At 40.0% G+C, this 82,526-nt stretch carries 81 protein-coding genes (1 of these 81 only partly in view); 53 read left to right on the forward strand and 28 right to left on the reverse strand.

Translation table 11 applies throughout. The features are described from left to right. From EHQ58_RS08090 to EHQ58_RS08125, 8 genes are all read right to left on the reverse strand, one after another. On the reverse strand, positions 1–855 hold the 5' portion of the coding sequence (locus EHQ58_RS08090) for an LIC_12097 family sensor histidine kinase (RefSeq protein ID WP_135623384.1). The gene continues 279 nt to the left of window position 1, outside the view; the window shows 855 of its 1,134 coding nt (coding positions 1–855); its start codon is at positions 853–855; the stop codon falls past the left edge of the window. 5 nt (positions 856–860) lie between these two features. Then, a complete protein-coding gene (locus EHQ58_RS08095) occupies positions 861–1,535 on the reverse strand; it encodes an LIC_12096 family protein (protein WP_246047240.1) in 675 nt (224 codons plus the stop codon). Next, positions 1,495–1,827, reverse strand: coding sequence for a preprotein translocase subunit SecG (gene secG, locus EHQ58_RS08100; RefSeq protein ID WP_135623385.1), 333 nt, complete (start codon positions 1,825–1,827; stop codon positions 1,495–1,497). The genes EHQ58_RS08095 and secG overlap by 41 nt, the downstream gene beginning before the upstream one ends. Positions 1,828–1,838: 11 nt before the next feature. Then, entirely contained in the window at positions 1,839–2,591 is a 753-nt protein-coding gene (gene tpiA / locus EHQ58_RS08105; RefSeq protein ID WP_135623386.1) for a triose-phosphate isomerase, read from the reverse strand. Position 2,592: 1 nt separating this feature from the next. Further along, a complete protein-coding gene (locus EHQ58_RS08110) occupies positions 2,593–3,783 on the reverse strand; it encodes a phosphoglycerate kinase (RefSeq protein WP_135623387.1) in 1,191 nt (396 codons plus the stop codon). A gap of 1 nt (position 3,784) precedes the next feature. Continuing rightward, the gene (gene gap / locus EHQ58_RS08115) at positions 3,785–4,792 is read right to left on the reverse strand and encodes a type I glyceraldehyde-3-phosphate dehydrogenase (protein ID WP_135623388.1); all 1,008 of its coding nucleotides are present in this window, start codon (positions 4,790–4,792) and stop codon (positions 3,785–3,787) included. Between the two features lie 241 nt (positions 4,793–5,033). Further along, positions 5,034–5,207, reverse strand: a complete 174-nt coding sequence (locus EHQ58_RS08120; RefSeq protein WP_135623389.1) for a DUF2461 family protein — start codon at positions 5,205–5,207, stop codon at positions 5,034–5,036. Positions 5,208–5,231: 24 nt separating this feature from the next. Continuing rightward, entirely contained in the window at positions 5,232–5,888 is a 657-nt protein-coding gene (locus tag EHQ58_RS08125) for a hypothetical protein (protein ID WP_135623390.1), read from the reverse strand. Positions 5,889–6,030: 142 nt separating this feature from the next. On the opposite strand from EHQ58_RS08125, the gene EHQ58_RS08130 reads away from it, so the two are divergent. Both EHQ58_RS08130 and EHQ58_RS08135 read left to right on the forward strand, forming a co-directional pair. After that, complete coding sequence (locus tag EHQ58_RS08130; RefSeq protein ID WP_135623391.1) at positions 6,031–7,488, forward strand: RecQ family ATP-dependent DNA helicase; 1,458 nt, start codon at positions 6,031–6,033, stop codon at positions 7,486–7,488. 43 nt (positions 7,489–7,531) lie between these two features. After that, positions 7,532–8,053: an SRPBCC family protein gene (locus EHQ58_RS08135; protein ID WP_135623392.1), complete on the forward strand. Its 522-nt coding sequence runs from the start codon at positions 7,532–7,534 to the stop codon at positions 8,051–8,053. A gap of 4 nt (positions 8,054–8,057) precedes the next feature. Here EHQ58_RS08135 and lepB read toward each other — a convergent pair whose 3' ends face one another. Then, complete coding sequence (gene lepB / locus EHQ58_RS08140) at positions 8,058–8,588, reverse strand: signal peptidase I (RefSeq protein ID WP_135623393.1); 531 nt, start codon at positions 8,586–8,588, stop codon at positions 8,058–8,060. Then, the gene (locus EHQ58_RS08145; RefSeq protein ID WP_135623394.1) at positions 8,581–11,103 is read right to left on the reverse strand and encodes a methyl-accepting chemotaxis protein; all 2,523 of its coding nucleotides are present in this window, start codon (positions 11,101–11,103) and stop codon (positions 8,581–8,583) included. Before EHQ58_RS08145 ends, lepB begins: the two co-directional genes overlap by 8 nt. Positions 11,104–11,178: 75 nt before the next feature. Between EHQ58_RS08145 and uvrC the strand changes: the two genes are divergently transcribed. From uvrC to EHQ58_RS08165, 4 genes are all read left to right on the forward strand, one after another. Next, positions 11,179–13,008 carry an excinuclease ABC subunit UvrC gene (uvrC, locus tag EHQ58_RS08150; RefSeq protein ID WP_135623395.1) on the forward strand — a complete coding sequence of 610 codons (1,830 nt, stop codon included), beginning with the start codon at positions 11,179–11,181 and terminating at the stop codon, positions 13,006–13,008. An 83-nt stretch (positions 13,009–13,091) separates the two neighbouring features. Beyond that, a complete protein-coding gene (locus EHQ58_RS08155; RefSeq protein ID WP_135623396.1) occupies positions 13,092–16,010 on the forward strand; it encodes an LIC11755 family lipoprotein in 2,919 nt (972 codons plus the stop codon). Beyond that, entirely contained in the window at positions 16,007–17,401 is a 1,395-nt protein-coding gene (locus tag EHQ58_RS08160; RefSeq protein ID WP_135623397.1) for an LA_2168 family protein, read from the forward strand. The genes EHQ58_RS08155 and EHQ58_RS08160 overlap by 4 nt, the downstream gene beginning before the upstream one ends. Further along, positions 17,398–19,020 (forward strand): phospholipase D-like domain-containing protein, encoded by a 1,623-nt coding sequence (locus tag EHQ58_RS08165; RefSeq protein ID WP_135623398.1) that lies wholly within the window; start codon positions 17,398–17,400, stop codon positions 19,018–19,020. Before EHQ58_RS08160 ends, EHQ58_RS08165 begins: the two co-directional genes overlap by 4 nt. Here the strand turns inward: EHQ58_RS08165 and EHQ58_RS08170 are convergent. From EHQ58_RS08170 to EHQ58_RS08180, 3 genes are read right to left on the reverse strand one after another with little or no spacing between them, the layout of a single operon-like run. After that, positions 19,017–19,202 (reverse strand): hypothetical protein, encoded by a 186-nt coding sequence (locus EHQ58_RS08170; protein WP_135623399.1) that lies wholly within the window; start codon positions 19,200–19,202, stop codon positions 19,017–19,019. The genes EHQ58_RS08165 and EHQ58_RS08170 overlap by 4 nt on opposite strands. Before the next feature lie 46 nt (positions 19,203–19,248). Further along, a complete protein-coding gene (locus EHQ58_RS08175; RefSeq protein WP_135623400.1) occupies positions 19,249–20,490 on the reverse strand; it encodes an MFS transporter in 1,242 nt (413 codons plus the stop codon). After that, entirely contained in the window at positions 20,487–21,044 is a 558-nt protein-coding gene (locus tag EHQ58_RS08180) for an NUDIX hydrolase (protein WP_135623401.1), read from the reverse strand. The genes EHQ58_RS08175 and EHQ58_RS08180 overlap by 4 nt, the downstream gene beginning before the upstream one ends. A 77-nt stretch (positions 21,045–21,121) precedes the next feature. Between EHQ58_RS08180 and EHQ58_RS08185 the strand changes: the two genes are divergently transcribed. The 5 genes from EHQ58_RS08185 to EHQ58_RS08205 all read left to right on the forward strand — a co-directional run bounded on the left by EHQ58_RS08185 (position 21,122) and on the right by EHQ58_RS08205 (position 27,070). After that, positions 21,122–21,724, forward strand: a complete 603-nt coding sequence (locus EHQ58_RS08185; RefSeq protein ID WP_135623402.1) for a glutathione S-transferase family protein — start codon at positions 21,122–21,124, stop codon at positions 21,722–21,724. A 73-nt stretch (positions 21,725–21,797) separates the two neighbouring features. Then, positions 21,798–23,816, forward strand: a complete 2,019-nt coding sequence (locus EHQ58_RS08190) for an ATP-dependent helicase (protein WP_135623403.1) — start codon at positions 21,798–21,800, stop codon at positions 23,814–23,816. Next, the gene (locus EHQ58_RS08195) at positions 23,816–24,505 is read left to right on the forward strand and encodes an LIC12587 family lipoprotein (RefSeq protein WP_135623404.1); all 690 of its coding nucleotides are present in this window, start codon (positions 23,816–23,818) and stop codon (positions 24,503–24,505) included. Before EHQ58_RS08190 ends, EHQ58_RS08195 begins: the two co-directional genes overlap by 1 nt. A gap of 7 nt (positions 24,506–24,512) precedes the next feature. Beyond that, positions 24,513–26,699 carry an LIC_12586 family protein gene (locus tag EHQ58_RS08200; RefSeq protein ID WP_246047242.1) on the forward strand — a complete coding sequence of 729 codons (2,187 nt, stop codon included), beginning with the start codon at positions 24,513–24,515 and terminating at the stop codon, positions 26,697–26,699. Further along, a complete protein-coding gene (locus tag EHQ58_RS08205) occupies positions 26,696–27,070 on the forward strand; it encodes a hypothetical protein (RefSeq protein ID WP_135623405.1) in 375 nt (124 codons plus the stop codon). Before EHQ58_RS08200 ends, EHQ58_RS08205 begins: the two co-directional genes overlap by 4 nt. On the opposite strand, the gene lpxB is transcribed toward EHQ58_RS08205, so the two are convergent. From lpxB to EHQ58_RS08260, 11 genes are all read right to left on the reverse strand, one after another. After that, on the reverse strand, positions 27,051–28,277 hold the full coding sequence (lpxB, locus tag EHQ58_RS08210; RefSeq protein WP_135623406.1) for a lipid-A-disaccharide synthase: 1,227 nt from the start codon (positions 28,275–28,277) through the stop codon (positions 27,051–27,053). The two genes, EHQ58_RS08205 and lpxB, sit on opposite strands and share 20 nt — an antisense overlap. Then, positions 28,240–29,103, reverse strand: a complete 864-nt coding sequence (locus tag EHQ58_RS08215) for an LpxI family protein (protein ID WP_135623407.1) — start codon at positions 29,101–29,103, stop codon at positions 28,240–28,242. The genes lpxB and EHQ58_RS08215 overlap by 38 nt, the downstream gene beginning before the upstream one ends. Then, the gene (locus EHQ58_RS08220) at positions 29,103–29,399 is read right to left on the reverse strand and encodes an FmdB family zinc ribbon protein (protein ID WP_135623408.1); all 297 of its coding nucleotides are present in this window, start codon (positions 29,397–29,399) and stop codon (positions 29,103–29,105) included. The genes EHQ58_RS08215 and EHQ58_RS08220 overlap by 1 nt, the downstream gene beginning before the upstream one ends. Before the next feature lie 15 nt (positions 29,400–29,414). Further along, positions 29,415–30,800: an SH3 domain-containing protein gene (locus EHQ58_RS08225; RefSeq protein ID WP_167883571.1), complete on the reverse strand. Its 1,386-nt coding sequence runs from the start codon at positions 30,798–30,800 to the stop codon at positions 29,415–29,417. Positions 30,801–30,884: 84 nt separating this feature from the next. After that, the gene (locus EHQ58_RS08230) at positions 30,885–32,429 is read right to left on the reverse strand and encodes a TolC family protein (RefSeq protein WP_135623410.1); all 1,545 of its coding nucleotides are present in this window, start codon (positions 32,427–32,429) and stop codon (positions 30,885–30,887) included. A 39-nt stretch (positions 32,430–32,468) separates the two neighbouring features. Continuing rightward, a complete protein-coding gene (gene sucD / locus EHQ58_RS08235; RefSeq protein WP_135623411.1) occupies positions 32,469–33,359 on the reverse strand; it encodes a succinate--CoA ligase subunit alpha in 891 nt (296 codons plus the stop codon). Positions 33,360–33,368: 9 nt separating this feature from the next. Continuing rightward, the gene (gene sucC, locus EHQ58_RS08240; protein ID WP_135623412.1) at positions 33,369–34,538 is read right to left on the reverse strand and encodes an ADP-forming succinate--CoA ligase subunit beta; all 1,170 of its coding nucleotides are present in this window, start codon (positions 34,536–34,538) and stop codon (positions 33,369–33,371) included. A gap of 108 nt (positions 34,539–34,646) precedes the next feature. After that, on the reverse strand, positions 34,647–34,997 hold the full coding sequence (locus EHQ58_RS08245) for a phage holin family protein (RefSeq protein WP_135623413.1): 351 nt from the start codon (positions 34,995–34,997) through the stop codon (positions 34,647–34,649). Next, entirely contained in the window at positions 34,994–35,371 is a 378-nt protein-coding gene (locus EHQ58_RS08250) for a lysozyme inhibitor LprI family protein (protein ID WP_135623414.1), read from the reverse strand. Before EHQ58_RS08250 ends, EHQ58_RS08245 begins: the two co-directional genes overlap by 4 nt. Positions 35,372–35,397: 26 nt before the next feature. Then, positions 35,398–36,267, reverse strand: a complete 870-nt coding sequence (locus EHQ58_RS08255) for an LIC_13029 family protein (RefSeq protein WP_167883572.1) — start codon at positions 36,265–36,267, stop codon at positions 35,398–35,400. Between the two features lie 94 nt (positions 36,268–36,361). After that, complete coding sequence (locus EHQ58_RS08260) at positions 36,362–36,781, reverse strand: response regulator (protein WP_135623416.1); 420 nt, start codon at positions 36,779–36,781, stop codon at positions 36,362–36,364. 342 nt (positions 36,782–37,123) lie between these two features. On the opposite strand from EHQ58_RS08260, the gene EHQ58_RS08265 reads away from it, so the two are divergent. Beyond that, positions 37,124–38,212 (forward strand): NAD(P)/FAD-dependent oxidoreductase, encoded by a 1,089-nt coding sequence (locus tag EHQ58_RS08265; protein WP_135623417.1) that lies wholly within the window; start codon positions 37,124–37,126, stop codon positions 38,210–38,212. Here EHQ58_RS08265 and EHQ58_RS08270 read toward each other — a convergent pair. Together EHQ58_RS08270 and EHQ58_RS08275 are read right to left on the reverse strand one after the other, a co-directional pair. Then, positions 38,197–38,889, reverse strand: a complete 693-nt coding sequence (locus tag EHQ58_RS08270; RefSeq protein ID WP_135623418.1) for a hypothetical protein — start codon at positions 38,887–38,889, stop codon at positions 38,197–38,199. The two genes, EHQ58_RS08265 and EHQ58_RS08270, sit on opposite strands and share 16 nt — an antisense overlap. 3 nt (positions 38,890–38,892) lie before the next feature. Further along, positions 38,893–40,278: a hypothetical protein gene (locus tag EHQ58_RS08275; protein WP_246047244.1), complete on the reverse strand. Its 1,386-nt coding sequence runs from the start codon at positions 40,276–40,278 to the stop codon at positions 38,893–38,895. 51 nt (positions 40,279–40,329) lie between these two features. Here EHQ58_RS08275 and EHQ58_RS08280 point away from each other — a divergent pair, with 51 nt between their 5' ends. The 5 genes from EHQ58_RS08280 to EHQ58_RS08305 all read left to right on the forward strand — a co-directional run bounded on the left by EHQ58_RS08280 (position 40,330) and on the right by EHQ58_RS08305 (position 47,114). After that, positions 40,330–41,076, forward strand: a complete 747-nt coding sequence (locus tag EHQ58_RS08280) for an SDR family NAD(P)-dependent oxidoreductase (protein ID WP_135623419.1) — start codon at positions 40,330–40,332, stop codon at positions 41,074–41,076. 76 nt (positions 41,077–41,152) lie between these two features. After that, positions 41,153–43,168: an NADPH-dependent 2,4-dienoyl-CoA reductase gene (locus EHQ58_RS08285; RefSeq protein WP_135623420.1), complete on the forward strand. Its 2,016-nt coding sequence runs from the start codon at positions 41,153–41,155 to the stop codon at positions 43,166–43,168. Positions 43,169–43,590: 422 nt separating this feature from the next. Beyond that, a complete protein-coding gene (locus EHQ58_RS08295) occupies positions 43,591–44,856 on the forward strand; it encodes an NAD(P)/FAD-dependent oxidoreductase (RefSeq protein WP_135623422.1) in 1,266 nt (421 codons plus the stop codon). Between the two features lie 130 nt (positions 44,857–44,986). Beyond that, positions 44,987–46,690: an acyl-CoA dehydrogenase family protein gene (locus tag EHQ58_RS08300; RefSeq protein ID WP_167883573.1), complete on the forward strand. Its 1,704-nt coding sequence runs from the start codon at positions 44,987–44,989 to the stop codon at positions 46,688–46,690. Positions 46,691–46,700: 10 nt separating this feature from the next. After that, on the forward strand, positions 46,701–47,114 hold the full coding sequence (locus EHQ58_RS08305; protein WP_167883574.1) for a DUF1801 domain-containing protein: 414 nt from the start codon (positions 46,701–46,703) through the stop codon (positions 47,112–47,114). A gap of 4 nt (positions 47,115–47,118) precedes the next feature. Here the strand turns inward: EHQ58_RS08305 and EHQ58_RS08310 are convergent, their stop codons facing one another. Continuing rightward, the gene (locus EHQ58_RS08310) at positions 47,119–48,231 is read right to left on the reverse strand and encodes a lysophospholipid acyltransferase family protein (protein WP_135623424.1); all 1,113 of its coding nucleotides are present in this window, start codon (positions 48,229–48,231) and stop codon (positions 47,119–47,121) included. Between the two features lie 69 nt (positions 48,232–48,300). Further along, positions 48,301–49,155 (reverse strand): formyltetrahydrofolate deformylase, encoded by an 855-nt coding sequence (purU, locus tag EHQ58_RS08315; RefSeq protein WP_135623425.1) that lies wholly within the window; start codon positions 49,153–49,155, stop codon positions 48,301–48,303. Positions 49,156–49,365: 210 nt separating this feature from the next. Between purU and rfbA the strand changes: the two genes are divergently transcribed. The 36 genes from rfbA to EHQ58_RS08495 all read left to right on the forward strand — a co-directional run bounded on the left by rfbA (position 49,366) and on the right by EHQ58_RS08495 (position 82,402). Beyond that, a complete protein-coding gene (gene rfbA / locus EHQ58_RS08320) occupies positions 49,366–50,262 on the forward strand; it encodes a glucose-1-phosphate thymidylyltransferase RfbA (protein ID WP_135623426.1) in 897 nt (298 codons plus the stop codon). A 4-nt stretch (positions 50,263–50,266) separates the two neighbouring features. After that, entirely contained in the window at positions 50,267–50,833 is a 567-nt protein-coding gene (rfbC, locus tag EHQ58_RS08325; protein WP_135623427.1) for a dTDP-4-dehydrorhamnose 3,5-epimerase, read from the forward strand. Continuing rightward, positions 50,826–51,680, forward strand: a complete 855-nt coding sequence (rfbD, locus tag EHQ58_RS08330; RefSeq protein ID WP_135623428.1) for a dTDP-4-dehydrorhamnose reductase — start codon at positions 50,826–50,828, stop codon at positions 51,678–51,680. The genes rfbC (EHQ58_RS08325) and rfbD overlap by 8 nt, the downstream gene beginning before the upstream one ends. Positions 51,681–51,707: 27 nt before the next feature. Beyond that, positions 51,708–52,712 (forward strand): glycosyltransferase family 2 protein, encoded by a 1,005-nt coding sequence (locus EHQ58_RS08335; protein ID WP_135623429.1) that lies wholly within the window; start codon positions 51,708–51,710, stop codon positions 52,710–52,712. After that, on the forward strand, positions 52,712–53,722 hold the full coding sequence (gene rfbB, locus EHQ58_RS08340; protein ID WP_210412795.1) for a dTDP-glucose 4,6-dehydratase: 1,011 nt from the start codon (positions 52,712–52,714) through the stop codon (positions 53,720–53,722). The genes EHQ58_RS08335 and rfbB overlap by 1 nt, the downstream gene beginning before the upstream one ends. A gap of 154 nt (positions 53,723–53,876) precedes the next feature. Beyond that, entirely contained in the window at positions 53,877–54,230 is a 354-nt protein-coding gene (locus EHQ58_RS08345) for a MarR family EPS-associated transcriptional regulator (protein ID WP_135623430.1), read from the forward strand. Between the two features lie 22 nt (positions 54,231–54,252). Next, positions 54,253–55,263 (forward strand): phosphoglycerate dehydrogenase, encoded by a 1,011-nt coding sequence (locus tag EHQ58_RS08350; protein ID WP_135623431.1) that lies wholly within the window; start codon positions 54,253–54,255, stop codon positions 55,261–55,263. Between the two features lie 86 nt (positions 55,264–55,349). Then, the gene (locus tag EHQ58_RS08355) at positions 55,350–55,925 is read left to right on the forward strand and encodes a D-glycero-alpha-D-manno-heptose-1,7-bisphosphate 7-phosphatase (RefSeq protein ID WP_246047245.1); all 576 of its coding nucleotides are present in this window, start codon (positions 55,350–55,352) and stop codon (positions 55,923–55,925) included. Then, positions 55,926–56,648: a sugar phosphate nucleotidyltransferase gene (locus tag EHQ58_RS08360; protein WP_135623432.1), complete on the forward strand. Its 723-nt coding sequence runs from the start codon at positions 55,926–55,928 to the stop codon at positions 56,646–56,648. Beyond that, positions 56,645–58,033: a GHMP family kinase ATP-binding protein gene (locus EHQ58_RS08365; RefSeq protein WP_135623433.1), complete on the forward strand. Its 1,389-nt coding sequence runs from the start codon at positions 56,645–56,647 to the stop codon at positions 58,031–58,033. Before EHQ58_RS08360 ends, EHQ58_RS08365 begins: the two co-directional genes overlap by 4 nt. After that, complete coding sequence (locus tag EHQ58_RS08370; protein WP_167883575.1) at positions 58,030–59,922, forward strand: N-acetylneuraminate synthase family protein; 1,893 nt, start codon at positions 58,030–58,032, stop codon at positions 59,920–59,922. The genes EHQ58_RS08365 and EHQ58_RS08370 overlap by 4 nt, the downstream gene beginning before the upstream one ends. Then, positions 59,922–60,500: a D-sedoheptulose-7-phosphate isomerase gene (locus tag EHQ58_RS08375; protein WP_135623434.1), complete on the forward strand. Its 579-nt coding sequence runs from the start codon at positions 59,922–59,924 to the stop codon at positions 60,498–60,500. Before EHQ58_RS08370 ends, EHQ58_RS08375 begins: the two co-directional genes overlap by 1 nt. Then, positions 60,497–61,333 carry a sugar phosphate isomerase/epimerase family protein gene (locus EHQ58_RS08380; protein ID WP_135623435.1) on the forward strand — a complete coding sequence of 279 codons (837 nt, stop codon included), beginning with the start codon at positions 60,497–60,499 and terminating at the stop codon, positions 61,331–61,333. Before EHQ58_RS08375 ends, EHQ58_RS08380 begins: the two co-directional genes overlap by 4 nt. Continuing rightward, the gene (locus EHQ58_RS08385; RefSeq protein WP_135623436.1) at positions 61,330–62,073 is read left to right on the forward strand and encodes an acylneuraminate cytidylyltransferase family protein; all 744 of its coding nucleotides are present in this window, start codon (positions 61,330–61,332) and stop codon (positions 62,071–62,073) included. Before EHQ58_RS08380 ends, EHQ58_RS08385 begins: the two co-directional genes overlap by 4 nt. After that, positions 62,074–63,459 carry an aspartate aminotransferase family protein gene (locus EHQ58_RS08390; RefSeq protein ID WP_135623437.1) on the forward strand — a complete coding sequence of 462 codons (1,386 nt, stop codon included), beginning with the start codon at positions 62,074–62,076 and terminating at the stop codon, positions 63,457–63,459. Then, entirely contained in the window at positions 63,456–63,890 is a 435-nt protein-coding gene (locus EHQ58_RS08395) for a VOC family protein (RefSeq protein ID WP_135623438.1), read from the forward strand. The genes EHQ58_RS08390 and EHQ58_RS08395 overlap by 4 nt, the downstream gene beginning before the upstream one ends. Further along, complete coding sequence (locus EHQ58_RS08400; RefSeq protein ID WP_135623439.1) at positions 63,890–64,567, forward strand: class I SAM-dependent methyltransferase; 678 nt, start codon at positions 63,890–63,892, stop codon at positions 64,565–64,567. Before EHQ58_RS08395 ends, EHQ58_RS08400 begins: the two co-directional genes overlap by 1 nt. A gap of 12 nt (positions 64,568–64,579) precedes the next feature. Further along, positions 64,580–65,353 carry an SDR family NAD(P)-dependent oxidoreductase gene (locus tag EHQ58_RS08405; RefSeq protein WP_135623440.1) on the forward strand — a complete coding sequence of 258 codons (774 nt, stop codon included), beginning with the start codon at positions 64,580–64,582 and terminating at the stop codon, positions 65,351–65,353. Between the two features lie 10 nt (positions 65,354–65,363). Then, positions 65,364–66,188 (forward strand): SDR family oxidoreductase, encoded by an 825-nt coding sequence (locus EHQ58_RS08410; protein WP_135623441.1) that lies wholly within the window; start codon positions 65,364–65,366, stop codon positions 66,186–66,188. 10 nt (positions 66,189–66,198) lie between these two features. Continuing rightward, entirely contained in the window at positions 66,199–67,911 is a 1,713-nt protein-coding gene (locus EHQ58_RS08415) for an ABC transporter ATP-binding protein (protein WP_135623442.1), read from the forward strand. 119 nt (positions 67,912–68,030) lie between these two features. Then, positions 68,031–69,257, forward strand: coding sequence for a class I SAM-dependent methyltransferase (locus tag EHQ58_RS08420; RefSeq protein WP_135623443.1), 1,227 nt, complete (start codon positions 68,031–68,033; stop codon positions 69,255–69,257). A gap of 42 nt (positions 69,258–69,299) precedes the next feature. Further along, entirely contained in the window at positions 69,300–69,869 is a 570-nt protein-coding gene (gene rfbC, locus EHQ58_RS08425; protein ID WP_135623444.1) for a dTDP-4-dehydrorhamnose 3,5-epimerase, read from the forward strand. Positions 69,870–69,878: 9 nt separating this feature from the next. Continuing rightward, positions 69,879–70,490 (forward strand): class I SAM-dependent methyltransferase, encoded by a 612-nt coding sequence (locus tag EHQ58_RS08430; RefSeq protein WP_135623445.1) that lies wholly within the window; start codon positions 69,879–69,881, stop codon positions 70,488–70,490. Positions 70,491–70,521: 31 nt separating this feature from the next. Continuing rightward, positions 70,522–71,487, forward strand: coding sequence for a sulfotransferase domain-containing protein (locus tag EHQ58_RS08435; protein WP_135623446.1), 966 nt, complete (start codon positions 70,522–70,524; stop codon positions 71,485–71,487). Continuing rightward, complete coding sequence (locus EHQ58_RS08440) at positions 71,477–72,613, forward strand: DegT/DnrJ/EryC1/StrS family aminotransferase (protein ID WP_135623447.1); 1,137 nt, start codon at positions 71,477–71,479, stop codon at positions 72,611–72,613. Before EHQ58_RS08435 ends, EHQ58_RS08440 begins: the two co-directional genes overlap by 11 nt. Continuing rightward, a complete protein-coding gene (locus tag EHQ58_RS08445; RefSeq protein ID WP_135623448.1) occupies positions 72,610–73,020 on the forward strand; it encodes a sugar 3,4-ketoisomerase in 411 nt (136 codons plus the stop codon). Before EHQ58_RS08440 ends, EHQ58_RS08445 begins: the two co-directional genes overlap by 4 nt. A 6-nt stretch (positions 73,021–73,026) precedes the next feature. After that, entirely contained in the window at positions 73,027–73,599 is a 573-nt protein-coding gene (gene cysC / locus EHQ58_RS08450; RefSeq protein ID WP_135623449.1) for an adenylyl-sulfate kinase, read from the forward strand. Continuing rightward, positions 73,600–74,544 (forward strand): SDR family oxidoreductase, encoded by a 945-nt coding sequence (locus tag EHQ58_RS08455; RefSeq protein WP_135623450.1) that lies wholly within the window; start codon positions 73,600–73,602, stop codon positions 74,542–74,544. It begins immediately after the preceding gene. Further along, positions 74,531–75,511, forward strand: coding sequence for a TIGR00180 family glycosyltransferase (locus EHQ58_RS08460; protein WP_135623451.1), 981 nt, complete (start codon positions 74,531–74,533; stop codon positions 75,509–75,511). The genes EHQ58_RS08455 and EHQ58_RS08460 overlap by 14 nt, the downstream gene beginning before the upstream one ends. Before the next feature lie 46 nt (positions 75,512–75,557). Beyond that, positions 75,558–76,520: a hypothetical protein gene (locus EHQ58_RS08465; protein WP_135623452.1), complete on the forward strand. Its 963-nt coding sequence runs from the start codon at positions 75,558–75,560 to the stop codon at positions 76,518–76,520. Continuing rightward, positions 76,472–77,479, forward strand: coding sequence for a Gfo/Idh/MocA family oxidoreductase (locus tag EHQ58_RS08470; RefSeq protein ID WP_135623453.1), 1,008 nt, complete (start codon positions 76,472–76,474; stop codon positions 77,477–77,479). The genes EHQ58_RS08465 and EHQ58_RS08470 overlap by 49 nt, the downstream gene beginning before the upstream one ends. Before the next feature lie 64 nt (positions 77,480–77,543). Further along, the gene (locus tag EHQ58_RS08475; protein ID WP_135623454.1) at positions 77,544–78,644 is read left to right on the forward strand and encodes a hypothetical protein; all 1,101 of its coding nucleotides are present in this window, start codon (positions 77,544–77,546) and stop codon (positions 78,642–78,644) included. Next, a complete protein-coding gene (locus tag EHQ58_RS08480; protein ID WP_135623455.1) occupies positions 78,634–79,635 on the forward strand; it encodes a polysaccharide deacetylase family protein in 1,002 nt (333 codons plus the stop codon). Before EHQ58_RS08475 ends, EHQ58_RS08480 begins: the two co-directional genes overlap by 11 nt. Continuing rightward, positions 79,632–80,876 (forward strand): glycosyltransferase, encoded by a 1,245-nt coding sequence (locus EHQ58_RS08485; RefSeq protein ID WP_135623456.1) that lies wholly within the window; start codon positions 79,632–79,634, stop codon positions 80,874–80,876. Before EHQ58_RS08480 ends, EHQ58_RS08485 begins: the two co-directional genes overlap by 4 nt. Then, on the forward strand, positions 80,873–81,580 hold the full coding sequence (locus EHQ58_RS08490) for a methyltransferase domain-containing protein (protein ID WP_135623457.1): 708 nt from the start codon (positions 80,873–80,875) through the stop codon (positions 81,578–81,580). Before EHQ58_RS08485 ends, EHQ58_RS08490 begins: the two co-directional genes overlap by 4 nt. A gap of 6 nt (positions 81,581–81,586) precedes the next feature. Further along, positions 81,587–82,402: a class I SAM-dependent methyltransferase gene (locus EHQ58_RS08495; RefSeq protein WP_135623458.1), complete on the forward strand. Its 816-nt coding sequence runs from the start codon at positions 81,587–81,589 to the stop codon at positions 82,400–82,402. Positions 82,403–82,526: the final 124 nt, after the last annotated feature.

The raw sequence follows: 82,526 nt of genomic DNA on the forward strand, positions 1-82,526 counted from the left end.
ATAATCAAATGCTTGGAGTGAATTACGAAACAAATTCATAAACAAACGTTCCATCTTGGCGGGATGGAAAGGAAATTGGTATTCATTATCGTACTGAATTTTCCAGTTTATGTTTTTACTTAGGTGCGGAAACAGTCTTGAGACTGTATCCTTGGCTCGCTTGATCGTCTCTACGATATCTCCGAGTGTAATTTTTACTTTGTCCGATTTTGCAAATGAAATGATATCCGAGACAATCATCGCCGCACGGGCTGTGTCATTTTTTATCATTTCTAGTCTTTTATCAATTTGTTCGGGGGTGGCTGTGATTAGGTTAGCTTTAAGATTTTGTAAAGTTAGACTTATGCCCGTTAGAGGGTTATTTAATTCGTGGGCAATTCCTGAGATTAATATTCCAAGAGATGCTAAATTTCGCATTCGAAAAGATTCTTCTTCCTTTTCCCTTTGTTTTGTCACATCTGAAATTTTTTCAACAATCCAATTTTCACCTTCAGTTTTTGGATATGGATAAAATTCTAGATTTAGTGTCTGTTTTTTACCTTCCACCTTAAAGAAGATTTCTCTAGCTGTCGGTGAACTTTTTCCATTCTGAGTTTTAGAGATATTTGATGCGAAAGGACAATAGGGACAGATATCTTTCCTGCCGTATAATACTTGATAACATTTTTGATTCAATATGGAATCAAAGGTAAAGCCTTTGGTGAAATTTATCGTAGCAAGATTGGTTCTTTGAATCTTAAAATCCGAGTCTATCAGAACAAGAGGATCTTCCACAACATCATAAATGGCTTCTAATTCTCGGGCTTTTTCCGTAATTTGTTCGATCGAAGATGGACTTTCCTTTCGGCTATGCATTAGATTTAGTATTTTAAGGATCCATTCAATTGTTGTAACATATTTTTCTGACCCTTCAGCCCTCGTTCCTTCTGTGAGGCGAGGATGGAGGAGATTTGGGAGTGAAAGTCTAACAGAAATTTAATATAGAAATCTTTTTTGAAATCATTTCTTTCTGATTTAGAAGGATCATTACTAAGATCAGAAAGTAAAAATTTATTAGAACCGTCTAGACCATTAAAATTCAGTTCCATGTCGTTTACATTGTCATCAAGCGGCGTCAGATCTAGAATCCTGGTTTTTGTTTTCTGTTGGATTTGGACATCTTCGGTGATCACTGAAATTTCAATTTTTGAAAGCGTAGTACCGTTGAACTCGAGAAGTATCGATTTTTCATCCGACGTACGCATTTTTGATTTGTTTCCCGGATCCGTGTCTACAAGAAACTTTCGTATCCGAACCCCTGTCCGATTCGGATACTTCCCGATAAAATTGACAGTGGTATTGTTTGGTAAACTTATGATGTTTTCATAGCTGAGTAATTCGCGCGCCCGAGAAAGTTCTTTATAAAGAGATAAAATTTCTTTATCTAGAAGTTTTTCACGTTCAGAATGTGCAGTCTCCGCAGGGGCAGAAACAGCACATATCAGAAGGATTGAGTTAAGGAGTAGCTGGAGTGGTGTTTTCAGGAAGAGTTTCACTGGCGTTGACCGGTGCTTCCAGAGAAGGTTCAATTTCCGGAAGCAGGACTTCATCTTTCTTCGCAAAGAGGAAGGAAAGAGTCAAAGACAGAGCTATGAAAAGTACAGCTGCCACACGTGTCGTCTTTGTCATGACGTCTGCTGTGGAGGCACCAAACACAGATTGGCTAGCAGTAGAACCACCAAGCATCCCCGCAGAGCCACCTTTTCCCGTCTGTATCATTACGAGTAAAATGAGAAAGAGTGAAAGAAGAATGAAAAGAGTTAAAATTGTTCCGATAAAAAATCCCATATTAATTTCCTTTATTTAATAAGTCCTAAAAATGAATCCAGTTTTTGGCTTGCTCCACCAACAAGGCCACCATCGATGTTGGGTTTGGCGAGAAGGGAGGCAATGTTATCTGGTTTAACGGATCCACCATATAAAATTTGGATGGATTCTGCTACCTTGTCCGCACCAACAAAGAGAGCACCGATTTCTTTTCGCACAAATGCATGTGCTTCTTCTGCTTGTTCAGGAGTCGCTACTTTTCCAGTTCCAATGGCCCAAACAGGCTCATAGGCAATGACCAAATCTTTAAACTTCGCACTTTCGATTCCAAAAAGTCCCTTTTTGATTTGATCCTTTAACACAGTAAAGGTGTTTTGCGACTCACGTTCGGCAAGTGTTTCCCCGATGCAATAGACCACCCGAACGCCAGAATTTAAGAAAAACTTTATTTTTTCATTGCAGATTTCGCTCGTTTCACCAAGGAATTGACGTCTTTCTGAGTGACCAACGAGAATCGTTTTGATTCCAAAATCGGAGAGCTGAGCGGGACAGATTTCCCCAGTCATCGCAGTAAGCACCGCAGGGTAGGCGTTTTGGGCGCCAGTGATGACAGGAGAACCAGAAAGGATTTCTGCCACAGCATGGAGGTGTAAGGCGGAGGGAAAAACCATCACTTCAACGGCAGTTTGCGAACTGACCTTCTCTTTCAAACCTGATGCAATCGCCTTAGCCTCAGGCAGAGTTAAATTCATCTTCCAATTGCCAGCAATGATTTTTCTTCTCATATCAATCCTCTTCCTTTACGAGTAAACAGGCCACGCCTGGTAAGGTTTTGCCTTCTAAAAATTCAAGAGATGCACCACCACCAGTAGAAACATGCGTAATTTTCTCAGCTACGCCTGCTTTATTGATAGCGGCTATGGAATCTCCACCACCTACGACAGATTTGGCGCTGGATTTGCTAATTGCCTTAGCAATTTCAATCGTTCCTTTTGCAAATTTATCCATCTCGAAAACGCCCATAGGTCCATTCCAGAGAATCGTCTTTGCATTTTTGATCACTTTGCTATAATTATCAATCGTTTTTGGTCCGATGTCCATTCCCATCCAGCCGTCTAAAATTCCCATTTTATCAACGGTTTTGGTCTTTGCATTGGCATCGAATTGATCCGCAATCACATGATCTACTGGAATCTGAAGGTCAATGCCCTGCACTCCAGCTCGGTCAATGATTTGGAAGGCTTCTGATTCGAATTCCTTCTCGAAAAGACTTTTGCCAATCGGAACCGCTCGGGAACGGAGGAAGGTATATGCCATTCCGCCTCCGATGAGTATGTGATCCACTTTATCGATCAGATTTTTGAGGATGGCAATTTTTGAAGATACTTTGGATCCACCGATGATTGCGACAAATGGACGCTGGGGTCTAACGATCAGACTTCCCAACATCTCGATTTCTTTGCGCATCAGAAGTCCCGCATAACACGGGATTAGGTGAGCAATGCCTTCCGTTGAAGCATGTGCTCTGTGGGCTGTACCAAACGCATCGTTCACGTAAACGTCAGCAAGTTCTGCTAACTTTTTACAGAAACCTTTTTCGTTTTCCTCTTCCTCTTTATGGAATCGTAAATTTTCCAGTAATAAAATCTCACCGTCTGCCAAAGCCTTACTTTTAGAAACGGCTTCTGGACCGACAACTTGTTCTGAAAAAGTAACCTTAGCCTTTACTAATTTTTGAAATGCATCAAAAACTGGTTTCATGGAATACTTAGGATCCGGGCCACCTTTCGGTCGGCCCAAATGGCTTCCGATGACGAGACGAGCTCCCTTCGAGAGAAGGAGCTCTATTGTTGGTAAGGTTTTTTCAATTCGCGTAATGTCCGTTACTTTCTCATCTTCCACCGGGACATTGAAGTCAACCCGAAGGAAGATACGTTTCCCTTTGAAATTTTGGTCTTCAATTTTAAGAAGTTTCATCTTAGCCTTTTTTTGCCATGTATCTTACCAAGTCTAATACTCGGTTAGAATAACCCATCTCATTGTCATACCAAGAAACGAGTTTGAAAAAAGTAGAAGAAAGTTCGATACAAGCATCCGCATCAAAAATGGAAGATCGAATATCGCCAATAAAATCAGAGGAAACAACCATCTCTTCTGTATAGCCTAAGATTCCTTTCATAGAACCTTCGCTCGCTTCTTTCATTTTCTTTTTAATCTCTGCAAGTGTAGTTGGCTTTTCTGTGCGAACCGTTAGATCCACTACTGATACGTCCGGAGTGGGAACACGGAAAGACATACCAGTGAGTTTCCCATTGACCTCAGGGATACACAAACCGACTGCTTTTGCAGCTCCCGTAGAAGCAGGGATGATATTTTGAGCCGCACCCCGACCGCCACGGAAATCCTTTTTAGAGGGTCCGTCTACCGTTGGTTGTGTGGCAGTCATCGCATGGATGGTTGTCATGAGACCTTCGACGATTCCGAAGTTATCAAGAACCACTTTGGTAATTGGTGCTAAACAGTTTGTCGTGCAAGATGCATTTGAGACGACATTGTCAGAGCTCGGGTTGTATTTTTCATGATTCACTCCCATAACAAATGTAGGGATGTCTTTGTCCTTTGCTGGTGCCGAAATCACAACTTTTTTTGCCCCCGCTTTGATGTGCTTTTCTGCACCCACTCGGTCCGTAAAATGTCCTGTGGATTCGATCACGAAGTCAACGCCCATGGCTTTCCAAGGAAGTTGTTCTGGGTCTCTTTCTGCAAAAGTTTTTACTTTTTTTCCGTTGATGATGATTTCATTTTCCGTATGCGATACTTCGCCATCAAAAATGCCGTGGGTAGAGTCATATTTAAAAAGATAAGAGAGGTTGTCTGGAGTGACAAGGTCATTGATGGCCACAAATTCTATATTTGGGTCGTTAATTCCTGAACGAAGGACAAGGCGGCCAATTCGACCAAAACCATTGATTGCGATTTTTACCATGAGATTCTCCTAAAGGGCAATTCTAGAGTTATTTTCTATTTCTAATTACAGAATCCTGTATTCTTTGCCCCTGTCACGCATTTTACCCCTCAAAATCTAAGGAATTGGCAGTTTGGTACGAATCGCGAGGGTCGTGTTTTTGGCTGAGTGTAAAATTTGATTTAAGAATTGGTTTAAGATAAAAACGGTTTTAAAACTTTGAATTGTTTCTTTTAGCATCGATTTAGATGTGCGTTCAGAATCATTTAGCTTTTTGATAACCGCATAACTTTTCTATTTCCGCAAGAAGCCTCCCAGTGAAGTCAACTAACTCATTTTGGATTTCTTGGAATCTTTGTTTTTGATCCAAAAACCATTCCCGATTGTGATTCGATTTTAATTCGGTGAGAAATGGAAGAATATTTTGACTGAACATACCTAGTAATTTTCTCTTTGGGAATCAGTTAGAAATTTTTCCGGGCTTTTCTATCATCATAAAAATTTCTCTTTCCAATCCTTCTACTTTCTCTTTCTCTTTTCCGGAAAGGTGTTCCCAAATTCCATTTTCTTTTTTCCATTCGCGAATTTGTTTCCAAGCAGTTTCGAGATCTCTTTTCTGTCCGGTTTTCATATAACATTGGCAATTCTCTCGCACTAGAGATGATAATTCATCAAAATCATAATCTCGAAGTTGGCTTGTCTCGTTCCAAACTCTCTTTGTATACTCATATCCATTTTCTGCTATAAGTGCCGCTGAAACCTTGGAACCCACTTCTAAAACGCAACTAGCACCTTGGCTCGATTTGGATTTACTTGCAGCTTCTGCCGCAAGCATAGGGGAGCAAATGAGTAGCCCTACGACTGCACCTCCGCCTAAATAAACCAAAGTTTCTGTCAGCGCCGTTCCGCCCGTGGCGACAACAGAGGTCACCTGGCCAGTTTTTGTTTGTACGGTTTCTTTCGATTTTTCGAAGAATAAAGATTCAAAGATCTCCTCCCCATCTTCTTCGCATATCTCACGGTGTTTTGTAACATGTTCCGGTTCCATGGTTCGTTCCTTGGGAGCTTGTGCACAATGAAGAGAGACAATGAGAAGTAGGAATAACAAATTTTTCATAATTTAATGTAGAGGGCTTCAATCTTAAAGGATACGTTTCGGCTTGGCAACTAAAAATCGCAAAAGTAGGAATTCGTATCAAATTAGATAATGGATGACAAGCCATGGGTGAGCTAGAAATTGAATTTTACTTTGGTCGCACGTGTTAGATTTAGATTCCGTCAAAAAAATATTTAAAATTTCCGAATTTCGCTCTCACCAAGAAGAAATCATAGTTCGTCTGTTAAATGGTGAAAATTTGCTCGTGATAATGCCTACTGGAATGGGTAAGTCCTTCTGTTTTCAAATACCGGCTTTGGTATTCGATGGGATGACCTTAGTCATATCACCCTTAATTGCTTTGATGTACGATCAAGTTACTGCTCTTAGAAAACTTGATATTGATGCCACATATATCAATTCTTCACTGTCCAAAGAGGAGAGAGAAAATCGATATGAAGCAATCAAAAATGGAAAATATAAAATCGTATATGTAACACCCGAAAGGTTTAGAAGTATAAAATTTAGAAATCTGATTCAGGGCAGAAACGTTTCTTTGCTTGCCATTGATGAGGCTCATTGCATCAGCCAATGGGGACATGACTTTCGTCCAGATTATTCCCGAATTGCCGAAATTCGTACACTTTTGAATCGGCCAACGACAATTGCATTGACTGCTACTGCCACAAAACAGGTGCAAAGTGATATTATCCGTTCTATGGGATTCGAGGCTACCGAGGTAAAACTTTTTCATTCGGGAATTGCACGTTCAAATTTGTATCTGCATGTAGAGAGTTTTGTTGATGAGACTTTAAAACGGGAAGCTATTTATGAGCATTTAAAAAAATCTTCACCAGGTCCGAAGATTGTTTATTTTAATCTAATCGAGAAGTTACAAAAGTTTTCGGAGTATCTAGATTCGAAGAAATTAGAACATCGAATGTATCATGGCAAATTGCCTCCCAAAGAACGCAAACGAATTCAAAATCAATTTCTAACTCATGATTCACAAATTCTTCTAGCAACAAATGCTTTCGGAATGGGTGTTGATAAGCCAAATATACGTTTGGTGGTACATGCAGAATTGCCACTTTCCTTAGAATCTTATTATCAAGAAATTGGCAGGGCAGGTAGAGACGGTTTCAATTCAGACTGCTACCTCTTCTATGAAGAGAGTGACCTCGCTGTACTCATGGATTTTATTGAATGGCAAAACCCAGATGTTAGTTTTATCCGCCGGGTTTTTGAAGTTCTTGCCATCCAATCCGAAAGATTGTCCTCCATGGAATACTCAGATTTACAGGCAAAGGTTGTTCATAAAAATCGGGGAGATCATCGTTTGCAAACAGTATTAAATCTCTTTGAAAGATACCATGTTACGAAAGGGGAGCTTGAAACTCATAACTTAAAATTAATCGCTGATAGGCTTCCTCCTGAGTTAGTTTCTACAGAAATTCTCGAACGGAAGAGACAAGATTCCTTAAAGAGGCTCTATGAAATGTTAATGTACATCAAATCAACAAATTGTCGTAGAGAATTTTTATACAATTATTTTGGAGAACCGAACTGTAGTTGTGACCATTGTGATATCTGCGCTAAAAATAAATTGACACAAATGTAAATTTCACCTGAAATCGTTAGGATCAAACAATTTAGGTGGTCGTATGGGAAAAAAAATCACAATCGGAATCATTGGCATAATTGCTGTTATCTTGATTATACCGATATTTTTAAAATCAACTTTTAGCGTGGAAAGGTCCATAGTGATTTCAAAACCACCCGCAACAGTTTATAAAATAGTCTGCGATTACGGGACATGGAAAAATTGGAGTGTTTGGGCCATGAAAGATGTTTCTCAAAAAATGACCATCACTGGCGCGCCCTGTCAATTGGGACACACCCAAGAATGGGACGGGCAAATCAATGGGAAGGGAAGGCAAACCATCACGTCTTTGCTTCCAGACCAAGAAATCGTGTTTTCCTTAGAATTTTTGGAGCCAAATCCTATGAAGTCAACGGCTAAAATGAAATTTGAAGAAGTTTCTGGCGGAACGAAAGTTACTTGGTCAAATACGGGTGAGTTGGAATACCCAGTAGGAAGGTATTTCGGACCCTTCCTCGATGGACTCGTAGGCCCAGATTTTGAAGGCGGACTTCAAAACCTAAAAGCCCTGGTCGAAAAATAACCAATTACCAAACCTTTCCCACAAGCAAATCCTCGGAAATGGGACCTAATTCCCGTGAATCGATGCCCATTTCCCGATTATCAACTAACAAAAATAGGCTTTTTTCGGGAACAGTAACTTTAGACACATGATCGGATTCACTTTTCCCCTGTGGAAGGATGGGAAGTTTTGTTTCCTTTGGCGTCGGAAAAATTTCCGAAGATACCAAACTGCCATTTCTGAAAGCTTCTCTTCCCGTGATCTGAATTTCGTCTCCAGATTTTCCTAAGATGCGGGCAAGTAGGTAAACATCCTTTTGTAAAGGAGAGCGAACCAGAACCACATCGCCAACCAATAGATTTTTTGCCAGGCTAAGGCGGTTGATATAAACAGTATCTCCTGATTTATAGGTAGGGAGCATAAATGAATTTGTAATCTCTAAGGGAGTGAATATTTTACTTTTCACAATCAATACGCTTACGATAGCGATAAGCAAGGGAAATCCTACCCGAAGGAAATGATCTTTCGGTGTTAGGTTGTTTTTTGATTTAGACATGGAAGTAGTTGATCTCCGCTTGCAAGTTTTCTGAAAGATGGGTCATATTTTGAGCATTGTCTCTGACTCCCTCACTTGAAAGGGCAGTTGTTTGCGCATGGTTATTGATTTCGGCTATGGAACGACTTATCTCCATCATTGCAATCTTTTGCTCTTCGGTCGCATTTTTGATCATATCAGAAAGCTCTCGAATTTGGATGACTCCCTCGTTAACTTCTTCGTTTGTATCCATTTGTCTTTTTACAACAGTTCTGATTTTTTTGGTCATTTCGTTGATGGCATTTACACCAGAGATCGTTCCTGAGAGAGTATGAATCGAGTGATCGATTTTCTCTTGGCCAACTTTGATTTCATCTTCGTTTTGTTCGATGAGGGCTTCGATATCATCTATTGATTTAGCTGTCTTGTCGGCAAGTTTTGAAATTTCGTCAGCAACCACGGCAAATCCTCTACCACTTGCCCCAGCTCTCGCAGCTTCAATAGCAGCGTTTAGCGACAGTAAGTTGATTTGTTCGGAGATATTATGAATGATTTCAATGACACTTGTCATCTCTGTCGATGATTCATAAATTTTATCCATTGATTTTTTCATATCGTTAAGAGAAATTTCTCCAAGTTTTGCTTCTTTGGTTATCTCATCGACCTTGATGTCAGCTTGTGTAAAACTTTTATCGATGTCGCTAATCGCTTCATTAAGGTCTTCCATTTTTCGCATCAGCGATTTTAAAGTGAAGCTTTGTGTATCTGCCCTCGCGGCAACACTTTCTATCCCAGCGGTGATTTGTTCGACAGACGCGGATATCTCTTCTGAACCAGCAGCCTGGCTTTGCGCTGCATCGGAGAGTTGAACCATGGATTCTAAGATTTCAAGACTTGATTCGGACAGTTGAACCGCTGTATTTTGAGTGTTTGCGACAATAAATTTCAATTTTTGTTGGAATGTGATGAGAGACTGAGCCATATTTCCGATTTCATCCTGGCTATTGGTAGAGAATTGAGAAGATAGATTTCCGCGAACCATATGATTTAGATTTTCTTTCATCATTGCAAGCGGAGTTAATTTTGATTCAATGGCGATGACTGTTAATACTCCAATGATCACAAGGCTAATCACTGATATAATGAGCGTGTTTAATAGCGAAAGCATGGACCTTTCATACAGTTCGGAAATTTCGTAAGTGGTATAAATGTAATATTGGAATTCTGGATTGTGAATGAATGCCACTCTGACTGGCTTTCTATTTTCAATGATGTCAAAAATTTGAAATGCTTCTGCGGTTCCAAAAAAGGGTTTGAATTTGCTTTCTGCTTTTCCGCTCGATCCGATTAGTTTTCTGTCAGGTGAATATACGATGATCCCTTCTTCATCTATCAGACCTGATTTTCCACCTTGGCCGATACTGATATTACCTAGAATGAAATGTCCTAATTTACCAATGTTTAGAAAACCTCCAACATATCCTTGGAATACATTATCTTCATAAACTGGTAATGTGTAAGGAGAAATCATTTCGCCAGAGAGGGGGGACTTTATAGATGTGTGTCGCATGGGTCCAGATTTGGAAAGGGCTTCATCTCTAATCGTAAAAGCATTTTTTTGATCTTTAATCTTGTAATCGTTTGTGGAAATGAAAATCCCTTCACTTGGATTATAATAAAATAATGCTTCTGTGGCATGATTGGTATTTGCAAGATGTATGGCATTTAGAACGGCTTGGATCTGATCTTTCTTGCGAGCAAAAATCGGTTTTCTTAAGTTGGTTGAACCAAATATCGATGTTGTTAGTTTGTCTCTAAATTCTACTAGTGTGAGTCTGAGAACGGTTTCTGAACCAAAGACTCCAGATTTCATGGAGTCTCGTATTACGGCCGTTTCTTCTTTGAAATTGAGCCGGTAATTGACGACAAAAATCAACATAATCACAAAAAGAAAAGAAAGTAGTGTTTGTGCTGTCAGTATACGTGCTAAATGGTCTTTGGCAAAGCCGTCAGGTAATTTGGTTTTTAATAAAGGAAATAGTGTATCTAAGCCAAATTTTCTGAGAGTGTATTCAGAAAAGATAAATATAAATAAAAGGGAGAAGGTAATTGTGAAAAAAATCGCGATACCAATCTCGCCAAATAAAATAACATTCGCAGAGGGAAGCTGGAAAAGTAAATAACCAAAAAAAACAAGGGAAGAAGACGCATAACGAAAGATGATATCAAAACAGGAAGCGGTCGTAAAATGTGAGGTCCAAAAGACAACCGAATGTATGGTTTCGTTTGAGACAGTGCCAGATTTTGCCTCAGATTCGTAGTTTCGGAATGCAGAAAAGCGAACGTAATAAGTCAGGATAGAAAAAAGAATATAAAATAAGGTAGCGATCACAGAGCCAAAGAGGATCTCCTCTATCTGATCGGCCCTCCATTCTGTGAAATAAAAGAGATAGGATAGCAATGCGGGAACAGCAAAAACAAAATTGAAAACCTCCGCCCGAATGATAAAAAAATTTAGAAAGCTTCGAATTTTCATAAAATAATCGTTTCAGGTAGCTCCTATAAAATCAAATTAAATTCATGGGACGATCTGTCTAAATTGCACACCAAAATGAAAGAATCTTTCTTACTTAAATCGATTCAAGAAAAGATCAAAAATTTAGGTGCCGTACCTGGATGCTATCTTTGGAAGAATCAGAAAGGAGATGTCATTTATGTGGGAAAAGCGATCAAACTTGAATCTCGCATACGGTCCTATTTAAATCCAAACCATCCAGATCGAAAAACTAGGTCACTTTTCATTGAAATTCAGGATCTCGATTGGATTGTCACGAGAACAGAATCTGAGGCATTGATTCTTGAAGCTACCTTAATCAAAAAGTACAATCCAAAATTCAATGTCCGGCTAAAGGATGATAAAAAGTTCCCATTTATCTGTATTTCACTTAGCGAGCCTTATCCGATGGTGTTTTTGACACGTAAAGTCAGGGACAATGGGGATCGATATTTTGGACCTTTTACAGATGTTAGGGCAGCTCGGGACACATTAGAATTGATCCATCAAATTTTTCCTGTGAGAAAAACGAAACTAAAGCTTCCTCTCGCCAAACCAGGCAGACCTTGTCTGAACTTTCATATGCATCGTTGCCTTGGACCTTGTCAAGGGAATGTGAGTATGGATATTTACAATGAACTCATCCAGGAAATCATAAGCTTTCTGGAAGGAAAAAAGGAAGGTTTGGTCCAATCGCTAAAGAAAAGCATGATTGTTGCTTCAGAGAAATTAGAGTATGAAAGAGCTGGTTTCATAAAAAAGAAAATTGATCAAATCAATCAAATTCGAGAAAGACAAACAGTTGTCAGTTTGGATGGAGGAGAAGAAGATGTGATCGCCTTCGCTAGAAGGGATAATGAAGGCCAGGTTGTAGTTTTGGAGGTGCGAGGAGGTCGACTCGAGAATAAAAAATCTTTTCCGATCACGGGACTAGAAATGAGTACAGAAGAGGAAATCATCCAAGCGTTTTTAAGAGATTATTATCTGAACATTTCACTCCTCCCAAATCAAATCATCCTTCCGAAAACAGCAAAAGGAAATTATGATGCCGTGCTTGCTGCCATCCATGAGCAATGCAACATCCTTCCCAAACTCAAATTTCCCGAGAGTGGCCAAAAGAAATCCTTATTGCGATTGGCAGAAAAAAATGCAGAGCTATCGCTTACGGAAAGAATCCTCGCAACCAAGCTCAAAGACCAAACGGTCGCGATGAAAGAAATCCAAGAAAAATTAAAATTAAATCATCTCCCTCGGGTCATCGAATGTTATGATATCTCACATTTCCAAGGAAGCTCTCCTGTTGCTAGTGGGGTAATGTTTGTGGAGGGAAAGCCTTATAAACCAGGATATAGACATTATAAGATTAGAGGTTATGAAGGGATCAATGATCCTGGTATGATGCACGAAGTGATTGCTCGAAGGTTATCGCATTTAGTGAATGAAGAGGAACCACTTCCAGATTTGATCGTCATTGATGGAGGGCCTACTCAGCTAACACGCGCAGCGGAAGCAGCCATTGCATTGGATTTAGGGAGTATACCCATGATAGGACTTGCAAAAAAGCGTGAAGAGATTTTTTTTCCAGGTGAAAAAGATCCTTATACCTTTGATATTCATTCGCCAATGATGAGACTGATTCGTTCCGTTAGAGATGAGGCACACCGATTTGGAGTGAGTTACCATAGAGTCTTACGAAAAAAGAAAACTCTACAATCCGTACTCGATGATATTGCGGATATTGGATCTGTTAGACGGAAAGAACTCCTGCGTTACTTTCAAGGGAAAAAGAAAGTGCAAGATGCCAAACTTTCGGAACTTAGGTTAGTCCCAGGAATTGGAGAAAAATTGGCAGAAAAGATATTTGAGCGATTACAAAAAAAAACCTAATCTAGGCCACAAAGGCGAATAGAAGCCTTTTTTAGTTCGGTAAAGTGGAAACATTTTCCTCCCTTATTATGAGGAGACTGTGCATGAGACCGATAATTTTCCTTCTACTAGTCAGTATTTCGTGCAAACAGCACGGTCCTGATTGGAATTCCTTTTCCCTACCTCTGGTAGACGTCGTCACGCAACCAACTTTTTATTTTGAATATGGAACACAGGAACAAATCGGGAGTTATTCGAACGATTTCTTCAAATCGGAAAACTCGGGAATTTGTTTGTACTCACTACCTGAAAGTTTATATTTTTTGGAGACTGGTGCAAAATTTAAAATTTGTTTACCGGCCACGATACAGGAGTTAGAAGATGTTTCCAAAGGTTTTCGCACACTTGATGAGGAAACGAATACCAAAACAATTTTTCATGCCAAAAGTTTTTCCTGGGAAGCAGAGGAAACAACGCTTGGAAAGTGGCAGAAAGAAAAGGAAGGAATCATTCCACTTGAATCCTTCGTCGATTTAAAAACATTCGATGGAACGATCGCATATGCTAGGTTTGATGTCCCATCGGCAAGTTTGTATCAATGGGATACAAACCACTGTGAGATCCTTTTTCCTTCCCGTCGTATCGGTGAGACCAAAAATTCATGGAAATTGTTGAGTGTTCGATTTACTTGCACGCAAATTGAAATTAAAGAAAAAATTATTTCTCAAAATGAAATGTGGCTTCGAGAATGCGTGGAAAGTCCACCCAGCCAAACGGAATCCTTCCGACATTCGGAGTCACCATTCGGAAGATTTATAGAATGGTCCAATGAAACGGATCAAATTCATTGTCCCAGATACCAACATTTTAGTTTTGAAGATGGAATCACAGGATCTATCTTGAGTCTTGATCCCGAATCTCTCCGTCAGATAGAAGAAAAACATCGAATCTTACTTGCACATTCTTCATTTCTCTTGAGCACAAGCGAGCAGTTATCGGGCGTTAAGGTAAGTGATGAGCTCCTAATGCAAATTGGTAAGGCAGGAGTGTGGCATTTTGCGAATAAGATTTTCCCGCAAACGAAATTTTCGTTCAAGCAAGGAGATGAATTTTTTAGTCAGACAAGTTCTGATCTCAGCTGTCGCAATCAATATCAGTACCAATTTGCAAGCCTAGCTTCGTGTATGAATCCTGGCATTCCAAATGATCTTTCAGTTGCGAATGTCTTTGTGTTTCCAAGTTGCAAGCCAACTCAGCTTGCTATTACAGAATATTTTGCCGGTGCCGTTACTCCCAAGAGTATACCTGCCTATGTTGAAATTGAAAATAAAGAAGAAATTTGCGATTTAAGTAGCATTCAACTGACATATGCAGACGATACTTTTTATTTATCAGCTAAAGAACGACTTATTGGAAAAAATGAGTATCTGCTTGTTTCCAAAGAACTTTGGAACGGTTGGCCTTTTCTCAGTATCAACCGCACGTTTAGCTCCAAAGATTATAAAAATGAGATTCCATTACTTGCGTTGCGTTCTAGCGAATCCAAAGAAGTAAACTATTTTCCACAAAGTATAAATGATATAATCCTTACAAATCGAAATGGTCTGAACGAACGATCCATTGTTTTTAGTAGTAGCGGTTTTCTATATCCACATCCAAGTGAAAAAAGCAATCGTCTTTTTTCAGAGACAGGAATCTATATCAGTCCTGGGGAAAGTACAGATGTAAATGACATTCCTTTCTTAAACCTGTCCATTTCAGAATTACTTATCAACGGAACAAAGGATAATAGCGCTAGTTATCCGGAACGATTTATTGAATGGGAGGGTGCTAACCACCAATCAGGCTTTGTATACTTCAAAATTGAGAATGCTAGAATAGTTAGATACTTATTCTATAAAGATGAAAATGATCCCTTTCCATATGTAAAAAATGGAACAGGCAATTGTCTACCGAATCAAGGGGTACTTTTACCCGAAGGAAGTCTAACTAACCTCGAAATGAAAATTTCGAATTTAGATGCGAATGGCCATCTTGTTTCACTGAGTTCCACATTTTCATATAACAAATCCCTATACGAATCTCTTGGACTTAGCGCAAGCTCAAGAATCAGCATACATCCTGAACCACAACCCTTTGGTTACAGTGTAAGTCGAATCCATTCCTTCACCGAGCCTTGCTCACCTTTTTCAGAGGCAACTCCAGGAAGATCCAATCAAAAGGTAAATCAGTTTGCCGCAAACGTTACCTTAGGCGCTGAAGGGAAACCGTTTGTAAAATCTTTCACTTTTTTAAACACTCCAGATGTAAATTCTCTCTTTCGCTTTAAGAGTCTTACGAAATTACAAACAATCTTTTCCTCAGTTTTTCAAAATGTTCTCGATCTTACTTCCGAAAATGTTTCCTCTACCTTCTTTGACTCGGAGCTTATCTACCTGGATTGGGAAGACAGTGCGCGTTCGATACATCAATCCCAAATCTTTCGTTTGGGTGAAATTCGAATCGAGAGCGTCTATCCTTCTCCAACGAATCCCCAAAATGAATGGGTTTATTTTTGCAATGTAACTTTGCACCAGATATCTGTTGTTGGTTATGTGATCGAAGATGAATCTGCAACCGATCAAATTGTTCCCTATGCCGTTCGCTTTCCCAACCAAATACCTAATTTTAAACCAGGGACGTCACTTCGTCATTCGGATTCCATTTTAAACCCAGGAGATTGTGCTTTTATCGTTGATCCCGATGGAAACAATTGGTATCTTCCTCCCTTCGCAAAAAATACTGACTTATTGCTAACAGTGGCTAGTTCGCAAACGATTGGTAATGGGATTTCGAATGCAGAGCGACTTGATATCTACCAAGAGATTCCTGGGAGTAGGCTTCTTCTTTCCTCTTATGGAAATAAAACCTCATCTTCACCTTTTCAAATACCGTTAGCCAATCTTGAATATTCACTTTTGAAAAGAGAATACCTTGGCAACAAGCCAAGCGAATTCCAAATTTTTCGAGAGATCCCTGAATGATTCGGATCCTGCTTTTTTTGCTCGTTTGTTTAAAAATAGAAAGGATCTACGCAGAATCTCTACCTCTTTCTGTAAAAACAAGCGCTCGTTATTTTGAGACTCAACTCATCTTCCCCGATAAAAACAATGCAGAAGCAAGTCCCCCTGGCTGGAATTTGTATAACGATTTTCCGGAAAAAAATGAAGTTGGGAAAAGTTACTTGAATAGAAATTCAAATCAACTGCTAAGTGCTGGACTTAAATATGTGAAATCAATCAATCAAGTAGATATAAATTTAGATTTTGATATGGTAAAAGGAAGTGAAGTAAGCCGTGATCGATTTTATACAGGAAAAAATAGTTTTCTTTCTCTTCATTTAAATGAGATTCTTATCGGCGTAGGTAAAAAGGAATTTTGTTTTAGAAATTCTCCATTTGTCGGTTATGCGGATGGTGGCGAAGGATTATTTTTAGAAAAAAGAATGAACCAAAAGTGGAGGTTCCAATTATTTCTATATGATGATTATCGAGGATTTCGTCTTTTAGAGAAAGAATATCTTTCTCCTGAATTATTGAGTGGTAAAGAAGAGCTGAAAAGTGGAGGCCAGAGAAGGCGACATTCCTTCGGATTTTCCTATCAAGGGATTTTAAATTTTACATTCGGAGTCTCTTATCTTGAGTTTGGTGCCTCGGGAAAAAATTCTAAAGAATTAAATCAGAATGTTTCTCTTTATGGCGCAGATGGTGATTCTGTGGTTCAAGGAAATTTAGGTTTAAATTATGAGAATCGAGGTTTTTACGCAAAGACGGAATTTCTTTGGAGTAAAGGTGTCGATCGCTCTTACAACCAAAGGACTGCGACTCCTGGTTCGTTTTTGATAGAAGGAGAGGCATTTTCGTTTGGTTTTGGTTATACGGGTGGCTATTTTCATTTTGGTCTATCGGCTTTCTTCAGTGATCGAGAAGCGCGCGACTCCCAAAATCGAATCATTAAGCTTGGTTATATGAATACAGGGACTCATATCGGGAGTACCTATTTTCTTTCTCAATATTTTAGAATATTCCCTTCTTCCCAATTTTCAGAACGAGGCTATGAGAGAAATCAGACTTTGCTTTCTGGTAGCCCGCAATCCATGTATGGAGAATCTTTTTTCAGTATCCAGTTGTATGACATTTTAATGAAATTTACTGCAGCCATCATCATTCCCTACCTAGGGAGTGGAGAGAGTGATGGAAAAATCAGTTTAAAGAAAGAAAATTATGAAAAATTTTCCCTTACGGAATTTTCATACGATCTTTCGTTTAAAACGGAGGAAAGCCAAATCGGACTTACGCTTAGTTATTTGACTTCGCCTGACACTCTAAACATCCGTGGTACTATGTTACAAATATATGGCAGTGTCATCTTTTGAAATTTACCTTTATCCTCATTCCTTTTTCTATTTTCCTTTGTTTCTACTGCAAAGCAAAGCCAAATGAATCCTTGGATCCAAATGCACTCTTACAGCTAGTATTGCCTAGAGAATCAAAGTTTTTATTTACATTTCCTGGTCGAGATGTCGCCGAAGACTCTAAATTGAAGGCAAAAAATTTAATTCTAAGAAAGATTGGGAAGGCGAACGCAGAGATCACTGGATACATTTATGGATTGAATGATCTAGATATTTTGATCGCACTACGTTCGGCGAAAGAAAGAGGTGTGAAATTATATTTGCAGGGGGACAAGGAAGAGGATTACAGCGAGGCGACCGAGTTTGGTCTAACTGTGAACCGATGGAATGGATCCGGAATTCATCATTTAAAAATAATGATTTTTGATAAGGAGACGATGCTTCTTGGGACAGGGAATTTTACCACAGGGGGGCTTGTCCGTGACAATAATGTTTTCTGGGAAGTTGACTTAACCGAATCTTCCTACGCCTCCCTCCAGGCAATTCTAAAGGAGGAGGAGTCGATAGGCATTCTCCGATTAGGCAACGCAAAATTCTATTTTGCACCTGAGGCTGGTTACATGATACAGAATTCGATTTTAGATGCGGTGAGAAACGCCAAAAGAAGTATTAAGTTTCTTATCTACACGCACTATGACCCGCTGCTAACTGCAGAATTGCGTGCAGCCTGTAGGCGTGGAGTAAAGGTAGAGGGAATTTATAATGATCCAGTAAACCCGGAGGGAAAGATACTCGGAAAAACCCTTCCATTTCCTTGTAAAGTGTATGCTGATGGCAATGTTGATGTATTGTATCAGGATGGAAATTATAGCGGTGGCCTTCTGCATCATAAAACAATGATGATTGATTCCAAGAAGGTGCTCGTTGGATCTTTTAATTTCACTGTCTCCGCTCGAGATGAGAACAGGGAGTTTTATACAGAATTTGAGGACCCTTCGAGCATAGAAGAATTTTTAGGTGAGTGGAACCGCCTCAAAAGTTTTGCGCGAGATATTACCACTGAGGAAGAGGAAGAATCAAACAGTCAAAAAATTTATCGATTGGTACCATCTTTTATCCCGTTAGCACTTGTAGCCGAGAGAGCGGAAGCAAAGCCGTTTTTTAATAAAAATAGCAGCGGCCTCGTAAAGGAGATAAACCAGTCATTTAAACTTGTCGATATGATTCCTGCATCGGAATATCCAAGATTCATCCAAGAGAGAGATTCTATAGGGGAGATTGCCTTACCAAATTCTTTAGATTGGTTAAATTCTGAACTCACACAAATCAGTTCCTTTTCTGTATTGATGCTTTGGAACAAACTTCAAATTGATACCATCCCGAATCTAGAGATTAGAAAAATCATCATTTGGGATGGTAAAAAATCACCAATCAGTTTTCCCGCACTTTCGGACCGTCAATTTTCTGTCAGCCTAATGGATCTATTGCGTCAGGAACAGCTCGTGTTATTCATTACGGAAAACAGAACTTATTTTTCTTGTACAAGAAAAAAGAGAGATAAATCCTCGAGATGGATCTCTTATTTCTTACAATTAGAATACCTGAAAGATTTTAAAAAAAAAGAATGCGTTAGTTTTTAGTCGATTTTGTCTTCAAGAATCGGCACTAGAATTTTCGCTATCTCATCATTGAGACGAATAAAATTATTAATACCTAAGTGGGTGATCTTAGTATTGACATCGTTTAACAAAGACTTAATGAGCCTATCCAATTCTGCTTTTTGTGAATCGGGCAATTTAGATTGAAAAACAATATCGCTCATATAGAATACCAGTTTGAAAAACGAAAATGAAACAATCCATCATTTTTTAAAGGTGGTCTTTTAATTCGAGTTCTCTCAATTTCGGCGCAAAACGAAATGCAATACTCACAATGAGAAGTGTCATTACACCACCAACAAGGACGGACCCGACAGGACCGAAAAATTTGGCACTCACACCCGACTCGAAAGCTCCGATTTCATTGGAACTTCCAATGAAAATTTTATTGATCGAACTTACCCGACCTCTCATATCCTCAGGTGTCATCGTCTGCATTATCGTTGAGCGAATCACAACGGAGGCACTGTCAAAAACTCCAGATGCAAACAACGCGATGACAGAAAGCCAAAAGGAAGTCGAAATTCCGAAGACGAGCATACACAGTCCAAAACCAAAAACACTGAAAAGTAGAACTTTTCCAGATTTGTGTAGAGGAGGGCGATGGGTTAAAAAGTAGGCCATGACGAGTGCGCCAAATGATGGCGCTGATCTCAAAATGCCAAGTCCTTCGGAGCCGACAAAAAGTATGTCTTTGGCAAATACAGGGAGAAGGGCAATGGCACCGCCAAATAAGACTGCAAACATGTCTAGCGCCATTGCACCTAACATAATTTGATGGTTCCAGACAAAACTTAACCCCGCCTTTAAACTTTGTATCAGTGGCTCTCTAATTTTTTTCTCGAGTAGTGGTCTTGGAGAAATAAATAAAAATAAAAGAAAAGGCAATCCTATACAAAAACAGTCCATGAGGTAAGCGGACTTGATTCCAAACCAACCATACATAAGCCCACCCAGGGCAGGACCAATGACGGCACCAGCCTGAAAAGATGTCCCCATCCAAGCCGCCGAATGCGGGTAATGTTCTCTCGGAACAAGCTGGGTCACAAAACTAAAAATAGCTGGAGAGATAAAACCCCGAGCAATGCCAGATACAAAGATGACTAAAAAAATGGGGTAGGCACCAAAAGTTATAAGCAGATGGGAAAGCGAACCTGTAAAAAGAAGAAGTGAGACAGAGCAGAAAAATAAAACCACGAGACAGATAAGGATGATTGCTCGACGTTCCCTTAGGTCTGCAAGGTGTCCTGCATACAAGGCTACGATGATGGAGGGTATGGCTTCAAAAAGACCAACAAGTCCTAAGTCTAACAGATTTCCCGTAAGCTCATAAACTTGCCAGCCAACGATCGTTGCCTGGATATTGATCGCGAGAACCATAAAGAAGCGAGCGACAATGAAAAAACGAAAGTCTCGATGTTTAAATATGGGAGATGAGAAAAGTTTTGTCATGAAGGATATTTTAGAAAATACAATCCCAATGCCGCCACCATATGCGGATGATGGATTTGACCATCAAATAGATACTCTTTTACCTCTTGTGGGGTAGCAAACAAGATTTCAATATCCTCACCTTCATCGAATTCAACAGGTTCTGTCTCTTTTACATTCCTAGCGATAAAAGAGTAAGACCAGTTCGTGAACATAGCCGGGTTTCCAGAGAACTTATTTAAATATTCATAATCGTTATCTAATGCGGTAAATCCAGTTTCTTCACGTAATTCGCGTTTAGCGGAAATAAGGGCCGCCTCATAGTTTTGACCTTCCTCATCCACGATACCCCCTGGTAGTTCCAGGCTGATTTCTCCTATTCCGTGCCGATACTGTTTGATGAGTAGAATCCTACCGTCTTCCGTAATGGGGATTACATTTACCCAATCCTTTGATTTCAAAACAAAATAGGTTCTGAGCTTATCGGCTCTAGGAAGTTTGATTTCAAAACTTGAAAGAGTATAGATTGGCGTGGGGAAGTGTTCTTTCCAGTTCTTACGTTCTCGGTTTTCCATTGACCTTTCCTTCTTAAAATCTAAAGGGCAGATGGGAAAGTGATTTTCATTTCATTCAAAATTTAAAACTTATGACTATGAAACTTTTTGGAAGTCTGACCTCACCTTATGTACGACGGATTCGCTTTTTAGCTTTGGAGCTAGGTATCGCGCATACTCTAGTGGATACGATGACAGAGGAGGGGCAGGCCGAACTCCGTCAAAAGAATCCCATATGGAAAGTTCCTTATGTGGAATTCGAAGAAGTCAAAATTTGGGACAGCCACGCGATAATGGACTATCTCTTTGAGAAGTATGGATACGGAAGTTTACGTCCCCAAACGTTTGGATCTCATATCGAAGAATCAAATCTGATCTACGCCATCGATGGGGCACTCGATGCAGGCATCAATTTGTTTTATCTAACAAAGGAGGGTGTGAGCCCTGAAACCACGCCTTATCTACAGAAGCAAAAAAACCGCATCGAGTCTGTTATGACATATCTCAAAACAAAGCTAAAAGAGGGCTATTTTTTCTCAGAGAAACGAATGGGAGTTGCGGAACTCAATCTCTACACTGCTCTCGATTGGTACCAGCTCCGAAATGTCTATCCTGTGGCGGACCACTCAGAATTCTCCGGATTTCTGGCAACCCACGGATCTCACCCCCATCTAGAAAAAACGGCTCCTCCCCGGGGCTAAAAGGTGCTTTTTCACTCGACCGAGCCAGGTTCGGTCGAATTATGTCCCTTACCGACTCACGTTTTTACGAATTATGAAACTGAACCCTGCACAAATGGAAGCTGTCAATACGGTCGAAGGACCGCTCCTCGTATTTGCGGGGGCTGGTTCAGGAAAAACGCGGGTCATCACGAACCGCATCGGTCATATGATCGAGAACAAACACATCCCAGCGGGCAAAATTGTGGCTCTCTCTTTTACCAACAAATCGGCAAAAGAGATGGCAGAACGATTGCGCAAGATGGTCCCCCGTGAAAAATTAAAAGGGATCATTCTTTCCACGTTTCACTCGTTAGGGTTAAAAATCTTAAAAGATCATATCACCAAACTTGGTTACCATGAGACGTTTTTACTTTTCAATTCCGGAGACCAAGAATCCTTTGTCTCCGAACTTTTAAAAATCAAAAAATTAGATCCTAAAAAAATTCCACCTAAAGAAATCCTTCGCAGAATCTCTTATTATAAGAATACATTGGGAACTGCCAAGAGCCAATCTCTGGACGTGATGGATGAATTCAATTTAATTGCCCAGGAAATGTATCCTTTGTATGAATCTGGTCTAAAGGAAAAAAATGCTGTCGACTTCGATGATTTGATCTTGTTGCCAAAGCGTCTGTTAGGTGAAATTCCTGAAGTAGCAGAAATTTATCATAAGAAATACCAATATTTTATGGTGGATGAATTTCAGGATACAAACCAACTCCAGTATGAGTTTTTATCTCTTTTTCGTGGAAAAAGCGATAATCTTTGTGTAGTGGGCGACGATGACCAAAGTATTTACGCATTTCGGGGATCTAACGTAGAACTTATTTTAAATTTTGAAAAAGAATTTCCACAGGCAAAAGTTGTTCGATTGCTTGAAAATTATAGATCTACTTCTCCGATCATTGCAGCGGCAAACTCGCTCATCAAAAATAATATAGGAAGAAAAGAAAAAGAACTTTATAGTCGGATCCACTCATCAGAGTTAGTTGAATATTATGAAACTGCAGATGAAAAAGAGGAGGCTATTTTTGTTGCCAGTCGGATACAAAATTTCCTAATAAAGAATGAGTATAAAGGAAATGAGATCGCGATTCTTTTTCGTACCAACTTCCAGTCACGACCTTTCGAAGAGGAACTAAGAAATCGAAATATACCGTATAAGGTAGTCGGTGGCTATAATTTTTTTGACCGAAAAGAGGTTAGGGATTGCATTTCCTACCTTCGTTATGTGGCAAACCCAAAGGATGATTATTCTCTCCTTCGGATTCTCAATTACCCGAAACGTGGGATCGGACCGGGAACGATCCAAAAACTACAAGAAGAAAGCTATCATAGGAACTGCTCACTCTTCGACGTGTTTCTAAAAATCATCGAGGATGTGGACTACCTGACTGAGGTGAAAACCAAGGTCCGCCAAGAGATCTACCACTTTGTCGAACTCATTGAAACCTTCAAAAAAAAGTTCAGCCTTTCCCCAAAACTAGCGCCTGTGCTAAAGGAAATGATCTCCCAAATCGGCTTCGAGCGGGAAATTTCCATGGAGGAATCCGAGGAAAAGGTGATCAAAGCCAGAATTTACAATTTGAGTGAGCTTGTGAACATGCTTTCCTACTTCGAGGATGAGGAAGAACGTACAGAAAAGCCAAAATTATTCGATTTTTTGCAAAGATTGGCTCTATTAATGGAAGATGAGCCGAAAGAAGAAGAGACGGACCGCAGAATTCAGCTTTTGACCATGCACCAGTCCAAGGGGCTTGAATACGATTTAGTATTTTTAGTGGGTCTAGAAGAGGGAATTTTACCGAACTCACGTGTTATAGATATTGGAGAAGCTGTCGATGAAGAAAGAAGGCTTCTTTACGTTGGAATGACCCGTCCCAGACTCAAATTGTACTTGACTGGGGCTCGTACAAGACGCAAATTTGGGGAACAAATCGGGAGTGCGCCCTCACGATTTTTAGAAGAGCTTTCTCGGGACGCAGTTCTTTACTTTCCGATGGAAACGAAGGACAAGGAAGCTGAAACTCAAAATTTCCTTGAGGAATTAGAGAAATTAAAGGTATGCTAATGAAACGACTTTATCCACTAACCCTACTCACGGTGTTGGCGGTATCAATGGGAAACTGTGCTTCCACGGAAGATTCCGTTCGCACGAGTGCCGGCTCAAAAATCAACACGAGCTCGCATCTATCCCAGATTGATCAGATTGACAGGGAATTAAAATCCGCACAGACAGAAGAAGCAAAATCTAAATTGCTCCTTGCGAAAGGAAGATTGCAGTTAGAGCTCGGAAAATATGATGATTCGATCGGCACATTGTCTGCTATCAACGTTGCTAAAAATGCAACTGTGAACACGGGTGAACTGAATTTATATTTGGGAAAGGCCTACATCGGTAAAAACCAATACTCGAAAGCGATTCTTTATCTCAACCAATCGGAAAAACTGGACAAAGTCTACAATCCGGAACGAAAGAAGCTTGTGGTGCAATCTCTGGTCGCAGAAAGAGAATATTATCCGGCACTTGCTGCGCTTACAAAAACCTATCATAAAGGAAACCAGAAGAAAGACGAATTCTATTATGAAACGGCTGCTAAAACCTATCTAAAAATGGGTTTCGAATATAAGAATTCCAGTTTTTATCAAAAAAGCCTTCAAGTGACCAATATGGGATTAGAAGACTTTCCTGAAAATGAGATGCTCAAATCCATCCAAAGGGATTGTTTAGAAGTACTCCAGCCGGACGGTAAGCTCTAATCTACTCTTGAAGTATCCGCAGTCCCTCATTTCCGAAAAGGATGTGAGGGCAAACCTCTCCCAATTTCAAAACCTAACTCGTCTTTATAAAAAGCATCTATTTTCAAGCCTGGCTCTTGCTGCCTTTTTTTTCGTAGTTGTCCTATGCTATTTTGGTTTGGAATACTTTCTAAAAACAAAAAAAGTACCGCTCGTCGCGATCCGGTCCATCGTGACCTCAACGATCAATCAAAAAATCGGTAAAGCCGTCGATCTCGGGGTTGTCGATTTTTCTATTCGCGAAGGCCTCATCCTGGAAGATTTAGTAATTTCGAGAGAGGAAGATTTTTCGTTCAACACGAATTTACTCAAAGTGAAACGTGTTACCTTCCATCTATCCTCTCTTTTCAGTTCGATCCCTCAGATTGACCGGATAGATTTTTTTAGTCCTCAACTGACTTTAAATAATGATGAGGCACTTGAGAAAACCTTACTCGAATATTTTAAATCTACGAAGGTCAAAGAAGTCGTATTTCATGATACTCGTGTTAGCTTTAAGAAAGAAGATATGTCTGTACTTGAATGGAAAGAAGGCTGGGATATTCGATTTTTGCGTAAAAATGGAAAGATCGAAGTCGAGTATGATAACGGTATTTATTGGTTACCGAATGCTACGAGAGTCAAAGGTGAGGGCACATTAGCTGAGGCAGATGCGAATCATTTTAAATTTTCTTTACAGTGGAAAAATTATCCATCAGAGGAAGCACCACTTCTTGTAAGTTATCTTTTCGGATCGAGTATTCAATCTGCAGTTCTGTCAGGTAATGGAAGTTGGGAACGTTCCGAGAAGGGAGAAGACATCATTAAAGGTGATGTTGAATTTGAAAATTCAAATTTCTTGATCTCGCAGTTGCCAGGTTATGTGGTTAACGGATTAAGGTTTCAGGAAAAATTTTTATTTCAAGACAATAAAGAAACTCGAGACTATTCCTCTCTCGATTTTCAGCTGAAAATTGAAGACGAAATTTTGAAGGGAAAAGAGAATTTACTAAAACGTAAAATTGATTTTAAAGTAGATGATTTAGAGCCTATCTCCTCCCTCTTTATTGATTTAGCAACGAGTGAAGGACTACCACTCGTCGGAAAGGCTAGAGGCAGTATAGAAATTGATGAAACGGGTGATAAAAACAAATGGTTTAAAGTAAGAGGTGCGATCGCCTTAGAAGATTTGGAATGGCAATCAGAACGTTTCTCTTTTCGAAATGGTGTCAGTCAGCTGAACATTGCGGAGGGAAATACTGTGAGTTTAACAGTCAAAGGGGAAGTCTTTGATAAACCAGCAAACTTCGATTTGAGTTCAAATCTGGAATGGTCGAGATCCAAAAAAACCGATGGGACTTATTACTATCCGCTAAATTCCAAAACAAAAGCCACTCTCCAAATCCATGAACTATTGGCTAAAAACTGGGCTCCGATGTATGATGCTTGGAAAAAGGAAACCTTGGAAGATATAAAAGAGAGGCAAGAAAAGCTGATCCCTGAGGAATACTTCTATCAGAAAAAAATTTATAAATACTTTTTGGAAGCGATGAACTTCGATCTAACCCTGTTAGTGAATCATTATTTTCCTTATGAGGGGAGTGCTAGCAGCGGTGAATTGAAAGGATCGCTCACCATTAAAGATGGGCGATGGAACACTTCACTTTTGCTGCCAAAAACGGGATCAAAGCTTGGTATCTCCTCGTATTTTGCGACTAAAACTCCTAATTTTTCATTTACGCTTTTTCTAAATGAGTACCCTTGGAACCGACCATGGACGGATGTTTGCGGAATGAATCTCCTACCTGAAAGCGTGAATCTTGATTATTCATTTGCAAGCCAAGGCAGTGATTATTATACTTTGGTAAAAGATTCTAGAATCAATTATACGGCAAAACTCGAACGCGTAAAAGTCGTTGGGAAGGAGCTCTGGACCAAATTGAATTTACCTGAAAAGGCCATACAAGATCCCATCACGCTTGAGTTTACATTAGATCATTATTTCGACATGGATTATATGCGGAATTTAAGTTTAACTTCTGCTAGTATTGACTTAAAAGGCTATGCCCAAAATAAAACTGGATATTTTGTATATAACGTCTATGGACTGATTGGTGAGGCTCGCGGTAGCTGGACTTTCTCTGAGGAAGAAAATAAACGATGCCAAGTCAAATGAATAAGTATCTAGGGAAAGCGCTCCTTTTTGTCACATTATGCCTGTTCCTTGGAGGTTGTCATGAAGAGAAAAATCCTGCGGATGTTCCGCCAGATTTAAAAAATATTCCTTCTTTTGCCGGACAGTGGAAAATACAAGGAATGGAATATGATCCTATGAAAGCAAAACCAGTGAACATTATTTTTTTAGATCCCGAAAATCATAAAGCAATGCTTGGAAATGAGTCTTATGATTTGGAACTGGATTCTCTAGGTCTTCGGATAAAGGCAGATGACAGGGAAAATGCTGTGGGATATTTCTTATTTTCAGAAATCAAAGAACACACCTGGGTCGGAAGTTGGGAAGATAGAGTCATTCGTTTGGCTCGATAAGTTCACCATAGAAGTGCGAAATTTCTTTAGCAGCCAAACGGGCACCATTGAGTGTTCCGAGCTCTCGTTCTTTAGTTTCCTGCAAGATCTTTATAATTTTATTTCGATATTTTCTATTTTCTAGAATTTCCAAAGCTTCTTTTAGAATATACTTCGGTTTGACTTCGTTTTGTGTGATTTCTCTCGCAACTTCTGTTCCAGATAGTATATTGGCTAGCCCTATATACTTTGATTTAATGAGCAAAGAACCGATCAAGTAAGTGAATAAGCTAACTTTGTATAGTATGACCATCGGTTTCTCAAAGAAAAGCCCTTCTAATGTGGCAGTTCCTGAAGCAATCAAAAGCAAATCGCTCGCACTCATCACTCGAAGAGAACTATCCCAAAGATAATGAATTTTTAGAGTAGGAACTTGCGATTTTAAATTTTCAATTTTCGAGAGTATGAATGGTTCTAGACCTTTATTGATATTTGGAAGTAGGAAAACGATTTCCTTCTTTGTCCCTTGGAAGTGTTCATGAAGTAATTTCGCTGTTCCGAGAATCGGATCAATCAGTTTGCTAATTTCTCCTTTTCTAGAACCAGGTAGCAGTCCTATCACGAATCCTTCACCCATCTCTGGTAAACCTGATGGAAGTGCAGGCTCTTTTTTTAACTTTTCAGGTATTCGTTTAGTGATCGGATGACCAACAAACTTTGAATTAACGCCGTACTCTTTGTAAATGGACTCTTCGAATTTAAAAAGAGTTAGCATCAAAGCAATGTGTTCTTTGATATAAAAAATACGCTTAAATTTCCATGCCCAAATTTGAGGAGATACATAAAAAACTGACGGAATTCCGATACCTTTTAGTTCCTTTGCAAGCCTAAGATTAAATCCAGGATAATCGATTAATATAGCAAATTTAGTCTCTCGTTGTTTTGCTTCCTCAACGATTCGAAACAGAAGTTTCTTTAGAAAACTATACTTTTTGATGGCTTCGGAAAAACCAATAACCGCGAGTTTTTCCAGCTCTTCTAGAGATTCAAACCCCTGTGCTTCCATATTGACTCCGCCTACACCGTAATAGGTGAGCTCGGGTCGTAGATTTTTTAATTCAGAAATTAAATCGCCACCCAGTAAATCACCAGAATGTTCCCCCGTAAAAACGAGAACGTTTTGATTTTTGTTACTTATATGCTTTTGGGATTTTTTTTTGGCTACCACTGAGACCTCTCGTGCCGTTCGGTCCATAAACAGCGAAATTTAACTTATTTTTGGTGGCGTAATCGATAACTTCTTCTGGGTTCACAACAAGCGTTTCACCTTCTCGTATGCATAGCGTTTTGCAACCACTTTCTTTCATGACCTCTAAAGTTTGCAAACCGATCGTAGGAAGATCGAACCGTTCATCCTGTTTCGTTTTGGCTGATTTACAGACAACAGCTGTTCCCTTCTTTTTGGTGTATTCACCACCTCTACGGATGGTGGCGTCAGTTCCTTCTACTGCTTCTACAGCAATGATGCTTTCGTCACAGACCACAACCATTTGGCCTACATCCAAATCCGCCATTTTTTCAGCATAACTCATTCCAAAAGAAATGTCTTTTAACTCATCTTTATCAAACCTTTTTGGAGTGTATCTACCTTCTGGGAGTAAAAGAGATTTTAAGTATATCTTTTGGGATATGACTTTCACTCCTAGGGTTTCGAATTCATCAGCAATGGCAAGAAAGATAGGATAATCATTGCGATTGATCGTTTTTGCCAGTATCGACAAGGCCTTCAAATCAAACTTGAGTCCTTGGAATAGAAGATCCTTTCTTACCTTTCCTAACATCAAGATTCTTGAAAGCTTTTCTTGTTTGATGGTTTTTAGTATTTTTCCAATTTGCGTGATATGTACAGGGATAGTTCTTTTTGCATGTTCTCTTGGCTCAAAGTCGGATTCTTTGAGGCCTAAGAATAAGGGATCCTCACCCGAAGCAAGAGCCTCATTCATTCCTATATGAGGGAGTTCTCCGCCTCCAGCAATGATCCCGAGCCTTCCCATTACGACCCTTGGCTTGGCGTCTGAGGCGCTTGGGGTGGTGGTGCCACAGGAGTGGCTTCGTTACTTTTGGCTGATGCCGGAGGCAAGGAAGACGACTCGGATTTGGAGTCAGATTTCTTATAATCGGTAACGTAAAATCCAGTTCCTTTAAAAATAATCCCTGCGGTTCCAGTAATCATTCGCTCCACTTTACCTTTTTTACCACAGAGACATTCCGTGAGGGCATCGTCTTTCATTGACTGAACGTGTTCGAATTGTTTTCCACATGTTTTACATGAATAATCGTAAGTTGCCATATTTCCTCCGTTAGGTTAATTTATGCCTGATTTAATTTCGAAAAGTAACACTTTGTCCCTGGTCGGGTTTTTTGCCAGTGGCAAACAAATCTCCCAATGTGACTTGCCGGATTGATATGCATCCATGGCGATTGGATATGATTTTAAGTTTTGTAGAAGTCCTATGTTTCGTTCTTTCAGACTTCCCACCAGTTTGTCCCCATCTCTAGATTCAATGTATAAAGACAAATTTTGCTTTTGATTCCCCTGGTCTAGAATATATCGATTTCGATTGATCCAAATGGATTCATGGTCTAACTCAATTAGGTAAACAGGTTGGTTATTGTCTTTATAGCTTAGATTCAGTTCGAGTAGGGGAACAGCTTCTTTGGTAATATCTGTCATGTATGAAAATTCAAAATATTTTTTCTCACCACTTAATTTTTTGCAGATCTTTCTAAACTCTTTTGTCTGATTTCCATAAAGTGGAAAGCCTACAGCGCCCGATTCCAAGATTCGTTCTCTCGGAATGTAGGTTCCATAAAATCCTGGAGGCATTTTTTCTCCGAGCCAACTCACGAAATCAAACCGCTCCTCGCTATCCGTTGTGTTAAAACGATTCTCTAGATCAGAAATGTATTTCTGATTTGCTGGAATATTTTCTAAAAAGCCAGAGAAGATCCAAGCAGACTTGCTAAGGTGAGGATAGAAACATTGAACGAAGTATCCAGTTTTTCCTGCGACTGTCTCTGATTGTCCATCTTTCTCAAAACAAAAGGTAGTCTCGGGTATGCTGACTTTTCCTACTTCTTTATTTTCTTTTCCTGGTCCACTTCGTAAATTGACATTCGTTCCTGAGACTGTGAATAGGTTCTCATAAAACAAAGATAAGCTGGAGCTGGAAAGATAGTGTAAGGTTTCTAAGAGAAATGCGGATTCCAATTCGCCGATCGTTTCCATCGGGTATCGGACAATATTCGCAAGCGCCTGACTGTAACCAGCCTCAAGTCCTCTCGGGTCTTCTAAGACTAATTGTAGGAGGTAATGGCTCACTTTGTCTTTGGGGATGGGTTTCTGAATGTTTTGAATTTTGGCAATCAGTGATTTTTTGTAATGTATGCCATGTTTTTTGAGTTTTAGAATATAAGGATCTTCTATATGATAATAAATTCCAAGAGATGTTTCCCATTCCTTTACAATGAGCTCTGGGTGCTCTTCTTTTAAAAATTTTAATGTGCTCTCTTTGGTTTTTGTTTCATTCGCTTTTCTTTCAAGCGCTGAGATGGATTGCGAGAGAAGAGAGATACTAAGTTCACTTTCTATCTTTTTTGACGGAGGATACAGATCCAAGATTCTTTCAAATTCTGATTTTTGGAAATGACCGTATGCCCGATCTTCCAAATCTCGAAAATCGACGAACAAAAATATTCCAAACGCTACAAGGACCAAAAGGCAACTCATAGCGAGAAAGACGCGCGAGCGTATCACAATGGCGATCCTGGGCGATTAATTTTGAAAGTCTTCTGGAAGGAGTTTGGTTCTGTCCACGCCATATTCTTCAAAAAGTGCATTTTTCGAAACATAATATCGATGAAGATTGATGTTGTAATCTACACGTGCTCTAACTAAAGCGAGTTGGTCTTGGACCAATGTATCTAGCGCGTTTTTCACTGTGAGTGCGTTAAATCTCCCTTGCTGAAAAGATCTTACGACACCGCTATAATATTTTTTAGCTTCCTCTTCGGTCTTTTTGGCATTTTCCAACATTTTATAGGATGCTTTTAAAACATCGATACGAGTTCTAACATCATCCGCTACTGATTTCGTCAAATCGTCTTCTTCCAAATTGACTTGTCTTCTTTGGATTTCTGCATCTCGAAGACCGGCTTTCACACCCACATCTCCGATCGGGTAACTGAGGTCCACCGAACCTTGGATCACGGGATAGTTATAAGAAAAGACACCCGACTTGGAATTCGTATAATTTACGCTAGGCCCTTCTAGGTTCTGAGCTTGGTAACCGTATGTTCCAGCAGCTTTTAAGGTAGGCATAGCATCGTTCTTTGCATTTTTGAGCGCTAGCTCCGCATTCTCTTTTTTGCGTTTGATATTTTTAAAATCGGCACGGTTGAGAAATGCATATGCTATATCTTTATCGTAGTCTATGTTTTGTGGAAGTTCATCAGATAAAGGACTTACTTTTGAAAATTTAGAATTTTCAGGTAAATTTAAGGACCGAATTAGCTTTCGTCTAGCCTCATCTTTTTCAGCCAAAGCTTGTGCCATCTGGCCTTCCACTTGTGCAAGTAGGGCATTCCACTGGTTCACTTCGAAAGATTCAGATAGACCTAACCCTTGTTTGCGGATCGTGAGATCACGGATTGTTTTTGTATTTGTAAGTAATTGTTCAAAAGTTTGGTAGCTTGAATCTTTTACGGAAAAATTCCAATAGTCGACGAGGGCATTGACCACTTTTTGCGCCACTTGCTCTTCCAACTGGTCTTTCAAGATCAGAGATTGGTTTTCAATTATCTTCTCTTGGTTCCTTTCCTTGCTACCGAACGCGTTTTTCCAAAGGTCTTGGGAGATGGTCACGTTTAAGGAGTCTGTGTAAAGTGGAGGGAGCCCAAGGGCACCAAAACCTGCGGGAGTTTTCGTCGGGTCTTCAAAGGCGTTTGAGTCAAAACGAGTTGATTTAGCGTCGAGTTTAAAGTAGGTTCCTGTCGTGAAGAGCCTGTCGATACCTGCAGAATAGGTAGTCGTTTGCGTTCTCGTTCCCGAAAATATATTGTTTTGGTTGTATGGAAATTTGTTCTGTTGTAAATCCGCATTCGCAAAGGCACGGTAGGTATATCTACCTTCGAATTTCATCAGATCTGTATCTGCTTTGGCTAACTCAAGACGAGCGCGCATCACTTCTCTGTTATTGGCTATTGTATATTTTACAGCCTCTTTTAGATTGAGAGAGAATCCAGAATCTGTCTCTGCCGCGAGGAGGGCAAGACTTGAGAGAGCCATTATGACCACAGAAAGTATTGAACGTCGTTCCATATTCACTATATAAGACTCCCTCAAGGTATCGATCCGCTCTTATTTTCCGAGCGCAACCTTCATTTTTTCGCCGACTTCGCCAATATGGGCACAGATACTAATCCCAGCGTCTTTCATCGCCGCAATTTTGGAAGTCGCTGTTCCCATGCCTCCTGAAATGATGGCACCCGCGTGGCCCATACGTTTTCCAGGAGGGGCTGTTTGGCCTGCAATAAAACCAACCACAGGCTTTTTGCAATGGGCTTTGATATAGGCTGCCGCTTCTTCTTCCGAAGTACCACCAATCTCACCAATCATCACGATCCCCTGGGTGTCAGGATCTTCATTTAAAAGGCGCACCGCTTCCGTATGGTTCATTCCAGGAACAGGATCCCCGCCAATACCGATACAAGTGGATTGGCCAAGGCCTGCAGCTGTTAGGGAGGCAACGGATTCATAGGTCAAAGTGCCAGAACGAGAAACAATCCCGATCTTCCCTGGAGTGTGAATGAAACCAGGCATAATACCCATTTTCACTTTATGAAGAGGGTTGATCACACCAGGACAGTTGGGTCCCACTAACTTCGATTTGGAATTGCGTAAGACACTATAAACCTTGAGCATATCGTGAGTCGGAATCCCTTCTGTGATACAAACAATGAGAGGGATCTCAGCAAACAAACCTTCGAGGATGGCATCCGCAGCAAAGGGAGGAGGAACAAAAATGATGGCCGCATTAGCTCCATCTTCTTTCATCGCATCCTTAATCGTATTGCGAACGGGAACTGATTTTCCAGTCTCGGATGTCCAAGTTTGGCCACCTTTTCCAGGCGTCACACCTGCAACCACCTTTGTGCCATACTCTAACATCTGTGTGGCGTGGAAGGATCCTTCCTTTCCCGTAATCCCTTGGACAACAACTTTTGTATTCGCGTCTACTAAAACACTCATGATTTCTCCCTACTTTCCAATGAGCGAAACGATTTTGTCCGCCGCATCACGAAGTCCTTCAACTCCGACAATATTTAGTCCTGATTCATTTAGGATTTTTTTGCCTTCTTCAGCATTTGTTCCTTTGAGTCTCACGACGACTGGTACGTGAATGTTTACTTTTTTAGCAGCTTCAATGACTCCATTTGCCACTCGGTCACAACGCACAATGCCACCGAAAATATTAACAAAAATACCTTTTACATTTGGATCTGATAGGATCAAACGAAAGCCATTTTCTACTGTAACAGGATTTGCCCCGCCCCCAACATCAAGGAAGTTCGCTGGTTCGGCTCCTGCAAGCTTAACGATGTCCATAGTTGCCATCGCAAGACCAGCCCCATTTACCATACAGCCAATGTTACCATCGAGTTTAACATAATTTAGGTCAAATTCTTTGGCTTTTACTTCGTAAGGGTCTTCTTCAGTAATGTCACGTAGCGCAACGTTTTCTGGATGTCTGAATAATGCGTTTTCGTCTAGATCGAGTTTACAGTCGCCTGCAACGATTTCGTTTTGTTTGGTGAGAATAAGAGGGTTTATCTCAAGCATCGCAGCATCTTCTTTGATGTAAGCGTTGTAGATTGCTGCAACTAAACTTGCAAAAGATTTTTGTGCTTCGGCTGGAATGCCAAGTGCAAAAGCAAGTTCTCGAATCTGAGCCGGTTGCACGCCAATGCCCGGATCGATTTGGATTTTAATGATTTTTTCGGGAGTGTCATGAGCCACTTCTTCAATGTCCATGCCACCTTCAGTCGAAGCCATAAGAATCGTTTTGCGATAAGCTCGATCAAGAAGGATAGATAGGTAATATTCCTTTGCGATTTCGAGTCCTTGTTCGAGATATACTTTTAGGACTTTTTTACCTTCGGGACCTGTTTGCGGTGTAACGAGTTGCATGCCTAGGATTTTGTCAATGGCTGCCTTAGCATCTTCTTTGGTCTTTGTAACCTTGACACCGCCACCTTTTCCACGCCCACCGGCATGAATCTGTGCTTTTACGACAACGACGGGTGATTTTTGTACGACTTCGTTATATGCTTTTTCCCAGTCACTCGCCGTTTCGACGATTTTTCCGAAGGGGACGTTAGCATTATGTCTACGTAGGATTTCTTTGGCCTGGTATTCGTGGACTTTCATGGATTTCCTTGTCTATTTGTTGGTAACGGAAACGTTCCGACACTTTCGTTACTTGGTTCAGATTCGGATTTTGAGATGTCCTGTCAAGTCATCTGCACTTCCAAGTTGCTACCTCCGCATGAGTAGGGAAGCAAGGGAAAGACAGAGCCCGCCCCAGAACGCCGCAGAGAAACTGGGAACACCTAGAAGATTTGGGAACATTCGGCTAAGCAAAATGAGTACAATCGCATTGGCAAGTAGTCCGAGCAGTCCGAGACTGAGATAGTAGAGGAGCCACCCAAGTCCAAGAGTAGAAATTACAAATAGCCAACGGACAATCCAGTTGAGAACGATAAACCCAATGACAATCCAGATGGCATTGGTGGCATCGCCCTTGACTCTAAAATCCGAATGAATCCACGGAAAGACAAAGAGGACAACGATGGCTTGCAGTAGTATCGAGACAATGAAATGAATCATGGGGCGTTAAATTCGCTTGGTTGGCATCCGGTACTTTTGCATTCTCGGATTCGGTCGTTTAAGAAATTCGTTCTGCTTACCGTTTTATTTTTTGCACAGTCCATATTGACAAAAGATCCTCTTTCATCCTTCCAGCTGCATTCTGTATTGCGCTCTTGAATCCAAGTAAGCTGGGTTTCTTTGAGTTTCTTTTTTAATTTAGCATCAATCAAAGTGTTTAGCTTTTTGTAGGAATCATTTAATTCTTTATCCGCTTGGAAGTATACTTTTTGTAAGCAATACAATCCATCAAAGCCTTCTTTGACTTGATCGCAGTTGTCGGCAAATACGGCACTTGAGAGTAAAAACATAAATAAGACTATCAATTGTTTCATGGGTTCCTTTTTTTATTTAAGCAATATTAGGCGGCGATCATTTCTGAGACTTGCATGATCCAAGATGTATAAAAGTTCGCAAGAGATCTGAGTAAAAATAAATCAGAATCGAGAACATTCGATTTTGAGAAATCTGTATTTTTGATCGCTTGGATCGCTTGGGCATACTTTGGTCGAAATTTCAAAAGCGGAGTGTCTGCGGAAATGTAGCTGAGGATACGAATTTTCATGTCATCATCAAAGTTATACTCTTTACCCCACTCATTGATGAGTGTATCACAGTTGTACTTTTTAGAGAGGAGTTGTTGGGCAACAATATTGCGAAACATAAATTCGAGTGCTGTAATGGTCAGGTCCTTATGAAGGAGGGCAACTTCGGAGACAATGTTGTCTTTTTTAAATAGGGCATCTTTCAAGTTACCAATCGCTAATATTTTAGCATTCATCGCATTATACGCGCGGTAATTGATGATCAGGTTTTCTCTTTCTTGTGGAGAAAGTCCATCATCCTGTTTTGAAGCTAAATTCTGTTCGGCAACATCTTCAGATTTTCCAGCACTGAGGAAATCAATGGTTTGAAATAGAATGTCCAAGGAAAAGTGGTTCCGTCTATCTTTCCGATACATTTGTTCTTTTTGATAACTTAAAACAACCCGATTCACAAAATCTTTAATATCCACGATGCGGAATCGTCCCGCACTCAGTAACAGTTTATGAAAGGATTCTTTAAAGCTTGGATCGTCGGAGTTCTCTAGACTTGAAAAACTGGTTTCAAAGTTTTTCAAAAATGTATCTTTCAATAGCTGAACCGAACCTTCGCCGATTTCCGGCTGCCGGAGGAGGATCTTCCAAAATAGGGAAGCTTCGTTTCGAATGTGATGCGTTTTTTTTTCCAATTCTCTTTTTTTCAAATCATCCAAGGCCATAGTGATATTATAGTACTATCCCGAAAAATTGGCAATCATTGTTTTTGTGGAAGTTGAGATTATGTTAGGTGTTTAAGCAACAAGCGCGAACCTGTTCCATCAATTCCTTGGAATTCCAAGGTTTGGTAAAAAAAGCAATCGTATTTGCCTCTGTTTTTAGCCTTTCCATGGCGATTGCATCTGCATGACCAGTGATCAGAATGGATTTCACTTGAGGGTGTTTTTGATGGATTTTGATTAAAAACTCATCGCCTTTCATTTCGGGCATCAGCCAGTCTGAGAGGACAAGAATGACATGGACACCAGAGAGGAAAAGCTCATCGATCATTTCCAAGGCTTCCTTCGGATTTAACGCGCTTTCAAAATAGAATTGGTTTCCAAACTCTCTTTTTAGTTCCTGTACAAGCGAAAGTAACAAGATTGGCTCATCATCGACGCAGAGGATCGCAGGTTTCGTAAGGGTTTCTAATCTTGTATCATTCATTGATATTTCTGCTTCCCTTCGACAGGGAGAACTACCCTGAAGTTTGTCTCGCCCCTGCAAGAGGAAAATTTGATGCGATCAAACACTGTTTTCACTCTTTTTTTTATAGCTGTCAAGCCCAAGCTCTTTTCCTTCTCTCACTTTTTTGAAGTAAAAAACGGATTTAACCGAGTGAGCTTGCGATCTTCGAGTAGGGCATACAAAAGGCAGAGTATTTTCCTCATCGCGCGTTTGGACAAACTTTCCTTTTGGTAGATAGAAAAAAAAACTTGGATCGGCAATTGCTGATAGCCTGGATTCGGGAATCAAAATCATATCCAATTTAAGTAAGGATTAATCAAAGTGATACTTGTAGTCGGATCAGGCATCGTGGGTTCTTGGGTGGCCTACCAAATTAGCAAAATTTCAAAGGAAGATGTGGTTGTTTGCGATTACGCGGAACATCGAGGCGATGGGATCAGCGGAAGAAATTCCGGAGTTCTACATTCAGGTATTTATTATCCAAAGGAATCAGAAAAACTAAAACACTGTCTACGAGGTTATCATCTAACACTCGAATTCCTAAAGGAGAACCATATACCTTTTGATCTTTGTGGAAAATACATTACCGTTGGAGGAAACGGAGATCTTTCTCACAAATCAGAAAAATTACATTTATTATATGAAAAAGCACTTCAATATGAAATCAATGAAACGAATCTCATTGATCATCTCGAATCTATTCATCCCTTTTTAAAGGGGAATTTGGCACTTAACATACAAAAAACAGGTGTTGTTGCCGTTCCTGAATATTTGAAACGTCTTTGGGAAATGTGTGAGGCAAGCGGTGTTCTTTTTCTAAAAGGTAAAAAATGTAGCATAGAAAATGGATCTATCTATTTAACAGATGTTCAGGATGGTAGCAAGGAGCTTGCGGAAGTATCTGGTTTTGTGAATGCAGCAGGTTTGTATTCTGACGAGATCATAAGGCAAGCTGGGAATCATCAGTATGAAATTCGTCCAAATAAGGGTGAATACTTTAGACTAAAGAAAACTTTGCCATTACAGAAGTTAGTTTACCCCCTTCCTGAAGAACATAGCACAGCTCTGGGAGTACATTATACCTTCCATTTGAACGGGGAAGCCTATGCTGGTCCCAATTCCAATTGGTCTAGCAGTAAAGATGACTATAAGATGGAAACACCAAGGGATGCCTTTTATGAATCTCTTTGCAATATCACTAATTATTATAAGGAAGACGATTTGAGTGAAGGGTATGTAGGACTCAGGCCACGTCTTTTTAAAAACGGTAGCGCTCACACAGACTTTTTAATCGAACAGCATCCAGTAGATCGTCCTTGGCTACACTTACTAGGGATTGAAAGTCCTGGTCTCACTTCCTCTCCTTCCATCGGAGAAGAGGTAGCAAAACGGATTCAGTCCTTTTTGTAAAAAACTCCATTCACGTCCACTCTTCGTAAAAAGCGATTGTCCGTTGTTGTGCGGCTCGGAAAAAATCCTGCTTCCACGTCGGGTTGGGCACTGATGCTTTTTAGCTTTTGGATGTCTTCATAACAAGCCTGCATGAATAATTGGTGTCCGCAGCCAAGCAAATGGTAACCTTCATGTACGAGGGTGGATTTCGGACTCGTGAAGAGGAGTTGTAACGTGGAGATGTATTTAGCTTTGATGTAACCTCTCGTGTTTGTATGAGTTTCAACAGCTCCTTGCATCTCAAGCTTGATTCCAATACCTGCAAAGATTCCTAGAGTGAAAAATTCATACAGAAGGTCCTTCCACTGTCTGCCCTTTAAGTATAGAATACGATCACATTCTTTTGTTAAAGGAACGGTATAGAGAAAGGATAAAATATCAAATCCAGTGAACCCTGGACGTTCCATTTTCCCCTGATCGACATAAATCGCGCGCAGCGAGTAGAGCTTTAGTTCTTCATTCCAAGCGGAAAACAAGGACTCAATCTCTTCTGCTTCGATCCCATTTTCAGAAAGAGTGCAGACTTTGATTTCTCGCATTTGTCCAAAATCCATCGTCTCCCTGATTGAATCTTCATGAAATCCAACGGTTGTACAATGCATCGTTAGCAGTAAAAAAACAATCGATAAGCGCATGGGTTACCAGGGAGTGAGGGGACCTGGCGGGCGCAGAAAGGATATCTTGTTTCCGCCCGATACGGCAATGACCTCTTTTCCTACCGGATTCGAGGCAAAATTAGACGTACTTAGATTTGATTCCAAACCAACATTCGAAAAGACTAAAGTTCCCTTTGAGGCATGGATGATATAAAAATCATTAGAAGAATGATTCCCACCAATCACGATGAAATCATTAGAGGCGGAGATGATTTTTCCGGCCTCTACTTTCGAAGAGATGAAAATTTCCTTTTTTATTTTTAGATCAAACACATGGAATTGAATGTAGCCCGATTCCACACCCGCAGAAATAAATAGATACCGATTGTCCGGTGAGATTGATAAACTCCGAATCGTTTGTCTATCTTTTGTGGCTAAATCTTCCGATTCGCTTAGTGGGATAAATAGGACATCGCCAGCAAGTTTGTTCTCGACTAATGAGGTATTTTTATTTTTTATCATTGTCTGTTCTGTGATTTCTATTATGCGCCCATGTGCAGTTCCGAAGAGTATGGATTTCCGATTTTCGGAATAAACAAAGGGCAATTGGAAGTGTGCGATTTCAAATCCTGCAGGTTGGTCCCAGTTTGCTGTTTCTGGATCGCAGGTTAATTGATAATCAAGTAGAGCCTTTCCTGATTTCGTATCATAAATGATAAACCGACGATCATAGAAATTAGGTCCTTCCATATTATGCTTGTAAGATGCAAGAATTCTTTTCCCACCATGGATAAAAACGGCTCGGTCAATGGTCATAATCCAATTCATACCTAATTCGGCTTCTTCCCTTTGTTTTGCTTCTTCTTCCCCTGGAAAACGATAATCTATAGCAGCGGTTAAGCTGTGAAATTCGGATTGGATGACGGGAAATGACTTTTGAATTTGCCCATTATCCGTGGACCTCAAAACTAGAAATCTTTCCGACGCTTGGATATTTGGATCTGTCTGTCCAAAAGATAAGAACGATTTTCCATCGGGCGAGATATCAAAGATTGCCGGACCATCATATTCCTTTTGAAACATCATCTTTGCGTTTGCTTTCCAGATTTGTGAACCATCTTTCAACTGGATGCGATATAGATTGAAATCGGTCGTACCAAGTATGATGGACTTGCCATCCGGGAGATACTGAAAGCTAAAGATATTTTCTCCGTTCGTATCCAATACCAAACTGTTTTGAATTTGCCATGCGATTTTTGGATCTACTTTCTCGGAACGGAACGGGGAATTTTCAAAGTATCTAGAGGTTTCTGCACTGAGCAGGATTGATAATAGTAGAACGATTGGTATTACGATTCGTTTATGCACAAAATGGTAGTATGTTATATTTGAAAAATCGTCAAGGAGAAAGTGAATTTTCTGTTTCAAATAGAGGCGCGAACCGTATTTCTTGACTAGGAAGAATTTAAGTTTAGAAATATGGATTTAGAAAACAAACGTATTGTCATTACAGGCGCGGCCTCGGGTATCGGTCAGGCGACACTTGCCATGCTCTCCAAGGTAAAAGGTGTTAAAATTTTAGCAGCTGATCTTCAAGATAAAGAAATCCAAGTAGCCGATAATATTTATCCTGTTAGATGTGATGTATCACTAGATGTGAACATTCGGAATTTGATCAGCAAAGCCGATAGATTCATCGGTGGTATTGATATTTTTTTTGCCAATGCAGGATTTGCGTATTATGAAAGAATTCAAAAAGGCGATTGGGGAAGGATCGATAGGATTTATAAAACCAATGTGTATTCTCCTATCTTTACCGTAACCTTACTCAACACGGAAAGAAAAGATCCCTTTTTGTTTATCGTCACTGCCTCTGCGATGAGTCATCTCCCTTTACCAGGTTATGCGATGTATTCATCCACTAAGGCGGCAATACATTCTTTTATGGATGTCTACAGATTTGAATTAAAAGCAGGCAATCGAATCATGGTTGTCTACCCGATTGCCACTCGCACCCAATTCTTTGGTGCAGCCGGGGAAAGAGTGGCCGTTCCCTTTCCAAGCCAGACAGCCCAAACCGTAGCGAAAAAAATCCTTGCAGGCATTCGTTCTGATGCGACTTCCGTCTATCCTTCGTTAATGTTTAGTTTCACTCTCTTTTTTGACCGCTTTTTATTTTTCCCTTTGAAAATCTACCAATGGCTGGAAAGTAAAAAAGTAAAGTAAGGAATTCCTTAAATCAGAGCACAAGGTTGAATATCTTCTTCTTGCCAAAATTGAGATTGTATTTTGTGTTTGAGGAATGAATTCTTATCCGCACTTACTCGCACCTCTTGATCTTGGATTTACAACTTTAAAGAACAGAACCCTTATGGGGTCAATGCATACTGGCCTTGAAGAAGCAGAGAATGGCTATGCACGAATGGCTGCTTTTTACGCGGAGAGAGCGAAAGGTGGTTGTGCTCTGATCGTAACGGGAGGCATTGCCCCAAGCATGGCAGGTAGAGTGGCCAAGGGTGGTAGCGTGATGGATAGTCTGGAAGAGGCAAACCATCACAAGGTAGTTACAGGTGCCGTTCATGCCGAAGGCGGCAAAATTGCCATGCAAATCCTCCATACGGGCAGGTATGGCTATCATGATAAGATCGTAGGAGCCTCAACGCTTCGAGCTCCGATCAATATGTTCAAGCCACATCCTTTGACTCATGAAGAGATTCTCGGAACCATCGAAGAATTTGCAACCTGTGCGAGCCTTGCCCGTGAGGCAGGGTATGATGGAGTTGAGATTATGGGAAGTGAAGGGTACCTCATCAATCAATTCATCGCTCGTCGGACAAACAACCGAGAAGACGAATGGGGTGGAAGTTTCGAAAATAGAATTCGTTTCCCGCTCGAAGTCATCAGGGCAGTCCGAAAAAAAGTAGGGAAGGACTTTATTATTATTTATCGTTTATCAATGTTAGATCTGGTGGATGAAGGAGGTAACATTGATGAGGTGCTACTGCTTGCAAAAGAAGTTGAAAAAGCTGGAGCTACCATCATCAATACAGGCATTGGCTGGCATGAAGCAAGAATTCCTACGATTGCCATGATGGTCCCTCGTGCTGCCTTCACTTGGGTGACGGCAAAAGTAAAAGGCCATGTCCAAATTCCACTTGTCACTTCCAACCGTATCAATACACCCGAGATTGCTGAGAGAGTACTTGCTCGTGGCGATGCGGATATGGTTTCTATGGCAAGGCCTTTCCTTGCGGATTCTCAATTTGTAAACAAAGCCATGGCCGGAAAACCAGAGGAGATCAATACCTGCATCGCCTGCAACCAAGCCTGTTTAGATCATATCTTTGTAGGAAAAACGGCCAGCTGTCTTGTAAATCCTAGAGCCTGCCACGAAACAGAACTCGTCATTGAGCCGGCCTTAAAAAAGAAGAGAATCGCTGTGGTGGGGGCAGGTCCTGGAGGCATGTCTTGTGCCACTACACTTGGCATGAGAGGGCACGATGTTACTTTGTATGACGCAGCGAACGAACTGGGTGGACAGTTAAACATAGCTCGTCGCATCCCAGGCAAAGAAGAATTCAAAGAGACCATACGTTACTTCTCAAATCAGATCAAAATTACAGGCGTTAAACTGCAACTGGGTAAAAAAGTATCTGCCGAGGAGTTGCTTTCCGAAAAATTTGATGAAATTGTCCTTGCGACTGGTGTGAGTCCACGGATGCCTTCCATTCCTGGTGTGGAGGGTGCACAAGTACTCAGTTATGTGGATTTGATTTTGCACGGAAAACCTGCTGGGAAAAATGTGGCGGTCATCGGTGCCGGTGGGATCGGGTATGACGTTAGTATCTATTTAACAGATGCAGGCCATCCATTTACAAAGGAAAACTATTTGAAGGAATGGGGGATTGATACTTCGATCCAAAAAAATGGCGGACTTTCCGAAAAAACAGAAATGAAATCAGATCGTCATATAACAATGCTTAAGCGTTCGAACAGTAAATTTGGCGCGACTCTCGGAAAAACGACGGGATGGATTCATAAGACATCACTCGAAGATCGAAAAGTTGAACAAATCTCTGGGGTGGAATATAAATCCATTGATAAAGAAGGAGTATTGATTTCTGTGAAAGGAGTTGAAAAAAAGATTCCTGCAGATACGGTTGTCATCTGTGCTGGACAAGATTCCAGAAGAGAACTATTGGAACCGCTCCAGACGGGTGGGGCCACAGTGCACCTGATTGGTGGTGCCGACCTTGCATCGGAATTGGATGCCAAACGCGCGATAGACCAGGGAACCCGTTTAGCAGCCAGTATCTAGATCATTTACATGTTGCAATGGTGCCATCAGTGTTGTATTTCACGCTGGCACCTGATGTAAATTGTAGATACTTTACTCCATCTACACACACTTCATCGGAACCGAAGTATTTGGCACACCCTCTCGAAAGAGAACCGCAGCCGACCAAAAATAGCGAAGAGAATAGAAATAGTTTTTTCATGGTTTGATCGAATCATATGATAAGAAAAGTATCAATTTTGTTTTTTTAGTTTGCTTGCGTGCGAGCACATTACTATAAAATTACTCTTTCATAGCTTTGCCCCGTTTTTGACCTAGGACCTGACATCTTCCAACTAGGTGATATGTATCTTTTCACTTTGCCTTTAAGACGAAATCTTAAAGAAAAGAGAGAAAGGTAAGGTCATTTTACTTTTGCAAGCTTCTAATGAATAGAGGTAAAAATGAAAACCAAAAAGAAGGTGATTGTGATCGGGGCAGGTTTTGGTGGACTGCAGGTGGTTCATACTCTTGCCAATCGGAAAGACTTTGAAGTCATCGTTATTGATAAAACGAACCATCATTTGTTCCAGCCTCTTTTATACCAAGTGGCAACGGCCGTCCTCTCTCCTGCAGACATTGCGATTCCTACTCGTTCCATCACGACCAATTATAAAAATGTGAAACTCTATATGGCGCGTGTGGACAAAATTGACTTTGAAACTAACGAAGTGTATTTCGGAAATGGGAAGGAGACCTATGATTTTCTTGTGATCGCCACCGGCGCTCAGACAAGTTATTTCGGAAATGAGGAATGGAAAAAACACACCTTTGGGCTGAAAAATTTAAAGGATGCGCTAGCGATTCGTCGGCAGATTCTCCTTTCTTTTGAGGAAGCAGAACTTTCTGGCGATCCCGAAAAGATTGAACAGATGTTAAATTATGTAATCATTGGAGGAGGTCCAACTGGGGTTGAACTCGCAGGCTCAATCGCTGAATTATCCCATAATATTATCCGCAAGGATTTTCGCATCATTGATTCTGCAAATACAAAAGTGACTCTCATAGAAGCAGGTCCCCGTCTTCTATCCAATTTTCATGAGGACTTAAGTGAGTTCACGAAAAAGAAATTGGAAGAGCGTGGTGTTGAAATTTTACTTAACTCACCTGTTAAGTCCATTGATGCAGATGGTATCGAGCTTACGAATCGAAAGATAAAATCAAAAACTGTAATTTGGGCAGCAGGAGTCGAAGCTGCAGGGATCACACGTGCTCTTCCCTTTTCCAAAGACAGGTCAGGTAGGCTCATTGTGGACGGGTATTGTCGAATCAGTGAAAAACCAAATGTATATGTCATTGGTGATGCCGCCAGTTTTTCATATAACATGAAACGTCCGTTACCTGGTGTTTCTCCTGTGGCGATGCAGCAAGGTAGATTTGTGGCATCCTTTCTTAGAAATGGTCTCGATGAATCAAGGATGCGACCATTTACTTATTTTGACAAAGGCAATATGGCAACAATTGGTAGGACCGATGCGGTTGCAGAGTTTTCCATCTTTCGCTTAAAAGGATTTTTTGGATGGATGGGCTGGCTATTTGTCCACTTGGTCTACCAAGTTGGATTTAAGAATAAGATGAGCACACTTCTGAGTTGGATTTGGAGCTATCTCACTTTCCGAGCGGGGGCTCGTCTCATCCAAGAAGAAATCAATGAACCGAAACAATTATAGAATTTAATCTCGTTAGGTATAAAAGAAGAATCCCTTGAACTTGCAATTCGGAGGAGGAAAATCCCTTTACAAAGTTCAGCAATCAGGGGATAAAACAGTGACGACATAAATTGAATCCAAAGGAAACCGTGTGAACTTACTAAATCCAAAACTTGAAAAATATGCTCATTTAGATGAAAAGTCTAGAAATTTAATGTTAAAAACGATAGAGTTTTTTGAGAAGAAGGGCAAACAGAAAATCCTAAAAGACGACCATGATAAAGTTTGGTATGCCGATTTTCTCGAATTTGTAAAAAAAGAAAAGGCTTTTGCGATCCTCATGACACCGAGTGGATATGGGGCAAGTGACTCTCGTTGGGATTCCAATCGAATCATGGCTTTCAATGAGATTCTTGGTTTTTATGGACTCTGCTATTGGTATACTTGGCAGGTTTCCATGCTAGGTGTCGGACCTATATGGATTAGTAAAAATGAAACCATAAAAAAGAAAACTGCTAAATTACTAGAAGATGGTGAAATTTTTGCCTTCGGACTTTCCGAAAAAGAACATGGTGCAGATTTAATCGGTAGCGATATGATGCTGATTCCGAATGGTGATGGAACCTATAAAGCAAGCGGAGATAAATTCTATATAGGTAACGGAAATAAGGCGGCAATTGTTTCTACATTCGGTAAAATGTCAGATACCGGCGAGTTCGTATTCTTTGGAGTCAATTCGCAACATGAAAAATATGAGTTAAAACCAAATATTGTTACATCTCAAAACTACGTGGCTGAATTTGAACTCCATGATTATCCGATCACCGAAGATGATATCATTTCAAAAGGAAGAGCGGCTTGGGATACTTCACTTGCGACGATTGCCTTTTGTAAGTTCAATTTAGGTTGGGGCAGCGTTGGAATTTGCACACATGCTTTTTATGAAGCCCTCAATCATGCATCTCATAGAAGACTGTTCAATCAATATGTAACTGATTTTACTCATATCAAACAAATTTTCATGGATTGTTTTACTCGTCTAACGGCCATGAAACTCTTTTCGATGCGTGCAACGGATTATATGCGGACCGCCTCAGCGACGGACAAACGATATCTCCTTTTTAATCCTATGGAAAAGATGAAGGTCACCACACAAGGGGAAGAGGTTGTCATTGGTCTTTGGGATGTGATTGCGGCAAAAGGTGTAAACAAAGACGCTTATTTTGAATTGGCAATTCGAGACATTCAGATGCTACCAAGACTTGAAGGTACTGTCCATGTAAATATGATTCTCATCATGAAATTCATGCAAAATTACTTTTTTAAATCTGATGATAGCTTGCCTGCCATTCCAAGAGTCTATGATACCAAGGATGATACGTATCTATTCAACCAAGGAGCGACAACAAAAGGATTTGATAAAATTGTTTTCCATGACTATAAGAAAGCATACGATCTCTATCAATTGCCAAACATAGAAGTATTCAAAAAACAAATTGAAAAGTTTAAGGAGTTTCTTGAAAAAGCCGCGCCAAGCAAAGAACAATCGGCTGATCTAGGTTATATGCTAACTGTCGGAGAAATCTTTACCTTGGTCGCCTATGGTCAATTGATTCTAGAGAGTGCAAGTCTCGAGAAAACAAATGACGATCTAGTGGATCAAATATTTGATTTTTTAATTCGCGACTTTTCTAAATTTGCAACACAACTATATTCTAAACCGTCGAGCACACCCGTGCAACAGGAAATATGTTTAAGGATGTTGCAAAAGCCGGTTCCGAATGAGGAAAGGTTTCACCGTATTTATAAGGATCAGCTTCTAACTTTGGCTGATACTTATGAGATGAATGCATAAGCAAACGAAAATGGATCTTCAAAATCCGATGGTGGCAGAGGTATATTTTAACTACCCTGTTGCCATCAGGGAAAAGCTACTCCAACTGCGTGCATTGGTGCTTTTGGTTGCTCGTCAAACCGAAGGTGTTGGTCGGATTGAGGAAGGTTTACGATGGGGGGAGCCTAGTTTTTTGACAACAGAATCAAAATCTGGAAGTACGATTCGTGTCCATACAGTCAAGAATCATCCAAATCAATATGCAATGTATTTTAATTGTAAAACTGATTTGATAAACAGGTTTCATCAAAAATACCCCACCAAACTAAAATTTAGTGGGAATCGGGCAATTCTGTTTGAGTTGGATGAGGAAATTCCATTAGAGATCGTAAAGGAATGCATCACCGAAGCATTAACTTATAACCTAAAGAAATCCAAAAAATGAGTTTTTAAATCGTACTTATTTTAGCAGAAGATTCAAAAATAGCATCCAATTTGTTTAAATGTTTGGTCAGTTGGTTTTTGTGATACAATACCAAATTTTGTTTCTTTAAGTGATTCATAGATTTAGGAATCGCAGTGAGTGCACCTAAAATTTTTACTTTGCTTTCAGAGAGTTCCACATATTTTAATTTTTGTAATTTTTCTAGCACGAACTCTAACGGTTTCGTGTCTGTCAGTTTGCGAAGTTCAGAGCCCACTTTTAATTCAGGATGTAACTCCATGATTTGATTTTTAAAGTGCATCAGACTCTGTCCAAATTTTTCAATCGAAAATTGAGAGGATTCTTCCCACTTTAAAAGCAGATAAGAGACTAAATTTCCAAGTGTAATGGCATAGGTTCCGCCAAGTTTATCTTGAATGATTTTTGTAACCGCATCGGAATTTTCTTCTTTAGTGATTTTGAATGGTGCCCCGTATGTGATATGAAGTTTGGCTTTTTTAAAGGATAGAGAATCGTAGGTGAGGTTGAAGGAGTTGAATTGGATATCTTCCACTTTGTTTTTTAGATAAAAGACTCCTTTTTTGATCAGATTTAAATAACCGTCTTGGTTGTAGGTTCCCTCCGGAAACATAAATAAATTTCTACCCTTATCGATGTTCTCAACTAGAGTATTCCACTCAGCATCCACCGTATCTCTCAGTTCCCCTTTTTTTAAAAGCTCTCTTGAATTGTCACGGAACGGACGTTTTATCGCCATGCAACCGATGTATCCAAGAAGAGAGGGAATGATATTTGATTTATCAATGAGGCTCAGGAGTAACCTGGTCAAACCTTTCGATCGAAATTCCTTAATTAGAAAGCCTTTTCTCATAATGTCCTCTCGAGTCGGAATCGTCATTTTGATTTGAGGCGATAGGCGGGTATAAACAATGGCCAGTGCCGGAATGTCCGTCTCAGAAACATGATTTCCAATGATGGCTGTAGGATAAGGCGAAATCAATGTCTTTGATTCATGTAGGAAGTGTTCCTCGACTTCGGAAAAAAAGAGATTTCCCGATTTTTCTACAAGGCGAATGAGAATGTTGTAGGCGAGTGTGGCGTTTTTGATATCAGTCATAAAGTTCTAAAAAAGGAAAAGATACCAACTCCTTTGAGTCAAGACTTTCTGCTTCCATAGAATGAAAAATTATTTGAAAATCACAGTCTTATTTTTCCATACAATGACTCTATGTTCGAGTACAAATCGGATTGCTCGAGCTAGTACCACTTTTTCAATATCCCTACCATTTAATACGAGTTTGTCTTTAGTAAAACTGTGATCAACGGGAATCACGTCTTGGGCGAGTATCGGACCTTCATCCAGTGAGCTTGTGACAAAGTGTGCAGTTGCACCAATGAGTTTCACTCCTCTTTCATACGCTTGCTTGTATGGGCTTGCACCCACGAAGGCAGGAAGGAAGGAGTGGTGGATATTGACAATCCGTTCCGGAAATTGTGAGACAAAGTTTTCGGAGAGGATGCGCATGTATTTTGCAAGGACGATAAAATCAAACGGTATTGTTTGCAGAAAATTTAGGATTTTGCCCTCATGCTCTTCCCTCGACAAACCTTCGTGGTCTATGAATTGGAAGGGCAAATGAAAATCTTCAACTAAGGACTGTAGTTCTTTATGATTCGAGATTACACAGGGAATGTCAATGTCCAATTCCTTGGAACGGTGGCGCAGGAGCAGGTCTCCTAGGCAATGGCTTTCTCTCGTGGCAAACAAAATCACTTTCTGCCTTTTCTCGGCATGCACCTTGATTTCGGCATCCTGTGGAAGAAGGGCTTTGATGCGGTTCAGATGGTCCGTGTTTTCTGGATGGCCAAAGAATTCTGTCCGCATAAAAAAGATAGAATCTACTGGATCGACGAATTCATGATTGGAAACGATATTGCAACCGGTTTCCAGGAGTAAGCCTGTGATTCCATGGATCAGACCAGGTTTGTCAGGGCAACGGATCAGGAGGGTCTGGCGGAGGGGAGCACTTCGTTTTTCCATTTTCACCGATTCTTTTCCGGTCGCAGAACGGTACAAGCAGAAAATATAAGACATAATTCGGCTAGGTTTTCTGTTCAAGGTTTGAACGGTTTGCTTGACTGGCGATTGGGACGACCAAAAATTGAAATGCATGGGACTCAAGGGGCGAAGCTGCGTCCAGACCGAATCCGATCGCCAAAATTCTACAAAATCAATCCGTAGGCATAAAATATGAAAGGCATTATTCTCGCTGGTGGTTCTGGAACCAGACTCTATCCCATCACACGCGGTGTCGTAAAACAACTTCTCCCCGTTTACGATAAACCGATGATTTACTACCCGCTTTCCGTCTTAATGCTCGCCGGCATTCGTGAAATTTTGATCATTTCCACTCCTGCCGACACGCATAGGTTCCAGGAAATTTTTGGTGATGGATCGGATCTCGGTCTGAAAATATTTTATAAGGTGCAGCCGTCTCCCGACGGACTAGCACAGGCCTTTTTGCTTGGGGAAGAATTTTTAAATGGGGAAGATGCCTGTCTCGTATTAGGTGATAATATTTTTTACGGACATGGATTTACGGAGCTTCTACAAAATTCAGTAAAAAAAGTGAAAGAGGAACGTCGGTCTGTCGTTTTCGGATACTATGTAAAGGATCCAGAGAGATATGGAGTGGTCGAGTTTGATTCATCGGGAAAAGCGCTCTCCATTGAAGAAAAACCAAAAACTCCCAAAAGCAATTATGCAGTCATCGGACTTTATTTCTATACGGCCGATGTTGTTGCCGTTGCAAAGAGCATCAAACCATCTGATAGAGGCGAGTTAGAGATAACCACCGTCAATCAGGTGTATTTAGATCAGGGCAATCTCGATGTAAACGTAATGGGTCGTGGTTATGCCTGGCTCGATACAGGGACGCATGAAAGTCTACTGGAAGCATCTAACTTTATAGAGGTGATCGAGAGAAGACAAGGATTAAAAATCGCATGTCTTGAAGAAATTGCTTTCGAAATGGGTTATATTTCCGAAGAAAAACTTCTGAAATTGGCGGAACCTTTGAAAAAAAATCAGTATGGTCAATATCTCTTTGAGATCGTGAAACGAAAAACGAAAACATTAAAAAACTAAGAATATGAATATATATGAGTCAACATTGGCGGATGTCTTCATCATTGAACCGAAAGTTTGGGGCGATGAGAGAGGCTACTTTTTTGAAAGTTATAGAGAGGATCTCATTTCAAAACACCTTCGAAAATTTCATTGGGTTCAAGACAATGAATCCTTGTCGGTTAAGGGAGTCCTTCGTGGCTTGCACTACCAGCTACCTCCATTTGCGCAGTCCAAACTTGTGCGCGTCATACGAGGATCTGTCCTTGATGTGGCCGTTGACATTCGGAAAGGTTCACCAAATTTTGGAAAACATATGACAATTGAATTGAGTGAAGAAAATAAGAAACAAGTACTCATTCCAAGAGGATTCGCTCATGGATTTCTCGTCCTAAGTGACACTGCCATTTTCTCTTATAAAGTAGATAATTATTATTCCAAAGAATCGGAACGGTCTATCCTTTGGAATGACCCTAGCATTGGAGTGGACTGGCAATTGTCAGAATCCCATTTGGTTCTCTCTGAAAAGGATAAGGTTGGGAAACAGCTCTCTGAGGTAGACATCTTTCCAAGTAGCGATTTGTATGCTTAACGTATTAGTAACAGGTGGTAATGGACAATTGGGTTGTGAAATTCGTGAGGTTGCCCCAGAATTTGCAGACAAACTTCGACTATTCTTTGTAACACGTGAAAACTTAAATCTGGAGAGTGAATCCGAGATTGAAACATTTATTTCTGCCAATCAAATCCAAGCAATCGTCAACACTGCCGCCTACACTGCAGTTGACTTGGCAGAAAAAGAACCGGAAAAGGCAAGGTCGAGCAATGTTGTCATTCCGAAACTTTTAGCAAAAATTGCCAACCGACACAAAATCAAGATGCTGCATGTATCCACGGATTTTGCATTCGACGGAAAATCTGGCAAACCCTACAAAGAGGACGATTTGACTTCACCTATTTCCATCTATGGAAAAACAAAAGAGGAAGGAGAAAGAGAAGTCTTAAAAGAACTGCCGAAGGCCATTATCTTAAGAACATCCTGGGTCTATTCCAAGTATGGAAATAACTTTTTGAAAACCATCCGTAGGCTCGGAAAAGAAAGGCCTGAATTAAAAATCATTTATGATCAAATCGGAACGCCTACTTGGGCACGTGACTTGGCTCGAGTGATCTTAAAAATGATTCAGACCAAAGATCTTTCTGGTTTTTACCACTATTCGAATGAAGGCATCGCCAGCTGGTATGACTTTGCCAAAGAGATATTAGATTTAAGTAATCTAAAAACCAAGATTCTTCCGATTGAAACAAGCGAATATCCAACGCCCGCGACTCGTCCCACATATTCTGTGTTAAACAAGAAAAAGATAAAACAAACTTTAGAGATCGAGATTCCTCATTGGAAGGACAGCTTAAAAGTGTGTCTTTCCGAATTGGATTGAATTTTTTTAAATTTAAGGCAAACTGATTTGGCTACACATTACGTTCTAAAAAAAAGAAAGAATCCTAATTTGCTTACTCTTATCATTCCTTGCTATAACGAGGAAAAGGTGATTCCTTATCTTAAGGAATCCTTGAAGCAGATTCTTCCACAAATTCCATCACAGGTGGAAATTCTCCTAGTCAATGATGGGAGTTCCGACACTACGATTGAAGAGCTTATCAAATGGTCCCAGGAAGAAAAAAGAGTGAAAATTCTCAGTTTTGCCAGGAATTTTGGGCATCAGATAGCGGTGACAGCTGGGATGGATTTTGCGTTAGGTGATGCTATCGTCATTATGGATGCCGATTTGCAAGACCCCCCTGAAGTGATTTTGGAAATGTTGGCAAAATACCGCGATGGATACGATGTAGTTTACGGAAAAAGAGAAGAAAGAGTAGGGGAATCTTTTTTTAAACTAGCAACGGCTTGGCTATTTTATCGTTTGATGAAGGTTCTAGTACATAAAGATTTACCGCTCGACTCTGGTGACTTTAGGCTCATTTCAAGGAATTGTCTGGATGCGATTAAGCTCATGCGGGAAAAACATCGGTTCCTAAGAGGCATGGGAGCTTGGGTCGGATTCCCGCAAACTCCCGTTATCTATAAACGAGCCGCACGTGCCGCAGGAGAAACAAAATACCCTTTACGCAAAATGCTGACACTTGCTATGAATGCCGCGATTTCATTTTCGCCACTTCCACTCAGGCTTAGTTTATCTCTTGGGTTTGTGATTGCATTTGTCGGTTTTGTTGTGGGACTGACCGCCGTAGTTAAGGCTTGGATGCACTATTCGGGCTTATATCCAGATTTGGTGTACAATCCAGGTTGGGCAACCATTGTCGCCTTACTTTGTATTATCGGTGGTTCAATTTTGATTTCGATAGGTATTTTGGGTGAATACATAGCGCGAATTTTTGAAGAGGTTAAGGGTCGACCCTTATATGTAGTTGAGTCTACGTTTAATATGGAACAAACAAAGAGGAAGAAGTAATGTTGAAATCTATTCTAGTGACTGGCGGAGCTGGATTTATCGGATCCAATTTTGTACCTTATTTTTTGGAAAAAAATCCCGATACCCACTTGATCAATTTGGATCTTCTTACCTATGCTGGAAATTTAGAAAATTTAAAGGAAGTCGAAGGAAATCCTCGTTATACATTCGTTAAAGGCGATATTAAAGATCAAAATCTGATCACTTCTCTTTTTACAAAATATGATATCAGAGGAGTGATTCACTTTGCAGCGGAAAGCCATGTGGACAATTCCATCTCAAACCCAGAAGTATTCCTCCAAACAAATGTGATCGGAACATTTGTTTTAGTTCATGCTGCCTATAAGCATTGGATGGAGAAACCTTTTGTTTATAAACCGGGTTATGAATCCTCAAGGTTTCATCATGTGTCCACGGATGAAGTTTATGGAACACTTGGTGAGACAGGGCTCTTTGAAGAGACGACAGCCTATGCACCAAATTCTCCCTATAGTGCTAGTAAGGCGGGAAGTGATTTTGTCGTAAGAAGTTATCACCATACCTACGGCATGAATACAGTTACAACCAACTGTTCCAATAATTATGGACCTAAGCAGCATTCAGAAAAACTAATACCAACGATCATCAGAAAGGCCATCGCCAATGAAAAGATTCCGATTTATGGACAGGGGACAAATGTACGGGATTGGCTTTATGTCTTGGATCATGCCATCGGCATTGAACTTGCCTTCCATAAGGGAGTCAGTGGGGAAACGTATAACATTGGCGGACGAAATGAACGTAATAATAATTACATCGTGAACAAAATTTGTGAAATCCTTGATGTGAAAAGGCCTAGGTCCGATGGGAAAAGCTATAAATCTCTCATCACTTTTGTCGCTGACAGACCAGGTCATGATCTGCGTTATGCGATTGATGCGACCAAAATCGAAACGGAACTTGGTTGGCAAGCACACGAAAATTTTGAATCAGGAATCTTAAAAACGGTAGATTGGTATTTGAATCAATAATGCGTTCATAGCGTGAACGCTTTGCTTGACTGAAATGTTCATGAAATGAACGATGTCCCTGACAAGAATCCCCTTTCGAAAAAGTGGGACTGAAGGGGCGAAGCTGTCCTTTTCCTTTCTACCTTTTCGAGAAACCGCGAATACGAAAACAACCATGGCAGAAGATTATACATTAAAGGTACTGCGCCTACTGCAGGAAAATCCACACCTATCCCAACGTGAGGCCTCCGATGTGTTAGGGCTCAGTTTGGGTAAAACCAACTATGTGATCAATGCCCTGATTGAAAAAGGAATGATCAAGATTAAGAATTTTAAGAATAACAAAAACAAATCCACCTATGCCTATCTATTGACACCCCAAGGTGTAGAAGAAAAAGCACGGCTTACGATGCACTTTTTTGAAGTTAAGAAATTAGAATATGAAGAATTAAAAGGGGAAGTCGAGAAGCTTGCCAAAGAAAAGGCAGAAAATTCGAAACACGGTCCGGAGTTTGGTTTCAAAGTTTAATTGGTACTTTTAAAATAATCAGATGGCAAACGTTTTTGTTTCTACCTTTCCTTTTTGTCGCACCTCACCCAGAGCTCTCCAAATTTTAGAAGAAAATGGACATCAAGTAGTTGTAAACCCAAACGGTCGTAAGATGAAGCCAAATGAAGTGGCAGAAGCGGCAAAATCATTTGACGCACTCATTGCCGGGACGGAAGATTTATTACCTCTCGTAAAAGAATCAGATGCCTTGAAGCTCATTTCTCGAGTTGGGGTAGGACTTGATAGCGTTCCCCTCGGACTTTGTACAGAAAGGGGGATTGCTGTAACCTATACTCCAGATGCCGTTTCACCTGCGGTCTCCGAAATGGCCGTTTGCCTCATCGTCGATGCTATGCGCAAGCTTACGTATGCAGATAGAGAGATCAGACAGAGTAAATGGTCAAGACCCTATGGAGATCGAATCGGTGGAGCATCCATCGGCATTTTGGGTTTCGGAAGGATTGGAAAACGAGTCGCTTCTCATTTGCTCGGTTATTTGCCCAAAGAAATTTTAGTCTGTGATTTGTTAGACCAGTCGAATGAAATTGCAGAATTGCAAGTTTTATCGAATCAAATTTATCATTTTAACGCAAAGGTGGGGAAAAATTGGAATCCTACGGCCATCAAACAGGTATCATTTGTCGAGTTGCTAAAGTCTTCTGATGCCATCACCATTCATATCCCCTTGGAAAAGGAAAATATAAACCTGTTCCAGGAAAATATATTTCGCTCTATGAAAAATAAGGCAGTGCTCGTCAATACCTCTCGAGGTGAAATCGTAAATGAAACCGATCTCCTTAAGGCACTCCAAGATAAAGTCATCGCAGCTGCGGCCTTAGATGTCTTTGAGGAAGAACCATACTATGGTCCATTGAAAGAACTGGAGCAGGTCATATTGACACAACATATGGGATCCTGTAGTGAAGACTGTAGGGAAGCAATGGAGAAGGAAGCAGCGGAGAATTTGGTTTCGTTTTTTAAAGGGCAGAGCGTGAAAGATCGGGTCGTTTGAGATCTGGTTTTCTGGTTTCTTTAAGTTTGCCAATAAAATAAGGCCGAAAACCAAGCGAAAAGATATTTATAAAGTAATACATCCAAATGACACTACATATGCAAAAAGCATTATTTCTGGATCGAGATGGAGTTGTTAATAAGGATAAAGATTATGTGCACCGGATTAAAGACTTTGAATTCCAAGAAGGTATTTTTGATTTATGCCGAATGGCAAATCATCAAGGTTATCTTATTTTTATCATTACCAACCAAGCAGGGATAGCTCGCGGTTATTACTCTGAGCGAGATTTTATACTTCTCACAAAATGGATGTTAAATGATTTTCGAAGAGAGGGATGTTTTGTTTCCAAGGTCTATTATTGTCCCTACCACCCTGAATATGGAAACGAAAAATACAAACGCGTCTCTGCTTTTCGAAAACCTGCACCAGGTATGATTCTTAAGGCTGCCAAGCGATTTGAGGTCGATCTAGCAAGTTCCCTTTTGGTCGGGGACCAGGAAACTGACATTGAGGCTGGAATAAACGCTGGCATTGGTAAAAATTTTCTCTTATATAACCCCGAGAAAAAGAAGCAGTCTATGGACAGTCGCGCGATTGGAATCAAATCCTTACAAGAAGTTGTCAGCTTTCTTGCGTTAGAGAACAAAATCGAATCATAAATGGCAGAAAAGAATCACCTTCCTATTTTTATTTTGGCTGGCGGTAGAGGAACTCGTTTGGCATCCGTGGTGAGTGATGTACCTAAGCCACTAGCGCCTGTAAATGGAAAACCTTTTTTGCAATATCTATTAGAAAACTATACGGGCCAAGGTTTTAGAAAATTTTACTTTTTGCTCCATTTCAAAGCCGATCAAATCATCCAATGTGTGGAAAGTTTGAAGGAAAATATCCTGCGTGAATCGGAAGTGTTTTACTCGATCGAACCCGCACTCCTAGGTACGGGCGGGGCGGTTGCCTACACATTAGAGTCCCTAAAATTTGAAGGAGAGTTTTTGATAGTGAATGCGGATACTTGGGTAGATGCAGAATCAATGGCAGCGCTTGAAGGCTCCCAGGCACCCTCCATAGGTGTGATCCATATTTCTGATGTTTCTCGTTATGGCAAAGTAACGATCGAAGGCCAAACCATTCTTGCCTTTGAGGAAAAAAAAGATAACGCAGGTCAGGGTTGGATCAATGCCGGCATTTATAAATTAAATTCAAGTAACTTTCTTGGCAAGAGTGGAGAGTTTTCTATGGAGAAAGAGATCTTTCCTGCACTCGCAAGCGAAAGGAAATTGCAAGCGGTGGCACTTGATACTGAGTTTATCGATATAGGAATCCCTGAGGATTATAGACGTTTCCAAAATTGGATAGGATCGGACAGGAAGGAAAAGCTATGAATTTCGATATGTATTTGGTTAACTTTGATAGTACGATTGAAAAAACATTAGCCAAAATTGATTTAAATCACTTAGGTTTTAGTTTGGTCCAAGATCAAAATTTGAAAATTATTGGCCTTGTAACGGATGGAGACATTCGAAGAAATCTGTTAAACGGAAAAAGTTTAAGCACCCCGATTTTAGAATGTATGAATCGGGAGTTTATTTGGGCACCAAGCCAGGCTCCTCGTGAACATTTGTTAAAGATGCTTGATTCCAGAATTCAGTTCATTCCTATCCTGGATGAGAATCATAAATTAGTAGGCGTTGTGACGAAAGATGAGATGCCTCATCTGGAAGAGCGTAAAGTCTATGCCAGGGCAAGATCGCCCGTTCGCATTAGCTTTGGTGGTGGAGGATCCGACCTGACTCACTTTTTTACGAATGAAAAAGGTGCCGTCATCAATTCTACAGTATCCTTATATACGCATGCGACTCTAAGAATCAGGGAAGATTTTAAAATCATATTATACTCACGGGATTTAAATGAATCCATTGAGTTTGAAGATTACGAAGATTTACTTAAGCGCGAATCAAATTTTAAACTTTTCCAATCCATCATTAAAGTCGCACGTCCAAATTTTGGTTTTGAATTGTTTGTTCATTCTGACTATCCCATGAACTCAGGACTAGGTGGATCCGCCGTGGTTTCTTCAGCCATCCTTGGTTGCTTCAATCAATTTAGAAAAGATAAATGGGACAACCATGAAATCTCCGAGTTGGCATTCCAAGCGGAAAGATTGGATTTAGGAATCGCGGGTGGTTGGCAGGACCAGTATGCTACCGTCTTTGGTGGGTTTAACTTTATGGAATTTGCGATGGACCAAAACATTGTCCATCCCTTGCGACTCTCAAAAGACACCATCATTGAGCTCGAGGAAAGTTTGATTCTTTGTGATACGGCGACGACTCATGACTCCGGAAACATCCACGATGACCAAAGGGAATCGATGAAACAATCAGATATAAAATTAAAAGTACAATCAAATGTTGAACTTACATATGAGATGCGAAATCATTTGCTGAGGGGACGATTGTTTCAATTTGGGCAGTGCCTTCACAAAGCATGGGAAATCAAACGTGGATTAAGTTCCAAAATTTCGAATCTATTCTTAGATAGAATTTATGAAGATGCCATGTTAAATGGTGCGATTGGTGGCAAGCTTTTGGGAGCAGGCGGGGGTGGCTTTTTCTTATTTTATGTTCCGCCTTTTGCCAAACATAAACTTTTAAATTGGATTGAGTCTGCAGGTCTTAACTATCGACCCTTTCGATTTGATGCAGAAGGGCTGCAAGCGTGGACGATTAGAGAGGATTTAGTAAAAAAGGATATTGCTGTTATATGATAAATATTGGAAAATTTGAAATTGGTTCGGGACGAGCATTTATCATTGCCGAGATCGGGAACAACCATAATGGCGATCTGAATAAAGCGTATCAGCTAGTTGACGTAGCAGTATCCGTCGGTGCCGATTGTGCCAAATTCCAGATGCGTCACCTAGATGAAGTGTATCGCCAGAAAAGTTTGAACAAATCGGGTGAGGACTTAGGAACGGAATATATTTTAGATCTTCTTGAAAGATTTGAATTGGATAAAGAATTCCATCGAAAGCTAAATGCGTATTGTATAGAGAAAGGCATACTGTATCTCTGCACGCCTTGGGACAATAAAAGTGTTGATATACTTGAAACTTTTCCTGTTCCTGCTTATAAGGTAGCATCTGCCGATCTAACGAATGTTTATCTGTTAGACCGTCTCATAGAAACGAAAAAGCCTCTGATTCTTTCAACGGGAATGAGCAACACAGAAGAAATTTTATTTACGAGAAATTATCTTCAAAATGCAAAAGCACAATTTGTTTTTTTACATTGTAATAGTACATATCCAGCACCACTACAGGACATCAATCTCAACTGGATGACCCAGTTGAAAGGGTTTCATCCTTATATCGGCTATTCAGGACATGAAAGAGGTATCAATGTGACCTTGGCATCGATTGCCATGGGTGCAATGGTAGTGGAACGCCATCTAACACTCGATCGCAATATGGAAGGTCCTGACCATGCAGCAAGTCTTGAAGTAGGAGAGTTTACGAAACTCGTCCAAGGAATTAGAGAGATTGAGCAGGCTTTGGGTACAGGCCAACAGGAACGAAAACTCAGCCAAGGAGAAATGATCAATCGCGAAAACCTTGCGAAAAGTTGTGTCGCTGCCAAACCCATTACAAAGGGAACCACGATTACCAAAGAGATGATCAAAGTTCTGAGTCCGGGACAAGGACTTTCACCTCAAAAAATCAATGATTTGATCGGGAAAAAAATCAAACGCGATATGTTGGAAGAAGATTATTTTTTTCCTTCCGATCTTTCGGAAAAGAAAATAGAACCAAAGCAATATCGATTTAAAAGACCTTGGGGAGTACCTGTTCGTTATCATGACTTCCAAGAATACTATGCTCGAGTGAAGCCAGATTTATTTGAATTCCATTTGTCTTACTCAGATATGGAACTCGACCCAAGTAAGTTTTTAAATGGCACCTATGATTGTGAATTCGTGATCCATGCACCTGAGTTATTTGAAGGTAGCCATCTTATGGATTTGGCAACACCTGATGATGCGTATCGAAACATTTCTTTAAAAGAAACGCAAAGAGTCATTGATATTACAAGGTCTCTCAAGAAATACTTTCCAAAAACAAAAAAGCCCTTTATTGTCGCAAACATTGGCGGTATCTCCATGGATGGAAACCTGCCAAAGGAAATCCTCCCGTCTTATTACGAGCGTTTTGGTAAAAGCTTGCAGCAGTTAGATATGGAGGGTGTTGAATTGATCCCGCAAACGATGGCTCCCTTCCCTTGGCACTTTGGGGGCCAAAGGTATCAAAATATTTTTGTGCAAATCGGTGAAATTGAAGAGTGGTGTAAAAAATTAAATTTGCGCATGTGTTATGATGTTTCTCACACGATGCTGACCTGCAATCACTTCGGTCTGGATTTTTATGATTTTTCCAAAAGAATCGCTCCTTTCACTGCGCACATTCATATGGGTGATGCTAAGGGGTTCAATGGCGAGGGTCTTCAGGTAGGTGAAGGAGAAATAGATTTCCAGAGATTAGGAAAAATCTTTTCTGAATTTGCACCTAACGCATGGTTTATTCCCGAAATATGGCAAGGACATAAAAATGGTGGGGAAGGCTTCTGGATCGCTCTTGAAAAGTTGGAAGGGATCTTGTAATGTCACGAGAAAAAGTTCGAAGTATCATCCAATCATCGATCGAAGTCAAAAGAAGTATATACGACTCAGAACCTTTGCTCAAACAGATTACGGATCTTGCTGCTCTTTGTTTACAATCCCTGAAAGCTGGTGGCAAAATTATCTTCGCTGGAAATGGTGGCAGTTTTGCAGATTCCCAACATTTAGCTGCCGAGTTTATTTCGAGGCTTCAGTTTGACAGAGACCCATTAGCCTCGGTTGCCCTAGGAACCAATAGTTCCTCAACGACGGCGATTGGAAATGATTATGGATATGACCAAGTTTTTGTGAGAGAACTAAAAGCGATCGCTCTGCCAGGAGATGTTTTTATACCGATCTCCACGAGTGGTAACAGTCAAAATATCTTGGCGACCCTAGAAACCGCAAAGGCCAAAAACTTACATGTCGTTGGTCTCACAGGGGAATCGGGTGGAAAGTTAAAGTCACTAGTTCCTTGCATCTGTGTACCTTCCTCACGGACAGAAAGAATCCAAGAATCGCATATCATGATCGGACACATTATTTGTGGTTTGGTGGAGGATGGTTATTTTCTTTCATGAAAAATCAACTAGGCGTCATGCAGGGAAGACTTCTTCCCAAATACAAAGGTCGTTACCAAGCACATCCAGTAGGATATTGGCAAGAGGAGTTCCCCATTGCCAAGTCGCTTGGATTGGATTGCATCGAATTTATACTCGACTACAACGATTTCGAGAAAAACCCTCTTTCCTCTGAGAAGGGAATCCAGGAACTTAAACAAGTGATAGGTGAGACAGATGTTTCTGTCGTATCCATTTGTGCGGATTATTTTATGGAAGCTCCTCTGCACTCTCCTGATATTGCTGTCGTCGAGGAGAGTAAGCAAGTGCTTTCACTTCTACTAAATCACGCAAGCATCCTGGGAGTAAAAGATATTGTCATCCCGTGTGTGGATCAATCCTCTTTGAAATCGAAAAGTGATAAGACGACATTCTATAACAATCTTCTACCTTTTGTAAAAATTGCGGAAGAAAAAGAGATTCGGCTCTCTTTAGAAACGGATTTAAACGCGTCCGAATTCTTAGAGATCCTTCAGATGTTTGGCTCTAAAGCAGTGTCTGTGAATTACGATATCGGTAATAGTGCCTCGCTTGGATTCAAGCCAGAAGAAGAGTTTGCTGCCTATGGAAAATTCATCACAGATATCCATATTAAAGACAGAAAATTAAATTCTGGGTCCGTGGAACTTGGAACAGGGAATGCAGATTTTCCGACGGTCATTGCCCTGATCAACAAGTTAGGTTATACAGGACCATTCATCATGCAAGCTTACCGCGATGAGGAAGGCTTAGAGATTTTTAAGAAACAGTTAGAATGGGTAAGAAAGAATTTTTTGGAAGGAATTAAAAATTGAACGATACAATTGCCATCATCCCCGCAAGAAGCGGTTCTAAGAGTATAAAAGACAAAAATTTGGCCTTGTTAGGTGGTCATCCGCTGATTGCGTATAGCATTGCCGCAGGCATACTTTCAAAAAAAGTAAGCCGGACCCTTGTTTCTACTGACTCAGAAGTTTACGCCACGATTGCCAAAAAATATGGGGCAGAAGTTCCCTTTATGAGACCAGCAGAGTTTTCTACAGACACTGCAACGGATAGGGATTTCATGTTCCATGCTATGTTGTGGATGAGAGAAAACGAGGAGGCTGTGCCAGAATATTGGGTACACTTACGCCCAACCACTCCTCTAAGGGATCCGATCCATTTGGACCAAGCATTGGAAACCTTGCAAGCGAATGGGGAAGCAACTTCCTTACGTTCGGCGCATCTCTGTCCCGAGTCGCCTTTTAAATGGTTTCGGAAGAATGATAGCGGGTATCTTACGGCGCTTGTGTCCGACGAAACTTCTTTAGACAGGTTCAACCTTCCGAGACAATCTTATCCAGATGTTTATATTCCAGATGGTTATGTAGATATCGTGCGCAGTTCCTTCGTATTGAATACGGAATTAATGCATGGAAACCGGGTGATTGGATATGTGTCGCCTGCATGCACAGAAGTAGATTCAAAGGAAGAATTGGATCTCTTAGAGTTCCAAATTAAAAAGTACGGATCACCACTTTTAAATTATTTGAATGAAATGGAGAAAAAATAAATGGCCGGTCATGGTTTTAGTCATATTCCACAAAACGTAGAAAAGGTGAATACCAAATATAGAAAGATTCAGACTCAGATTCCCGTGCCTGAGAGCCTGCCTTTATTAGAAAAAATGTACAAAACCGAATCTCGCTCTATGCATGGTCAAATGCCAATCATTTGGGACCGGGCAGAAGGATTTCAGGTTTTTGATCCTTGGGGAAATGCTTGGATAGATTTTAGTAGCACGATATTTGTTACAAATGCGGGACATGGAAATAAGAGAATCATCGAAGCTCTGAGAAAAGTTCTCGATAAACCTTTGTTACATACCTATACGTATGCAAATCTAGAAAGAATTGAATATATCGATTATCTCATTGAAAATACGCCTAAACAATTTGAAAAAGCGTTTCTATTGTCCGCTGGAACAGAAGCCACTGAGTGCGCTTTTAAGTTGATGAGATTGAATGGGAAAAAGCAGGGAAAAAAAAGAGGCGGCATTATTTGTTTTGAGGGCAATTGGCACGGACGAACTCTGGGCGCCCAAATGATGGGTTGGAATCCTGCGCAAAAAGAATGGATAGGATATTTGGATCCTAATATCTTTCATCTTCCTTTTCCGTATCCTTGGAGAGAAGAGGCAATGAAAAATCCAGTCCAATTCTTTAAGGACAGTCTAACAGAGATGTGTCTAAAGAATCAAATTGATCCTCAGACAGATATCTCTGGCTTTATGTTGGAAACGTTTCAGGGCTGGGGCGCCATTTTTTATCCCAAAGAATTTGTGCAAGCAGTCGTGGAATTTGCTCATCAGAATCAGATTCTTGTCGCCTTTGATGAAATGCAGGCAGGCTTTGGGCGAACTGGAAAATTATTTGGCTATATGCATTATGGTGTAGAGCCAGATCTATTGTGTTGTGGAAAAGGTGCGGCTTCAAGTCTTCCACTATCCATCGTGTTAGGTTCTGCCGAAGTGATGGACTTACCAGACATTGGATCGATGAGCTCCACTCACTCAGCGAATCCGATGGTATGTGCTGCAGGGAAAGCAAATTTAGAAGCTTTACTTGAAGATGGACTCATAACAAACTCTGAGAAACTTGGAAAAATCTTTCATGACCAGTTACAAAAAATGAGAGAACAATTTCCGAATCATATTAGTTCGATACAGGGCGTTGGACTTTTGGCTGCAGTCATCTTTAATGATCCATCTGGAAAGCCACTCGCTTCTCTCTGTGATACGATTGCAGAATACTGTCTGCAACGAGGGCTCATTCTTGTTCATACAGGACGCGAATCCATGAAATTGGCACCTCCCTTAAGCATCACTGAGGATGCACTATTCGAGGGACTTGGCGTTCTTTCTGGGGCCATAGCCGATGGAATCAAAAAACATCCATGATTAAAAACACTCGTCATACGGGAATCGTTGTTAGGGATTTAGACAGAGCTTTTAGGTTTTATGAAGCTTTAGGCTTTAAACTCTGGAAACGCGAAGTTGAATCTGGGGATTTCATTAGTACTGTTGTCGGGATTGAAAACGTGAAAGTGGAGACAGCAAAATTGAAAGCACCCGACAATTCTATGTTAGAGTTGTTACAGTATCACTCCCATCCGAAAGAAAAAGAAATTGTAAACGCACCTTCCAATCAGTTGGGTTGTTCGCATATCGCTTTTAGTGTGATTGATATTGATAAAACATGTGATTTTATTTTGCAACAAGGCGGCTCGCTTGTGAATCCGCCAGCCCTATCTGCGAATGGACTGGTAAAGGTTGCCTATTGCCATGATCCAGAAGGGGTACTTTTGGAATTAGTTGAGGAGATTATGTAATGGCAGATTATCTAAAAGTCGTATACGATGAGAAATCTCATCCATATACAAATTATCCTGAGCAACTTGTTTCCTATCTGTTTCAATCGTTTCAAATGAAACCTGGTATGAAATTTTTAGAGCCTGGGTGTGGGCGTGGAGATTTTTTACTGAATTTTCAGAAGCTGGGATTGGATTGTTATGGCGTAGACCTTTCACTTGAAGCGAAAACTTTTTTGGCAAAAAGTAAAATACCAGTCGAGATATGTAATGCCGATAAGGATCGATTGCCCTTTGATGACGATACTTTTGATATCATCTATAATAAAAGTTTCTTAGAGCATTTAAGAGAGCCAGATCATTTTTTAAAGGAAGCAAGACGAATCTTAAAGCCTGGCGGTTTGATATTATGCCTTGTTCCAGACTGGGAATCTAATTATAAAATCTATTTTGATGATTTTACCCATAGGACCCCATTCACCAAAGTTTCCTTAAATGATATTTTTAAAATCTGCGATTTCTCTAATATCAATGTTTATATTTTCAGACAGCTCCCGATTGTATGGAAATACCCGATTTTAAATTATTTTTGCGCTATGATCAGTCCCTTCATTCCCGTTCGCACTAAAAATAAATTTTTTCGATGGTCACGCGAACTTATGTTAGTTGGCTCAGCATATAAAGAGACCAAAGTCTAAGAAAAGATACATTTGAACTTAAATCTAAAGGATAAAACTGTGTTTGTTTCTGGTGGGACAAAAGGGATAGGTCTTGCCATTGTGAAAGGTTTTCTTGGCGAAGGTTGCAAGGTAGCCTGCATCGCTAGAAATGAAGACTTAATTGCTAGGATCGCTTCGGAGCTAAAACAAGAATATTTGGAAGAGAATCTACTTTGTCTGAAAGCGGATGCCACCCAGGAAGAAGAGTTAGTTTCGAGCCTAAAGAAAGTTACCGAAAGATTTGGAACGATTGATATATTAGTCTCAAATATAGGAAATGGAAAAAGTGTTCCAGATCCTCTTCCCGCAAAAGACCAATTTCGCACCGTTTGGGAAACGAATTTTACCTCCGCAGAAAATTTAGTGCGAGTCGGTATGAACTACTTAACCCCGAAAGATTCCTCTATTCTTTTCATCTCTTCCATTGCGGGAGTTGAGGCCATCGGAGCACCCACTGATTATTCGGTGGCAAAATCAGCCTTGATTGCCTTATCCAAGAACTTGGCACGCAAACTTGCGCCTAACATCAGGGTGAACTGTATTGCACCTGGTAATATTTTTTTTCCTGGTGGTAGCTGGGAGGAGAAGGTAAAACAAGATCCCGATCGTGTGAACCTAATCATACAAACGACAGTTCCCATGAAACGTTTTGGCACTCCGGAAGAGATCGCTGATGCTGTTTTGTTTTTAAGTTCAGAGAGAGCTACTTTTATCACAGGAAGTTGTCTCATCGTTGATGGTGGACAAACGGTAAGCCTTCACTAAAGGATATGTTATGAACGAACTATTTTCTTTAAAAGACAAAGTGATTGTAATTACAGGTGCGGCGGGACTGCTCGGAAGACAGCACGCTGACGCTATAGCCTCGGCCGGAGGAATTCCGATCCTACTTGATTTATACAAAGAGCCCGTAGAAGAATATGCAAAAGTCCTGCAAGAAAAATACGGAGTCAGAGCAATAGGCTTTCAAGTGAACATTACAAAGGAAGAGGAGATTCGTGCAAATTGTACGGAAATTGTTCAAACTTTTGGAAGGATCGATGGCTTAGTGAACAATGCAGCGAACAATCCGAAAGTCGAAGAGTCTTCGGATAAAAATTTCTCTCGTTTAGAAAATTTCCAATTTCATGTTTGGAATGATGATCTCGCGGTCGGACTTTCCGGTGCATTCTTATGTTCTAAGTATTATGGCTTTGAGATCTCTAAGAACCCAAAGGGAGGGTGTATCCTCAACATTTCTTCGGATTTAGGTATCATTGCCCCTGACCAAAGGCTTTACCAAAAGCCAGGACTTCCCGAAGAGCTCCAACCGGTTAAACCAGTGACATACTCTGTCGTGAAAGCTGGACTCATAGGACTTACCAGATATCTGGCTACCTATTGGGCAGACAAAAATGTTCGGTGCAATGCGATTTGCCCTGGTGGAGTGGAAAACAATCAGAACCCAGAGTTCATGAAAGAAGTCACCTCAAGAATTCCCTTGGGAAGAATGGCAAATAAGGATGAGTATAAAGGGTTAGTTGTATTTTTACTGGGTGATAGCGCTAGTTATATGAACGGTGCGATAGTGTCAGCTGACGGTGGTAGAAGCGTATGGTGATTTGGCTGATATGAAATTCGAACAAATTGTAAAATTGTGGAACTACTTAAGTCCAAGACGCAAAAAGCAATACATTATTTTACTTATCTTTATGATGTTTACCTCCATCGTCGAGGTATTTAGTATCGGATCCGTCGTCCCTTTTCTCGCTGCGATCACATCTCCAGAAATCTTGTTTAATGATGCGAGATTTGTGCCTCTCTTAAAGAATTTAAATATCAACAAACCATCTGAGTTATTATTGCCTGCGACCTTGATCTTTATGGTAGCCTCTCTCTTGTCTGGGGCCACACGGTTATTTTTAAGTTATGCCACCAATATGCTTTCTGTTGTTACAGGAGCGGAAATGAGTAAAGAGATTTACCAAAAAACTTTATATCAGCCTTTTGCGGTACATAACAATCGCAACAGTTCTGAAGTCATTAGTGGGATTATGGGAAAATCAAATAACGTAATTAGTTACGTATTGCAACCCATTCTAACGGTTCTCTCTTCCTTTTTTATCATTTCTGCAATTCTCGCTAGCCTAATGCTTATGGAACCGTATGTTACGATCGGTTCTTTTTCCATGTTTGGTTTTATGTATATTTATATAGCATATAGAACCAAACGAAAATTGGTCTCCAATGGAGAGGTTATCAATAAAAATCTAACCTATATTTATAAATCATTACAAGAAGGCTTAGGCGGAATTCGCGAAGTCATATTAGATGGTAGTCAAAAGTTTTATATCGAGTTATATAGTCAGTCCGATCTTCCTTATCGAAAGGCAATGGCAGACAATAGTTATCTATCATCCAAGCCGCGCTATATTATGGAAGCGTTTGGAATGGCCGCCATGGCCATCTTTGCCTATGTATCCGCAGTAAATACAAATTCGATCTTAGCGATTGTGCCCATTCTGGGCTCACTTGCATTAGGTGCTCAAAAATTACTCCCCATTTTTCAACAGGTTTACGCTTCCTGGGCCAATGTAAAGGGAGCTGAAAAAATTATGGATGATGTACTTGGTTTACTTGGCCAGAAAATGCCTGAGACCTCAGATTCAGATGGAAACCAAAAAAAATTGAAATTTGAAAATTTAATCGAAGTTAAAGACTTAAATTTTAGATATAATTCTGAGTTACCTCCGATTCTTACAAATTTTAATCTTAAAATCGAAAAAGGTTCTAGGGTCGGCATCATTGGAAAGACAGGGGCAGGAAAGAGCACGCTTGTAGATATCATCATGGGACTACTCGAACCTGAAAGTGGAAAGATCCTCATAGATGGTGTTGCCTTAGATGCGCAAAATTTAAGACCTTGGCAGAGAAATTTAGCACACGTACCGCAATCGATCTTTCTCGCTGACACTTCGATCTTAGAAAATATAGCTCTCGGCATTCCCAAAGGCCAAATCGATATCGATAAAATCAAATTGGCGGCAAGACAAGCTCAGATCGGGGAATTTGTAGAATCTTTGCCAGATGGATACAACACGTATGTCGGGGAACGCGGTGTTAGGCTCTCTGGTGGTCAAAAACAAAGAATTGGAATCGCTAGGGCTTTGTATAAAGAGGCTTCCGTCATTGTTTTTGATGAAGCAACGAGTGCCCTAGACAACGAAACCGAACAAGCGGTAATGGAAGCGATCAATCAATTAGATAAAAGCCTGACCATCATCATCATCGCACACCGCTTGAGTACGATTGAAAATTGTGATAACATTGTATCCCTTACTTAGAATGAGTATTTGAATATCAGGATTTTGAAAGAAATTCTCAATACATAATCTTAAATAAGAATCAGCAATCAATTTATAGTATTAAAAAGAATGAAAAATGAACCAAGGAAAAAATAAAAATGACAGCAAAGCTCTGCAGAGTGAGTAACACTCCTTTAAAACAAGTTCTGGATTTTGGTAAGCAACCATTAGGTAATGGATTTTTAGAAAAAAAAGATTTCGCCAATGAATATTTTTTTCCAATGTCTGTGGGATTTTCAGAAGTAAGTATGATGTTTCAGTTGCTTGAGCAACCAAATCCTGAAATTATGTTTCACGATCATTATGCTTTTTACTCCAGTACCTCTGGTTTCATGGCAAATCATTTTAAACAATTTGCGGAGGAAGTTATCAATTCTGGTTATCTCTCAAAGACCAGTCCCTTTGTCATTGAATTGGGTTGTAACGATGGAATTATGCTAAAGAATTTTGCCTCGAAAGGAATTCAACATTTGGGCATAGAACCTTCGTTAAATGTCGCCAAAGAAGCTAACAAACATGGAGTCAGAACCAGGTCAGAGTTTTTTTCGGAAGAGTTAGCAGAGACTATCGTTAAAGAAGAAGGCCAAATCGATGCCTTTCTTGCAGCAAATGTGATGTGTCACATTCCAGATATACTCGGTGTTGTCAAAGGAATCAAAAAACTGCTTAAACCAACGGGTGTCGTGATGTTTGAAGATCCATACCTAGGCGATGTCATTGCAAAAACTTCTTATGACCAGATCTATGATGAGCATGTGTTCTTGTTCTCAGCTCTATCCATCAAATATCTATTTGGACTTTGTGATATGGAACTCATTGATTTACAACCTCAGAAAACTCATGGCGGCTCTATGCGTTACGTCTTGGCTCACAAAGGTGCTTATCCCGTTAAAAACTCTGTTCCAGAAATCCTCGCGAAAGAAATGGCACAAGGTCTGGATAAATTAGAAACTTTCGATAAATTTAGAGAGTCCGTGGAACAGTCAAAAATCGATTTGGTAAATTTACTCAAAGACTTAAAAGCAAAAGGTAAAAAGGTAGTCGGTTATGCGGCCACTTCTAAGAGCACGACAGTCTTAAATTATTGCGGAATTGGTCCAGACTTAATCGAGTATATATGTGATACAACTCCCATCAAACAAGGAAAACTTTCTCCAGGAATGCATATACCTGTGGTTCCTTATGAAACTTTTGCTGCCAATTCGCCTGACTATGCTTTCCTTCTCGCATGGAACCACGCAGAAGAGATTATGGGAAAAGAAAAAAAATACGTAGAATCTGGTGGAAAGTGGATCATCCATGTTCCTAAAGTCCAGGTTTTGTAATTAGAATCTCGACGATTAGAATGTCGACTTGTATCAGCAAAATTGAAAGTTACTAAAACCAACTTAGACGGACTCATTCTCCTCGAGCCAAAAACTTACACGGACGAGAGAGGTTTCTTTTTAGAAACCTATGAAAGGTCTAGGTATAAAGCCGTAGGCGTTCCAGAGGATTTTGTCCAGGACAACCATTCTCGGTCTGAGAATGGGGTTCTTCGTGGCATGCATTTCCAGGTCAAACGACCACAGGCACAACTGCTGACCGTTATGCGAGGAAAGATTTTTGATGTTTGCGTGGATTTACGAAAGTCATCAGAAACTTTTGGTAAGTGGTATGGCATCGAACTCAGCGATGTAGGTCCCAGGCAGATTTATATGCCACCAGGCATTGCCCATGGTTTCTGTGTTTTGTCGGACTTTGCAGACTTACACTACAAAGTGAGTCGAGCTTATGACCATTCAGATGAATCAGGCCTTTTCTGGAATGATCCAGACGTCGGCATTGCATGGCCCATTCAAACTCCGAAGGTTACTGCTCGCGACGCTGCTTATTTGAAACTTGCAGATCTCACAATTGATAAATTACCGCATGAAATACCTCTCGAGAAAATATAAGGAATCCTTATGGAAGAAATAAAACTAAACCTTGGCTGCGCGTCTCGTCCTCTAAAAGGATATGTGAATATAGATATTGATACTATTGACCAAATGAAAGAGAGATATCCCAACCTTCAATTTGAAGAGGGGTTGGAAATCTTTCAGTATGATATCTTCCATTTGCCTTATCGGGACAGCGAAGTATCTGAAGTTCGTAGTGATTCCATGTTAGAACATTTATCTTATCTAGAGGAAAAGGAATTTTTCCTTGAAATGGTCCGAGTACTCAGGCCGGGTGGGAGATTGGTCTTCTCTGTTCCAGATTTCGAAGACACAGTAAAAAAGTGGCTCAGTGCCGAAGATGATTGGAGAGAATTTTATCGTAACGACGATGAGGCGATCGCCAAACAACATTGGTTTGGTCATTATTCTTATGCGACGAAAAGCCGGTGGGGATACTTAACAGCGAGTTTGTTTGGTCCACAAAACAGCCCCGGACAGTTCCATAAAAACTGTTATACGGAAGGTAAAATCCGCGCAATGCTCGGTAAACTTGGATTTGAGATTGTCGAGTTAAGCTTTTTTGATTGGAAAGGGGACAGAGATCGTATGATCCAGGTCTCTAGCATTAAAAAATAGAAATCACGTTGAAGGTAATTGAGCAAATCTCATGAGAAATACGATCATCCATATAGGAGCCAATAAAACTGCTTCTACCACATTGCAGAGAGCATTGTTTTCGAAAAGCAACCATCTGCAGTACATTGGTGAAGATGGGATTGGCTATCCTGATTATGCGAATGCTTTGAACTCTTTGATTTACGATGATGACCTTTACTACCAAAAAGAGGAATGTAAAAAATTATTTGAAAACAACCTCGCGTCCCGAGAAGACAAAACATTAGTTTTTTCTAGCGAAGATGTACTAACAAGTACTGTTCCTGTCGCTTGTGCCAAACGACTTCACTCCTTTCTGCCAAACGCAAAGGTACTACTTGTCACTCGAAATCAGTTCACGGCTGTTCCCTCTTTTTATGCCAACCATGGCGCTTTTTTAAAACCAGCACCACCTTCTTACTTTAGAAGGCATGTATCTTTACAGGAATGGATATCTTTCCAAGAAATTTTTATCAAGTATGGGGCACTCGCAAGTTTTAAATACAATACCTTGGTTTCCATTTATGAAAATTTGTTTGGGGCAGATAATATTCATATATTATTATTTGAAGAATTCCAACAGGATAAGAAGAAATTTGCAGAAAAGCTTGGTGATTTATTGAAGATTGAAGTGAAAGAAATTTTGGAAGCTCTTGAAGGAAGACACGAGAGAAAACGATACACAGGCAGAATGCTTACTTACAATCACTTCCGAACCAATTTTTTTTGGGGCGTAAAGTTTTCCAAATTTATACCTTTTGGCAATCCGTTGGTACGGAAGTTTTATGGTTTCCTGGAACAAGGAACAGCTGCAAAAATTCCTCTAAACGATGAAATCAAAAAGAAAATTTCAGGATTATATGCAGTCGAAAATTCAGAACTTGATCAGAAGTATCATTTAAATTTAGCAAAATATGGTTATCCCATGATAAAGACAAATAGCAAGGAACAAGCATCAGGTGACAAATATGAATTTTGAACTGTTTGGTCCATCAATAACGGATCTAGAAATCAACACTGTCATGGATGCCATGAAAAATGGTTGGTATGGTGAGAAAAAGTATTGGTATGTGGAAAATTTTGAAAAAGAATTTGCCAAATACCATGGTCGCGCTTATGCGATTATGACTCCAAATTGTACAACGGCGATTCACCTTTTATTGCTTGGACTTGGGATCGGTCCAGGGGATGAAGTGATCGTTCCCGAGTGTACATGGATTGCCTCTGCGACTCACATCACTCATGTCGGCGCCAAAACAGTGTTTGCTGATATTGATGAAAAAACATGGTGCATGTCTGCTGAAAGTTTGGAAAAGACGATCACACCAAAAACAAAAGCGGTCATCGTCGTTGATCTGTATGGAAATATGCCTGATATGGATGCCATTCGAGAGATCACAAAAAAACATGGAATCTATCTCATTGAAGATTCCGCTGGGGCTCTCGGTTCTGTATACAAAGGCCAAAAGGCGGGTAGCTTTGGTGTAGGATCTGTATTTAGCTTCCACAGAACAAAAACGATTACTACAGGCGAAGGTGGAATGCTTTTACTCGATGACAAAAAGATATTTGAGAGATGCCATTTTCTGAGAGACCATGGAAGATCCAAAGAAGTTCATTATTTTAACACAGAAGTTGCGTTCAAATATATGCCTACCAACTTACTTGCCTCGCTCGGATTTGCCCAATTCCAAAGAGTGGAAGAGTTAGTGTTAGCAAAACGTAAATTGCTATTATTTTATCGGGAAATCTTTTCCGACATTCCCGATCTCTATTTAAATCCAGAGCCACCAGAAGGTAGGAATGGAGCTTGGTGTACGTCTCTCATTTTTGGACATAGCCACAATGTGACGAAGGAATCTGTCATGAAGGCATTGAATGAAAAGGGATTGGAAGGAAGGCCATTTTTCTATCCGCTCAGTTGCATGCCTGCATATGGCGGTGCCTCACCGGAGAAGGAAGCCAAAAATCCGATCGCCTACGATCTTTCGAAGAGAGGGATTTGTCTTCCGGCAGCATTCCAAACGGACGCACAGAATTTACTAGAGTATTGCAATGCCATTCGTTCGATTATAGGTTTTCAAGAAAGGAAGGTTACATTTTGAATCATATATCAAGTGTTAGTATTAAGGAAATGCCGATTCATTTAAATGACCAGGGATATCTGGCAGCTTTTGATGCGGCAAAGGATTTTCAAATCGATGTGAAACGTTTTTTCATCGTTTCTAGTCACAAAAATGCGCAGAGAGGAAAACATGCGCATAAAGCTCTGACGCAAATCCTCATTTGTGTCAGTGGTAGCTGTCGGGTACTCGTAGATGATGGTCAGGAAAAAAAGGAATACCTTCTTGACCGACCCAATCTAGCACTAAAGATACCGAATCACATTTGGGCCGAACAAAACTCAGAATCAGATAATACCGTACTCGTTGTTGCTTGTGATCTCCCTTTTGATGAGAACGATTACCTTCGTAACTACGATGATTTTTTAGAATTTAGAAAAGGGACGTAAAGCCTCATGACTTTATTTGATTTTACGGTCAGTCAGTCTGACAGAGCTAAGATGAAAAATCAGACTCCACTCGTGGTTTGGTTTACTGGATTATCTGGTTCCGGCAAAAGTACGATTGCCAATCGTCTGGAAGAAAAATTACACCAAGCGGGAAAACACACTTTCATTTTGGACGGTGATAACGTAAGACATGGGTTAAATAAAGATTTAGGGTTTAGCGAATCAGATCGAGTGGAGAACATACGTAGAGTGGCAGAAGTATCGAAGCTTCTTTTTGATGCTGGCCTGATCGTCATCGTTACTTTAATTTCACCGTTTCGTGCCGATAGAAATCTAGCCCGTAATCTATTTAAGAAAGGTGAATTTTTTGAAGTATTTGTAGATACACCACTGGATGTTGCAGAGTCTCGCGATCCCAAAGGTTTATACAAAAAAGCAAGAACGGGTGAGATCAAAAACTTTACCGGTATTAGTTCACCGTATGAGGCGCCAGATGCGCCAGACTTTCGTATCTTGACGACGGAGTGCTCTCCTGATGTTGCCAGCTCCCAAATCCTTTCGAGGTTTTTTAAAATTTAAATGAAAATAGTTGTTACAGGCGCCCTTGGACACATCGGCTCCTCATTCATTCGAGTCTTACCTGAACATTTCTCTGATTTAAAGATAATCCTAATCGATAATCTAATGACGCAGAGATACTGTTCTCTCTTTAATCTTCCAAACAATGCGGAGTATGAATTTATCGATGCAAGTTTAGAAAATTTAGATCTAAGTCAAATTTTAGATCACGTTGACTATGTGATCCACCTTGCAGCCATTACAGATGCAGCAGGAAGTTTTGGGAAAGCGGAACTTGTGGAAAAGAACAATCTTTCCTCAACAAAACTAGTCGCAGAAGCATGTGCAAAGTCAGGGGCTAAGCTAATCACTTTATCATCCACGAGTGTATACGGGACGAGCGCAACTTTGGTCGATGAAAATTGTTCTGCTGCCGAATTGAAACCACAAAGTCCTTATGCCATCACCAAGCTCAAAGAAGAAGAGTTCGTGCAATCTCTAGTGAAATCGTCGGGGCTAAAAGCTTCGATTCTAAGGTTCGGAACCATTTATGGAGTCTCACCGGGGATGCGATTCCATACAGCGGTTAATAAATTTTGTTGGCAGGCATCATTTAACCAACCCATCACTGTTTGGCGGACAGCCTACGATCAGCTTCGGCCTTATCTAGATTTACGAGATGCTTGTCGTGCACTCGTACATATCATAAAAACAGATCTATTTGATGGCGAGATTTACAATGTATTAACTAAAAATATTACCGTTCGCGAAGTCGTGGATTGCATCAAAGAATTCAAGTATGATCTCACGATTCACTTTGTTGACAACCAAATCATGAACCAATTGTCCTATGAAGTTGCTTCAAAAAAATTCGAAACTACAGGATTTGTTTTTAACGGCGATATCCGTAAAGGGATAGGGGAAACGATGGCTCTTCTTGGAAATCGAACAAATGGAAACAGATAAAATCAATCCCAATATGAGAGATTTGACAATACTTTTGGCATTAAAGGATCGCGAGGTTTATACACAAAGGTGGATTGACCAAAATATCTTTCCTGATTTTTACTACGTGATAGCTGATGGTAGTTATGCTGACCATAATCAAAAAATATTTAGTCAAGTAAATTTAGAAAATGTGAATTACATTCGTTTTGTTCCAGATAGTACCTATCCTATTTATATTCAGAAGCGTTTAAAATCATTAAATGAAATTAAAACAAGATTTGTTTTGTATGCCGATAATGATGATTTTCTAATCAGAGATGGTCTCAATCAGATCATGGATTATTTAGACCAGAATCGTGAAATCACGCTCGTGCAAGGAACAGTCGGAAGAGTGGTAGAAGAGAAAGAAGGTAACTTTTCAAAGATTTCAAACTGGGACCATCATCTTTCTAATGGAACAGCTTATGAGAATATAAAAGTATGCCTTTCTACTTATTATTCACTTTTCTATTGCATTTCAGAAACGAAAATTCAGAAAAAGATTTTTGAATTGTTTGTAGAGTCAGGAACTGTCAGCCCTTATTTAGTCGAAGAATTTCAAACTTATTTTTCAATCGCAATGTCAAGACCGAAGGTGTTACCAAACTACTATTACATACGATTAGCCAATTCAGTGGGTTCCCAAGATGCCGGGTTTTCTGAAAAACATAAATTCGATCTGTGTTTGGATCAGAATTTCCATCATAGCTTCCATTTTTTGGTAAATCAGTTATCCAGTTACCTTCCTGAGATCGATAAAAGTTTACTGTTAGAAGAACTACGACAATACCAAATCTCCAAAATTAAGACAAGACACCTACGGTTGAAAGAACATATTCTAGTAACTCTAAAATCAAAAATACAGCGTGTAACCAAATCGATGCATATGGTATTTAAGAAGAAAGTATTTTCTGGTAAGGACATGGGGGCAATTTTTAATTCATAGGTTGATGCTGCCTTGAATTCGAAATGATTTCTTTCACCTTTAAGTTATGCTAAACAAAAATATTCTCATTTCAGGTGCAGGCCAATTAGGCTCTCGTTACTTGCAAGGATTGTCAAAGTGTCAAAATCCACTAAATATTTATGTCCATGATCTGTCCTCCGATTCCCTAAAACTAGCGGAAGATAGATGGGGAGAGGCAAATGAGAAGGAAATAAAACACTCTGTACGGTATCTAACAGATTTAAACGAGATCCCAAAATCGATACATCTTGCAATCGTTTCCTCTACATCCACTCAACGTCCCAATCAGATTGCAGAGATCAAGGCAAATGCAATTGTTGAGAACTGGATTCTTGAGAAAGTATTGGCTCAGAGCCTCGCTGGTTTAAATCTAATTGAGACTACATTGGGAAGGGGAGCGAATGCTTGGGTGAACACTCCGCTTAGAAATATACCTTGGTACCGATCCATCAAGAATTCTCTGAAAACCGTCCCACCCTTGGACATAGTTTTAGAGAGTGGTCCCTGGGGACTTGCCTGTAACGCCATTCATTTTATAGATCTGGTGGTTTGGTTTACAAATGAAAAACTAATCAAACTCCATACAAGCGCTCTAGAAGCACAATGGCAACCAGCAAAGAGAAATGGATATTGGGAAGTATTCGGCACATTGATAGCGGAATACTCTGGTGGTTCCAAGTTAGTCCTTACTTCCTTTGAGGAAGGTGAAAAAACGATTCTAATCAATATCTCAGATAACATAGACGAGTGGACAATTAATGAAGAGACAGGGATAGCAAGATCTAAAAAAGGAAATGAGATTTTGGGTAGACTTCCATTTCAAAGTGAAATGACGGGAGCTCTTGTCGACGAAATTCTCAATACAGGAAAATGCAATTTATGTCCGCTTATTGATTCGATACGTATGCACGAGATTTTATTAATCGCACTATTGGAACATTGGCAGATCAACATGGATCCGGATGCAAAGGTATTGCCAATCACATGATCGAAGCACGTAAAAATTTATGGCTCCTCGGCACGGGGCCGCATGCGAGAGCCTATGTGAAAGTGTTAAGCGAGATGGCAACGGAATATGAAGTGATTGGTCGCAGTGAAATATCAGCCTCTGAATTTTCTACGTTAACAGGAAAAAATGTATTATCTCGCGACCTAACTCAATCTCTCAAGAGAATCGGTGCACCAGACTATGCCATAGTTTCTGTTAGTTTTGACCAGCTTGCTCAAGTTTCTATTGAACTCATCCATGCTGGAGTTAAAAATCTTTTGATTGAAAAACCCGGTGGACTCAATTTACAGGAGATCACAGCGATCCACTCCGCGGCATCAATCCATAAGACAAAAGTTTATATCGGCTATAACAGGCGCTTTTACGAGGCAGCAATCTATGCACGTAGACAAATTGCCGCCGAAGGTGGTGCGCTCAGCTGTCATTTTGAGTTTACGGAATGGGCGTCTACGATAGAAGATTGGAATGTCTCGCTCGATATCAAAAATCACCTTCTCATTGCTAACTCATCCCATGTGATTGATTTGGCTTTCTTTTTATGTGGGAAACCCAAAAACATGCAGAGCTATCATAGCGGCGAGATTTCTTGGCATACTAGGTCTGCACGGTTTGCCGGATCGGGCGAGACAGAAACGGGTGCCTTGTTTAGCTATATTGCGGATTGGCAGGCACCTGGCAGATGGGGTGTAGAAGTCATGACCCGCGAGAATCGATATATCTTCCGACCCATGGAACAATTGCATAAAGTAAAGCTTGGATCTGTTACCTTGGAATCGGTAACTTTGGACGATGCAATGGATCGCGAATTTAAACCCGGTTTATTCAGGCAAACCCAAGCATTTTTGAAAGATGAAATCGCAAACATTTGTTCTCTGGAGGAGCAGGTGCGAATGATCACTATTTATTCAAAAATGGCGGGATACAGCAATTCACTCTAATCGTTTTTAAACATTACGAATTTAAAAACGGAACACTCGTTATACCAATTCACAAAAACAGAGCATGCTGGAAAATAACATCTTCGAAAATAAGAAACTTTTGGCGATCATTGACTCTCCTATCAATGCTCTAATGCTCAGCCAAGTTTTAGAAAGTAATTTTGAACTTCATATCATCTATGTATTTGATCCAAAAAGAAAGAATGTAACAGAATATATGGAAACCATGAAGTTAATTTTGTCTGGCATTCCTATAGCATCTGAACGGCTCATTGAGATTGATTCTGATAAATTTTGGGAAGGAAGAGTTAAAGAATCTGTTGATCATGGCTTCCTCGTTGATTTAAAAAAAGCAAATATCGACTCATTTACAATCATAGGAAATTATAAGAACAATCCAGTAGCCAAAATTTTATTTGAAATGACGGAAATGATATTTTTATATCATTCAGCCAATGAGCTTCAAGAAATTGCGGATGATAAGTTATCGTTTAAACTGAAAACGTTCATCAAGCGGATTTTAAATGGAAAGCTCAAGCTGGCAGCGCTTTTCAAAAAACAAATCATTATCTCTCCTATCCGGATACAGTTTCCTAGTCTGAAAACCATCCACGTCGATTTGGTAAAGGCTCAATATGGAATTCAGTTTGATCGTAAGTTACCGGAAAAGGGAGACTTTGTGCATATCATGCTTCTGATCACTGGAGATGAGCCTGTGCACCCAGGGGATGCTAATCCTTCGAATTTTTTGAAATATTTAGAGGCGCATGTTAGAAGCGTTCAGTTGGTTTTAAGGTCAGAAAATCTGAAAGCGCAAATAAGAGTATTTGTCAAAGAACATAAATCTTATTTACCGCTCACCAAAGAGGAGAGAGGGGCACTTACCAAAGATCTGCGGGAAATCGGTTGCGAAGTCATTTTTGTAAACGATATACTTCCAAAAACTCTAAGAGTCATTCCTGGAGAAATGTTATTATCTTTTTTGAAAATAGACATTTTAACGGGTGAAGCATCCGCTTTTCTTTTGAATTGTGCAGGATCATCAGTTTCCTGTTATATTTCTGTTACCCAGTTTTCCTCCTTTAGAACCAAAGAGGAAGAAGGTCGAACGCAAGCTTTTCTTCATATCAATCAAATGCTCACCAAACCAGCAAATGTCATTTGATATAAAACCAAGAGATCGCAAATTGAATCTTTTAGAAATCATAAAACGTTATACGATCTCCGTTGAAGGGTTGGGTCTGATACTTTGCCTCCACCGAGTCAGTCTCAAAAAAAAAGATTCTCTGAATTCTTCTCTTTTTGTTGATATTGATCATTTAAACCTAGTCATCGATACGTTTTTGAAATCAGGCTATTCTTTTATTTCCTTTGATGCGTTTGTGAAGGAAATCGAACAAAAATCAAATGCCAAAAAAATCATCACGATCACCTTTGATGATGGTTATAAAGATAACTTTGATATTGCTTTGCCATACTTTGAATCTAAAAAGATTCCTTTTTTGATTTATTTGACAACTTCCTTTTTGGATGGTACGGCCCAACTTTGGTGGTTTGCTCTCGAGGCTTATTTGGATTCGGAAGGTGAAAAAGTAGATCCCGCAGGAAACAAATACACAGGATTAAGTTTAAATCAAAAGTTACATTTGTTTCTCAGCTGGCGCGAACAGATTCTAAAATCAACAGAATCAAAGGAAAATGCGTTCAAACAATTATTTGGAAACTTAGATTGGATATCCCTCAATCGCCAGCTAGCACTGAGTTGGGAGGACACCTGCGTGATGCAAAAGTCGAACCTTGTTTCCTTTGGGTCACATACGATCAACCATCCGAATTTAGCGGAATGTTCTGAAGAGGAAGTTAGGAAAGAACTTTCTTTAAGTAAGTCGTATCTTGAAAAAAAGTTAGAAACAAGCATTTCACATTTTTGTTATCCTTACGGCTCACGTAATGAATGTGGGCAGAGAGAGTTTGGTATTGCGAGAGAGGTCGGATACAAAACGGCTACTACGACAAGGTTTGGAAATATATTTCCAGAGCATAAAAGTCTTTTATTCTCATTACCTAGAGTTAGTATCACGAGTGATTTTACTATCAAAGAGTACCGGAAAAATTTGTTACGCAGGTTTATGCGTGGATCAATTATTAGCCAATGAAAGTGCTAATTGTAAATACCAGTGATATTGAAGGTGGGTCTGCAAAATCGGCGCTAACTTTGCATAAAGAATTTTTAGATTTTGGCATCAGTTCCGAGTTTTTGGTGCAGACCAAAAGTTCGATGGCAGAGGGTGTGACTGGAAACAGTGGAAAGCTTAATAAATTAAAAGTAGCGATTCGCTCTAGGCTAGATAGATTACCGCAGATTTTTTACCCCAATCGTTTAAAGTACCCATTTTCTAATTCATTTTTACCTGTTGAAGGCGAGGTGAAACGGAAGTTTGCTGAAGCAGATATTATCAATTTACATTGGGTGAATAATGGATTTATCAGTCTTGAATATTTAAAAAGTTTAAAGAAACCGATTGTTTGGACGATGCATGATTCCTGGGTCTTTACGGGAGGCTGCCATCTTCCTTTCGATTGCCTTAGATACCAGGCAAAATGTGGAGGCTGTCTCAGTTTACAGGCAAAGAGCTCCTTTGATTTATCTACTATTAACTGGTACAGAAAAAATAAAGTATTTATTCAATCAAATATAACATTCGTATCCCCCAGTCAGTGGCTGGCGGGTGCAGCTCGATCCAGTAGTTTATTAAAAAATAAACCAATCGAGACGCTTGGAAATCCTTTAAACCAAAAAGTATTTAAACCTTTAAATCAAAAATTTGCTCGAGAAGTATTGAACCTTCCTGATTCGAGTTTTGTATTAGGTTTCGGTGGAAATGCAGTGGTCTCCGACCCAAATAAGGGATTTAAAGAGGTCGTTGCGGTTTTACAATCGGGAAAATTAAAAGCAAAGAACATCACATTATTGGTATTCGGGAATAAGGACAGAGTGGATCTCAAAATCGAAGGTGTGAAAATTATAAATATGGGCATCATCAGTTCTGATTATCTGATGGGTTTGGTTTATTCGTCGATCGACTGTTTGCTTGTCGCCTCAAAGTCGGAAAATTTTCCTTATGTCATTTTAGAGGCACTAAGTTGTGGTACTCCTTCAGTTGCCTTTCGTGTCGGAGGAATCCCTGAATTGATTACTCACAGGAAAAATGGATATCTGGTTTCCCCGTATGATCTTACAGACTACGCAGATGGCATTAATTTTGTTTATAAGTTAGGAAAGGTTTCGATGCTCAAGTCTTGTGCAAGCAAAGCAGCGCAATTTGAAGCTTCGAAAATTGCAAAAAAATACATCTCTCTTTTTGAGACTTTGATACTAGCGAACGGAAGCAGATGATTGGAAAATTTAAAACTTATATAAATCAATTTTTAGTCCGTAACATTTTAAAGACAGTTGTGTTTACCGATGCTATCGATACAAAGCCTGTTTCTTCCATATTCGGTTTAGAGAGAGGCACGCCAATAGATAGGCATTACATTGAAAAATTTTTATCAAAAAATCGGGAAAGGATTTCAGGTGATTGTTTAGAAGTAGGTGATTCGGTTTATGCAAAAAAATTTGGGAGTACAAAATCCATTCGTATTCTAGAGTTTGATTCCGAGAAAACTCTTCTAACCCAAACAGCATTGTTTTGTGATCTTGGAAATCCAGAGGCAATACCCGAAGCAATCTTCGATACCATCATCTGTACCCAAACACTAAACTTTATTTTTGATCTTGAAAAGGCGATGAGATCCATATACAAACTCTTAAGGCCTGGTGGATCAGCCTTATTAACGGTCGGTGGGATATCCCAAATTTCCAAGTATGATTATGAACGCTGGGGAGACTATTGGAGATTTACTGATCATTCGCTTTCAAAATTAGCACAGCTTGTTTTTCGAAAGGAGAATTGCACTTTGTTAACTTTTGGAAATGTTGCAACTTCTTGTTTGTTTTTGCAAGGAGTCGCCTATGAAGATGTGAAGGATAAAAGCATATTTGAGGTGAATGATAGTAGCTATCAGATGATCATTGTTGGAATATTTATTAAGGATTAAAATCATATGAATGAAAAACAAGTTATACCAGATATTAACACTTTCTATGTTGACGATGTTGCGAAAAGCTACGAATCAAATCGTGTCAATGATAGATTTTGGAAATGGGAACATGAAACATTGTCGAAGATTCTTCAAGATGGAAAGAAAATAAACACAATAGTCGATTGTCCAGTAGGTACTGGACGATTCTTTTCAATTTATAAAACTCTCAATGCAAAAATCACGGGAGTTGATATTTCGCCTGATATGTTGAAAGAGAGCAAAAATAAAATGGAACTACTCGGTATATCTGACCAAGTAAAACTACTAAGTTCTGATCTATTAGACTATAAAAAGGAAGAATATGGGGAAGCAGATTTATTTATTTCTTTCCGACTGTTTCATTTGATAACTCCTACTAAAATTGAAGCAATGGTTAATAAAATCGCCAGTGTTTCTAAGGATTTCGTAATCTTACAGATATTTAATGCAAAGGATTTTAGTATTCCTAACTTCGTTGACAAACTTAAATCAGGTCTAAATAAAGATGACCTTGATTTCCTTCTTAAATTAAAATATGTTTATCGTTCGATCCGGACAATATTTTCTTTCTTATTGAAACGTACTGGAATTTCAATTTCGAAGGGAACCCCCAAAAATTCATCGAATTACTTTTTTGATATTACATTTAGTCATAATTTAACAGAAATAAAAAAGTTTTTCTTAAATAATGGGTTCGAGATGATTGATAAATTTGATCTATTAGATTCGGAACATTTTAAAACTGAAGCCATCTCGACTTACACTTCCATTTTAATTTTAAAGAAAATAAAAAAATAAGCGTGCTTCAAAAAATACAGATTCTCTTTAAAGATCGTAGGGATAAGCACGGTCTATCGATTTTATCTCGCTCAAAAGTTTATCGGCTATTTAATTTTACTAAGGAAAATCCACTATATTATTT

Origin of the sequence: Leptospira ognonensis (assembly GCF_004770745.1) — a bacterium.
In the GTDB taxonomy this organism is placed as follows: domain Bacteria; phylum Spirochaetota; class Leptospiria; order Leptospirales; family Leptospiraceae; genus Leptospira_A; species Leptospira_A ognonensis.

Excerpts from the sequence above, each read along its gene's own strand:
- secG (WP_135623385.1), bottom strand. The coding sequence starts at position 1,827 with ATGGGATTTTTTATCGGAACAATTTTAACTCTTTTCATTCTTCTTTCA.
- tpiA (WP_135623386.1), bottom strand. The coding sequence starts at position 2,591 with ATGAGAAGAAAAATCATTGCTGGCAATTGGAAGATGAATTTAACTCTG.
- EHQ58_RS08110 (WP_135623387.1), bottom strand. The coding sequence starts at position 3,783 with ATGAAACTTCTTAAAATTGAAGACCAAAATTTCAAAGGGAAACGTATC.
- gap (WP_135623388.1), bottom strand. The coding sequence starts at position 4,792 with ATGGTAAAAATCGCAATCAATGGTTTTGGTCGAATTGGCCGCCTTGTC.
- EHQ58_RS08120 (WP_135623389.1), bottom strand. The coding sequence starts at position 5,207 with ATGTTCAGTCAAAATATTCTTCCATTTCTCACCGAATTAAAATCGAAT.
- EHQ58_RS08125 (WP_135623390.1), bottom strand. The coding sequence starts at position 5,888 with ATGAAAAATTTGTTATTCCTACTTCTCATTGTCTCTCTTCATTGTGCA.
- EHQ58_RS08135 (WP_135623392.1), top strand. The coding sequence starts at position 7,532 with ATGGGAAAAAAAATCACAATCGGAATCATTGGCATAATTGCTGTTATC.
- lepB (WP_135623393.1), bottom strand. The coding sequence starts at position 8,588 with ATGTCTAAATCAAAAAACAACCTAACACCGAAAGATCATTTCCTTCGG.
- EHQ58_RS08145 (WP_135623394.1), bottom strand. The coding sequence starts at position 11,103 with ATGAAAATTCGAAGCTTTCTAAATTTTTTTATCATTCGGGCGGAGGTT.
- uvrC (WP_135623395.1), top strand. The coding sequence starts at position 11,179 with ATGAAAGAATCTTTCTTACTTAAATCGATTCAAGAAAAGATCAAAAAT.
- EHQ58_RS08155 (WP_135623396.1), top strand. The coding sequence starts at position 13,092 with ATGAGACCGATAATTTTCCTTCTACTAGTCAGTATTTCGTGCAAACAG.
- EHQ58_RS08160 (WP_135623397.1), top strand. The coding sequence starts at position 16,007 with ATGATTCGGATCCTGCTTTTTTTGCTCGTTTGTTTAAAAATAGAAAGG.
- EHQ58_RS08170 (WP_135623399.1), bottom strand. The coding sequence starts at position 19,202 with ATGAGCGATATTGTTTTTCAATCTAAATTGCCCGATTCACAAAAAGCA.
- EHQ58_RS08175 (WP_135623400.1), bottom strand. The coding sequence starts at position 20,490 with ATGACAAAACTTTTCTCATCTCCCATATTTAAACATCGAGACTTTCGT.
- EHQ58_RS08180 (WP_135623401.1), bottom strand. The coding sequence starts at position 21,044 with ATGGAAAACCGAGAACGTAAGAACTGGAAAGAACACTTCCCCACGCCA.
- EHQ58_RS08185 (WP_135623402.1), top strand. The coding sequence starts at position 21,122 with ATGAAACTTTTTGGAAGTCTGACCTCACCTTATGTACGACGGATTCGC.
- EHQ58_RS08190 (WP_135623403.1), top strand. The coding sequence starts at position 21,798 with ATGAAACTGAACCCTGCACAAATGGAAGCTGTCAATACGGTCGAAGGA.
- EHQ58_RS08195 (WP_135623404.1), top strand. The coding sequence starts at position 23,816 with ATGAAACGACTTTATCCACTAACCCTACTCACGGTGTTGGCGGTATCA.
- EHQ58_RS08205 (WP_135623405.1), top strand. The coding sequence starts at position 26,696 with ATGAATAAGTATCTAGGGAAAGCGCTCCTTTTTGTCACATTATGCCTG.
- EHQ58_RS08215 (WP_135623407.1), bottom strand. The coding sequence starts at position 29,103 with ATGGGAAGGCTCGGGATCATTGCTGGAGGCGGAGAACTCCCTCATATA.
- EHQ58_RS08220 (WP_135623408.1), bottom strand. The coding sequence starts at position 29,399 with ATGGCAACTTACGATTATTCATGTAAAACATGTGGAAAACAATTCGAA.
- EHQ58_RS08230 (WP_135623410.1), bottom strand. The coding sequence starts at position 32,429 with ATGGAACGACGTTCAATACTTTCTGTGGTCATAATGGCTCTCTCAAGT.
- sucD (WP_135623411.1), bottom strand. The coding sequence starts at position 33,359 with ATGAGTGTTTTAGTAGACGCGAATACAAAAGTTGTTGTCCAAGGGATT.
- sucC (WP_135623412.1), bottom strand. The coding sequence starts at position 34,538 with ATGAAAGTCCACGAATACCAGGCCAAAGAAATCCTACGTAGACATAAT.
- EHQ58_RS08245 (WP_135623413.1), bottom strand. The coding sequence starts at position 34,997 with ATGATTCATTTCATTGTCTCGATACTACTGCAAGCCATCGTTGTCCTC.
- EHQ58_RS08250 (WP_135623414.1), bottom strand. The coding sequence starts at position 35,371 with ATGAAACAATTGATAGTCTTATTTATGTTTTTACTCTCAAGTGCCGTA.
- EHQ58_RS08260 (WP_135623416.1), bottom strand. The coding sequence starts at position 36,781 with ATGAATGATACAAGATTAGAAACCCTTACGAAACCTGCGATCCTCTGC.
- EHQ58_RS08270 (WP_135623418.1), bottom strand. The coding sequence starts at position 38,889 with ATGCGCTTATCGATTGTTTTTTTACTGCTAACGATGCATTGTACAACC.
- EHQ58_RS08280 (WP_135623419.1), top strand. The coding sequence starts at position 40,330 with ATGGATTTAGAAAACAAACGTATTGTCATTACAGGCGCGGCCTCGGGT.
- EHQ58_RS08285 (WP_135623420.1), top strand. The coding sequence starts at position 41,153 with ATGAATTCTTATCCGCACTTACTCGCACCTCTTGATCTTGGATTTACA.
- EHQ58_RS08295 (WP_135623422.1), top strand. The coding sequence starts at position 43,591 with ATGAAAACCAAAAAGAAGGTGATTGTGATCGGGGCAGGTTTTGGTGGA.
- EHQ58_RS08305 (WP_167883574.1), top strand. The coding sequence starts at position 46,701 with ATGGATCTTCAAAATCCGATGGTGGCAGAGGTATATTTTAACTACCCT.
- EHQ58_RS08310 (WP_135623424.1), bottom strand. The coding sequence starts at position 48,231 with ATGACTGATATCAAAAACGCCACACTCGCCTACAACATTCTCATTCGC.
- purU (WP_135623425.1), bottom strand. The coding sequence starts at position 49,155 with ATGGAAAAACGAAGTGCTCCCCTCCGCCAGACCCTCCTGATCCGTTGC.
- rfbA (WP_135623426.1), top strand. The coding sequence starts at position 49,366 with ATGAAAGGCATTATTCTCGCTGGTGGTTCTGGAACCAGACTCTATCCC.
- rfbC (WP_135623427.1), top strand. The coding sequence starts at position 50,267 with ATGAATATATATGAGTCAACATTGGCGGATGTCTTCATCATTGAACCG.
- rfbD (WP_135623428.1), top strand. The coding sequence starts at position 50,826 with ATGCTTAACGTATTAGTAACAGGTGGTAATGGACAATTGGGTTGTGAA.
- rfbB (WP_210412795.1), top strand. The coding sequence starts at position 52,712 with ATGTTGAAATCTATTCTAGTGACTGGCGGAGCTGGATTTATCGGATCC.
- EHQ58_RS08345 (WP_135623430.1), top strand. The coding sequence starts at position 53,877 with ATGGCAGAAGATTATACATTAAAGGTACTGCGCCTACTGCAGGAAAAT.
- EHQ58_RS08350 (WP_135623431.1), top strand. The coding sequence starts at position 54,253 with ATGGCAAACGTTTTTGTTTCTACCTTTCCTTTTTGTCGCACCTCACCC.
- EHQ58_RS08355 (WP_246047245.1), top strand. The coding sequence starts at position 55,350 with ATGACACTACATATGCAAAAAGCATTATTTCTGGATCGAGATGGAGTT.
- EHQ58_RS08360 (WP_135623432.1), top strand. The coding sequence starts at position 55,926 with ATGGCAGAAAAGAATCACCTTCCTATTTTTATTTTGGCTGGCGGTAGA.
- EHQ58_RS08365 (WP_135623433.1), top strand. The coding sequence starts at position 56,645 with ATGAATTTCGATATGTATTTGGTTAACTTTGATAGTACGATTGAAAAA.
- EHQ58_RS08370 (WP_167883575.1), top strand. The coding sequence starts at position 58,030 with ATGATAAATATTGGAAAATTTGAAATTGGTTCGGGACGAGCATTTATC.
- EHQ58_RS08375 (WP_135623434.1), top strand. The coding sequence starts at position 59,922 with ATGTCACGAGAAAAAGTTCGAAGTATCATCCAATCATCGATCGAAGTC.
- EHQ58_RS08380 (WP_135623435.1), top strand. The coding sequence starts at position 60,497 with ATGAAAAATCAACTAGGCGTCATGCAGGGAAGACTTCTTCCCAAATAC.
- EHQ58_RS08390 (WP_135623437.1), top strand. The coding sequence starts at position 62,074 with ATGGCCGGTCATGGTTTTAGTCATATTCCACAAAACGTAGAAAAGGTG.
- EHQ58_RS08395 (WP_135623438.1), top strand. The coding sequence starts at position 63,456 with ATGATTAAAAACACTCGTCATACGGGAATCGTTGTTAGGGATTTAGAC.
- EHQ58_RS08400 (WP_135623439.1), top strand. The coding sequence starts at position 63,890 with ATGGCAGATTATCTAAAAGTCGTATACGATGAGAAATCTCATCCATAT.
- EHQ58_RS08410 (WP_135623441.1), top strand. The coding sequence starts at position 65,364 with ATGAACGAACTATTTTCTTTAAAAGACAAAGTGATTGTAATTACAGGT.
- EHQ58_RS08415 (WP_135623442.1), top strand. The coding sequence starts at position 66,199 with ATGAAATTCGAACAAATTGTAAAATTGTGGAACTACTTAAGTCCAAGA.
- EHQ58_RS08420 (WP_135623443.1), top strand. The coding sequence starts at position 68,031 with ATGACAGCAAAGCTCTGCAGAGTGAGTAACACTCCTTTAAAACAAGTT.
- EHQ58_RS08430 (WP_135623445.1), top strand. The coding sequence starts at position 69,879 with ATGGAAGAAATAAAACTAAACCTTGGCTGCGCGTCTCGTCCTCTAAAA.
- EHQ58_RS08435 (WP_135623446.1), top strand. The coding sequence starts at position 70,522 with ATGAGAAATACGATCATCCATATAGGAGCCAATAAAACTGCTTCTACC.
- EHQ58_RS08440 (WP_135623447.1), top strand. The coding sequence starts at position 71,477 with ATGAATTTTGAACTGTTTGGTCCATCAATAACGGATCTAGAAATCAAC.
- cysC (WP_135623449.1), top strand. The coding sequence starts at position 73,027 with ATGACTTTATTTGATTTTACGGTCAGTCAGTCTGACAGAGCTAAGATG.
- EHQ58_RS08455 (WP_135623450.1), top strand. The coding sequence starts at position 73,600 with ATGAAAATAGTTGTTACAGGCGCCCTTGGACACATCGGCTCCTCATTC.
- EHQ58_RS08460 (WP_135623451.1), top strand. The coding sequence starts at position 74,531 with ATGGAAACAGATAAAATCAATCCCAATATGAGAGATTTGACAATACTT.
- EHQ58_RS08465 (WP_135623452.1), top strand. The coding sequence starts at position 75,558 with ATGCTAAACAAAAATATTCTCATTTCAGGTGCAGGCCAATTAGGCTCT.
- EHQ58_RS08475 (WP_135623454.1), top strand. The coding sequence starts at position 77,544 with ATGCTGGAAAATAACATCTTCGAAAATAAGAAACTTTTGGCGATCATT.
- EHQ58_RS08480 (WP_135623455.1), top strand. The coding sequence starts at position 78,634 with ATGTCATTTGATATAAAACCAAGAGATCGCAAATTGAATCTTTTAGAA.
- EHQ58_RS08485 (WP_135623456.1), top strand. The coding sequence starts at position 79,632 with ATGAAAGTGCTAATTGTAAATACCAGTGATATTGAAGGTGGGTCTGCA.
- EHQ58_RS08490 (WP_135623457.1), top strand. The coding sequence starts at position 80,873 with ATGATTGGAAAATTTAAAACTTATATAAATCAATTTTTAGTCCGTAAC.
- EHQ58_RS08495 (WP_135623458.1), top strand. The coding sequence starts at position 81,587 with ATGAATGAAAAACAAGTTATACCAGATATTAACACTTTCTATGTTGAC.